Origin of the sequence: Castellaniella sp., from assembly GCF_049671645.1 — a bacterium.
Classification (GTDB): Bacteria; Pseudomonadota; Gammaproteobacteria; order Burkholderiales; family Burkholderiaceae_B; genus Castellaniella.
Map to the genome: position 1 here is coordinate 115,344 of NZ_JBATVG010000007.1, position 101,539 is coordinate 216,882.

Annotated in this window: 102 protein-coding genes, 2 tRNA genes and 1 riboswitch (1 of these 105 running past the window's edge); of the genes, 70 read left to right on the top strand and 34 right to left on the bottom strand. The window is 65.5% G+C overall.

Annotated elements, in window-relative coordinates; all coding sequences use genetic code 11:
- From WBG56_RS01845 to WBG56_RS01885, 9 genes are all read left to right on the top strand, one after another.
- Positions 1-114 carry the final stretch of an extracellular solute-binding protein gene (locus WBG56_RS01845; RefSeq protein WP_424264842.1) on the top strand. The gene continues 1,203 nt to the left of window position 1, outside the view, so only the last 114 of its 1,317 coding nucleotides appear in the window; the start codon falls outside the window, past its left edge; it ends in the stop codon at positions 112-114.
- A 143-nt stretch (positions 115-257) separates the two neighbouring features.
- A complete protein-coding gene (locus tag WBG56_RS01850) occupies positions 258-1,160 on the top strand; it encodes a TcpQ domain-containing protein (RefSeq protein ID WP_424264843.1) in 903 nt (300 codons plus the stop codon).
- Entirely contained in the window at positions 1,157-2,749 is a 1,593-nt protein-coding gene (locus WBG56_RS01855) for a hypothetical protein (RefSeq protein ID WP_424264844.1), read from the top strand. Before WBG56_RS01850 ends, WBG56_RS01855 begins: the two co-directional genes overlap by 4 nt.
- 2 nt (positions 2,750-2,751) lie before the next feature.
- Positions 2,752-4,005, top strand: a complete 1,254-nt coding sequence (locus tag WBG56_RS01860; RefSeq protein ID WP_424264845.1) for a hypothetical protein — start codon at positions 2,752-2,754, stop codon at positions 4,003-4,005.
- Positions 3,989-4,477, top strand: coding sequence for a hypothetical protein (locus WBG56_RS01865; RefSeq protein WP_424264846.1), 489 nt, complete (start codon positions 3,989-3,991; stop codon positions 4,475-4,477). The genes WBG56_RS01860 and WBG56_RS01865 overlap by 17 nt, the downstream gene beginning before the upstream one ends.
- On the top strand, positions 4,474-6,156 hold the full coding sequence (locus WBG56_RS01870) for an ATPase, T2SS/T4P/T4SS family (protein ID WP_424264847.1): 1,683 nt from the start codon (positions 4,474-4,476) through the stop codon (positions 6,154-6,156). The genes WBG56_RS01865 and WBG56_RS01870 overlap by 4 nt, the downstream gene beginning before the upstream one ends.
- On the top strand, positions 6,144-7,268 hold the full coding sequence (locus tag WBG56_RS01875) for a hypothetical protein (RefSeq protein ID WP_424264848.1): 1,125 nt from the start codon (positions 6,144-6,146) through the stop codon (positions 7,266-7,268). The genes WBG56_RS01870 and WBG56_RS01875 overlap by 13 nt, the downstream gene beginning before the upstream one ends.
- Positions 7,269-7,308: 40 nt before the next feature.
- Positions 7,309-7,974 (top strand): type 4 pilus major pilin, encoded by a 666-nt coding sequence (locus WBG56_RS01880; protein ID WP_424264849.1) that lies wholly within the window; start codon positions 7,309-7,311, stop codon positions 7,972-7,974.
- On the top strand, positions 7,964-9,040 hold the full coding sequence (locus WBG56_RS01885) for a hypothetical protein (RefSeq protein WP_424264850.1): 1,077 nt from the start codon (positions 7,964-7,966) through the stop codon (positions 9,038-9,040). The genes WBG56_RS01880 and WBG56_RS01885 overlap by 11 nt, the downstream gene beginning before the upstream one ends.
- A 56-nt stretch (positions 9,041-9,096) precedes the next feature.
- Here WBG56_RS01885 and WBG56_RS01890 read toward each other — a convergent pair whose 3' ends face one another.
- Positions 9,097-9,600 carry a cysteine hydrolase family protein gene (locus WBG56_RS01890; protein WP_424264851.1) on the bottom strand — a complete coding sequence of 168 codons (504 nt, stop codon included), beginning with the start codon at positions 9,598-9,600 and terminating at the stop codon, positions 9,097-9,099.
- A 95-nt stretch (positions 9,601-9,695) separates the two neighbouring features.
- Here WBG56_RS01890 and WBG56_RS01895 point away from each other — a divergent pair, with 95 nt between their 5' ends.
- The gene (locus WBG56_RS01895; RefSeq protein WP_424264852.1) at positions 9,696-10,628 is read left to right on the top strand and encodes a GlxA family transcriptional regulator; all 933 of its coding nucleotides are present in this window, start codon (positions 9,696-9,698) and stop codon (positions 10,626-10,628) included.
- A gap of 24 nt (positions 10,629-10,652) precedes the next feature.
- Here the strand turns inward: WBG56_RS01895 and WBG56_RS01900 are convergent, their stop codons facing one another.
- The gene (locus WBG56_RS01900) at positions 10,653-11,909 is read right to left on the bottom strand and encodes a urate hydroxylase PuuD (RefSeq protein ID WP_424264853.1); all 1,257 of its coding nucleotides are present in this window, start codon (positions 11,907-11,909) and stop codon (positions 10,653-10,655) included.
- Positions 11,910-11,960: 51 nt separating this feature from the next.
- Positions 11,961-12,314, bottom strand: coding sequence for a hydroxyisourate hydrolase (uraH, locus tag WBG56_RS01905; RefSeq protein ID WP_424264854.1), 354 nt, complete (start codon positions 12,312-12,314; stop codon positions 11,961-11,963).
- Between the two features lie 266 nt (positions 12,315-12,580).
- Here uraH and WBG56_RS01910 point away from each other — a divergent pair, with 266 nt between their 5' ends.
- From WBG56_RS01910 to yghU, 6 genes are all read left to right on the top strand, one after another.
- Positions 12,581-13,339 (top strand): GntR family transcriptional regulator, encoded by a 759-nt coding sequence (locus WBG56_RS01910; RefSeq protein ID WP_424264855.1) that lies wholly within the window; start codon positions 12,581-12,583, stop codon positions 13,337-13,339.
- 47 nt (positions 13,340-13,386) lie between these two features.
- On the top strand, positions 13,387-14,316 hold the full coding sequence (gene puuE, locus WBG56_RS01915) for an allantoinase PuuE (protein ID WP_424264856.1): 930 nt from the start codon (positions 13,387-13,389) through the stop codon (positions 14,314-14,316).
- 178 nt (positions 14,317-14,494) lie between these two features.
- Positions 14,495-15,502 (top strand): allantoicase, encoded by a 1,008-nt coding sequence (alc, locus tag WBG56_RS01920; protein ID WP_424264944.1) that lies wholly within the window; start codon positions 14,495-14,497, stop codon positions 15,500-15,502.
- Positions 15,503-15,579: 77 nt separating this feature from the next.
- A complete protein-coding gene (locus WBG56_RS01925; RefSeq protein ID WP_424264857.1) occupies positions 15,580-16,833 on the top strand; it encodes a M20/M25/M40 family metallo-hydrolase in 1,254 nt (417 codons plus the stop codon).
- Between the two features lie 117 nt (positions 16,834-16,950).
- Entirely contained in the window at positions 16,951-17,169 is a 219-nt protein-coding gene (locus tag WBG56_RS01930; protein ID WP_424264858.1) for a SlyX family protein, read from the top strand.
- A gap of 93 nt (positions 17,170-17,262) precedes the next feature.
- Positions 17,263-18,111: a glutathione-dependent disulfide-bond oxidoreductase gene (yghU, locus tag WBG56_RS01935; RefSeq protein ID WP_424264859.1), complete on the top strand. Its 849-nt coding sequence runs from the start codon at positions 17,263-17,265 to the stop codon at positions 18,109-18,111.
- 51 nt (positions 18,112-18,162) lie between these two features.
- Here the strand turns inward: yghU and WBG56_RS01940 are convergent, their stop codons facing one another.
- Positions 18,163-19,380: an MFS transporter gene (locus WBG56_RS01940; protein ID WP_424264860.1), complete on the bottom strand. Its 1,218-nt coding sequence runs from the start codon at positions 19,378-19,380 to the stop codon at positions 18,163-18,165.
- A gap of 159 nt (positions 19,381-19,539) precedes the next feature.
- Here WBG56_RS01940 and WBG56_RS01945 point away from each other — a divergent pair, with 159 nt between their 5' ends.
- The 4 genes from WBG56_RS01945 (at position 19,540) to WBG56_RS01960 (ending at position 22,898) form a co-directional block, all read left to right on the top strand.
- On the top strand, positions 19,540-20,439 hold the full coding sequence (locus WBG56_RS01945) for a carbohydrate kinase family protein (RefSeq protein WP_424264861.1): 900 nt from the start codon (positions 19,540-19,542) through the stop codon (positions 20,437-20,439).
- Between the two features lie 183 nt (positions 20,440-20,622).
- Entirely contained in the window at positions 20,623-21,564 is a 942-nt protein-coding gene (locus tag WBG56_RS01950; protein ID WP_424264862.1) for a sulfurtransferase, read from the top strand.
- A gap of 18 nt (positions 21,565-21,582) precedes the next feature.
- Entirely contained in the window at positions 21,583-22,662 is a 1,080-nt protein-coding gene (locus WBG56_RS01955; protein ID WP_424264945.1) for a YeeE/YedE thiosulfate transporter family protein, read from the top strand.
- A 71-nt stretch (positions 22,663-22,733) separates the two neighbouring features.
- Positions 22,734-22,898 carry a hypothetical protein gene (locus WBG56_RS01960; RefSeq protein WP_424264863.1) on the top strand — a complete coding sequence of 55 codons (165 nt, stop codon included), beginning with the start codon at positions 22,734-22,736 and terminating at the stop codon, positions 22,896-22,898.
- A 61-nt stretch (positions 22,899-22,959) separates the two neighbouring features.
- Here WBG56_RS01960 and WBG56_RS01965 read toward each other — a convergent pair whose 3' ends face one another.
- Positions 22,960-23,823: an MBL fold metallo-hydrolase gene (locus WBG56_RS01965; RefSeq protein ID WP_424264864.1), complete on the bottom strand. Its 864-nt coding sequence runs from the start codon at positions 23,821-23,823 to the stop codon at positions 22,960-22,962.
- 154 nt (positions 23,824-23,977) lie between these two features.
- Here WBG56_RS01965 and WBG56_RS01970 point away from each other — a divergent pair, with 154 nt between their 5' ends.
- From WBG56_RS01970 to WBG56_RS01980, 3 genes are read left to right on the top strand one after another with little or no spacing between them, the layout of a single operon-like run.
- Positions 23,978-24,304 (top strand): metalloregulator ArsR/SmtB family transcription factor, encoded by a 327-nt coding sequence (locus WBG56_RS01970; RefSeq protein ID WP_424264865.1) that lies wholly within the window; start codon positions 23,978-23,980, stop codon positions 24,302-24,304.
- Entirely contained in the window at positions 24,297-24,728 is a 432-nt protein-coding gene (locus WBG56_RS01975) for a YeeE/YedE family protein (RefSeq protein WP_424264866.1), read from the top strand. The genes WBG56_RS01970 and WBG56_RS01975 overlap by 8 nt, the downstream gene beginning before the upstream one ends.
- Positions 24,729-24,738: 10 nt before the next feature.
- Positions 24,739-25,155, top strand: a complete 417-nt coding sequence (locus WBG56_RS01980) for a DUF6691 family protein (RefSeq protein WP_424264867.1) — start codon at positions 24,739-24,741, stop codon at positions 25,153-25,155.
- Here WBG56_RS01980 and WBG56_RS01985 read toward each other — a convergent pair.
- Together WBG56_RS01985 and WBG56_RS01990 are read right to left on the bottom strand one after the other, a co-directional pair.
- On the bottom strand, positions 25,128-25,718 hold the full coding sequence (locus WBG56_RS01985; RefSeq protein WP_424264868.1) for a cytochrome b: 591 nt from the start codon (positions 25,716-25,718) through the stop codon (positions 25,128-25,130). The genes WBG56_RS01980 and WBG56_RS01985 overlap by 28 nt on opposite strands.
- A gap of 206 nt (positions 25,719-25,924) precedes the next feature.
- A tRNA-Thr gene (locus WBG56_RS01990) sits at positions 25,925-26,000 on the bottom strand.
- 97 nt (positions 26,001-26,097) lie between these two features.
- On the opposite strand from WBG56_RS01990, the gene WBG56_RS01995 reads away from it, so the two are divergent.
- Positions 26,098-26,466 (top strand): MAPEG family protein, encoded by a 369-nt coding sequence (locus WBG56_RS01995; protein WP_424264869.1) that lies wholly within the window; start codon positions 26,098-26,100, stop codon positions 26,464-26,466.
- Between the two features lie 55 nt (positions 26,467-26,521).
- Here the strand turns inward: WBG56_RS01995 and WBG56_RS02000 are convergent, their stop codons facing one another.
- The 5 genes from WBG56_RS02000 to WBG56_RS02020 all read right to left on the bottom strand — a co-directional run bounded on the left by WBG56_RS02000 (position 26,522) and on the right by WBG56_RS02020 (position 30,391).
- Positions 26,522-27,640 (bottom strand): AI-2E family transporter, encoded by a 1,119-nt coding sequence (locus WBG56_RS02000; protein WP_424264870.1) that lies wholly within the window; start codon positions 27,638-27,640, stop codon positions 26,522-26,524.
- Between the two features lie 22 nt (positions 27,641-27,662).
- On the bottom strand, positions 27,663-28,892 hold the full coding sequence (locus tag WBG56_RS02005) for a DUF3422 domain-containing protein (protein ID WP_424264871.1): 1,230 nt from the start codon (positions 28,890-28,892) through the stop codon (positions 27,663-27,665).
- A 116-nt stretch (positions 28,893-29,008) separates the two neighbouring features.
- Positions 29,009-29,239 (bottom strand): hypothetical protein, encoded by a 231-nt coding sequence (locus tag WBG56_RS02010; protein WP_424264872.1) that lies wholly within the window; start codon positions 29,237-29,239, stop codon positions 29,009-29,011.
- Positions 29,240-29,489: 250 nt separating this feature from the next.
- The gene (locus WBG56_RS02015) at positions 29,490-30,035 is read right to left on the bottom strand and encodes a DUF488 family protein (RefSeq protein ID WP_424264873.1); all 546 of its coding nucleotides are present in this window, start codon (positions 30,033-30,035) and stop codon (positions 29,490-29,492) included.
- A 95-nt stretch (positions 30,036-30,130) separates the two neighbouring features.
- Positions 30,131-30,391, bottom strand: a complete 261-nt coding sequence (locus tag WBG56_RS02020) for a zf-TFIIB domain-containing protein (protein WP_424264874.1) — start codon at positions 30,389-30,391, stop codon at positions 30,131-30,133.
- 134 nt (positions 30,392-30,525) lie between these two features.
- Between WBG56_RS02020 and WBG56_RS02025 the strand changes: the two genes are divergently transcribed.
- The 6 genes from WBG56_RS02025 to WBG56_RS02050 all read left to right on the top strand — a co-directional run bounded on the left by WBG56_RS02025 (position 30,526) and on the right by WBG56_RS02050 (position 34,217).
- Positions 30,526-30,897, top strand: coding sequence for an MbcA/ParS/Xre antitoxin family protein (locus WBG56_RS02025; protein WP_424264875.1), 372 nt, complete (start codon positions 30,526-30,528; stop codon positions 30,895-30,897).
- Positions 30,894-31,640: an RES family NAD+ phosphorylase gene (locus tag WBG56_RS02030; protein ID WP_424264876.1), complete on the top strand. Its 747-nt coding sequence runs from the start codon at positions 30,894-30,896 to the stop codon at positions 31,638-31,640. Before WBG56_RS02025 ends, WBG56_RS02030 begins: the two co-directional genes overlap by 4 nt.
- A gap of 37 nt (positions 31,641-31,677) precedes the next feature.
- Positions 31,678-32,061 (top strand): RNA-binding S4 domain-containing protein, encoded by a 384-nt coding sequence (locus WBG56_RS02035; protein ID WP_424264877.1) that lies wholly within the window; start codon positions 31,678-31,680, stop codon positions 32,059-32,061.
- 142 nt (positions 32,062-32,203) lie between these two features.
- Positions 32,204-33,025, top strand: coding sequence for a universal stress protein (locus WBG56_RS02040; RefSeq protein WP_424264878.1), 822 nt, complete (start codon positions 32,204-32,206; stop codon positions 33,023-33,025).
- Between the two features lie 138 nt (positions 33,026-33,163).
- Positions 33,164-33,239 (top strand) — tRNA-Asn (locus WBG56_RS02045).
- A 612-nt stretch (positions 33,240-33,851) separates the two neighbouring features.
- Positions 33,852-34,217, top strand: a complete 366-nt coding sequence (locus tag WBG56_RS02050) for a NirD/YgiW/YdeI family stress tolerance protein (protein WP_424264879.1) — start codon at positions 33,852-33,854, stop codon at positions 34,215-34,217.
- 173 nt (positions 34,218-34,390) lie between these two features.
- Here WBG56_RS02050 and WBG56_RS02055 read toward each other — a convergent pair whose 3' ends face one another.
- Positions 34,391-34,759 carry a pyrimidine dimer DNA glycosylase/endonuclease V gene (locus WBG56_RS02055; RefSeq protein ID WP_424264880.1) on the bottom strand — a complete coding sequence of 123 codons (369 nt, stop codon included), beginning with the start codon at positions 34,757-34,759 and terminating at the stop codon, positions 34,391-34,393.
- Positions 34,760-34,883: 124 nt separating this feature from the next.
- On the opposite strand from WBG56_RS02055, the gene WBG56_RS02060 reads away from it, so the two are divergent.
- Positions 34,884-35,282 carry a YchJ family protein gene (locus WBG56_RS02060; protein ID WP_424264881.1) on the top strand — a complete coding sequence of 133 codons (399 nt, stop codon included), beginning with the start codon at positions 34,884-34,886 and terminating at the stop codon, positions 35,280-35,282.
- On the opposite strand, the gene WBG56_RS02065 is transcribed toward WBG56_RS02060, so the two are convergent.
- The 5 genes from WBG56_RS02065 to WBG56_RS02085 form a co-directional block, all read right to left on the bottom strand.
- A complete protein-coding gene (locus WBG56_RS02065) occupies positions 35,279-35,479 on the bottom strand; it encodes a hypothetical protein (RefSeq protein WP_424264882.1) in 201 nt (66 codons plus the stop codon). The two genes, WBG56_RS02060 and WBG56_RS02065, sit on opposite strands and share 4 nt — an antisense overlap.
- A 108-nt stretch (positions 35,480-35,587) precedes the next feature.
- A complete protein-coding gene (locus WBG56_RS02070) occupies positions 35,588-37,189 on the bottom strand; it encodes a DHA2 family efflux MFS transporter permease subunit (protein ID WP_424264883.1) in 1,602 nt (533 codons plus the stop codon).
- The gene (locus WBG56_RS02075; RefSeq protein ID WP_424264884.1) at positions 37,186-38,373 is read right to left on the bottom strand and encodes an HlyD family efflux transporter periplasmic adaptor subunit; all 1,188 of its coding nucleotides are present in this window, start codon (positions 38,371-38,373) and stop codon (positions 37,186-37,188) included. The genes WBG56_RS02070 and WBG56_RS02075 overlap by 4 nt, the downstream gene beginning before the upstream one ends.
- Before the next feature lie 12 nt (positions 38,374-38,385).
- Positions 38,386-39,834: an efflux transporter outer membrane subunit gene (locus tag WBG56_RS02080; RefSeq protein WP_424264885.1), complete on the bottom strand. Its 1,449-nt coding sequence runs from the start codon at positions 39,832-39,834 to the stop codon at positions 38,386-38,388.
- A 109-nt stretch (positions 39,835-39,943) separates the two neighbouring features.
- Positions 39,944-40,495, bottom strand: coding sequence for a MarR family winged helix-turn-helix transcriptional regulator (locus WBG56_RS02085; protein ID WP_424264886.1), 552 nt, complete (start codon positions 40,493-40,495; stop codon positions 39,944-39,946).
- Between the two features lie 42 nt (positions 40,496-40,537).
- On the opposite strand from WBG56_RS02085, the gene WBG56_RS02090 reads away from it, so the two are divergent.
- Positions 40,538-41,494: a DMT family transporter gene (locus WBG56_RS02090; RefSeq protein WP_424264887.1), complete on the top strand. Its 957-nt coding sequence runs from the start codon at positions 40,538-40,540 to the stop codon at positions 41,492-41,494.
- Positions 41,495-41,512: 18 nt separating this feature from the next.
- Here WBG56_RS02090 and WBG56_RS02095 read toward each other — a convergent pair whose 3' ends face one another.
- Together WBG56_RS02095 and WBG56_RS02100 are read right to left on the bottom strand one after the other, a co-directional pair.
- Positions 41,513-42,706 carry a DUF3734 domain-containing protein gene (locus tag WBG56_RS02095; RefSeq protein ID WP_424264888.1) on the bottom strand — a complete coding sequence of 398 codons (1,194 nt, stop codon included), beginning with the start codon at positions 42,704-42,706 and terminating at the stop codon, positions 41,513-41,515.
- Positions 42,693-43,592, bottom strand: a complete 900-nt coding sequence (locus tag WBG56_RS02100) for a LysR substrate-binding domain-containing protein (RefSeq protein WP_424264889.1) — start codon at positions 43,590-43,592, stop codon at positions 42,693-42,695. The genes WBG56_RS02095 and WBG56_RS02100 overlap by 14 nt, the downstream gene beginning before the upstream one ends.
- 156 nt (positions 43,593-43,748) lie before the next feature.
- Here WBG56_RS02100 and WBG56_RS02105 point away from each other — a divergent pair, with 156 nt between their 5' ends.
- The gene (locus tag WBG56_RS02105) at positions 43,749-44,816 is read left to right on the top strand and encodes a YeiH family protein (protein WP_424264890.1); all 1,068 of its coding nucleotides are present in this window, start codon (positions 43,749-43,751) and stop codon (positions 44,814-44,816) included.
- A 68-nt stretch (positions 44,817-44,884) separates the two neighbouring features.
- Here the strand turns inward: WBG56_RS02105 and WBG56_RS02110 are convergent, their stop codons facing one another.
- The 3 genes from WBG56_RS02110 to norR form a co-directional block, all read right to left on the bottom strand.
- Positions 44,885-45,271: a SirB2 family protein gene (locus tag WBG56_RS02110; RefSeq protein WP_424264891.1), complete on the bottom strand. Its 387-nt coding sequence runs from the start codon at positions 45,269-45,271 to the stop codon at positions 44,885-44,887.
- A 176-nt stretch (positions 45,272-45,447) separates the two neighbouring features.
- The gene (locus tag WBG56_RS02115; RefSeq protein ID WP_424264892.1) at positions 45,448-47,235 is read right to left on the bottom strand and encodes an ABC transporter ATP-binding protein/permease; all 1,788 of its coding nucleotides are present in this window, start codon (positions 47,233-47,235) and stop codon (positions 45,448-45,450) included.
- 111 nt (positions 47,236-47,346) lie between these two features.
- The gene (gene norR / locus WBG56_RS02120; protein WP_424264893.1) at positions 47,347-48,921 is read right to left on the bottom strand and encodes a nitric oxide reductase transcriptional regulator NorR; all 1,575 of its coding nucleotides are present in this window, start codon (positions 48,919-48,921) and stop codon (positions 47,347-47,349) included.
- A 193-nt stretch (positions 48,922-49,114) separates the two neighbouring features.
- Here norR and WBG56_RS02125 point away from each other — a divergent pair, with 193 nt between their 5' ends.
- Entirely contained in the window at positions 49,115-51,394 is a 2,280-nt protein-coding gene (locus WBG56_RS02125) for a nitric-oxide reductase large subunit (protein WP_424264894.1), read from the top strand.
- A gap of 77 nt (positions 51,395-51,471) precedes the next feature.
- Here the strand turns inward: WBG56_RS02125 and WBG56_RS02130 are convergent, their stop codons facing one another.
- Positions 51,472-52,371, bottom strand: coding sequence for a LysR family transcriptional regulator (locus WBG56_RS02130; protein WP_424264895.1), 900 nt, complete (start codon positions 52,369-52,371; stop codon positions 51,472-51,474).
- 104 nt (positions 52,372-52,475) lie between these two features.
- On the opposite strand from WBG56_RS02130, the gene WBG56_RS02135 reads away from it, so the two are divergent.
- Both WBG56_RS02135 and WBG56_RS02140 read left to right on the top strand, forming a co-directional pair.
- Positions 52,476-53,093: a nitroreductase family protein gene (locus WBG56_RS02135; RefSeq protein WP_424264896.1), complete on the top strand. Its 618-nt coding sequence runs from the start codon at positions 52,476-52,478 to the stop codon at positions 53,091-53,093.
- Positions 53,090-53,938, top strand: coding sequence for an EamA family transporter (locus WBG56_RS02140; RefSeq protein ID WP_424264897.1), 849 nt, complete (start codon positions 53,090-53,092; stop codon positions 53,936-53,938). The genes WBG56_RS02135 and WBG56_RS02140 overlap by 4 nt, the downstream gene beginning before the upstream one ends.
- Before the next feature lie 97 nt (positions 53,939-54,035).
- Here the strand turns inward: WBG56_RS02140 and gnd are convergent, their stop codons facing one another.
- The 7 genes from gnd to WBG56_RS02175 form a co-directional block, all read right to left on the bottom strand.
- Complete coding sequence (gene gnd / locus WBG56_RS02145; RefSeq protein ID WP_424264898.1) at positions 54,036-55,064, bottom strand: phosphogluconate dehydrogenase (NAD(+)-dependent, decarboxylating); 1,029 nt, start codon at positions 55,062-55,064, stop codon at positions 54,036-54,038.
- A 61-nt stretch (positions 55,065-55,125) separates the two neighbouring features.
- Positions 55,126-56,415: a purine-cytosine permease family protein gene (locus tag WBG56_RS02150; protein WP_424264899.1), complete on the bottom strand. Its 1,290-nt coding sequence runs from the start codon at positions 56,413-56,415 to the stop codon at positions 55,126-55,128.
- Between the two features lie 53 nt (positions 56,416-56,468).
- A riboswitch (TPP riboswitch) is annotated at positions 56,469-56,562 on the bottom strand.
- A gap of 144 nt (positions 56,563-56,706) precedes the next feature.
- Positions 56,707-57,120 carry an aspartate 1-decarboxylase gene (panD, locus tag WBG56_RS02155; RefSeq protein ID WP_298017740.1) on the bottom strand — a complete coding sequence of 138 codons (414 nt, stop codon included), beginning with the start codon at positions 57,118-57,120 and terminating at the stop codon, positions 56,707-56,709.
- 113 nt (positions 57,121-57,233) lie between these two features.
- Entirely contained in the window at positions 57,234-58,010 is a 777-nt protein-coding gene (locus WBG56_RS02160; protein WP_424264900.1) for a lipoyl protein ligase domain-containing protein, read from the bottom strand.
- Positions 58,010-58,480 (bottom strand): TM2 domain-containing protein, encoded by a 471-nt coding sequence (locus tag WBG56_RS02165; RefSeq protein WP_424264901.1) that lies wholly within the window; start codon positions 58,478-58,480, stop codon positions 58,010-58,012. Before WBG56_RS02165 ends, WBG56_RS02160 begins: the two co-directional genes overlap by 1 nt.
- 86 nt (positions 58,481-58,566) lie before the next feature.
- Positions 58,567-60,060 (bottom strand): glycerol kinase GlpK, encoded by a 1,494-nt coding sequence (gene glpK, locus WBG56_RS02170; protein WP_424264902.1) that lies wholly within the window; start codon positions 60,058-60,060, stop codon positions 58,567-58,569.
- Complete coding sequence (locus WBG56_RS02175; protein ID WP_424264903.1) at positions 60,057-60,833, bottom strand: DeoR/GlpR family DNA-binding transcription regulator; 777 nt, start codon at positions 60,831-60,833, stop codon at positions 60,057-60,059. The genes glpK and WBG56_RS02175 overlap by 4 nt, the downstream gene beginning before the upstream one ends.
- 133 nt (positions 60,834-60,966) lie before the next feature.
- On the opposite strand from WBG56_RS02175, the gene WBG56_RS02180 reads away from it, so the two are divergent.
- From WBG56_RS02180 to flhF, 22 genes are all read left to right on the top strand, one after another.
- On the top strand, positions 60,967-62,052 hold the full coding sequence (locus WBG56_RS02180) for an ABC transporter ATP-binding protein (protein WP_424264904.1): 1,086 nt from the start codon (positions 60,967-60,969) through the stop codon (positions 62,050-62,052).
- Positions 62,039-63,118, top strand: a complete 1,080-nt coding sequence (locus tag WBG56_RS02185) for an ABC transporter ATP-binding protein (RefSeq protein WP_424264905.1) — start codon at positions 62,039-62,041, stop codon at positions 63,116-63,118. Before WBG56_RS02180 ends, WBG56_RS02185 begins: the two co-directional genes overlap by 14 nt.
- Entirely contained in the window at positions 63,115-64,008 is an 894-nt protein-coding gene (locus WBG56_RS02190; RefSeq protein ID WP_424264906.1) for a carbohydrate ABC transporter permease, read from the top strand. Before WBG56_RS02185 ends, WBG56_RS02190 begins: the two co-directional genes overlap by 4 nt.
- Positions 64,001-64,819, top strand: coding sequence for a carbohydrate ABC transporter permease (locus tag WBG56_RS02195; protein WP_424264907.1), 819 nt, complete (start codon positions 64,001-64,003; stop codon positions 64,817-64,819). The genes WBG56_RS02190 and WBG56_RS02195 overlap by 8 nt, the downstream gene beginning before the upstream one ends.
- A 12-nt stretch (positions 64,820-64,831) precedes the next feature.
- The gene (locus tag WBG56_RS02200) at positions 64,832-65,140 is read left to right on the top strand and encodes a DUF2160 domain-containing protein (RefSeq protein ID WP_424264908.1); all 309 of its coding nucleotides are present in this window, start codon (positions 64,832-64,834) and stop codon (positions 65,138-65,140) included.
- 110 nt (positions 65,141-65,250) lie between these two features.
- The gene (locus WBG56_RS02205; RefSeq protein ID WP_424264909.1) at positions 65,251-66,984 is read left to right on the top strand and encodes an ABC transporter substrate-binding protein; all 1,734 of its coding nucleotides are present in this window, start codon (positions 65,251-65,253) and stop codon (positions 66,982-66,984) included.
- Positions 66,985-67,004: 20 nt separating this feature from the next.
- Positions 67,005-68,618 carry an FAD-dependent oxidoreductase gene (locus WBG56_RS02210; RefSeq protein ID WP_424264910.1) on the top strand — a complete coding sequence of 538 codons (1,614 nt, stop codon included), beginning with the start codon at positions 67,005-67,007 and terminating at the stop codon, positions 68,616-68,618.
- Between the two features lie 277 nt (positions 68,619-68,895).
- Positions 68,896-69,216: a flagellar transcriptional regulator FlhD gene (gene flhD / locus WBG56_RS02215; RefSeq protein ID WP_424264911.1), complete on the top strand. Its 321-nt coding sequence runs from the start codon at positions 68,896-68,898 to the stop codon at positions 69,214-69,216.
- Positions 69,217-69,219: 3 nt separating this feature from the next.
- The gene (gene flhC, locus WBG56_RS02220; protein WP_424264912.1) at positions 69,220-69,777 is read left to right on the top strand and encodes a flagellar transcriptional regulator FlhC; all 558 of its coding nucleotides are present in this window, start codon (positions 69,220-69,222) and stop codon (positions 69,775-69,777) included.
- A gap of 112 nt (positions 69,778-69,889) precedes the next feature.
- Positions 69,890-70,759 (top strand): flagellar motor stator protein MotA, encoded by an 870-nt coding sequence (motA, locus tag WBG56_RS02225; protein ID WP_424264913.1) that lies wholly within the window; start codon positions 69,890-69,892, stop codon positions 70,757-70,759.
- Between the two features lie 18 nt (positions 70,760-70,777).
- The gene (motB, locus tag WBG56_RS02230) at positions 70,778-71,911 is read left to right on the top strand and encodes a flagellar motor protein MotB (RefSeq protein WP_424264914.1); all 1,134 of its coding nucleotides are present in this window, start codon (positions 70,778-70,780) and stop codon (positions 71,909-71,911) included.
- 2 nt (positions 71,912-71,913) lie between these two features.
- On the top strand, positions 71,914-73,983 hold the full coding sequence (gene cheA / locus WBG56_RS02235; protein WP_424264915.1) for a chemotaxis protein CheA: 2,070 nt from the start codon (positions 71,914-71,916) through the stop codon (positions 73,981-73,983).
- A 28-nt stretch (positions 73,984-74,011) separates the two neighbouring features.
- Positions 74,012-74,512 (top strand): chemotaxis protein CheW, encoded by a 501-nt coding sequence (locus WBG56_RS02240; RefSeq protein ID WP_424264916.1) that lies wholly within the window; start codon positions 74,012-74,014, stop codon positions 74,510-74,512.
- A gap of 57 nt (positions 74,513-74,569) precedes the next feature.
- Positions 74,570-76,297 (top strand): methyl-accepting chemotaxis protein, encoded by a 1,728-nt coding sequence (locus WBG56_RS02245; protein ID WP_424264917.1) that lies wholly within the window; start codon positions 74,570-74,572, stop codon positions 76,295-76,297.
- 16 nt (positions 76,298-76,313) lie between these two features.
- The gene (locus WBG56_RS02250; protein WP_424264918.1) at positions 76,314-77,159 is read left to right on the top strand and encodes a CheR family methyltransferase; all 846 of its coding nucleotides are present in this window, start codon (positions 76,314-76,316) and stop codon (positions 77,157-77,159) included.
- Between the two features lie 19 nt (positions 77,160-77,178).
- A complete protein-coding gene (locus tag WBG56_RS02255) occupies positions 77,179-78,246 on the top strand; it encodes a protein-glutamate methylesterase/protein-glutamine glutaminase (RefSeq protein ID WP_424264919.1) in 1,068 nt (355 codons plus the stop codon).
- Between the two features lie 57 nt (positions 78,247-78,303).
- Complete coding sequence (cheY, locus tag WBG56_RS02260) at positions 78,304-78,687, top strand: chemotaxis response regulator CheY (RefSeq protein WP_424262526.1); 384 nt, start codon at positions 78,304-78,306, stop codon at positions 78,685-78,687.
- A gap of 10 nt (positions 78,688-78,697) precedes the next feature.
- Entirely contained in the window at positions 78,698-79,342 is a 645-nt protein-coding gene (gene cheZ, locus WBG56_RS02265) for a protein phosphatase CheZ (protein WP_424264920.1), read from the top strand.
- 335 nt (positions 79,343-79,677) lie between these two features.
- Positions 79,678-81,228, top strand: a complete 1,551-nt coding sequence (locus WBG56_RS02270; RefSeq protein WP_424264921.1) for a methyl-accepting chemotaxis protein — start codon at positions 79,678-79,680, stop codon at positions 81,226-81,228.
- 94 nt (positions 81,229-81,322) lie between these two features.
- The gene (gene flhB, locus WBG56_RS02275; protein ID WP_424264922.1) at positions 81,323-82,486 is read left to right on the top strand and encodes a flagellar biosynthesis protein FlhB; all 1,164 of its coding nucleotides are present in this window, start codon (positions 81,323-81,325) and stop codon (positions 82,484-82,486) included.
- Positions 82,483-84,597, top strand: a complete 2,115-nt coding sequence (gene flhA, locus WBG56_RS02280) for a flagellar biosynthesis protein FlhA (RefSeq protein WP_424264923.1) — start codon at positions 82,483-82,485, stop codon at positions 84,595-84,597. The genes flhB and flhA overlap by 4 nt, the downstream gene beginning before the upstream one ends.
- Positions 84,594-86,951 carry a flagellar biosynthesis protein FlhF gene (gene flhF / locus WBG56_RS02285; protein WP_424264924.1) on the top strand — a complete coding sequence of 786 codons (2,358 nt, stop codon included), beginning with the start codon at positions 84,594-84,596 and terminating at the stop codon, positions 86,949-86,951. Before flhA ends, flhF begins: the two co-directional genes overlap by 4 nt.
- 22 nt (positions 86,952-86,973) lie before the next feature.
- On the opposite strand, the gene WBG56_RS02290 is transcribed toward flhF, so the two are convergent.
- The 3 genes from WBG56_RS02290 to flgA all read right to left on the bottom strand — a co-directional run bounded on the left by WBG56_RS02290 (position 86,974) and on the right by flgA (position 88,595).
- Positions 86,974-87,411 (bottom strand): flagella synthesis protein FlgN, encoded by a 438-nt coding sequence (locus WBG56_RS02290; protein WP_424264925.1) that lies wholly within the window; start codon positions 87,409-87,411, stop codon positions 86,974-86,976.
- A 42-nt stretch (positions 87,412-87,453) separates the two neighbouring features.
- Positions 87,454-87,738 (bottom strand): flagellar biosynthesis anti-sigma factor FlgM, encoded by a 285-nt coding sequence (gene flgM / locus WBG56_RS02295; protein WP_424264926.1) that lies wholly within the window; start codon positions 87,736-87,738, stop codon positions 87,454-87,456.
- A gap of 107 nt (positions 87,739-87,845) precedes the next feature.
- On the bottom strand, positions 87,846-88,595 hold the full coding sequence (gene flgA / locus WBG56_RS02300) for a flagellar basal body P-ring formation chaperone FlgA (RefSeq protein WP_424264927.1): 750 nt from the start codon (positions 88,593-88,595) through the stop codon (positions 87,846-87,848).
- A 219-nt stretch (positions 88,596-88,814) separates the two neighbouring features.
- On the opposite strand from flgA, the gene flgB reads away from it, so the two are divergent.
- The 12 genes from flgB (at position 88,815) to WBG56_RS02360 (ending at position 101,454) form a co-directional block, all read left to right on the top strand.
- Positions 88,815-89,231 (top strand): flagellar basal body rod protein FlgB, encoded by a 417-nt coding sequence (gene flgB, locus WBG56_RS02305; protein ID WP_424264928.1) that lies wholly within the window; start codon positions 88,815-88,817, stop codon positions 89,229-89,231.
- A gap of 23 nt (positions 89,232-89,254) precedes the next feature.
- Complete coding sequence (flgC, locus tag WBG56_RS02310; protein ID WP_424264929.1) at positions 89,255-89,662, top strand: flagellar basal body rod protein FlgC; 408 nt, start codon at positions 89,255-89,257, stop codon at positions 89,660-89,662.
- Positions 89,663-89,673: 11 nt separating this feature from the next.
- Positions 89,674-90,360, top strand: a complete 687-nt coding sequence (locus tag WBG56_RS02315) for a flagellar hook capping FlgD N-terminal domain-containing protein (protein ID WP_424264930.1) — start codon at positions 89,674-89,676, stop codon at positions 90,358-90,360.
- Positions 90,361-90,439: 79 nt separating this feature from the next.
- A complete protein-coding gene (locus WBG56_RS02320) occupies positions 90,440-91,885 on the top strand; it encodes a flagellar hook-basal body complex protein (RefSeq protein WP_424264931.1) in 1,446 nt (481 codons plus the stop codon).
- A gap of 15 nt (positions 91,886-91,900) precedes the next feature.
- On the top strand, positions 91,901-92,650 hold the full coding sequence (gene flgF / locus WBG56_RS02325) for a flagellar basal-body rod protein FlgF (protein WP_424264932.1): 750 nt from the start codon (positions 91,901-91,903) through the stop codon (positions 92,648-92,650).
- A gap of 31 nt (positions 92,651-92,681) precedes the next feature.
- Positions 92,682-93,467, top strand: a complete 786-nt coding sequence (flgG, locus tag WBG56_RS02330) for a flagellar basal-body rod protein FlgG (protein WP_424264933.1) — start codon at positions 92,682-92,684, stop codon at positions 93,465-93,467.
- A gap of 11 nt (positions 93,468-93,478) precedes the next feature.
- Positions 93,479-94,171 carry a flagellar basal body L-ring protein FlgH gene (locus tag WBG56_RS02335; RefSeq protein WP_424264934.1) on the top strand — a complete coding sequence of 231 codons (693 nt, stop codon included), beginning with the start codon at positions 93,479-93,481 and terminating at the stop codon, positions 94,169-94,171.
- A gap of 136 nt (positions 94,172-94,307) precedes the next feature.
- Positions 94,308-95,399, top strand: coding sequence for a flagellar basal body P-ring protein FlgI (locus WBG56_RS02340; protein WP_424264946.1), 1,092 nt, complete (start codon positions 94,308-94,310; stop codon positions 95,397-95,399).
- 4 nt (positions 95,400-95,403) lie between these two features.
- Positions 95,404-96,372: a flagellar assembly peptidoglycan hydrolase FlgJ gene (gene flgJ / locus WBG56_RS02345; protein ID WP_424264935.1), complete on the top strand. Its 969-nt coding sequence runs from the start codon at positions 95,404-95,406 to the stop codon at positions 96,370-96,372.
- 131 nt (positions 96,373-96,503) lie between these two features.
- Positions 96,504-98,192 (top strand): flagellar hook-associated protein FlgK, encoded by a 1,689-nt coding sequence (gene flgK, locus WBG56_RS02350; protein ID WP_424264936.1) that lies wholly within the window; start codon positions 96,504-96,506, stop codon positions 98,190-98,192.
- 27 nt (positions 98,193-98,219) lie between these two features.
- The gene (flgL, locus tag WBG56_RS02355; protein ID WP_424264937.1) at positions 98,220-99,461 is read left to right on the top strand and encodes a flagellar hook-associated protein FlgL; all 1,242 of its coding nucleotides are present in this window, start codon (positions 98,220-98,222) and stop codon (positions 99,459-99,461) included.
- Positions 99,462-99,603: 142 nt separating this feature from the next.
- Positions 99,604-101,454 (top strand): methyl-accepting chemotaxis protein, encoded by a 1,851-nt coding sequence (locus tag WBG56_RS02360; protein ID WP_424264938.1) that lies wholly within the window; start codon positions 99,604-99,606, stop codon positions 101,452-101,454.
- Positions 101,455-101,539: the final 85 nt, after the last annotated feature.

Here is a 101,539-nt window from a genome sequence, read left to right on the forward strand (position 1 = left end):
ATCCGCACCCGCTTCCAGCAGATCCTGACCTCGGCCCTGGACGGCCAGGAGCCGGCCGTCACCGCCCTGAACACGGCCACGGCCGAGGGCAACCGGCTGGCCCGCCAGCGTTAGGATTCCGCTGGGACCTTTTTATCCGTTCGTACTTCCCAGTCTGGCGGCGCTTCGTCCGCCAGGCCACCATAAGCGCCTGATTCCCTGGATCCGGCGCTTTTTTTCGGGCTTGCCGCATCCAGGGGGATTCTTGGAGAAGCGGCATGGTCAGGGTTCTGGGTATGGTGGGGCTGGTGCTGGGTCTGGCGGGCTGCGTCGCGACCGATGCCGGGGGCGGGTGGCGCGCTTGGGCGGGGCTGGGGCCGTCCCCGGGGCGCTATCACTTCGACTGGCGGCTGTCCGGGGATGCCGACCTGGCGCCTCTGCAAGTCTTCGATGACGGGCGCGACACCTGGCTGCAGTATCCGGCGGGCCAGACCGCCCCCGCGCTGTTCGAGCGATCCGCGGCGGGGGACCGCCTGCTGCGGGCGCGGCGCGAGGGCGATTACCTGGTGCTGCGCGGGGTGCCCGATCATCTGCTGATGCGAGGCGGCCTGCTGCAGGCCGAGGCCCGGCGGGTCGCGGGGGGCGCATCGGGCGGTGCGACGGATGATGCGGGCGCCGGGAGCTCCGGGCCGGAAACCGAGCCGGCGGGCGTTCCCCGTCCGGGGCCGGCGCTGCCGATGGATACGGTCGGCGTGCCCGGCATCCCGGTTCCTGCCGCCCCATCGGCACAGGCCGCAGTCGTTCCTGTGGCCGCGCGCCCGGAATCGGCCGGAACGCCCGCCGTCACGGCGCGTCAGCTGTCCGCCAAACCGGCGGTTCCCGTGTCGCATGCCTTCGAGGTCACGCCGGCCGATGGCAATGTGCGCCGGGCCCTGGCCCGCTGGGCCGGCTTGGCGGGTTGGACCTTCGAGGCCGAGCATTGGGCGGTGGATGTGGATATTCCGCTGGCCGGGTCGGCCGTGTTCGACCATGCTTTCCGGCCTGCGGTGCGCGGGCTGCTGGCCGCCACCGAATTGGGGGATCGGCCGCTGCAACCCTGTTTTTACGCCAATCAGGTGCTGCGAGTGGTGCCGCTGGCGCAGCGTTGCGACCGTACCCAGGCGCCCGGAGGCGAGTCATGAGCCCGCGTCTGGTGATCAGCCTGGTGGCGGCGTCTTTGGCGTTGTCGGGCTGCGCCTTGCAGGAACGTTTGCGTCAGGCGGCGCAGCATTACCGCCAGACGGATCATGCCGTCGGGCAAGGGCATGAACGTTTCGCGCGTTCCCTGGGCGATGCCGACCAGCGCCGGGCGGCTCAGGAGATCGACAAGCCCTGGGTCGCAGGGCGGGCGCAGCCGCTGGCTCGGGAACTGTCCTTGCCGACCGCCTTGCGGACCCAGGTGCGCACCACCTTGCTGTTTGCCGACGGCACGGACGATCTGCGGCGGATTGCCCGGCGGATTTCCGCGGTTACGGGCATTCCGGTGCACGTCCGTCCGGATGCCTTGTTGCCGTCCTGGCACTTTCTGCCCCGGCTGGCTGGCGCCGCGGGTCCCGGCGCCCCGACCGCGAACGCCGACCAGCCTTTCGATCTGGCGTCCGCCCCGGCCCCTCTGCCGCAGATCCTGGACCGTCTGTGCGCCCACCTGGGCGTGCGCTGGCGCTATGCCCAGGGCCGCATCGAATTCTTTCGCACCGACACGCGGGTCTTCAATGTCCGCGCCCTGACGCTGGATGCCAGGGCGCAGGCCTCGCTGGGCCTGGGGTCCCGCCAGACGGATGGCGGCTTCATCAGCACGTCCAGCACGCGATTGCAGAGCGGGGATCAGGATGTGATGAAGACCGTGCGCGCCCGCATCGAGCCCTTCCTGTCGCGGGCCGGCCTGCTGGTGGCCGAGTCCGGCGCGGGAGCCTCGGTGGTGGTCACCGACATTCCGGATGTGCTGGACCGCATCGCCGTCTACCTGGACCAGGAAAACCGGGCGCTGACCCGGCGCGTCCGCCTGGTCTTCGAAGAACTGACGGTCGCTCTCGACGAGCAGGCGCAGGCCAGCCTGGACTGGAACGTGGTGTTTTCCGGCGCCCGCCTGGCCGCCAGCCTGGCCATGCCCACCCTGGCGACCGGGTCGGTGGGCCGCCTGGGCATCGGCTTCACCCAGGGGGCCATGACGGGCAGCGAGGCGGTCATTCGCGCGCTGGGGGAGTCCGTGCATCTGGTGCGCCGCAGCAGCGTGCCGATGCTGACCCTCAATCGCCGCCCGGTCACGCATGCGGTGCGCACCACGTTTTCCTATATTGATCGGGTGGAAACCACGCCCATCTCCGGGGCCAATGGCCTGGCCGTGCCGGCCATCTCGGTGAACCAGAAGGAAGAAACCGTCGGGTCCTTGCTGACCCTGGTGCCCGATGCGCAGGAAGACGGTCAGATCCTGTTGTCGCTGGCCTATGACAACACCGTGGCGCAGCCCCTGAAGACGGTGACCTTCGGCGACCGGGACAATCCCCTGCAGTTGCAGCAGTTGACGGTCGAAGGCAATGGGACCGTGCAGCAGCTGGCGCTGCAGCCCGGCCAGCCGCTGGTGGTGTCGGGCTTCGATCGGCAGCAGTCCGAGGCCGGCGAGCGGCGCCTGAATCCGGGGCTACCGGCCATCCTGGGGGGCGGGGACCGGCTTCATTCGCAGCGACTGGCTACCGTGCTCATCATCACGGCCCAGGTCGAAGAGGGGCTGTGATCATGACGGCCACGCGTCTCGTCCGGGTCGATCAGGTACCGCTTGCCTTCGGGATGGACTGGATCCCCGTGCTGGGTGAACCTGATTTTGCCCAGGCCCAGGCGCGCCGCGAAGGGGCTTCTCACCGGGTGCTGTCGGGGAATCCGCCCGCCGCCCTGGGGCTGGCCCGGGGCCTGGCGCAGCGTCAGGCTTGTTGGTCGGCGGCCGATCTCTGGGCGCGGCAGCATCCCCAGGGCACCATGGCCTGCTGCATCGCGCTGGATTCGCAGACCTGGCATGTGCTGGCAAGCCATGAAGGGGTCGTCCTGGCACGAGCGGACCGGGGGTATCCCGATCCTGGCCTGGCCGATCAGGCCCTGGATGCCTTGCGTCTGGCATACCCCCGTTTGCAGATTCTGCACCATGAGGCGGACGGTGCGGCGTTGCTGCGCGATCTGGCCCGGCAGGCGGCAATCGTTGCGCCGCTGGTGCGGGTCGGCCGACGCCGCGCTCTGCCGCTGGCGACGGCGCTGGTCCTGCTGGCCGGGGCTGGGTGGTGGGGGTGGGGCGGCAAGCAGGCGATGCCGGTGGATACCGGCGCGGATGATCGACAGGCCTGGGATCAGGCTTTGACGCAGGTCCTGGCCCGCCGCCCCCTGCATGGCGGGCCCGGGACGCAGGCCTTGTTGCATGCCTTGTCCGCCCAGCCGGCGCGTCTGGCCGGCTGGGTGCTGCAGCAGACGCGCTGTCAGCCAGGTTCCGGGGCCGGCTGGCAATGCCGCAGCGAATATCGACGGCTGGATCCGCGGGCCGACAATCGCGGCCTGCTCCAGGCGGCGCCAACCGCCTGGCAACTGGAATTCCCGACCCTGGACCGGGCCCAGGCCGTCTGGACGCTGACCTTGACGGGTCAGCCGGCCGATCCGGTCCGTTTGCCGGTTTCCCGCCTGATCGCTCGCGATTGGGCCAGTGCCTTGCAGGCGGTGTTGCCGGCCTTCACCACCCTGCGTCTGGAAGCGCCCCAGGCGCTTCTGGTGCCCGCGCCTCAGGATGCGCAGGGCCGGGCGTTGCCCGAGCCGCCGGATATGCCTCGTCTGGCCTACCGGGCGCTGAAGGTGGAAGGCCCCTTGCGTTCCGCCGGACTGCTGGTGCCGCTGGCGCACTCCGTCTCCTGGCATCAAGCCGTGCTGTCGCACGCGCCGGGCGCGCGTCCCGGTTTGAAAACCAGCCGTCTGATCTTGCACCTGGAAGGATCCCTGTATGAAAACCGTCACTGATCGCCGGAAGCTCCACGCGCTCCGCCGCTGGGCCTGTGTGTGCCTGGTTGGGGGCGGGTGGACGTCCATGCCGCTGGCGCAGCCCGCGCCTCCTTCGCCCGCGCTGGCATCGCCGCCTGCGGAATCCTGGGAAACGCAGTCGGTGCGCGAGCTCATGCAGCAGGATCTGCGAGAGGCTTTGAGGGATTCCCCGCCGGGTTCCGCCGGCCGTCCCCCGGATCGCGCGGCGCGCGCACCGCTGGCGCCGCGCCTGGTCGCGCTCTATGGGGTCGGGCGGGTGCTGATGGCGGAAGTCCAGGTGGGGCGGCGCGCTTACCTCTATGTGCGGGGCCAGGCCTTCCCGGCCGGCCACGCCGGGGATCCGGGGGTCTATCAGCTGCGGGGGATGAATGGCGCTTGCGTCCAGCTGGAACGCGGCGAGGACCGTCATTCCCTCTGCCTGCGCATGCTGCTGGGCGGGGAACAGCCATGAAGGCCTGGGCGTCCGTGCTGCGGGTGGCCGAGCCCGCCATGCCCTTCGACGCGTCGGCGGCCGTGGCCATCGAGCATCCGGAGCAACTGTCCGCGCTGCAGCCGCCGCTGCGCCGGGTCATGGCGCGGCAGTTCGGCGTGCAGGCGCTGGCCGATCGGATCTGCCCGGTGGAACGGGCCGATGGCAGCATCACGTTGCTGGCCCGGGCTGAATATGTGGGCGCCGATCAGGCCGATGCCCTGGTGCGGCGCATCCAGTCGACGGGCTGGCGCCTGTCCGATCCCCCGCGGTATGTCTTGCCGGCGGCGCTGTTGCTGGCCTTGTCGCGTGATTCCGGCGCCGTCATGGCCTCCGCCTCGGCGGCGGATCGTACGCCGACGGCGCTGGCCGGCGTGTTCCAGGATCTGGTGGAATGGGGGGTGCGCCAAGGGGCGACCGACCTGCATCTCAATGCGCATCGGGATGCGCCGGAATCCGAGATCCGCTATACCGTGGCGGGCCGCTACATCGCGCCGGAGCGCTTCCGGCGGATGCCCACCGATCTGTTGCTGGATGTGCTGTCCGTCGCCTGGATGGACATCCAGGGCGGCAATGGCGCGGTCTTTGATCCCACGTTGGAACAGCAGGGCAGCCTGTCGCGTCGGGTGGATGGTCGGGCCTATGTGCTGCGCTGGGCGTCGTTGGCCGCGGATCGCGGGCCCAGCGTGTGTCTGCGGTTTCTGGCGCGCGATGGGCATGTCCGGACCGCGGGCCTGGATGCCCTGGGCTACCGTCCCGATCAGGTGGCGGGCTTCGATCGCGTCATGCGCTCCGAAGGCGGGGCGATCGTGCTCGCCGGCACGGTGGGCTCGGGCAAGTCCACCACGCTGGCGGCGCTGATCCGGGGGCTGCCGGACCAGCGCAAGGTCATTACCCTGGAAGAACCGGTGGAATACCGGATCGCCCGGGCGGTGCAGAACACGATAGGCCGCGACCTGGATCAGCAGGCGCATGGGCGTTACGCCGCGAAATTGCGGACCCTGAAGCGCTCCGCCATGAGCGACGTGTTGCTGGGGGAAATCCGCGATGCGGAAAGCGGCCTGGCCTTCATGGACTTGACCGGTTCGGGGGTCAACGTCTATACGACGGTGCATGCGCCGTCGGCGCGGGCCATCGTCGATCGCCTGTCCTCGGCCTTCATCGGCGTGCCGCGCGATTTCCTGCAGACGTCCGGCGTGTTGAAGCTGCTGGTCTTCCAGGCCTTGCTGCCGCAATTGTGCGCGGCATGCGCGCGGCCGGCCGAACCCGCCGAACTGGCGCGGCAGCATCCGGGGGCGCCCCGGGACTGGAGGCGCTGGCTGGGCTGGATCGAGCAACTCTGGGGCATTCCTCCCCAACGGATGCGCATTCGCCATCCGCTGGGCTGCTCCCGCTGCAGCCTGCCTCAGTTGCCGGAGCTGGCCGGCTATGACGGCCGGACAGTCGCCGCCGAATTGGTCGAGCCCGGCTTGCATCCCGACGCGCTGGCGGCCGATATCGGGTATCTGCCGGATCCGGTCCATAGCGCGATGGCTCACGCCATGCTCAAGGTCGGCGCGGGGCAGGTCGATCCACGCGACGTCGAGGGACGTTTCGTGGCGTTTGAGACCCTGGTGCTGCGTCGTCGGCATCGGGCGGGAGCGGCGGCATGTTCAGACTGAATCCGCTGTCGGGGCCGTTATCGGGTTGGCGCGTTCGCCTGGACGCCTGGCGGTTTGCAACGCAGCGGGCCGATTATTTCGAGTACCTGCATGCCGTGCTGGCGGGCGCGCAGGGGCGGTTGACCATCCGGGAATTGTTCGATCGGGATGCGCGGCGCTATGGTTCGACGACGGTCCGCGGGCGCCTGTCGCGCCGCTGGTCGATCGCGTGCGAAGCCAGTGGCGGCGACCTGGATGCCACATGGCGCGGCTGTCTGCCGGCGGATGAGCGCGCCCTGGTGCGCGTCGCGCAGACTTTCGGCAACACGCGGCTGCTGGCCTGCTTCCAGGCACTGGCCCAGCATCTGGGCCTGTTGATCCGGATGCGTCAGCTCTTGTGGGCGACGCTGGGTGCGGCGGCCGCATCCCTGGTGGTGGTCAGCGTCCTGCTGCTGGCTGTCCCCGCCTGGACGGCGCCCGCCCTGCAGCAGGCCTTTCAGGGCCTGCCGGCCGCTTTCCACGGGGAATGGACGCGCGCCCTGTTTGCCTTTGCGCGCGGCTTGCGCACCTGGGGGGTCTTCGTGCCGTTGGGGGCGGCGCTGGCCCTGACGGCTGGTTTGCTGACGTTGCCGCGTGCCTGCGGGCCGTGGCGCCGGAAGCTGGATCGGATCGGGCCGTGGCGGCTGTACCGCCAGGTTCAGGCGTTGCGCCTGCTGGCCCTGGTGTCGATTCTGCTGCAGCCGGGGATGGGCAGTTCCTCCCAATTGCGTCCGGTGATGCTGCTGTTTCTGGAGAGCGCCAATCCGTGGCTGCGGACGTATCTGCGGCGAAGCGTCCGGCGCATCGATCAGGGGTTGGCGGGCGCGGCGGCCTGGGATACGGGGCTGCTGGACCGTGAACTGTATTGGTATCTGGATGACATGGTGGCCGCGCGCGGCCTGTCGATGGGCCTGCAGGCGGTCCACGAGCGCATGCGCGTGGTCTGGCTGGTCCGCATCCGGAGGCAGGCCGAGGTCCTGCGCTGGCTGGCCTTGCTGTCAGGAGTGGCCGTCGTGATGGGCATCGGGGTGTGGCATTACGCCGTCATCGATGAACTGCGCCGGGCCTGGATGATGTTTCAGGCCAGCCAATAGGGGCTGGCCTCATCGCCGCCGCAAGCGGCAAGGGGGCACTATGCAGCATCAAGGTCGTCAGTGGATGGAAGAGGCCGGCCATCCGGATCGCCACCGGGGGCGGCGCTGTGGCGCCGGGCAGGCCCGGCATGCATGGCAGGATGCCGAGAGGCGCGCCGCCTCCCGGCAGCAGGCGCAGCGGGGATTCTCCCTGATCGAGGTGTCGATCGTCACGGCCATTGTGCTGCTGATCGCGGTGATCGGGATCCCCGCCATCGGCGGCTATGTGCTGGAAAACAAGGTCCCCAAGGTCGGTCAGGAACTGGCGCGTTTCGTCATGCACACGCGCGTCAATGCCGGGACCTCGGGGGATCCGCCCTATGCCGGGATCGGGACGACGAACCTGGCGACGATGGTGGCGGATTCCACGGTGCTGACGCGCGCGGCCGACGGGACCATCCTGCATGGCCTCGGGGGCGGCGGCGCCATCGAAGTCGAACCCGATGACGCCGGCGCCGGTTTTTTGCTGCGCCTGTCGCGGGTCAATCATGTGGCCTGCCCGTCGATTGCCTCGGTGCTGCAGCGAGTGGCCGACCGCATCACAGTCAGCGCCGATGGGGGCGCGACCCGCACCGTGAAGGATGATGCCACGCCCTACAGCGCCTTGTCCGCTGAATCAGCCTGCGCCAAGGGCGATGCCAATCAGTTCGTGTTTTATGTGCGCTGATCGGCGCGGGCAGCGCGGTTCCCTGCTGGTGGAGTTCATGCTGGTGACGGCGCTGAGTCTGGCATTGGCGGTCTGGGCGGGGCAGGACTGGGCGCAGCGGGCGCGGACCCTGCAGGCGCAGGCCTTGGCGGTCTGGATGGAGCCCGCCCATGCGGCGGCTCAGGCCTACCTGCAGCGGCATGCCGCCGCCCTGCGGCAGGCGGACACCCCGCAGGCGCTGGCAGCCCACGGGATTGCCGACTGGACGGCTCCCGAATGGGCGGAACTGCAGGCGGCCGGCCTGCTGCCCTCGGGGTGGCGGGACATCGGTCCTTTGCGTCAGACGCTGGCATTGCGGGTGTCGCGCGCCGGGTCCTGCCCGCAGTCCCCCTGCCAGGTGCAGGCTCTGGTGGGCACCCGCGCGGGCCTGTTGCGGCCGGACGGCCGGATCGACGAGGCGCTGGTGGCCGAGTGGCTGCTGGCGGCACAAGGGCGGGGCCTGGTGCTCTGGCCGCATGATCCACAGCATTTCCGGGGGGCGGGGCGGCGCCTGGGCCTGCCTCCCGGTGTGTCGTGGGTGTCCGGCGGGGTGGCGCTGGCGGCGGGACTGGTGGTGTCGGATGGCTCCGCATCCGCCGAGGGCGGCGAATCGGAAGATCATGCCGATTTTCTGCGTGTCGGGGATCTCCGCGATCCGGATTTTCAGGGGGAGGCGTCAGTGCTGGGCTCGATCCGCAGCGGCGCCTGGCTGCGGGCGCAGGATGGCCTGTTGCTGGAGCAGGGCCGGACGGGCAACACCCCCTGCGCGGTAGAGGGGGCGGTGGGGCGGGATGGCCGCTATGCCGGCCTGCTGATATGCCGCCAGGGGATCTGGCAGGAACTGGCGCGTCCGGCGGGTGGCGGCTACATGATCAGCAGTCGCCGGGGCTGTTTCAGTTCCACCGGGCAGGCGACGCTCAATCCGTTGACGGGCAACTGCAGTTGCCCGCCCGGGTATACCGGGATCCAGATCGCCGAAAGCGGATCCCTGATCGCCCCGGAGGGGCTGACGCTGGGATTCGTCTGCCAGCCCAACAGCCATGGGTGAGGGCGCCGGACGCGAGCTGCCTGCCGGGCGGCCCCGGGGCGCGCGGCTGGCAAGCGCTATGACCAGATCTCGCCGGACTTGCGCACCGTCAGCTTGGAACGCAGGGCGCTCAGGGCGATCCGGTGCACGACTTCCGTCGGCGCTGCGCACAGATCTTCCAGGACGGCGACCTCGAAGGGCTGAGCGTCCGCCGACATGGCGGTGAAGACCACGCAGTTCTGGGTCATCATGCCGCACACCAGCAGCGTGTCGATGCCTTCCAGGCGCGCGCTCAGGTCGGTGCCCTGGAAGGCGTCCGCGAACTGCTTGACGACCACCGGGGCGTCCCCGGCGGCGGCCAGGATGGCGGGCCGGATCTCGGAACCCGGGCTGTTCGCCGCGAACAATCCGGTCGCCAGAGGCGAGACATGCCGGATCAGCACGATGCGGTCCCCGGCCTCGCGGGCCTTGGCGATGGCCTGGACGATGCGGGCTTCCGTTTCCTCGGGGGCGTGCAGCGGAAGCACTCCGCCGGGGAAGTAATCATTCTGGATGTCGATGACGACGAGTGCGCGGGGCATGAAGATTCTCCTGAATAGGGGGTTCGAAAGATCTTACGGTCGCTTGCCGTCCGGATCGACTGGCTGGATGGACATATTTCAATTAAATTCAGCCAATGCATATTGCCATCATCGCCTACGACGCCATCAGCCCCTTCATGCTGTCGACTCCGATCGCCGTGTTCGGGGAGTCTTTTCCGGATGATGTCCACCGGGTGGATGTCTGCGCCGAGCGGCCCGTGATTACGGCGCAGAGGGGATTGACCGTCCAGGTCCGGCATGGGCTGGAGGCCGCTTCCGCAGCGGATCTGCTGATCCTGCCCGGGTGGCGCAATGCGGACGAACCGGTTCCTGACGCGGTGACGCGCGTCATCCGCGCCGCCGTCGATCGCGGTGCGATCGTCGCCGGTCTGTGCCTGGGCGCCTACGGCCTGGCACAGGCCGGCGTCCTCGACGGGCGGCGGGCGACGACGCACTGGGCGTGCGTCCCGGCCTTCGCCGCGCGCTTTCCGCGCGTGCGGGTCGATGCGGGCGCGATTTTCGTGGATGAAGGGCAGGTCGTCACGTCCGCCGGCATTGCCGCCGGCCTGGACTGCTGCCTGCATCTTTTGGCGCGGATTTCCGGCCAGGCCGAGGCCAATCGCGTCGCGCGCCGCATGGTGGTCGCGCCGCAGCGCGGCGGCAGCCATCCTCAGGTGATCGAGCGCCCGGCGCCGGTGTCACTGACCGAGCATCGGGTGGCGGAATTGCTGGATCGGCTTCGGTCGGACCCGGTCGACGTGCCGTCCTTCGAGACGCTGGCCGGGCAAGTAGGCGCCAGTCCCCGCAGCCTGGGCCGTCATATCCGCGCCCGCACTGGCGACAACCTGGGCGGCTGGCTGCGGCGTTCGCGGCTCATGCGGGCGCAGGAGCTGCTGGCAGCAGGCAATCCGATCGAATTGACCGCCACCCGGAGCGGGTTTCCTGACGGGCAGGCGCTGCGGGTGGCTTTCCGGCGCGAACTGGGCATGACCCCGAGCCAATGGATGATGCGGCAGCGCATCGGATAGCACGTCCGATGCGCCGCGCAGGCCTTACTTCCCGTTCCAGGACGCGATGACGGCGCGTTCCTCGTCGGTCATCTTGGTCAGGTTGGCCAGCGGCATGTACCTGTTGCCCACCACCTGCTTGATCTGCGCGGCGTGCTGCAGGGTTTCCGCCGTGGTGTCCAGCATGATGCCGGCCGGAGCGGCGGCGAAGCCGGGCTGGGTGGGCTTGGCCGAATGGCATTCCACGCAGCGGGCGGCAATGATGCCGTGCACTTGTTCGATGGAGACGGCCGCCTGCGCGGCGGCGGGCGCGGCCGCGCCGCCGGCCTGGCTGACCGCCGAAGCTGCCGGAACCGCAGCGGGCGAGGGCGCAGGCGCGGGCGCGGCGATCCAGCCGATGAGGGCCAGCATGATGATGCCGGCGGCCGGGTAGCGCAGGTCGTTCTTGCCGGTGTGGCGCAGCACGAAATACTGGCGGATCACGGCCCCGGCGAAGATGAACAGCGACATGATGACCCAGGCGTATTCATTCGAGTACGTGAATGAATAGTGGTTGCTGAGCATCAGGAAGATCACCGGCAGCGTGAAATAGGTGTTGTGCACCGAGCGCTGCTTGCCCCAGGCGCCGTCCAGCGGATTGGGTTTTTCGCCGGCCTTCAGGGCCTTGACCATGCGACGCTGGCCGGGAATGATCCAGAAGAACACACTGGCCGACATGCAGGTGGCCATCAGGGCGCCGGTGATCAGGAATGCCGCGCGACCCGGGAAGATCTGGGTCGTCAGCCAGGCCACGATCACCATCATGACTCCGACGGCAACGCTCAGCCAGCCGTCGTGGTTCACCGTCGGGCTGATGATGCGGCACAGGCGCGAATACACGTTGTAGCCGATCACCAGGAACAGCACGGCCAGGATGCCGGCCTCGGCGCCGCTCATGTTGCGGGCCCATTCCCAGGGGCTGGCGGGGTTCACCAGGTAGATGTCGGCCTTCAGCAGGTACAGCAGCATGAACAGGCCGAAACCGGACAGCCAGGTGGTGTAGGCCTTCCAGAACGACCAATGCAGATCGTCGGGCAGCTCGGCCGGGTTGGTCAGGTATTTCTGGTTGTGATAGAAGCCGCCCCCGTGGACAGCCCAGAGTTCGCCGTAGACGCCCAGTTTCTTGCTGTGTTCGCCCTTGGGGGCGTGCAGGCTGAGGTCCAGCATGACGAAGTAGATCGATTCGCCGATCCAGGCGATGGCGGCGATGACGTGCAGCCAGCGCAGCAGCAGATTGCCGTATTCCAGGAAAAAGCCTTCCATGGCCAAGTCTCCTCTCGTTTTATTGGATGAATGCCGGGGGATGGGCAGCGCTTAGCTGCCGCGATAGGTGGACCAGGTCCAGGGCGTCACGACCAGCGGCACGTGATAGTTCTGTTCCGGGTGGGCGATGCCGAAGCGCAGCACCACCACGTCCACGAAACGCGGTTCGGGCAGATCCACGCCCTGGGCCGCGAAGTAATCCCCCGCATGGAAGGCCAGCTCGTAGGTGCCTTTGACCAGGGCGTCGCCGCTGAGCAAAGGCGCGTCACAGCGGCCATCGTGATTGGTGGCCGTTTGTGTGAGCAGGGTACGGGTTTCGCCGTCCAGGCGATAGAGTTCCAGGGCGACGCCCTGAGCCGGCACACCGTGTACGGTGTCCAGGACATGGGTGGAAAGTTTTCCCATGAGATTGATCCCCGGTCAGTATCCTGCCAGTGGGCCCCCGGTATGGCCGTCCCGATACCCGGTATCGGTTCGCGAGGCGACCGCATGGGAACGGAAAGCCTCGGGGCAGGATGGTTTGCGTCGGCGCCGGCAGGAGCTGTGAAGAAGACCCGGACGGGCATCCGACATATTGTCAACAATTTGTGTTGACGATTCTCGCGTGATCCACAATAATTGTCAACAATTTTTGTTGATGATGCTTCGACCTCTCGGGGTCGCATGTACCGATGCTCCAGTTGAAATCACCGCGTGGCGTTTCGCCGGACTTGAAGGCCCCCCGGGCCTCTTCCCTGCGCAACCCCAAGACCGCCAGCAATCCGTCCGAAGTCGATCGCGTCTATGGCGAAATTTTCGATGCCGCCATGGACCGCCGCCTGCTGCCCGGCGCCAAGCTGACCGAGGCCGCGCTGTGTTCGATCTTCGACTGCTCGCGCAGCACCGTGCGGGCGGCCCTGGCGCAGCTGGCCTATGACAAGGTCGTGCTGATCGAACCCAATCGCGGGGCGCGGGTCTGGCAGGCGACGCCCAAGGAAGTGCGCGATGTCTTCGCCATGCGCCGCGCCCTGGAGGGCATCACCATCGACCAACTGGTCGGCCTGGCCGATGTCGATCGACGCCTGGCGCCGCTGGACGATATGGTGGCCCGGGAACAACAGGCCTACGAACAGGGCGACCGGATCAGCTGGATCCGCTTGTCCAACGCCTTTCACGTCGAACTGGCCCGCCTGCTGGACAACCAGGTGCTGACGGACATGCTATCGGGCCTGTGCGCTCGTACGACGCTGATCATCGCCCTGGGCGGCAGCCCCGAAGGCAGCGCCTGCTCCTATGTGGAGCATCGGGACATTCTGGATCACATCCGGCGGCGCGATGCGCAGGGCGCAAAGGCGGCCATGGATCACCATTTGCAGGACTGCGAACAGCGGATGGAGGCGCCGCCGGAAGACGCCGCCGATCCCTGGTCGGCTTTCGGTGTGCGGCGCTGACGCTTGCGGGCGTCCATCGCCGACATTCATTCATCAGGAGACTCTTCATGACAGACCCCCGTTATCCGCGCGACCTCATCGGTTATGGCCGTACGCCGCCGCAGGCCAATTGGCCCGGACAGGCCCGCGTGGCCGTGCAGTTCGTCATGAACTACGAGGAAGGCGGTGAGAACTGCGTGCTGAACGGCGATGCCGGTTCCGAGCAGTTCCTGTCGGAAATCATCGGCGCCGCGGCCTATCCGGCCCGTCACCTGTCGATGGAATCGATCTATGAATACGGTTCCCGGGCCGGCGTCTGGCGCATCCTGCGGGAATTCGAACGCCGCGGTCTGCCGCTGACGGTGTTTGGCGTGGGGATGGCGCTGGAACGCAACCCCGACGCGGCCCGCGCTTTCGTCGAACTGGGCCACGAGGTCGCCTGCCACGGCTATCGCTGGATTCACTACCAGGACGTGCCGGAATCGGTCGAGCGCGAGCATTTCCAGCGTTGCGTGGAGATCGTCACCCGGCTGCTGGGTCGCCACCCCGAGGGCTGGTATACCGGCCGCGACAGCCCCAACACGCTGCGCATCGTCGCCGAGGAAGGCAAGTTCCTCTATGACTCCGACTACTATGGCGATGACCTGCCGTTCTGGACCGAAGTGGACCTGGGCAATGGCAAGACACATCCCCAGTTGATCGTGCCCTATACCCTGGACACGAACGATATGCGCTTCGCCTCGCCGCAGGGTTTCAATACGGGCGACCATTTCTTCCACTACCTGCGCGATGCCTTCGACGTGCTGTACGCCGAAGGCGAAACCGCGCCCAAGATGATGTCCGTCGGCCTGCATTGCCGCCTGACCGGCCGTCCGGCCCGCTTCGCGGGTCTGCAGCGTTTCCTGGATCACATCCAGAAGCACGACCGGGTCTGGATCGCCACCCGCGCCGACATCGCCCGCCATTGGGTCAAGGAACATCCCTTCAAGGCGGCCTGATCCGCAGCCGGGCCGGCGGTCGCGTACCGCCAGCCCGGTGTCCTGCGCGTCAGGACTGCTTTTCCCGCCGGGCATGGCGCCCGGCGCCTTACCATCCGGGCCGCGGCCCGGATGGGTTCATTCTGAATCTCTGGAGCGTATAACCATGGCTTCTTCCAATCTGCCCGTCGGTACCGTGATCGACGCCCCCGCCGTCGATTTGCCGGCATTCGCCACCCGTCACCCGAACCTGGCCAGCGAAAAGCTGGGCGCGAAGGTCGTTTCCTGCACGGATGAGTTCTTTGCCGGCGCTTCGCGCATGCTGCAGGATTCCGAACCGGTGTTCATCGTCGGCAAATTCGATGATCACGGCAAGTGGATGGACGGCTGGGAAACCCAGCGCCGGCGCAATGGCGGCAACGATACCGCCATCGTCAAACTGGGCCTGCCCGGTACGATCCGGGGCCTGGACATCAACACCAGCCACTTCACCGGCAATTTCCCGCCGGCGGCGTCCGTGCAGGTGGCCTACTGCGACGGCGAGCCCGGCGATGCCACCGAATGGGTGGAAATCGTCCCGGCCAAATCGCTGCAGGGCCATTCCCACCACTTCGTGGAAATCGCGGATGATCGCGTCTGGACGCACCTGCGCCTGAACATCTTCCCGGACGGCGGCGTGGCCCGCCTGCGCGTATATGGCCAGCCGGCCTGCGACTGGGATAAAAAAGACCCCGACACTCTGTATGAAGTGTCGGCGCTGGCCAGCGGCGGGCGCATCGTGGCCTACAACGATTCGCACTTCGGCTCGCCCATGCCGCTGCTGGCCCCCGGCCGCGGCGTCAACATGGGCGATGGCTGGGAAACCCGCCGCCGCCGCGAACCCGGCAATGACTGGGTCATCATCGAGCTGGGCCACCCCGTCACGGTCGAGAAGATCGAGATCGATACCGCTCACTTCAAGGGCAACTATCCCGACCGCGTCTCGGTGCAAGGCGCCCTGGTCAAGGAGTCCACCGATCAGTCGCTGGTCACTCAGGCCATGTTCTGGCCTACGGTGCTGGGCGAACAGAAGACCGAGATGGACAAGCAGCATTTCTACGAAGGCGCGGCTTTGCAATCCGCAGGCCCGGTGTCGCACGTGCGGGTGAACATGTTCCCCGATGGCGGCATCAGCCGCGTGCGCATCTGGGGCCGTCTGGCCCGCTGATCCAAAGCTGTTTGGCCGATGTCCGGCCGTTGATCGAAACAGGCGCCTGTGGGCGCCTGTTTTTCAGGAGACCATGAATGACTACGACTTCATCCGCGGATCCCACGTTGACCGCCCGCCTGCATGCCTGGGTGGATGAGCATTTCGACGAGCAGGTGGCCTTGCTGCAGCGCCTGGTGGGCATCCCCACGGACACGCCGCCAGGCGATACCGCCCCGCATGCCCAAGCCGTCGCCGCCGTGCTGGAGGGCTGGGGCTGGCAGGTGGAGCGCCATGCGGTGCCTGATGATGAAATGCAGGCATACGGCATGCGCAGCATCACCAATCTGATCGCGCGCCGCGTCTATGCGCCGGGCGGTCCGGTGATCGCCCTGAACGCCCATGGCGACGTGGTGCCCCCGGGCGATGGCTGGACGCACGATCCCTATGGCGGCGAGGTGGCGGACGGTCGCTTGTATGGCCGCGCGTCGGCCGTGTCCAAGAGCGACTTCACGACCTATCTGCATGCCGTGCGGGCGCTGGAAGCCAGCGGCGCGCCCTTGAAGGGCGGCGTGGAGCTGCACTTCACCTATGACGAGGAATTCGGCGGCCTGAAAGGGCCGGGCTGGTTGCTGGAACATGGCCTGAGCAAGCCGGATTACGCGGTCTGCGCCAGCTTCAGCTATGCGGTGGTGACGGCCCATAACGGCTGTCTGCAGTTCGAGGTCACGGTCAACGGCAAGGCCACGCACGGTTCGGCGCCCAAGACCGGGCACGATGCGCTACGGGCGGCCAGCCGCATCCTGGACGAGATCTATCGCCAGGCGGATGCCCTGGACGACATCCATTCCGCCATCGATGGCATCACGAACCCGACCATGATCGTGGGCCGCGTCGAAGGCGGCACCAACACCAACGTGGTGCCGGGGCAGGTGGTGCTGAAGATGGACCGCCGCCTGATTCCCGAAGAGGATCCCGAGCAGGTCGAAGCCCAGGTGCGGCAGTTCATCCAGACGGCAGTCGAGGGCCTGCCCGGCATCACGGTGTCCATCCGCCGCCTGCTGCTGGCCCGCGCCCTGCGCCCTCTGCCCGGCCATGAGAAACTGGTCGCCAGCCTGCAGGCGCACGCGCGCGGCGTGTTCGGCGAGGACATCCCCGCCGTCGGCACACCGTTGTATGCCGATGCGCGCCTGTATGCCGAACACGGCATCCCCACCGTCATGTACGGCGCCGGGCCGCGCACGGTGCTGGAATCCCGCGCCAAACAGGCGGACGAGCATGTGATGCTCAGCGATCTCAAGGGCGCCACGCAGGTGGTGGCCGGCCTGCTGGCGGATTTCCTGACCGTGTGAGCGGCATCGTCCTGGGCGCTCCGTCCGGTTGGCGCCAACCGGGGGGCGCGGCCAGGGGATGGCGCGGGGCGTCCCGGCAGCCTGTGCTGTAATAGAGGCTTGTCGGGAGTTGCACGCATGGATGAACACACCGCGCTGGAAGCGCGTATTGTGGAATTGGAGCTGAAGGCCACCTATGCCGATGATCTGCTGGATCATCTGAACCAGCTTGTGTTCCGTCAACAGCAGCAGATCGAGGGCCTGGCTCGTGAACTGGCGGCCCTGCGTCAGCAGCAGGGGCCCGACGGGCCGTCCGGCGCGCGCAGTCTGCTGGACGAGCGCCCGCCCCATTATTGATGATCGCCCTCGTGCGCGGCCGGGTCTTCGCCGGGCTGCCGCCGTGGGGTTTTGCGCCGGCGCCGCCGGCCAGCCAAGAGGAGTCCGTGCATCATGAATCAGCCGTCCGATTACGTCCCTCCCAAGACCTGGGTCTGGGAAAAACCCAGCGGCGGGCGCTTTGCCAGCATCAATCGTCCCGTGTCGGGGCCGACGCATGAACGGGAACTGCCGGTGGGGCGACACCCCTTGCAGCTGTATTCCCAGGGTACGCCCAATGGCATCAAGGTCACGATCATGCTGGAAGAACTGCTGGCGGCCGGCCATGCGGGGGCCGAATACGACGCCTGGCTGATCCAGATCGGCGAAGGCGATCAGTTCGGCAGCGGTTTCGTCTCGGTGAATCCGAATTCCAAGATCCCCGCCCTGATGGACCGCAGCGGGGCGACCCCTATCCGGGTATTCGAATCCGGCGCCATCCTGCTGCACCTGGCGGAAAAATTCGGCGCCTTCTTGCCGGCGGATCCGGCGGGCCGGGCGGAATGTCTGTCCTGGCTCTTCTGGCAGGTGGGCAGCGCGCCCTATCTGGGCGGCGGCCTGGGGCATTTCTATGCCTATGCGCCGTTCAAGATCGAGTACGCGATCGACCGCTTCGCCATGGAAGCCAAGCGTCAATTGGACGTGCTGGATCAGCGCCTGGCCCAGCACGAATTCATCGTCGGGGATCAGTACACCATCGCCGACATGGCCATCTGGCCCTGGTATGGCAGGCTGGTCCAGGGGCATCTCTATGGGGTCGCTGAATTCCTGTCGGCGCAGGACTATCGCCATCTGCTGCGCTGGGCGCATCAGGTGGACGAACGCGCGGCCGTGCAGCGGGGCCAGCGGGTCAACCGCACGGCCGAAGGTTGCCTGCGCGAACGCCACGCCGCGTCGGATTTCGACGGGCTGGTCCAGGGCTAGGTTCCGCATGCCCGCAGGCTGCAGCCCGCTCGTGCAGCCGGGGGCCGTTGCTCAGCGGGCCGCCAGTGCCGGGGCCTGGCGGGCGGCCCGGCGCCGGTCCACGGCGACGGACACCATCAGGATGGCAAAACCGCCCAATGCCAGCCCGGTGCCTACCCAGCCGGGCGAGGTCCAGCCGTAGCCGCCGGCGATGGCCATGCCGCCCAGCAGAGGCCCCAGGGCGTTGGCGAAATTGAAGGCGGAATGGTTCAGGGCTGCGGCTAGCCCCTGCGCATGCCGCGCGATGTCCATCAGCCGGGTTTGCAGCACGGTGCCCAGCGCCCCGCCGAAGCCGATAAAAAATACACACAGGGAAATCGACCAGACGTGGCCGGCGGCCAGGGGAAACAGCGCCGTCATCGCGGCGCTCCACAGCAGCAGGCCGGCTGCGGTCGGCAGCAAGGCTTTGTCCGCCAGCCAGGGAATCAGGATGTTGCCCACGGTCAGGCCCACCCCGAACACGCCCAGCACCAGCGGCACCACTTCCGGCGAAACCCGGGTGACTTCCAGCAGGATATCGGCCAGATAGGTGTAGACGGCGAACATGCCGCCAAAGCCGATGGCGCCCACGGCCAGCGTCAGCCAGACCTGCAGATGCTTTAGCGCGCCGAGTTCGCGCAAGGGGCTGGCGCCGGGTTCGGGCGGGCTGTGGGGTGCCAGCCTGGCCACCAGGATCATGGTCAGCAGCCCAGACAGCGCCACCAGGCCGAAGCCCCAGCGCCAGGACAGGGCGTGGCCCAGCCAGTTGGCGAACGGCACCCCGATGATGGTGGCGACCGTCAAGCCCAGGAACATGCGGCCGACGGCCTGGTTGCGCCGGCCGTGCGGCACCAGCGATACCGCCACCAGGGACCCGATGCCGAAATAGGCGCCGTGAGGCAGACCGCTGAGAAATCGCAGCACCAGCAGCGATTCGTAGTTCGGCGCGAAGGCGCACAGCGCGTTGAACAGGGCGAACAGGCCCATCAGGCCGATCAGCAGCGTGCGCCGCGCCATGCGGGCCGCCAGCACGGTCAAGAGCGGCGCGCCCACCACCACGCCCAGGGCATAGGCGCTGATGACATGTCCGGCCGTGGGCGCGTCGATGCCCAGGTCCTGCGCGAAATAAGGCAGCAGGCTCATGGTGGCGAATTCGGTGGTGCCGATGGCGAAGGCGCCGATGGCCAGCGCGAGGATCACCAATCCCGCCGAGGCGGGCGCCCGCGGGCGGCGTGGGGAAGCTTGGGGCATGGAAAGAGAGAGGGCGATTCTTCAGGTGAGTAGTGTACTTCATCAGGGAAAACCCTGATTCGAGGCGATGAGGCTGCACCGCGCGCCGGAAGCATTGTCTTGTCCCGCCCGTCTGGATTAGTCTTTCGGTTTCCCGTCTTCCCGAGAACCTTCCTGATCATGCAATTCACCACCATAGGCGCCGCGATCGTCGACATCGTCGTCTCCACTGTCCAGCCGATGCGGGGGGCCAAGCAGGACGTGGACCATATCGGCCTGTACGCCGGGGGCGGGGCGGTCAATGCCGCCCTGAACGTGGCGGCGCGCGGCGCCCGGGTCACGGTCCATGCCTGCGTGGGCCGCGATCTGGAAGGCGGGCTGATCCGCGACCTGCTGCAGCGCCACGGGATACGCGCCGCCATTCCCGACCATCGGCTGCCCACGGGCAAGGCCGTGGTCATGGTGGATGATTCGGGGGCAGCGCGGGCCTATGCGCAGCGCGGCGCCAGCGCCTGGGTGGGCGAGCAGGGCTTTGCCGGCCTGCAGCAGGCGGACGTCGTGTATGTGACCGGCCTGTCGCTGGAATCCCAGACCTGGCTGCAAGAGGCCCTGGGGGCCATGGCATCGCGGCCTTTTCGTCTGGTCGTGACCCCGGGGGCGCGCCAGTTGTCCGACCCGACCGCCCTGCATGGCGTGTGGGATCAGGCTGATCTGCTGTGCGTCAACGCCCGCGAGGCCGCGAAGCTGGTCGGGGACGACACCTTGCAGACGGATGCGCCGCCGCCCGACGTGGCGCAGGCCCTGGCCCGCCGGCTGGTGCGCCGGCCCGGCCAGGCCATCCTGGTGACGTTGGGGGCAGGGGGATCCCTGTTCTTCGACGGCGACCAGGGGCATTTCCATGCAGCCCGCCAGGTGGCGGCGACGTCCACTATCGGAGCGGGCGATGCCTTTGCCTCGGCCTTCGTGCATGCCTGGGCGGATGGGGCGGAGCCCCAGGCCGCGCTGGCCGCCGCGACGGACAGCGCCGCGCAGATCATCCAGGTGATTCCGGCCAATCAGGCGGGGCCGCTGCGGGCTTAGGCGCCGGTGCCTAAGCGAACCGAGCCCGCTGTCCGCCGTGTCGTGGCCATGTCGAGGTCGGCCGGGGGAACGGGGGCGTTTGGACGCTGTTCTATATAACCACAGGTTTTATAAGTATCCCCAGCCGGCAGATCGGATCTGGGACAATGAGCACCTGATTTCCTCACTTTCACGGTTTCCGTCATGAAGATCCTGTCTGCTTTTTTCGGTGGGGCGGCTTTGGCCCTGGCTGCGACGTCCAGCGCCTGGGCGGCCCAGCCGCTGCTGACGCCGGCTGAACTCGATGCCCTGCATCAGCAGCCTGCGGTGCGCGTCATCGATATCCGGCCGGCGGATGTCTATGCGGCGGGCCATATTCCCGGCGCGGTGTCGGCGCCTTACGCGCAATGGCGCGGTCCGGCGAACAACCCTGGCCAGGTGCCGCCCATCGACCGCCTGGAGCAGCAGGTGCGCGCCTTGGGGGTGGACCAGAACGTGCATGCCGTGGTGGTGTCGTCCGGCGCCGATGGCACGGACTTCGGCGCCTCCGCCCGGGTTTACTGGACGCTGAAATATCTGGGCCTGAAAGAACTGTCCATCCTGAATGGCGGCGAAAAGGCCTGGGCGGCCGCCGGCCTGCCGCAGGATCAGACGGCGCCGACCGTCGCGGCCAGCGCTTTCAAGGCGCATCCCGATGATTCGATCCTGGCAACCACCGCGCAGGTGGCTGCCCAGGTCGGCAATTCCCAGACCAAACTGGTGGACGCCCGGCCGCTGGATTTCTACCTGGGCAAGGTCAAGGCGCCCACGGCCCAGGTGCCGGGCACGATCAAAGGCGCGGTCAGCCTGGAAAACAGCCGCTGGTTCCAGCCCGGCACCTCGATTTTCGTCGCGCCCGATCAGGCTCGCAAGATCGCCGCCGAACTCCTGCCCGGGGAACAGGCCGCTGAAACGATTTCCTTCTGCAATACCGGCCACTGGGCGGCGACCGACTGGTTCGCCCTGTCGGAAATCGTCGGTGTGAAAAACGTCCGGCTGTATCCGGAGTCCCTGGCGGAATGGTCGCAGGACGCTTCTCGTCCCATGGATAACGTGCCCGGACGCGGCAGCCAGATCCTGGACAAGGTCAAAGGGCTGTTCGGTTAAGCAGGTCGCCCATCCATGATGAAACGTCTTCCCCTGGCGGTGGCGATCACCGCCTTTCTGGTATTCCTGGCCTGGTCGGTCGCTTTGCGCCAGGCCTTGCTGTTTCTGGTGGGCATCGGCCTGGGGGCGGTGCTGGCGGGCGCGCGGTTCGGTTTCACCACCGGCTGGCGCAAGCTGATCGAGCAGCGCGACCCCTCGGGCGTGCTGGCGCAACTGGTGCTGCTGGCGATTGCGGCCGCCGTGTCCATTCCCCTGCTGGCCGCCTACCCGACGGATCTGGGCGCGGCGCTCGGCCCGCCCAGCGTCAGCCTGATCGTGGGCGCCTTCTTGTTCGGCGCCTGCATGCAGGTGGCCGACGGCTGCGGTTCGGGCACTCTGTACAAGGCCGGCCTGGGCATCCCCATGAACATGGCGATCCTGCCGCTGTTTGCCGTCGGCAGTTTCCTGGGCTCTGCCACGCTGGATCAATGGCTGTCGCTGGGCGCCCTGCCGCCTTATGGCCTGGTGGCGCATTTCGGCGCGCCCACGGCCTTGCTGCTGACGCTGGCGGGGCTGGCGCTGGTCGGCTGGGGCGTCACCCGCTGGACCGGGCGCGCAGCCCGTTGGTGGGATCGCAAATTGCTGGTGGGGGCGGTGCTGCTGGCCGTGCTGGCCGTGTTGAATCTGGTGATTGCGGGCCAGCCCTGGGGCATCGTCTATGGCTTTGGCCTGTGGGCCGCCAAGCTGGCCACAGCCGCCCACCTGTTCGATCCGGCCGCCAACGCCTTCTGGAGCGAACCCGTCAATACGGCGACGCTGACCCAGTCCGTGTTCCTGGACGTGACCTCCATCACCAATATCGGCATTCTGGCCGGGGCCCTGTGGATCGCCGCGGCCAAGCCGCGTTCTGCGGGACGGCCCATGACGGCCAGCCAGTGGATGATCGGGCTGGGGGCGGGGTTGTTGCTCGGCTATAGCTCCCGGCTGGCGTTCGGCTGCAACATCGGAGCCATGGTCAGCGGCATTTCCACCGGCAGCCTGCATGGCTGGATCTGGGTGCCCATGGCGTTTCTGGGGTCGCTGATCGGCGTGCGGGTGCGCCGCCGGTTTGCATTCTGAGCCGGAGGACAGGACATGACGAATACGACTTTATGGCCGCGCCGCGCCGCTGCGACCCGGAAGGTGGCCGCATGAATACCCGCTGGCTGGCCGTGGTCTTCTGGGTGCTGATGGTGGCGTTTTTCGCCTGGGATTGGGCGCACAGCGCCCCGGTCAATGTGCGCGCCGAGCCCCCGCTGATCGCGATGGGTTCCGGCGTGGCCCCCAGCGGCGGGCATTGCGCCTCGACGTTCTGACTTGCGACCGGTCGGGATCCGGGCGCTGCGCGCGGCCGGCGGAGTCGCGCCCCCACGCGGTCTACGGCAGTGCGTTGACCGGAATCTTCAGGTACGACACCCCGTTTTCTTCGATGGGCGGCAACCGGCCGGCGCGGATGTTCACTTGCAGCGCCGGCAGGATCAGCGCGGGCGCCGATAGCGTGGCGTCGCGCGCCTGGCGCAGCGCCACGAAGGCGTCTTCCGTGATCCCTTCTCGCACGTGAATGTTGTGCGCTTTCTGTTCGGCCACGCTGCTTTCCCAGGCGGCCGGCCGGGTGTCGGGCGGATAGTCGTGGCAGGCAAACAGCCGGGTGGCGTCCGGCAGGGCCAGGATCCGTCGGATGGACCGGTACAGGGTCCGCGCGTCGCCGCCGGGAAAGTCGGTGCGCGCCGTGCCCAGGTCAGGCATGAACAGCGTGTCGCCGGTGAAGACGACGTCTTGCACCCGGTAGGCCATGTCCGCCGGCGTGTGGCCGGGCACGAACATCGCCGTGACCGTGAGCGTGCCGATCCGGAAGGTGTCGCCATCGGTGAACAGATGGTCGAACTGGCTGCCGTCCGCCGGGAAATCGGCCTCCAGGTTGTACAAGGTTTTGAACACCCCCTGCACCTGGCGGATGGAGGCGCCGATCGCGACGCGGCCGCCCGCCTGCTGCCGTAAATAGGCGGCCGCCGACAGGTGGTCGGCGTGCGCGTGGGTTTCCAGAATCCATTGCACCGTCAGCCCCTGGCTTCGCACGTGGGCCAGGATGGCGTCGGCGGCGGCGGTGCGGGTGCGGCCGGATGCCGGATCGTAATCCAGCACGGGATCGATGATCGCCGCGTCGCGGCTGGCGGGGTCGGCCAGCACGTAGCTGATGGTGCCGGTGACGGGCTCGAAGAACGGCTGGATCTGTATCGGCATGATGGTTTCCCCCTTGCGTCGCATTCGGGCGGGCGCTGCGCCGGATGATCATTTCATCACGGAAAGCCTTCTATCCGCCAAACAATATATTGATTAATATTATATTTATTGATATAGTATAGTCAAGCTCATTTCCCGGATGATTTGAACACCTATGCCTGCCGATGTCCTGGATCCCGCCCGTCTGCGGGACGCCGCCGCCCTGGCAGTGGCGGATCTGAAGATTCTCGCCAACCCGGAACGCCTGCTGCTTTTGTGCCAATTGTCCCAGGGGGAGCGCAGCGTGGGCGAACTGGAAGCCCTGCTGGGCATCCATCAGCCGACCCTGTCCCAACAACTGGGGGTCTTGCGTTCCGAGGGGGTCGTGGCGACCCGCCGCAGCGGCAAGCAGATGTTCTACCGCGTCGACAGACCGCAATTGCTGCGGGCGCTGGCCGCGCTCTACACGATTTATTGCCCGACAGGAACCCATCATGATTGACTGGAATGCCTTCACGCCCGGGTCCGCCTTGATCGGTGGCCTGATGATCGGGGCCGCCGCCGCTGTGCTCATCCTGCTCAATGGCCGCATTGCGGGGATCAGCGGGGTGCTGGGCGGCCTGCTGCGGGCGGGCCCCGGGGACCGCGGCTGGCGGCTGGCCTTCATCGCCGGCTTGGTGGCCGCGCCGGTGTTGGCGCGTTGGGCGGGGCATGCCGTTCCGATCCGGATCGATGCGGGGGCCGGCACCCTGATCGTCGCCGGGCTGCTGGTGGGTCTGGGCACCCGGTACGCCGGCGGCTGCACCTCCGGGCACGGTGTCTGCGGCCTGTCGCGCCTGTCGCTGCGATCCCTGGCGGCTACGGTCTGCTTCATCGGAGCCGGCATGTTGACCGTGTTCGCGGCGCGGCACGTCCTGGGCTTGTAAGGATCACGTCATGGCAAAGTTCACGGCATTTCTATCGGGGCTGATCTTCGGCATCGGCCTGCTGGTGTCCGGCATGGCCGATCCGGCGAAAGTCCTGGGGTTCCTGGATGTCGCCGGGGCCTGGGACCCGTCCCTGGTCCTGGTCATGGGCGGGGCGGTCATGGCGGGTCTGGCGGCGTTCCGGCTGGCGGGCCGGCGCGCGACGACTTACCTGGGTTTGCCGCTGGCGCTGCCCGCTGCGCGCCAGGTGGATCGGCGTCTCGTCGGCGGCAGCCTGGTGTTCGGGGTCGGCTGGGGCCTGGTGGGCCTGTGCCCGGGCCCCGCCCTGGTCAATCTGGGCGCCGGGCAGTGGCAGGCCATCGTGTTCGTGGCCGCCATGCTGGCGGGCATGGGGATCTTTCAGTGGCTGGAAACATCCCGATCCTGAGCTGTCGGCCCGGCGGCGCCCGACCGTCGCCCGGGCAGCATGCGAACCAGCGTGTCGTCGCGCCATAGGTAGTGGTGCGCCAGGGCCGCGGCGGCGTGCAGGCCGATCAGGAAATAGCCGACGTTGCCGATGACTTCGTGGATGTCCTGCAGCGTGCGGCCCAGGGCTTTGTCCGCTCCGACCAGGGCGGGCCATTCCCAGCCGTAGAACGGCACGTGCTTGCCCTGCGCGCTCAGCGTCAGCCAGCCCAGCAGCGGCATCAGGATCAGAAAGAGGTACAGGGTGATGTGCATGGCGTGCGCCAGCCGGTGCTGCCAGGCCGGCATCGGCGGCGTGATGGGCGGAATCCGCGATGCGCCGCGGAGGGCCAGGCGGATGAATACCAGGCAGAACACCGTCAGTCCCAGCGTGGCGTGCCATGCCTTCATGGCGTCGTGCAGCGGATTGCTCTTGGGGACCAGGCCGCGCAGTTCGATCAGGGAGTAGATCCCGATCAGCAGGATCAGCGTCAGCCAATGCGCCGCCATCATGGGGCGGCTGTAGCGCTCATTCGATGGATTCATGATCCAGCCTTTGCGAGGCGACAGGGTAGAGGCATGGTACGCGGCGGCGGATGAACGGGATGTGAACGGGAAATACCGGGGCCCGGGCGGAGGCGCGACGCATGGCCCTGCGCGGTCGGGCGGTTGCTTGCCGCCCATCCCGGATCGACGGCGGCAAAAAAGCCCCAGGCGACGGATCGCGAAGGGCTTGATTGTGATGATGTTATTGGTGCCGGCTAGAGGAGTCGAACCCCCGACCTTCTCATTACGAATGAGCTGCTCTACCAACTGAGCTAAGCCGGCCATGGCGGTTATGGTGAATCGCCATCATCTGGTAAGGCCATACCCTACCAAAGCCAGCTATTATACATGGAATTTCCCCGACAAAAAGGTGCTTTCCATGGGTGTGATTCCGGGCCTCATGATCGCGGCGGCTGTGCTGCCTTATGTCGCCGCCATCGCGGCCAAGGCGGGCGGCAAGCGGTTCGACAACAACGATCCACGGCCCTGGCTGGCCGCCCAGCAGGGCTGGCGGGCGCGCGCCAATGCCGCGCAGACCAATCTGTTCGAGGGCTTGCCGTTCTTTTACGCAGCGGTGCTGTACGCCCTGTACGCGGACGTGCCGGTGGATCGCCTGGCCAGCCTGATGGGAATCTGGATCGTATTGCGGATCCTGTTCATCCTGGCCTATATCCTGGGTCGCGGGACCGTGCGATCCATCATCTGGGGCGCGGCGTTGCTCGTCAATGCGGCGATCATGCTGTCCTGAGACGGGCGGGGCGCGCGGCATCCCGGCAAGCCATCATGGGGAGGCCGTTCGTCTTTCAGTCCCGGTCCCGACCCGCAGGGCGGGCTGTCGGCGGGGCGTCGTCCGCCTGGCGGCTGTTCTGGATCATCGCCACCGCGTCGGGGAACAGATCCCAGCAGGACATGAACAGCGCGGCGAACAGCGGCCCGATCACAAAGCCGTTCAGGCCGAACACCGACAGGCCGCCCAGGGTGGAAATCAGCACCACGTAATCGGGCAGCTTGGTGTCCTTGCCGACCAGGACGGGGCGCAGCAGGTTGTCGATCAGGCCGATCACCAGCACCCCGAATATGGTCAGCGTGATGCCTTGCCACAAGGCCCCCGTCACCAGGAAATAGATGGCGACGGGCACCCAGATCAAGGATGCGCCCACGGCGGGCAGCAGGGATAGAAAGGCCATCAGCACGCCCCAGAACAGCGATCCCTGGATGCCCAGAAAGGTGAACATCAGGCCGCCCAGCAGGCCCTGGGTGGCGGCGATTACGATATTGCCTTTCACGGTGGCCCGCACCACCGTGGCGAATTTCTGGAAGAGCTTGTGCCGGTGGTCGTCCTGCAGCGGAATCAGGCGCTTGAGCGCCGGCACCATGGATGGGCCGTCGCGCAGCAGGAAAAACAGCAGGTACAGCATCACGCCCAGCCCGACCACGAACTGGAAGGTGTTCTGGCCGATGTTGACGGCCTGCTTGGCCAGGAACTGGCTGCCCTGCAGGGCGCCGGCCGACAGCTTTTCGCGGATGCTGAGCAGGTCGCCCACGCCAAAGGAGTCCAGCCAGCCGTGCACCCAGGGGGGCAGGGCGGCCACGACCTGCTCGTAGTATTGGCCCAGGTTCAACTGCCCGGTATTGATGCGCGTGTACAGGCCCGCGACCTCGTTGGCCAGGGCGCCGGCGATGAACAGCAGCGGCAGGATCACGATCAGCGTGATGCACAGCACCGTCAGGAAGGACGCCAGGCCGGGACGTTCGCCGCCCAGCAGGCGCAGCAGCCGCCGGTGCAGGGGATTGAAGATCACGGCCAGCACGCCGCCCCAGAAGATGGCGGCGTAGAACGGCAGCAGGATGCTGATGAACGCGATCGAGACGGCGGCCAGCAGCAACAGGAAACTGCGGAAATGGAGAGTGTTGGTGTGCATGGGTGTCGTGTGGACGGTTCGGTCAGTGCCGCCGGGCGTTGCGAATCCGGTAGGCGATGGCGCCGATGATGACGGCTGCGACCGGCATGCTGGTCAGCAGGGCGGCGTATGGCGACCAGTCGAAGCCCAATGTCAGGATCCCCTGGTACAGCAGCTTGAACAGGCTGAACAGATAATAGCTGATGGCGATGATGGACAGGCCCTCGACCGCCTTCTGGATCTTGATCTGGGTGTCGGCGCGGGTGCTCAGGCTTTGCAGGATCTGGCTGTTCTGCTCTTCCATTTCGACCTGAACCCGGGCTTGCAGCAAGTTGCCCAGGTGGGCCACAGCGCTGCCGATGCGGGTCAGGCGCTGGTCGGTGGATTCGCAGTAGCGCACGGTGGGGCGGAACCGCTGCGCGATGAACGTGCCCAGTTGCTGGCAGTCGCCGGTGCGGCTTTCGTGCAGCTCGGCGATGCGCTCGAAGACCAATTGGGCATAGGCTTCGGTGGCGCTGAAGCGCAGGCGGGTGCGGGCCCTCGTCTGGGTCACACGGGCCGATAGCTGCGTGATGCGTTTCAGCAGGGCGCGGATGTCGTCGGCGTCGGTGCGAGCGTTGTCGTCGGACAGCATCACCAGCTCGGCTTCGTACTGCCTCAGTTCGCCGCCCAGCGAGCGCGCGACCGGCAGGGTCAGCGATGCCATGAGGCGGTAGGTTTCGATCTCCAGCAGGCGGCGCACCATCCGGCCCAGGCGCCGGCCGTCCAGCTGGCGATTGAGCACCAGCATGCGGTTCAAGCCGTTGCCGTTCAGGCGCAGATCGCTCCAGACGGTGGCTTTGCCCTCATCCAGTTCGGAGCCCACCGGGTCATGAAAACCGTAGGATTCCAGACTGCCGCGCCAGGAAGATTCCGATTCCACGCAGACCTGATCGGCATTGATCAGCAGACCGCTGTGAGCTTCGGCGACTTCGGCCAATACGGAAGGCAGCGCCGGCCAGGGGCTGGTCCGGGTGCCGGGGCTGACCAGGGTGAGCGTCAGGAATTCGGTGTGCCGTTCCCATTTCAGGTGAGCGTCTCCGACCGGGAATTCCCCTTGGGGCAGGCCTGGGTCGGCCAGCGCCACGTGCCGGTCGCACAAAGTCTGGATGATGGTCTGGGCCGCATCGTCCTCGTCCAGGAAGGCCAGGTGGAACACCTGGGCGGGCGCGTCGAAATACATCGAGGGGCGCGCGTGGAGCTCGTTGTGCAGGGCGTTGCGGTGCAGATGCATGCGGCCTCGGTCGGGGGGCGGGTCGGTAGAGGTCCAGTGTATCCAAAAACCGCATGAAAAACGCCGCAGCGGATGGCTGCGGCGTTGAATATGGCTGATCAGGGCGTAGTGATGTTTCAGGCCCCGGTTTTTGTGGGCATCGTGTGCTTCTTGGCGGATGTGTGGGCTTTCTTGGCCTTGTGCTGAGCCTTGGCTTTATGGGCCGGGGCATGTTTCGCAGTCGCCGGGGCCGTGGCCTGGGCAGGAGCGCCCGTGGTAGTGGCAGCGAAAACAGGCGCGGCCGTGGCGAGGCCAAGAGCGGCCACTGAGCAGGCCGTCAGGTAGGCAATGCGGGAACGTGTCGTCATGACATCAACTCCAGAGAGTGCTCGGGCGCACCTTGCGTCCGGGCAGGCAGATCGATCCACCTGTTGCTCAGATCGTGGCCCGTCGAAATGGTTCGACGGCGACATGAAGAATTACCATGTTGACGGCTGGCTGAACGGGGGCCTGCGGCAGGCCGGAGAAGAAGGTCGTCAAGACGGGCTCTGTGCGCCTGAGGCCGGGGTGCCGTCAAGCCGGGCTGCGCGCGCCCGGGCCGGCGCAGCGGCAGCCTCTTCAGTCGGCGGCCTGTCCGGAGGGGGGATACAGGACGTTGCCGTTTTCCTGGATGACCGCCCCGCGCGTCAGACTGGCCTCGTCCACGTGGTCCGGCCCCATGATGTGAAAGACCGGGATTCCCCGGGCGATCAGATAATCGCTGACGATGCGCCGGTGGCAGCGCCACCAGACCGCTTCCGAACACATGATGGCGCAGCGCTGCGTCTGCGCTCGTGCCAGCAGCGTCTCGAGCCCCTGGCGGAATTCGTCCGTCAGGGCATAGTCCGCGTAGTGGTGGAAGCTGTCGTTCTCCCAGAAACCATTGACCTCCGGCTGGATGGTTTTCGATTTGCCGCGCAGGCCGCCCAGGGCAGCCAGATGTTCGTAATCGATGCCGTGGGGCGCCAGCGAATCGGGCAGCGTGTCGCGGTTGAATTGCGGGTTGGTGCGCGAACGCGGCACCGTGCGGATGTCCACCAGTCGTTCGATCCCCGAAGCCTGCAGCAGCGCCGTGAAGGCGGGCAGGTCGTGCGTGGAATGGCCGATGGTATAGATCGTCGACATGCCTCTGTCCTGGAATCCGATCTACCCATAGTAGTCCTCCGCCGTCGGGATCGGCGCGGCGGGTGGCGGGCGCCCGCGCGCGGCCGGCCGGCTGATCAGTCGAAGATTTCGTGCCAGAACGATTTGTGCTTGCGCTGTCCGTCGTATCGGCGGGAATCCTGCGGGTGGGACTGCGGGTACGGTTGCTGTGCGGCGTGCCGGGCAGGGGGCGCCGATTCGCTGATGCTGCGCTCGATCAGCTTGTCGAGCTCTCCCCGATCCAGCCAGACTCCGCGGCAGTCGGGGCAATAGTCGATTTCGATATTCTGGCGCGAGGACATGACGAGGTTCGTGTTCGGGCATACAGGGCATTTCATGGGCGATGGCTCCGAGAGGAAGTGAACAGGATTGGACCGTTCAGTTTCCAGTAAGTTCCAAGGCCTGCCGATGTTGTGATAAATGCACATTTATAAGATAATTGTGTCAATAGCACATTTTTTAGGAGATTGCCATGACCGCACTGCTCAAGCTTGCCCCGGCGCCCGATGCCGTCCTGGCGAAGGCCGTGCTGCGGGCGGGGGATCAATTGGGGCTGCGCCAGGCTCAACTGGCGGCGGTGCTGGGCATGCATCGCACTGCGGTCAGCCGGATGAAGACGGCTCAGTCTCTGGATCCCGACTCCAAACAGGGTGAAATCGCCCTGTTGCTGATTCGGGTGGCGCGGGCGCTGTTCGCGCTGGCGGGGGGGGATGCCGTGTGGATCCGGCATTTCATGCAGTCCCCGAATACCGTCACCGGCGGGGTGCCCGCCGAACAGATCCGCACCATCCAGGGGCTGATGACGGTGCTGCGCTTCGTCGATGCCCTGCGGGGCAAGATTTGATCTGGGCGGAATGCGACGGGCCGCGCCAGGTCCGGCCGATCCAGGGCACTTTGTACCGGCTGGTCGAAAGCCAGGAACAGATCGCCACGCTGGGCTATGTGGATACCCTGGAAGAGCAGGCCGTCCTGGAAGCCCTGCTGGATGCTGCCAAACCCGACTGGCCGGCCGCCAGCGGGCGGTATCACTATTTGTTGCGCACGCCGTTTCGCTACCCGCCTTTGCCGTGGGGGTCCCGGTTCGGAGCCCGGCACGAACCGGGCTTGCTGTATGGCGGGCTGGGCCGGCGGACCACCTTGGCCGAGGCCGCGTATTACCGCTTCATCTTTCGCCAGTCCATGACGGGCCCGGCCCCCAAGGACGAACTGATCAGCCAGCACACGCTGTTCACGGCGTCCTATCGGACTGAACGTGGGGTGAGGCTGCAGGCGCCGCCGTTCGATCGCTTCGGTCCGTCCCTGATGCATCCGTCCGATTACACCGCGACCCAGCGCCTGGGGGCCGATATGCGGGTCGCGGGCGTCCAGGCCTTTGAATATGCATCCGCCCGCGATCCGGGGCACCAGCCCTGTGTCGGACTGTTCACCCATCAGGCGCTGGCCGGCGCCAAGCCCCTGACGCAGGCATCCTGGCTGTGCGAACTGCGCGAACGGGAAGTGTCCTTCAAGCCTTTGGCCGACCCGCTGGTGGTGACCTACCGCCTGGACGATTTTCTGGTCGATGGCGTCTTGCCCCGGCCCGCCTGATCCCCTATCGTGTAGTGCTGATTGCAAAGGAAGGCGCATGGACAAGATCCGACTCGACAAATGGCTCTGGGCCGCCCGTTTCTACAAGACCCGCAGCCTGGCCGCGCACGAGGTCGGGGCGGGGCGCATCCAGATCAATAACCAGCTCGTCGCCAAACCCGCCCGGGAAGTCACGGTGGGCGACCGCGTGCGGGTGCGCAAGACGGGCCTGGATATCGAGGTCGAGATCCGCGCGATCAGCGGCGCGCGCGGCCCCGCTCCCCAGGCGGCCTTGCTGTACCAGGAAACCCCCGACAGCATCGCGGCCCGTGAACGGGCCGCCGAACAGCGTCGCCTGGCGCCCGAACCCGCCCAGGATCTGACCGCCGGCCGTCCCACCAAACGGGACCGGCGGTTGATCGATCAGGTGCGGGGGCGGTAATCCATGCGATTCTGATCCCGTTCGGCGGCGCGTCTCGGGGTTGCGTGAATTTCCGTAGGGCGATCGTCGCCGGGGATCCTATACTGGATGTGCCTCGAAAGGCTGTGAAGTCCCCTGGAAAACACGTTCTGGAGTCATGGCTATGTACAAGCGTATTCTGGTGCCGCTCGATGGTTCGCCGTTTTCGGAAGAGGTGATTCCCTACGCGGCTGGCTTGGCGTCCGTGCATGGCACGGAACTTGCGTTGTTGCGCATCGTCGACAAGATGTCCGATGAAGACGATGCGAAGGACTACATCGACTCGATGGCGTCCGCCCATGGCGCGACCGGCCTGTGCCTGCCGAGCACGGGCGACGCGGCCCAGGCGATTCTCGGAGAAGCCGGCAACACGCCGGCGACCTTGCTGGCAATGACCTCCCGCGGGCGTTCGGGCCTGATGGAACTCATGCTCGGCAGCGTGGCCCGGCGCGTGGTGCGCGGCGCCGGCGGGCCGGTGCTCGTGTATCACCCGACCGGGGCAGACGGCGCGCCGGCCCGCGCGCAGGTGAGGCTGCGCAGCGTGGTGGTGCCGTTGGATGGCAGCCCGCTGCCGGAAGTCATGGCCCACGACGCTGCCCGGTTCGCGCTCTGGGCCGGAGCCGGGCTGGAAATCGTCAGCGCGGTCCAGCCCGTCGATGCTTCGAAGGTGGGCGAGGCGCCAGGCCGCGAGATGCCCACGCTGGAGTCCGGCTATGTACATTCCCAGGCGGTCGCACTCGCCAGGCAGCACGGCGTGAGCGTCGACTGGGAAGTCTTGCACGGCGAGCCGGTGGAGGCGATCGCCGATCATGTGATTCACCGCGGCGACGTCATCCTGGCGATGGTCACGCGGCGCAAGGACGCGCTCGAAGCCGCTTTGCTGGGCAGCGTGACCTCGGGGTGCCTGCGCAGGGCCGGTGTCCCGATCCTGATGCGCCTGCCTTGAGCATGCAAACCCGGGCGCAGGCCTCGGCATCGGGCGCCCGGTCCGCACGGAGCTGACTGGGTCGCTGCAAGGCCGAAGGGGGGCGGCGGCAATTGTGCGGCCGCAAAAAATTGTGCTATAGTTTCGCTTCTTCGCAGTTCCCCGATAGCTCAGTCGGTAGAGCGACGGACTGTTAATCCGCAGGTCCCAGGTTCGAGCCCTGGTCGGGGAGCCAAGAAATTCAAGGACTTAGATGAAAATCTAGGTCCTTTTGTTTTGCCCGTATGAGACGCGACATCGGACACCGCCAGTCGCGCACGCAGGCGATGGGCCGATGCGGCGCCGGGGGCATCGCCCATAGCAGGCGCAGCGGATCGTCCCTGTCGGATCTGCGATGGGGTTGGGATTCTGGGCAGTTCCAGACGTGTCCAGTTACGCTCCGTAGCGCTTTCCTGGGGGGCTTGAGGCAAAATTGCTTCGCCACGGAAGGACTGCGATGAAAAGAATATTTTTGGTTTGTGCAATGGTTGCCATGCTTTCGGCCTGCGCGGTGTATACGCCTCGCGGGTCTGTGGTGGTTGATCCGGATCCGGGTTATGGGCATGGCGGGTTCTGCCCCCCGGGGCAAGCCAAGAAGGGCAATTGCTGAGGCGCTGCCCGTCACCTGTGCGGCACTGCTGCGTTGGTCGGGGCAGGCTGGATTCGAACCCGCGCTGCGTGCTGCATGCGGAAGCTTTCGGCGCGCGACCTGCTGGGCATCGTCAGCCTCCGGGTCTCCGCGTCTAAAAGTCGCGCACAGCTGTTTGCTGTTATCGTGACTTGCCATGCACGTATCTTTGGAGACCACATGTCTATACATGCGAAAGCCGGACATTTATTAGCCTCTGTCGTTGTGGCAAGCGCCCTTTCTTTTACTGCTTATGCGCAGTATTCCGGGCCATCGACCGTCGGCAAAGGGACCGTGGCGGAAATACTCTCGAACCCCGTAGATGATCAGGCCGTGCAGATGCAGGGGCATCTGCTGCGTCAGACGTCGCACGATAAGTACATCTTCTCGGATGGAACCGGAGAGATTGTCGCGGAGATAAAGGCGAAACACTTCGCTGGTCAAGCGGTGGATGAAAAAACAAAGGTCGAAATTGTGGGCGAGGTCGATACCGGCATGACCCGTCCGCCCGAGATAGAAGTAGATTCCGTTCGGGTGATCAAATAGGGATGGCCTGTTGCTGGATGATGGCCGGCCGAGCCGGATCACTGTTCGATTAGGGCAAGTATTGCCGGCGACCCCGCCCATGGTGCACTCCGTTGCGACGGTTTCGGCGTCGATGTCGCCGTGCTCAGCGCGCGCGCAGATCGAGCTGAACGACTGACGCGCAGCACTGCGACTCAGCGCTGCCCTCGCGCCTCGATCCTGGCGCGGTTCAGCGCCATCGCTTCGGGGGTGGGCGCCCAATCGCCCCAGTAGTCGTCCGGAATGGCCGGGAAATCCTTGCGTTGGATGCCTTCGAAGGACGGTTTGTAGCCGCGGCGTTTCATTTCCCGGACCAGTTCGGCGTGTCGGCGCGCCAGATATCCAAGGCGTGTGTAGAAAAACAGCATGTGCCCCTTGCCCAGCACGTATTGCCCGGGCTGATCCGGCCGGCCGCGCACGGCGGCTTTCTGCGCCAGGGCGAAAACCCGGGGCAGCTCCCTGTATTCGGCGACCAGGTGCGGCCCGCTGAGTTCCTGGACGGGAATGCAGTTGATGCGGGTCATGGGCGGCGGCGCGGCTTGCGCGCAGTATCCATGCGGAACGAATCGGGGATCATGAAATCCATGTTTTGCGGGTAGGGCCATCCGGGTAGACTGTCCCGAATCCGAACCTCCACAGCATACACGCATGCCGACCTTCGATTCCCTTGCCTGTCCCTGCGGCCTGCCGGCCGCGTACCACGCGTGCTGCGGCCGCTGGCATCGCGGGCCCTTGCGTCTGCAGGCGCCCGATGCGCAGGCCCTGATGCGGTCGCGCTACAGCGCCTATGTGCTGGATGAAATCGACTACCTGCTGCAGACCTGGCACCCGGACACGCGCCCTGCGGCGCTGGCGCCCAACGAGCCGGGAACGAAGTGGCTGGGGCTGGAGGTGCGGCGTCATGATCGCCAGGATGCGGACCATGAAACCGTGGAGTTCGTGGCGCGGGTCCGCGTCAACGGCCGGGCATCGCGCCTGCACGAAATCAGCCGTTTCGTGCGCGAGGACGGGCGGTGGCTGTATGTGGACGGGAAGGTGGATGCCTAGTGCAGCAGTTTCACGACGGCGGTGGCAGCGCCAAAAACGCCAGCCAGAACCACGAACGGATACCAGCGCGATTCAGCCAGGATTTTCTGAGCTTCCGCCTGGAGCTTCATTGTGGTGGCCTGAATCTGCATAGTGTCCGCCATCAGCTTGTCGAGCTCGGCGTCCAATTTTCTGTCATCCATGGTCTTGGGGCTCATGTGAACATTCTGCCAGGTAGTCGGGCATCGCAGGATGCCCGGCTTCTGGTGTCGAATCTAGCCCCCTCGTGACGTTTATGTCAATCCCGTCACAGGGGGCCGGCGCCCTTAATGCGCCCCCGCCGCCGCGCCCCCGCCGCCGTGGTCCGCCGTCTTCGGGCGGGCCAGCCAGATCAGCCCGATCAGGATCAGGAAGATGAAGGTCGAGGCATAGAAGAAGTCGGCGGCCGACATGGTGTAGGCCTGCTGGTTGATGACGCGATCCAGCATGGCGGCGCCGTGCAGCGGGTCGATCCCCAGGCTCTGCATGCCGCCCATGATGTGGTCGAAGGCCGGTTCGCCCGGATGGGCGGCCTCGGTCAGGCGGGCGTGGTGCAGGATGGCGCGGTCATCCCAGATCGTCGTGGTGATGGATGTGCCGAATGCACCGCAGACCAGCCGGAAGAAATTCGTCAATCCGGCGGCGGCCGGGATGCGGTCCGGGCGCAGGCCCGACAACGAAATCGTCGTCAGCGGGATGAAGAACGTGGCCATGGCCGCGCCCTGGATGAAGGTCGGCAGCATGACGCCGAACAGGTCCACGTTGGTGTTGTACTGCGCCCGCATGTAGCTGATCAGGGAAAAGATCAGGAACGCCACGGTGGCGATGATGCGCGGGTCGTGGCGGGCCAGCAGCTTGCCCACCACAGGCGACAGGATGATGGCCAGAATGCCCACCGGCGCGGCCGCCACGCCTGCCCAGGTGGCCGTGTAGCCCATGGTGTTCTGCAGCCACAGGGGCAGCAGCACGACGGTGCCGAAGAACACGCCGTAGGCGATCGACAGGGCAATGGTGCCGGACGTGAAATTGCGCTGGGCGAACAGGGTCAGGTCCACGACCGGGTGGGCGGCCGTCAGTTCCCAGATGACGAAATAGATGAAGGTAATGACCGAGATGACCGCCAGGATGCAGATCAGCGGGCTGGCGAACCAGTCCAGGTCCTTGCCCTTGTCCAGCATGATCTGCAGAGCGCCGACCCAGACCACCAGCAGGAACAGACCCATGCGGTCGATGGGCAGGTTGTAGCGCCGCGAGTCGCGGGATTTGTACACCTGCCAGGATGCCCAGGCGGCCAGCAGGCCGATGGGCACGTTGATGTAGAAGATCCAGGACCAGGCGTAGTTGTCGGAAATCCAGCCGCCCAGCAGCGGGCCGGCGATGGGCCCCACCAGAATCGTCATGGACCATAAAGCCAGCGCCATGCCGGCCTTGGCCCGAGGGTAGCTGGCCAGCATCAGCGCTTGGGACAGCGGGATCATCGGCCCGGCCACGGCGCCCTGCAGCACTCGGAAGAACACCAGGGATTCGAAGGACCAGGCAAAGCCGCACAACCAGGAAGTCAGGACGAACAGCAGCGTGGCCAGGACGAACAGGCGTACCTGGCCGAAGCGCTGGGTCAGCCATCCGGTCAGAGGCACCGTGATGGCATTGGCCACCGCGAAGGATGTGATCACCCAGGTGCCCTGGGTGGTGCTCACGCCCAGATCGCCTGCGATCGTCGGGATCGACACATTGGCGATCGACGAATCCAGCACGTTCATGAAGACCGCGGCCGAGACGGCGATGGTGCCCAGGACGCGGACGCTGCCTTCCAGGGGCGGGTGGCCCCCTTCGGGGGGCTGGGCGGGCGCGGGCCGCGCCGCGCCGTCATCCAGAGTGGTGGTGCTCATGAGGCCTGGTTTTCCTGGATGATGCGCTGGATCAGGGCGTCCACCTCGGCCGGGTCGTGATCATAGACCGGGGTGTTCAAGATGCCGGCCGGCGTGCTCTGGGCGGCCTGGTCCGGCGTGGAGGACAGATCGACTTCCGCCGTCATGGACAGGCCCACGCGCAAGGGGTGGTCCTGCAGCTCCTTGGGATCCAGCGCGATGCGCACCGGCACGCGCTGGATGACCTTGATCCAGTTGCCGCTGGCATTCTGGGCCGGCAGCAGGGCGAAGGCGCTGCCGCTGCCCGCCGACACCCCGATGACCGTGCCGTGGTAGGTGACGTCGCTGCCGTACAGGTCGGATACCAGCGTGACCTTCTGTCCCGCTCGCATGGCGTGCAGTTGGTTTTCCTTGAAGTTGGCTTCCACCCACAGGCTTTGCAGCGGCACGATGGTCATCAACGGGGTGCCCGCTTGAATGCGTTGCCCCAGTTGGACGGATCGCTGGGCCACCATGCCGCTCACGGGCGCCAGGACACGGGTGCGGACCTGGGCCAGCCAGGCCTGGCGGACCTGGTCGGCGGCCTGCCGCACGTCGGGATGCGTCGCCACGGTGCTGCCGCGGGTCAATGCCTGGTTGGTCGCCAGCTTGGCTTTGGAGGCGGCCAGGCCGGCTCGGGCCTGGGCCAGGCCGGCCTGGGCGGATTTGACCGCCACCTGGGCGTGCAGCAGCTCTTCGCCGCTGACCCCGCCCGAACCGCGCAAGGCGTTGCGCCGCTGCAGATCGTTCTGGGCCTTGTGCAGCAGGGTTTCGGCCTGTTCGACATTGGCCTGGCCGACGGCGACGTCGGCGGCCAGCGCGTCGTTCTGCACGAACAGCGTCTGCGTGTGGCGCACGGTCTGGGCCAGGGCGGCCTCGGCCTGGGCCAGGGCGATGTCGGTGTCGCTGTGGTCCAGCGTCACCAGGTGGCTGCCCTGTGCGACCGTTTGGGTCTCGTCGGCGCCGATGGAGACGACGGTGCCGGGAATCTGGGCGCTGACCGACACCAGATTGCCATGCACATAGGCGTCATCCGTGGATTCATAGTGCGAGGCGAAGATCATCCACCAGATCCCGTACAGCAGGGCGAGCAGGATGAAAATGCCGGTGGCGGCCCACATCAGGCGTTTGCGGGTGGGGCGGGATTGCGTGCTGGTTGCTGTCATGATGCGCTTGATTTAGTCGATGGGGGTCGAAGACGAATGGGGGGCGGCGGCGTTCGCGTCCGCCGCGGGCGGGGTCTGCGCGTAGCCCCCGCCCAGGGCGGTGGCCAGTTGCACGTCCAGCACGTAGGCGCGGGCATGCAGGTCCGTGGTCTGCACGGTCTGCTTCAGGGCTTCGCTCTGGGCCAGCAGCACCTGGACGAAATTGCCCAGGCCCGCCTTGTAGCGATCCAGTGCGACGTCGTAGGCGGACGTGATGGCCTTCAGGCTGGCCTCCTGGTGGCGGATCTGTTCCTGCAGCGACCGGATCGAGGCGCTGGCGTCGGCGACTTCGCGGATGGCGCCCAGGACCGTCTCGTTGTATTGCGCGATGGCCTCGTCGCGGGCGGCCCGCTGACCGGCCAGTTGGGCGTTCAGGGCGCCGGCGTGGAAGATCGGCAGCGTGATCACCGGCCCGGCGCTGTAGTTCTCGCTGCTGCTGCGCACCAGTTTGTCCATCCCCAGGGACAGGAAGCCGGCTGCCGCCGACAGGTTCACGTTGGGCAGGAAGTCCGCCTTGGCGGCGGAGACTTCGGCCCCGGCGGCCTGCGCCTGCAGGCGGGCGGCCACGATGTCGGCGCGGCGCCCCAGCAGCGCCAGCGGCATATGGGCCGGGACCCCAGCGGGCAGGGCGTGCTGCGCTTGCGTCGGGAGCGCGGGCAGTTGTTCGGGCGATACCCCCAGCAAGGCCGCCAGCTGATGATGCATCAGTTCGGCATTGTTGCGGGCCTGGCTCAACTGCACTTGGGCGGACGACACGGCGGAGTCCGCCTGGTCCACGTCGACCTGGATGCCCAGGCCGTTCTTGTACCGGTCGCGCGTGATGTCCAGGGCTTCCTGCAGCTTGGCGACGATGGCCTGGATGGCGGCGGCCTGGGCCTGGGCGTCCTGCTGCTGGAAATAGCTTTGCGCCACGGCCGACACCAGCAGCGTGCGGGCCTGCTGGCTGGATGCCTGGGCAGCGGCGGCGCGCTGTCCGGCGGCGGCCGCCAGGGCGCGTTGCTTGCCCCACAAATCCAGGTTGAAGTCCAGTTGCAGCCCCAGACCCGTGTCGCTCTGGTAGGACCCGCCCAATGGGGGCGGGTAGATGTAGTTTTCGCTCAGGCGTTCGCGGGTCAGGTGATAGTTGGCGTTGACCTGGGGCCATTGCACGGCGCGGGCGCCGCGGGCGGCGGCCTGCGCGGCGCGCACACGGGCGGCGGCCGCCTGCAGGGACGGGTTGGATTGCAGCGCCTGATCGATCAGGCGGTTCAGTTGCGGGTCCTGGTAGCGGGCCCACCAGTCGTCCTGAGGCCAGGCGATGTCCTGATCGGCGTTCAGGGCCAGGCGGTCGCCCGTCAAGGCTTGGACGGCCGGCGTGCCGGGATCCATGGGGGCGCAGGCCGACAGGGCCAGGACCAACAGCAGGGGGATGAAGGGTTTCATGCTGACAAGAAGCTGAAAGTAGTTGATGTGGTCTGTATCTGACTAGACAATTATAAAGCGAAAGTCCGCCATATTTCGTATTGGGGCGACACGCAACGGTCGGGTCGGGTCAGGGTTCGGGCGGGGTACTACAGGCCTGTTTCAGGACTTGTTCGCCGTTCTGGATCATGCGTTTCAGCAAGGCCAGCAACATGCGGATTTCGTCTTCGGAAAAGCCCTGCAGGTGCAGATTCAGAGCCTCGGCGATGATGGGCAGGATCTGTTCGGTCAGTGCGTGGCCCGCGTCGGTCAGGGTGATTTTCACGACCCGGCGGTCTTCGGCGATGCGGTCGCGGCGGATGAAGCCTTTGGCCTCCAGGCGGTCCAGCGTCCGGGTCATGGCCCCTGTGTCCACATTCATGGCTCGGGCCATTTCGGCCGGGGTATCGATGTTCTTGTGCTGGACGAGCAGCAACGGGCGCCACTGATTGGCGGTCAGCCCCAGCGGCAGCGTGCGCAGGTCGATCACCCGGTGCACCAGGGTGTGCAGATGCCGGATCAGCAGGCCGACGTTGCGATCCGCCGTCAGGTCACCGGGGCTGTCGCTATAAAAACAGCACAATGGGCCGGCGGCCGAGGCGGAATCCGGGCGCTGCGGAGAGGAGTGATTGGGGGCTTGCATGTTAAAATTGTACCCCATCAATATCTGACTAGGCAACTAATTATGCCGGACATTTCACGCCGTCTGTTCTGGACCGGGTTCGTGTTGGCGGGGCTGGGGGCGGTCCTCTTTTCCGCCAAGGCGATCGTGGCCAAGCTGCTGTATCTGCATGGCGTGGATGCGCTGGATGTGATCGGCTTTCGGATGTTGCTGGCTTTGCCGTTCTTTGCCGTCGTGGCCCTGTACCAGGCCCGCCGGGCCCGGCAGGGGCTGATCCCCCGTCTGGGCTGGCGCGACGGCATCCGCATCTTCATTCTGGGCTTCATCGGTTACTACCTGTCCAGCTTCCTGGATTTTCTGGGCTTGCAGTACATTTCGGCCGGGCTGGAACGCTTGATCCTGTTCCTGGCGCCGACCTTCGTGCTGCTGATCTCGGCCTGGTTTCTGGGCAAGACCATTTCTTCGCGCCAGTGGCTGGCCATGGCACTGGCCTACGCCGGGGTCGCCCTGGTGTTCTGGGATGACCTGTCCGTCGCGGGCGACAACGTCATTCTGGGGTCGGCCTGCGTGCTGGGAGCGGCTTTTTCCTATGCCATGTATCTGATCGGCTCGGGGGAATTGATCGAGCGGGTTACGGCCACGCGCCTGGTGGCTTATGCCATGACGGTTTCCGCCGGGGTGACGATGGCGCACTTTTTTCTGGTCAAGGGCCTGGCGGGCCTGGACCAGACATGGCCCGTCTATGGTCTGTCCCTGATCCACGCGACGGTCAATACGGTCATCCCGACCTTCATGATCATGTGGTCGGTGGCCCGGATCGGCGCGCCGTTGACGGCGCAATTGGGCTTGTTGGGGCCGGTGTCCATCCTGTTCCTGGCCTGGGCGTTCCTGGGCGAGCCCATCACCGTGCTGCAGGTGGTCGGCACGGTCCTGGTCGCCGCGGCCGCAGTCGTACTGGGCCGCCGGTCCCGTGAGCAGCCGGCGGGCGTGCCGCATCAGGTCAGGCCGGACCAGGCCTGACGCCGCCCGGCCTGCGGCTCAGGGCTTGCTGGCCATGCTTTCCTCGATTTCATCGCGGTGCACGTCGTGCGTGACGAAGCCCGCGGTGTTGTCCGGCATGGCCAGATAGCGCGGATGCGCCAGCGTGTTGCGGATGTCCTGCAGGCCTGTGGCCCAGTGTTCCCGCATGGTGGCCGGACCGAACTGGAAATCCCGGAAATGCTGTTCGTAGGGTTTGTCGCGGTAGATCAGGTGGATGATGTTGCTGCGGGCGCCGCTGGCCAGCTCGGCGGCCTGCAGGCAGGCCGGGTCCTGGTCCCGCAGCGTCTCGGGCACCTGGTCCAGCACTTGGCGCAGCAGCCGCTGCATCTTGCGGTGCGCCCGCATTTCCTCGGTCATCATCCGCGTCCGGCTGGAATAGCGGATGTCCTGGATGCGGTCGCTGACTTCATTCATGCTGCGCGGCACCGGGCCGCGCGCCGACCATAGGTCCACCTGGAAGACCAGGGTATCGCGTTCGGGGCGCTGCTGCAGCACTTTCGTCAGCGGCGTATTGGACACCAGGCCCCCGTCCCAGTAGTACTCCCCGTCGATCTCGATGGCGGGAAAGGCGGGGGGCAGAGCGCCCGAGGCCATGAAATGTTCCGCCTGCAGGCGGGTCTTGCGATTGTCGAAATAGGTGAAGTTGCCCGTGCGCACGTTCACCGCCCCGACCGACACATGCAGGCCGCCGTCGTTGATGCGGTCGAAATCGCACAGGGATTCCAGGGTGTCCTTCAGGGGCCGGGTGTCGTAGTGGCCCACGCAACCCGGGTCCAGGCTGGCGGACAGGGCGGCGGGCGGGAAGCGCGGGTGGAAGAAACCCTTTTGCCCCACCATCAGGGCGCTGCCGGCATGCAGGGCCCCCAGGAATTGACGGGCCAGGTCGTTCACCTGGAACAGGCTTTGCTCCATCAGCGCGTTGGCCCCCGGGCCGACGTAGGGCTGGCAGATGGTGTCCCAGAATTCCTGCAGGCGTTCGACGCGCTTCTCGAGGGGATTGCCGGCAATGATGGCGACGTTCAGCGCACCGATGGAAATGCCCGCCAGATCGGTCAGCCGGATGTCGGCCTCGTTCAGGCCTTCATAGACCCCGGCCTGGTAGGCCCCCAGGGCGCCGCCGCCTTGCAGCACCAGCGCGCGGATGTCGTAGGCCTCGTGGGCTGCGGGGGTGCGGGATTCAGTCTTGGGCATGGGTATCGACCTCCAGGGAATGCAGGAATGCTTCGATCAGCGTACCGCGATAGCGGCTGCGGTGCAGTACCAGCGACAGGCGCCGGTCCAGGTTCAGGAAGGGTGTGCGCAGCACCCTGAGCCGACCGGTGGCGACGGCGTCCAGCGTGGCCGCATAGGGCAGGCAGGCAATTCCCAGACCGGCGATGACCGCCTGTTTGATGGCTTCGATCTGACCCAGTTCCAGCAGGATGCGGCCGGGCGGCAGGGCGGTCAGGGCCTGTTCGGTCAGGCTGCGGGTGGCGGATCCGCGTTCACGCAGAATCCAGTGGGCGCCCGCGAAGTCCTGGGCTTTCAAGCGTGGGCGCTGCGCCAGCGGGTGCGATGGCGCAGCGCAGACGACCAGCGCATCGCTGCGCCAGGTCAGGGTTTCCAGCCGCGCGTGGTGGACCGGGCCTTCGACGCAGGCGATGTCGATGGCATGGTCCAGCAGCATGCTGATGACCTCCCGCGTATTGTCCACCGTGAGATGCAGCGCAATCATGGGATGTTGGGCCACGATGGGGCCCAGAAGTTCCCCCACCAGGTAATTGCCCACCGTGTTGCTGGCGCCGATGCGCAAAGCGCCGCTCAGGGCGTCCCGGGTGCCGGGGTGGCGGCGCTGCATGTCCTGCAGGCGCTCCAGGATCTCCCGGGCCTGGGGCAGTTGTTCGGCGCCCTGCGCGTTCAGGCGCAGCCGGCCGCGTTCGCGGTCGAACAGGGTGCTGCCCAGCTGCCGTTCCAGTTCCGCCAGGGCCATGCTGATGGCCGGCTGCGTCAGATGGAGCTGTTCGGCTGCCCGGCGCACGCTGCCGGTAGTGGCGACGGCGTCGAAAACTTCCAGTTGGCGGATGCTCAGGCCGATCATGAGGATGAATCCCGGTGTCTGCGGACACCGCACATTGTAGGCGGCGATTGGCTATGACATCAATTTTTTTGATGAGGCAAGTCATCATTACTGAATTTATTGATTGATTGGGTTTCCCTAGAATGCATGCAACCTTTCCCTTTCGCGGATGCATTCATGCTGCCGATCTCTGCCGTTCCCCATCCCCTTCCCTCCGCCAAACGAGCGGCCGCCGCAGTCCCCGCGGACGGACGGCCGCGCGCGCCGTCGCGCTGGTATGGCATCGCCCTGGCGGGTGGGCTGGCCGTGGTGGCCTGGCAGCTGGGGCGCTGGTTTCCCTTGATCGGCGGGCCGGTCATGGGGATTCTGCTGGGCATGCTGTGGCGTAATACTGTGGGGGTGTCTCCGGTCTTCGTGCCCGGCATCGGCTACAGCAGCCGCCAGGTGCTGAAGTGGTCGATCATCGGCCTGGGTTTCGGCCTCAGTCTGGGGCAGGTCGTGCAGACCGGGGCCTCGTCCCTGGCGGTGACGCTGGTGACGCTGACCACGGCTTTCGTCGCGGCCTGGCTGCTGGGGCGCTGGTTGGGGCTGACCGGCCATCTGCGCACCCTGATCGGGGTCGGGACCGCCATCTGCGGGGGGTCCGCCATTGCGGCCGTGGCCCCCATCATCAAGCCGGATGACCACGATACCGCCTTGGCGATTTCCACCATCTTCCTGTTCAACGTCGTGGCGGTGCTGGTGTTCCCGCCCCTGGGCCACTGGATGGGCTTGAGCGATGCGGGCTTTGGCTTGTGGGCGGGCACCGCCATCAACGACACGTCATCCGTGGTCGCGGCCGGCTACAGCTACAGCACGGCGGCGGGCGACATCGCCACCATCGTCAAGCTGACCCGGGCGACCCTGATCATCCCGATCTGCATCGGCCTGGCCTTGTGGACGGCGTGGCGCGCGCGTCAGGCGGAAACCCGTGTGTCCCTGGCGCAGATCTTCCCCTGGTTCATTCTGTGGTTCCTGGCGGCCTCGGGCATCCGGTCCCTGGGGCTGATCCCCGAGTCCCTGCTGTCCTTCCTGCACCTGGGATCGCAGTTCCTGATCATCATGGCCCTGACGGCCATCGGGCTGTCGTCCGACCTGCGCCGCATGGCGGTGGCGGGCGCGCGGCCGCTGCTGCTGGGCCTGGGGGTCTGGATGGCGGTGTCGCTCAGCAGCCTGGCCGTGCAGTGGGGCATGAGCAGCCTCTGAGGCAGGCCCCGGCCGCCGTTGCGGCGGCCGACGCGCCGAGGTGAAATCCGGGGGCTGTCCCGGTCAGCCTACAGCATCGAAAACCAGGATCCCGAATCCTTCGTGATGGCCACGCCCACGATGTAGGCAAAGATGGCGACGGCGATCAGTGCCGCCGTCACGCGCCCCCGGGTGGTGCGTCCGCGTTTGATGGCGATGGTGCCTACCCCGATGTAGGCGATCAACAGCACGATCTTGGTCAGGATCCAGGGCTGGTTGGGGCCGATCATCGCTGCCAGGATCACCCCGCAGACCAGCAGCACGGTATCGACCACGTGCGGCAGGATGCGCACCAGCCGGCGCTGCAGCAGGGCGGAACCCGTGACCGACCAGTAGGCGCGGATCACGAACAGGATGATGCTCAGGCCCACGGCCGTCATGTGCAGATGCTTGATGGGGAAATAGTAGTCGGTCATGTGCGTGGGGGATGAATCGGTTGGCGGAAACGGGCGGCGGCTTCGCGCCCGGGCGGGTCTGGCGGCCCCAGTGTAGTCGAGCCGCCGCGTCCGCGGGCTGCGGACGGCCCACGGACTTGATGCGCCTCATGTTTTTGGCGAAGCGCCAGGCGCAGCGGGCGCGGCCGCAGGCCGGATCAGATGGGCTTGAGTTCCCAGCCGCCGCCTTCGCCTTCCAGGACCAGTTCGGCCCCATGATGGCGGCGCAGGGTGCTGCGGTGGCCCACGCTGATGATCCGGGTGCCGGGCAGCTGTTCGCGCAGCAGTCGGTACATGGCGTCTTCCAGGCCCTCGTCCATGGCGGACGTGGCCTCGTCCAGGAAGGCGGCGTCCGGCCGGGCGATCAACAGGCGGCCAAAGGCCAGGCGTTGCTGTTCGCCCAGCGACAGGATGCGGGTCCAGTCGTCCTCGACGTCCAGGCGGTCGCGCAGATGGCCCAGTTGCACCAGGTCGAGAATGGCCTCGTCCTGGCCGGCGGGCACCTGGTCGACCGGCTGCGGGTAGTGCAGGGCCTGGCGCAGGGTGCCCAGCGGCAGATAGGGCTTTTGCGCCAGGAACAGCGACGTCGTTTCCGGGCGGATGATTTCGCCGGACCCGTACGGCCAGATGCCGGCGATCGTGCGCAGCAGCGTGGTCTTGCCCGATCCCGACGGCCCGCGCACCAGCACGGGATGGACCGGGTCCACTTCCAGGCTCAGATCCTTTAGCAGCGCGTGCCCGTCGGGGCGGCACACCGTCAGGCCCTGCAGGGCCAGGCGGTTGCCGTCCTGGCGGGTATCGGGCAGCACCATCTGGCGGGCGGCGTCGATGGTGGCGTCAAAACCGGTCAGACGGTCCAGCGTGGCGCGGTAGGTGGCGAAACTGTCGTACACGTTGCGAAAGAATGACAGATTGGTCTGCAGCTGGCCGAAGGCCTGGGCGGTCTGGATCAGGTCGCCCAGGCTGATCTGCTTGGAAAAAAAGCGTGTCGCCTGGATGATGAAGGGAAAGACGACGGCCGTCTGGGTGACTACGAAATTGAAGCCCAGGAATTTCAGCGACCGGTAGATGATGTCCCAGGCATTGCCGATCACTTCGGCGAACCAGTGGCGCAAAGTGCGGCCTTCCACGCGTTCGCCCCGATAGAAGGCGATGCTTTCGGCGTATTCGCGGACCCGCACCAGGGCGTAACGGTAGTCCGCGTTCAGTTTTTCGTTCAGGAAGTTCAGGCGGATCAGCGGTTTGCCGATCCAGATGGCCAGGATGGTGGCCAGAAAGACGTAGATGAAGACCAGGAACACCATGGCGCGGGGGATTTCGTAGCCCAGCACGGTCATGGGGCCGGACAGGTGCCACAGGATCAGGGTGAAGGCGATGGTGGACACCACGGCGTTGATCAGCCCGACGGCCAGTGTCATGGAGGTGCTGGCGAAGCTGGTGATGTCCTGCTGGATCCGCTGGTCCGGGTTATCGGCCAGATGGCTGAGCGATTGGGACCGGTAGTAGGCCTGCTGTTCCATCCAGCGGCTGAGCAGGCGTTCGTTCAGCCATTCGCGCCAGTGCACGACAAAAGCCTGCTGCACGTAGAAGTCGAACAGGGAGCGCACCACGTGGACCGCCGCCAGCAGCGCGAACAGCAGCATGGCGGCCCAGAAGCCCGGCGCGTTCAGGGCCTGCAGGGCGCTGTACATGGTGTTGTACCAGTTGGAAAACAGCACATCCAGGCGCACGGCCCCCAGCGTCAGCAGCAGGATCAGGGCCACGCCCGCCAGAGGCCGCCAGTTGCGGCGCGGGGAAAAGAAGTCCGCGCTCAGCCGCCAGAACTGATCCCCCCAGCGGGTGAAGCGCCGCATCCCCCAGAGGGCGGCGGCCCCGGCCAGCACCGTCAGCAGGTAGGCCTTGGCCAGCCACAGGCCGCTTTCGATCAGGATGTCTTGCCATGCCATGAATGTCGTGTCCTATCAAAGGGTCGATCCGCGCTCTGTGCGCGAATGCCGCCCGGCGGTGCGGTGTGGAAGGCATTTTAGGTTGGATGGCGGAAGATCGAAAAGGTTTCTTTACCGGGGGCGCTGCTTCAGGCCCAGCCGCTTGGCGAGCTTGTGCAGGTTGCTGGCGTCCAGCCCCAGCGCCTTGGCCGCCTGGGCCCAGTTTTCGTCCGCGGCGGCCAGGGCCTGGCGGATGGCCAGGCGCTGGCAGTCGTCCACGGTGGTCCGCAGCGGCGGGATGTCGTTCAGGGCGGGGATGTCCGGCGTCGCGCCGGCTGGGGCCTGAAGCGGGGCGCTGGCGGCCGCTGTCGGGAGAGTGTCGGCGGCCGGAGGGATGTCCAGATCCAGCAGTTCGGCTTCGATGGTCAGCACCTGGTCGCGCGAGGCTCCCCGGCTGAGCGTTTTCAGCGCGGCCCGGCTGATGACGTGTTCCAGTTCGCGCACGTTGCCCGGCCAGGGATATTGCCGCAGCGCCTGTTCGGCCTCGTAGGACAGGCGCACGCCGCGCAGCCCCAGGCGGGCGCGGTTGAATTCCAGGAAGTGGCCGGCCAGGATCAGGACGTCGCGGTCGCGTTCGCGCAGCGGCGGGATCGGGATGGGGTAGACCGATAATCGGTGGTACAGGTCGGCGCGAAACAGGCCGGCCTGGGTGTTGGCTTTCAGGTCGCGGTTGGTGGCGGCGATGATGCGCACGTCGGTCTTGATGGTCTGGTCCGTGCCCAGGCGCTGGATTTCGCCGTTCTGCAGCACCCGCAGCAGCTTGGCCTGCAGCCCAAGCGGCAGCTCCCCGACCTCGTCCAGGAACAGCGTGCCCCCCTGGGCTGCCTCGAAGCGCCCGGGCCGATCGGCCGTCGCGCCTGAAAACGCGCCTTTGACGTGGCCGAACAGTTCGCTTTCCGCCAGGGATTCGGGCAGGGCGGCGCAGTTCACCTGGATCATGGCCTGGCGGCTGCGGCGCGAGTGGCGGTGCAGCCGGCGGGCGAACAGTTCCTTGCCGACCCCGGTTTCCCCCAGCAGCAGAATGGGCAGGTCGGAATCCGCGACCAGGTCCAATTCGTGCAGCAGGGCCTGGATGGCTTCGCTGCGGCCCAGGATCTCGGTGGTTTCGCCGATGCGTTCGATCCCCTGTTGGGAGGTGCCCAGCAGGCGCAGGCGCCGATTGTCCCGCTCCAGGCCGGTGACGCGCACGGCGGCCTGCAGCATCAGGCCCAGTTGCTGCAGCCGGGCGCGCGCGGCTTCGTCGAAGGTGCCGGTGGTCAAGGCATCCAGGGTCATGATGCCCCAGGGGCTGTCCTGGTGGTAGATCGGCATGCCCAGGCAGTCATGGACGGGCAGCGGGGAGCCTTTGCGGTCGTCCAGCAGGCCGTCATAGGGATCGGGCAGCACGCTGCCGGGATCGAACCACGTGGGTTCGCGGCGCGACAGGATGGCGGCGAATCGGGGGTGCTGGCCCACCACGAAACGCCGTCCCAGCGCTTCGTGCGCCAGGCCGGAGGCGGCGACCAGGTGCAGGGTGTCGTGACCGTCCAGCATCAGCAGCCCGACGGCGTCGCAGGCGAATGCCTGCCGGATGGCGGTGGCCGCCCGTTGCAGCCGCACGCCGTCGGGCAGGTCCGTCGTCAGATCCGTGAGGAGTTGGGTTTCCATGGCGGTAATTTAAACCACGGAATGGTGATTTTCACCCGATTCGGGGCGGTGAAAACTACCCGGTTTGATCTATATCAGTACTTTCCCTAGGTTTCAGAGTTGGCATGATCTTTGCTTGATGATTCATGAAGTGAAAAAGGGAGCGCCTTGCGGCGCGGTTCAGCAATCCTCACAGCTGCAGAAGGAGCGCAGGATGGGTGAGTACAAGAAATTATGGTGGACGCTGATCGGCGTTCTTTTAGTGGCCTTTTCCATCCTGGGGTGGATGGGCAAGGAAGTCTATCGGCAGGCGCCGCCCATTCCGGCCCAGGTCGTCACGGCCGATGGCAAGGTCCTGATGACCGAAACGCAGATCCTGGACGGGCAGAGCGCCTGGCAGTCGGCGGGGGGCATGACGGTCGGTTCGATCTGGGGGCACGGCGCCTATCAGGCGCCGGACTGGAGCGCCGACTGGCTGCACCGTGAACTGTCGGCCTGGCTGGATCTGGCTGCGCAGGAACGGGCCGGGGTGAATTTCGCCCAGCTGGATGCTGACGCGCAGGCCGCGCTGGAGCGCCGCCTGAAGGAAGAGTACCGGAAGAACACCTATGACGCCGCCACCGGCGCCGTCACCGTGTCCGACCGGCGCGCCCAGGCCATCACCCAGACGGCCGCCTACTACGACAAGCTGTTCGGCGACGATGCTTCCATGCACAAGTCGCGCAACAGCTTCGCCATGAAGGAAGACACGCTGCCGTCGCCGGAAGCCCGCGCCCGCCTGGCCAACTTCTTCTTCTGGACCGCCTGGGCGGCCAGCACGAACCGGCCCGACAGCGTCGCCAGCTACACCAACAACTGGCCGCATGAGCCGCTGATCGACAACGTGCCGACGGCGGAAAACATCATCTGGTCGCTCATGAGCGTGATCATCCTGATCGCGGGCGTGGGGCTGCTGGTCTGGGCCTGGGCCTTCTTGCACAAGGAACACGAGGACGACGCTCCCGCGCCGGCACGCGATCCGGTGCTGCAGATTCCGCTGACCGCCTCGCAGCGCGCCCTGGGCAAGTACCTGTTCCTGGTCGTGGCCCTGTTCGTGTCGCAGATCTTCATCGGCGGCTTCACGGCGCACTACACCGTCGAAGGCCAGACCTTCTACGGCATCAATGTGTCCCAATGGCTGCCGTATTCCCTGGTGCGCACCTGGCACGTCCAGGCCGCCCTGTTCTGGATCGCCACCGGCTTCCTGGCTGTCGGCCTGTTCGTGGCACCCATCCTGAATGGCGGCAAGGATCCCAAGCACCAGAAGTTGGGCGTAGACATCCTGTTCTGGGCGCTGATCTTGGTGGTCGTGGGCTCCTTCACCGGCAACTTCGCCGCCATCGCGCACCTGATGCCTGCCGAATGGAACTTCTGGCTGGGCCACCAGGGCTACGAATACGTCGAGCTGGGCCGCCTGTGGCAGATCGGCAAGTTCCTGGGCATCGTGTTCTGGCTGTTCCTGATGCTGCGCGGCATCGTGCCCGCGTTCAAGCAGAAGGGCGACAAGAACCTGCTGGCCCTGTTCAGCGCCTCGGTGATCTGCATCGGCCTGTTCTACGGCGCCGGCCTGGCCTATGGCGAGAAGACCCACCTGACCGTCATGGAATACTGGCGCTGGTGGGTAGTGCACCTGTGGGTCGAGGGCTTCTTCGAAGTGTTCGCCACGACGGCGCTGGCCTTCATCTTCTCGACCATGGGTCTGGTGTCCAAGCGCAACGCCACGGTCGCCAGCCTGGCCTCGGCCGTGCTGTTCATGCTGGGCGGCACTCCGGGCACGCTGCACCACATGTACTTCTCGGGCACCACCACCCCCATCATGGCGGTCGCCGCCTCGTTCAGCGCCCTGGAAGTCGTGCCGCTGGTCGTGCTGGGCTACGAGGCCTGGGAAAACTGGCGCCTGAAGGCCCGCGCGCCCTGGATGGAAAACCTGCGCTGGCCGCTGCAGTTCTTCGTCGCCGTGGCCTTCTGGAACATGTTCGGCGCCGGGGTGTTCGGCTTCATGGTCAACCCGCCGATCGCGCTCTACTACATCCAGGGCCTGAACACCACGGCGGTGCACGCGCATGCGGCCCTGTTCGGCGTGTACGGCTTCCTGGCCCTGGGCTTCACCCTATTCGTGCTGCGCTACCTGCGTCCGAACATGCAGTTCAACGACGGTCTCATGAGGACGGCGTTCTGGTGCATGAACATCGGCCTGGTGATGATGATCGCGTTCAGCCTGCTGCCCATCGGCCTGATGCAGTTCCACGCCAGCTACAGCGTGGGCACCTGGTGGGCGCGCAGCGAAGCCTTCATGCAGCAGGACATCCTGCAGACCCTGCGCTGGACCCGCACCTTCGGCGACGTGGTCTTCATCGTCGGCGGCCTGGGCGTCATGTGGCAGGTGGTCACGGCCCTGTTCGGGAGCAAATCGGCTCCCGCCGCGGAAGCCGGCCTGGCCGCGCAACGCAGCTGATCACTTCCGTCTTGTGAAGGGGGTTCGAAACGGGCCCCCGACCTGGCCCGCCTCGAAAGAGGCGGGCTTTTTTCATTTCATCCGCCGATTCCGTGCTGGAACTGCCGAACCAGGAAATCCAGGAAAACCTGTATTTTTGGCGCGAGATGCTGGCGCGTCGGGTAGACCGCGTAGTGGGTGACGTCCCCCGTCTTCCAGTCGTTCAGGACCGCTTCCAGTGTTCCTTCCTCCAGGTCGCTTTCGACGTAAGGCAGCGGGATCAGGCTGATTCCCAGGCCGGCCCGCAGCGCGTCCCGTATCGCCAGGCTGGAGGAAACCGAATAGCGCGCTTTGACCTTGATGCGCTCGATGACCCCGTTTTTCTTGAATTCCCAGACATCGGCATTGCCGCCATAGGGGAATCGGATGTGGTCCAGGGCTTCCAGATCCGAGGGGCTTTGCGGCTTCCCGTGTGCTTCGAAATAGGACGGCGCTGCGCAGAGGACATGCGGCATGACCGCGAGCCTTCTTGCCACCAGGCTGGAATCCTCGAGGCTGCTGTATCCCCGGATCGCCAGGTCGAAACCTTCGCGGATGATGTCCACTCGGCGGTCGTCGAGATGCAGTTCCAGCGTCAGGTCGGGATGACTCGCGAGGAATCCCGGCACCGCCTGGGACAGGTGGATCAGCGACACGGTCATGGGCGCGCTCACTCGTAGCGTGCCAACAGGCCCTGCCTGGGCTGGAGAAAGCGACGCTTCCGCCTCGATGAAGGCGTCCAGTCCGCGCGTCACATGCGTCAGGTAAGTTTTGCCTTCCTCGGTCAGCGCCATGCGTCGTGTCGTCCGGTGTATCAGCCGCACACCCAGGTGCGCTTCCAGCTCGGCGATATTCTTGCTGACGGCCGGCGGGGACAGGCCCAGTTTCCGACCCGCTGCGGCAAAGCTGCCCAGTTCGGCCACTTGCCTGAATACCCGGAATGCCGTGAATCGGTCCATCTTATTATTATCCAATAGAAAATTATTAATTAACTGCGATGGTTATTGTGCTCTATTGGTGAATTAAATACCATACCCGGACTGATCATCCACAAGTCGAAATCATGCAGCATCCAGCCATCACTCTCATCGAAAGACGGATTTCCGCCAACCACTTCGATCCGACTCATGTCCTGGCGGACGTGCGGATCGAAGAACTGGTGCGCCTCGCAACGCGTGCGCCCACCGCATACAACCTTCAGAACTGGCGCTTCATCGCGGTACGCACCCCGACGGCGAAGGCCAGGCTCCGGGAGCTGGCGTTCGGCCAAGTGAAGGTCTCCGATGCGGCCGTGACCTTCATCGTCTGCGGTCAGCTTCCCGAGGCGGCCAGCCTGCGTGCGCGACTGCATCCGTTTGTGGAGACGGGGCTGATGCCGGCTGCCATGGCGGCGGCATGGCAGGACAGCGCGCATGCCCAGTACGCCGACGACCCGGAAGCGGCGCGGGACGAAGCCATCCGCTCAGCCACGCTGGGTGCGGCCACGCTCATCTATGCCGCCGAGGCCATGGGCCTGGTGTCGGGGCCGATGGTTGGGTTTGATGCTGATGCCGTGATCCGGGAGTTTGGCCTCGCAAAAGGCGAGGTGCCCGCTATGCTGCTGCCCGTGGGCCGCGGGGCTCCGGGCAACTGGCCCCAGAAGCCGCGCCGTTCGCTGGCTGAAGTGTTGGAAATATCATGACGTCAAAAATTCTGGATCTTTCCATGACGGCCGTTGCGCCTGTCGTCTGGGGCAGCACCTACATCGTCACGACGCAGCTTCTCGCGGGCTTCTCGCCAATGGCCGTGGCCTTGTTGCGTGCGCTGCCCGCGGGCTTGCTGCTGCTGGTGATCGTGCGTCGGCTGCCGGCCGGAGTCTGGTGGCTGCGTTCTTTTATCCTGGGCGCGCTCAACATCTCGATATTCCTGAGCATGCTGTTCGTCGCAGCCTACCGGCTCCCCGGGGGCGTCGCCGGCACGGTGCTCGCATCCCAGCCCCTGATCGTCATCTTCCTTGCATCGCTGTTGCTGTCCGCCCGTTTGCGACTGCTGGCGGTCCTAGGCGCGCTGGTCGGCATAGGCGGAGTCGCTCTCCTGGTGCTCACGCCCAGCGCGGCCCTGGATGGGATCGGTATTCTGGCGGGCCTGGCCGGAGCGATATCGATGGCTTTCGGAATCACCTTGTCGCGTAAATGGCAGCCGCCGGTGTCGCCACTGACCTTCACGGCCTGGCAATTGACGGCGGGCGGCCTGCTGCTGGTGCCAGCCGTCCTGTTGGCAGCGCCATCGATGCCTGTCCCGACCGGGGCGAATTTTTTAGGGCTTGCCTGGTTGGGCCTGGTGGGCGCGGCGCTCACCTACGCCCTCTGGTTCCGGGGCATCGGGCGGCTCGCGCCATCCGTTGTGTCTTCGTTGTTGCTCCTGAGTCCGCTGACGGCCGTGCTGCTGGGATGGGGCTTTCTGGGCGAGAGCCTGACGGCGCCTCAGATGGCGGGGATCGCACTCGTAGTTGCCAGCATATGGCTTAGCCAGCGCGTCAACACATGATCAGCCCGCCTGCAGATCACCGGCAGGGCTCACGCCATCTGCCGCCCGCTTTGCATCCGTTCCCGGGATATCCGATTTTCCGGATAGTGGGTATCTTTCATTCCGACGCGGGCATATCGGAGGCGGGGATTTCCACGTGGCCGCCGAACGCATGCCGCATGGCGGACAGCACCCGGTTGGCGAAATCGTCTTCGCCGCGCGAGGCAAAGCGTGAATACAGCGCGGCGCTGAGCACGGGCGTGGGCACGGCTTCGTCGATGGCCGCCTGGATGGTCCAGCGGCCTTCGCCGGAATCCGATACCCGGCCCTGGAAGCCGGACAGGGCCGGGTTGCCGGCCAACGCCGTGGCGGTGAGATCCAGCAGCCAGGAACTGATCACGCTGCCGTGCCGCCAGAGCTCGGCGATGTCGGGCAGATTCATGTCGTACTGATAGTGTTCCGGATTGCGCAGCGGCGTCGTTTCGGCCGTGGCGGCGTGCGTCTGCCGCCCGATGTCGGCGTGACGCAGGATGTTCATGCCCTCGGCGTAGGCGGCCATGATGCCGTACTCGATGCCGTTGTGCACCATCTTCACGAAATGGCCTGCGCCATGCGGGCCGCAATGCAGCCAGCCCTGATCCGCCGTGCCGCCGGCCGGCCGGCCCGGCGTGCGCGGCTGCGTGCCGGCGCCGGGCGCCAGGGTGGTGAAGATCGGGGTCAGGTGTTCCACCGCCTCGTCGCCTCCCACCATCAGGCAATAGCCGCGTTCCAGGCCTGCGATGCCGCCGCTGGTGCCGACGTCCACATAATGGATGCCCAGGGGTTGCAGGGCGGAGGCGCGCCGCAGGTCGTCGTGATAGTGGGAATTGCCGCCGTCGATGACGATGTCGCCGGCCTCCAGCAGCGGGGTCAGCTCGGACAGCACGGCGTCGACCGTGCCCGCCGGCACCATCAGCCAGATGGCGCGCGGCGCCGCCAGGGCGGCCACCAGAGCCTGCAGGGTCGGAGCTCCGGTTGCGCCCTGCGCCGCCAGACGCTGGATGGCCTCGTGATTTTGGTCGTGGACCACGCAATCATGGCCGCCGCGCAACAGGCGGGTTGTCATGTTGGCGCCCATGCGCCCCAGTCCGATCATGCCGATTTGCATTGTGGAACTCGAAAGAAGTAAGGGGACGATGGCTGCCGTTCGCCCGCCCGGAACCTCGGTGTCAGGCGGGTTGGGTGCTTTGAGCGTGTGCCCGGGCGCTCAGCGCTCCCAGTGAGAAGGTCAGCAGCAGCGTCGGCAGGGCGCTGCCGTATTGCGGCGCCCACAAGGCCAGCGCATGGTAGCACACGATGCCCAGCGCCCAGATCAGGGCAGGGGCGGCATGCACGGACCGTTGCGCTTCGGCGGCGGGCAGGGTGCGCAGCCCCAGCCGCCCCAGGATCGTGCCGAACAGCGGCACGAACACCGAGCTGAGCGTCAGCAGAAAGGGTTCCAGCGTGTGCATGGGCAACACCATGGCCAGCGCCATCGACAGCACGGCCAGCACGGTGCCCCAGGCCTTCAGGCTGAGACGCGGCAGCAGGCTGTGGCCGCTGACCGATCCGGAATACAGATCGCCGTAGGTATTGTCCAGTTCGTCGATCAGGATCAGGCCCAGGGCCAGCAGGCCGCCTTGCGCCATCAGCAGGGCGCTCACCATGTCGGTGTCCGGCCCGGTGACCGTGATCACCAGGACGCCCAGTGCATAGCACCAGATGTTGGCGATCGTGTAGCCCAGCCAGGTCCCCGCCAGCGCGCCCCGGCTGCTGCGTCCGTGGCGGGCGTAATCGGCGACCAGGGGCAGCCAGGACACCGGCATGGCGATGACCAGGTCCAGGGCCTGGAAGGTATTCATGCTGCCGTCGCCCGCGCGTCGCCACAGGTTCTGAAGGGCGCCGCCGTCCAGCTTCAGGCCGAACTGCACCGTCAGCCAGACCAGCGACAGCACCACCAGGGGCAGGCCGATGCGGCTGACGATGCGCCGGACCAGGGTCACCATGGACCCGCGCAGCAGCAGCAGGATGATCAGCCCCCAGAACAGGGTGGGCAGCACCAGGCCGGTATCCAGGCCCAGGGTGCGCTGCCCGATGGCGCGGGTGCCGTCGCGCATGATGACCAGTTCGAACGTCGCCCAGCCGACCAGCTGCACGACGTTCAGCAGCACGGGCAGGCGGGCGAAACGCCGGCCGTAGACGGCGTGGATCAGGCCCGCGCTGGACAGGCCGCTGTCGCAGCCGATGCGCGCCACCCAGGCCAGCAGCCCCGCGCCCAGGATGGAACCGGCAATCACGGCGGTCAGGGCCGCCTGCATGCCCAGCGCCGGGACCAGGTAGGCCCCGACCTGGATGACCAGCAGCCCTACGCCCAGGCTGAACCATAGGGACATATGGTCGTGCCAGCCGAAGACGCGTTCGATCGGCGCGCCGGTGGAGGACGAAGAAGCGGGAGGAAGCGGAGAGGAATGCGGGTTCATGGCGCGCCTGTCTGTCTAACGGCGGGAGGCAGGCGCACGCGACGGAAAGCCGTCGCCATGGCGAGCTGCTTTCCTGCGCGAGGATGATCTCAATCAGGTTCGAAGGGACTGTCTCAGCCGCCTGTGGCGGCACCCCTAGCGAGGCTCGAAAATGGGTAAAACCTGGACGATTGTAGGCGGCTGGCGGTTGATCGGCAAGGATGCCGCCCCGCGCGGGCGGTTTTCAAACCGGCCGGCCCGGGGCGGGCCGGCCTCGCGGCGCCCGGCGCGCGTGCGCGTGACGCCTGGTCTTCAGTCGAAGTGGACGATCTCGAAGCTCAGGCGGCCCTGTTCGTCGCGGCCCACCGAATAGCCCAGGTGTTCGCGCACGCTGTTGTCGGCGTGAAAGGTCAGCACGACGGGCTTGATGTGTTCCAGTTCCGATTCCTGGATGTATTCGGAATTGGCGATGATGACCTCGTCGCCGCGCTGGCAGGTGCGGGCGGCCGCGCCGTTCAGGATGCAGCAGCGCGAGCCGCGTTCGCCGTAGATGACGTAGGTGCTGATGCGGGCGCCGGAATTCTTGTTCCAGATGTCCACGAATTCCATGGGCAGGATGCCGGCCGCTTCGCAGTGGTCGGGGTCCAGCGTGATGGACCCGTGGTAGTCCAGGTCGGCTCCGGTGACGCGGATGCCATGCAGTTTGGCGCGGACGATTTTTCTCATTGCGGTTCCAGAGGGCGAAAATTGAGCAGGCCGTATTCTAGCGCCTTGCGGCGCAGCATCCAGTGTGGCGGATGTCGGCGGAGATATGGGCGTGCGCGGCCGGTGGCGCGTGTTCAGATGGGCGCGGAAGTCTGCCGCAGGATGGCTTCCAGGCGGGCGCGGAATGCGGCGGGAAAGCCCGCCCGCTCTGCCGGAGGCAGGCAGGCGTCGAGCGACAGCACCTTGTTCGCGTCGTACCGCCTGGTGTTCCGCAGGGCGATTTCCAGGGCATTGGCCTGCGCCGTCGCAGCGGGGGTATCGCACTGCAGCAAAACCAGGGCGTGCGCCAGACCGATCTGGTGTTCCGCCGCCGGGCCGGCCGCGGGTTCTGGATGATCATCGGCGAGCGCCGCGGAGGCCGGGACTCGCCGCCAGAGCTGCGCCGTCCCGACCACCTTGCGGGCGGGCGTGCCGACCGCCAGGTTGTAGCGTCCGTCGCAGAATGACCCTTCCACTGCCTGGGCCCGGGCATCGATGCCGGAAAACAGCAGGGCGGCGGCGATCAGGCTGCACAGGTGCTGGTAAAGCGCGTCGGAATGGTCCAGCGGCCGGCCGGTGAAGACCCGGGCCAGGCTGACGTTCAGGATGCCAGGCCCTTGCGGCACGACGCCGCCGCCCGATTGGCGGACGTGGATGGGCCAGCCCAGGGCTGCGAACGCCGCCTGCGCCTCGGCGAATCCGGGCCGCGCGGCGTAGGTGCGCGGGACGACCAGCCCCTGGGGGGCCTGCCAGAGACAGGCGACGGGGCCGTCGGCGGCTTGCGCCAGCAGCGCCTCGTCGGCCAGCGGCCCGCCCTCCGGGGCCGGGCCGAAGTCCAGCAGCCGGTAGCGCGCGGAGGCGGGGGTGGGCATCAATGCAGTTGCGTGGCGGCGAAGGTTTCGTCGTCCATGAACAGGTAGCGGATGGCGTCGATCAGCCCCAGCACTACGGCCAGCGGCACGAAGATCCAGGCCATGACCAGAAAGCCCAGGCCCCAGCCGATCTGTCCCAGGAAAAATCGGTGCGCGCCCAGCCAGCCCAGGAAAATAGCCAGCACGATCGCGATGCGTCGCTGGGATGTCGGCCGGCCCAGGGATTCGCGGCGGGAGCCCAGAATCCACAGGCTGGCGGGCACGGTCAGCAACAGCGCCAGCAGGACCTTGCCGGTATGGGCCTGCAAATAGGCGCTGATCACGGTGAAGAGCTCGTCGACGTTGCGGATCAGCACACCGGTCAGGCTGGAGATCCAGGCAAAGACCTGGCCGAATGCCAGCTCGCCGAAGCTGAGCGCCAGCAGGATGACGACGAAGACGGCGACGATCAGAATGATTTTCTTGAACATGGGGGCTGCCGGAGTCCTGAGGGAACCCGCCCGCGCCGCAGGGGCGCGCGGCGGACTGAACCGTCATTCTATCGGGATTGGACCCATCAGCGCGCCGTCGCCTGGCGAATCGCGTGATTCCATTGATCCAGGCGCTCGGCCGCCTGGTCGCGGGGCATGGCGGGGTCGAACTGGCGCTCGATGCGCCATAACGATTCCAGTTCCTGCAGATCGGCGTAGACGCCGGCCTGCAGCCCTGCCAGGAAGGCTGCGCCCAGGGCGGTCGTTTCCACCATGGTGGGGCGCAGCACCGGAATGCCCAGCAGGTCGGCCTGGAACTGCATCAGCAGATCGTTGACGCAGGCGCCGCCGTCGACCCGCAGCGCCTGCAGCCCGTCGGCGCCCGCCGCCTGCGCGTCGCGGCTCATGGCCTGCAGCAGGGCGGCGCTCTGGTAGGCGATGCTTTCCAGCGCGGCGCGGGCGATGTGCGCCATCGTCGTGCCCCGGGTCAGGCCGGTGATCGTGCCGCGCGCCTGCGGGTCCCACCAGGGGGCGCCCAGCCCGGTGAAGGCGGGCACGAACATGACGCCGGCCGAATCGGGCACGCTGCGGGCCATTTCCTCGATGTCGCTGCTGCGGGTGAAGGCGCGCAGGCCGTCGCGCAGCCATTGGACCACGGCGCCGCCGACGAATACGCTGCCTTCCAGCGCGTAGGCGGGGCGGGCATCGGTCTGTGCCGCGCTGGTCGTCACCAGGCCGTTTTCGGAGACCTGGAAGCGGTCTCCGGTGTGCATCAGCATGAAGCAGCCGGTGCCGTAGGTGTTCTTCGCCATGCCGGGGCGAAAGCAGGCCTGGCCGAACAGGGCGCTTTGCTGGTCGCCGGCGACGCCGCAGATGGGCACGGCATGGTCCAGGATGTCTGGTGCGGTCCGGCCGAAGTCGGCGGACGAGGGCAGGATCTGCGGCATCATGGCCGCCGGGATGTCCAGGCGGTCCAGCAGGTCCGCGTCCCAGGCGTTGCGGTGCACGTCCATCAGCATGGTGCGGGCCGCGTTGCTGACGTCGGTCAGGTGGCGCTGTCCGCCGGTCAGTTGCCAGATCAGCCAGCTGTCGATGGTGCCGAACAGCAGTTCACCCGCCTGGGCGCGGGCGCGCGCGCCCGGCACCTGGTCCAGGATCCATTTCAGCTTGGTGGCCGAAAAATAGGCGTCGATGCGCAATCCCGTGCGCTGCAGGATCGTGGCTTCCAGACCCTGCTTGCGCAGTTCGGCGCAGGTGGGTTCGGCGCGCCGGTCCTGCCAGACGATGGCGGGGTGGATGGGTTCGCCCGTGCGGCGGTCCCAGACCACGGTCGTCTCGCGCTGGTTGGTGATGCCGATGGCCCGGATGTCGCGGGCCGACACGCCCGCCCGGTGCAAAGCCTCGCGCATGGTGTCGCGCTGGGTGCGCCAGATTTCCATCGCGTCGTGCTCCACCCAGCCGGGTTGCGGGTAATGCTGGGTGAACTCGCGTTGGGCCACGCCGACAATGCGGCCTTGGCGGTCGAATACGATGCTGCGGGTGCTGGAAGTGCCCTGGTCCAGGGCAAGCAGGTACGTCATGTGGAATCCTCGGGGGCGATCACGCAATCGACTTCGGCCGTCTTCAACAGGCCCGGAAAGGGTTCCGGAGGGCGGGCGTCGGTGAACAGGCGGTCGATCTGCGACAGATCCCCCAGGCGTACCATCGCCGGCCGGTGGAATTTGCTGGCGTCGGTGGCCATCCAGACCTCGCGAGCGGATTGCATGATGGCCTGCGAGACTTTCACTTCCCGGTAATCGTAATCGCGCAGCGTGCCGTCTTCCTCGATGCCCGAAATGCCCATCAGGGCGATGTCGACGCGGAACTGGCGGATGAATTCGACCGTGGCCTCGCCTACGATGGCCAGGTCGCGCGGGCGCACGTTGCCGCCCGCCAGGATCACCTCGCAGCCCGGCTGGTGCCCCAGGGTGTAGGCCACGTTGATGTTGTTGGTGATGATGCGTAGCCCCGTATGGCCGGTCAGCGCCTGCGCGATGGCTTCGGCGGTGGTGCCGATATTGATCATCAGCGAACAGTCGTTGGGGATCTCCCGGGCGATGGCCTGGGCGATGCGCCGTTTCTCCGCGGCGTGCAGCTGGGCCCGCTGGCGATAGGCGATGTTCTCCGTAGTGGAGGACAGCAATCGCGCCCCGCCGTGAAAGCGGATCAGCTGGTTGGCCTCGGCCAGACGCTGCACGTCGCGGCGCACGGTCTGGACCGTGACCTGCAGGTGGCCGGCAAGATCGTCCAGGCTGCACGAGCCTGCGATGTGCAAGTGTTTGAGCAGTCTGATCTGGCGCGGATTGGGACTCATGATTGCGACAAGGGTTTGAACAAAAAGACTGTACAACGAAACAAAAGGAACTGATCCTAGGGTTTGTATGGACGACAAATCGATTAAAAACGAACAATAATTCTCAAAATGGAATCTTGAGGAGAACCGTTCCATGCTGCTTGAACTGGCAGGGATCGAGAAGCAGGTGGGCGCGGATACGTGGCTGTATCCACTGGATCTGGCGCTGAGGGAGTCCGCCGTCACCGTATTGCTGGGGGCCACCCGGGCGGGCAAGACCAGCCTGATGCGCATCATGGCCGGCCTGGACGCGCCCACGGCGGGGCAGGTGCGCGTGGACGGGCAGGATGTGACTGGCGTGCCGGTGCGCCGCCGCAATATCGCCATGGTGTATCAGCAGTTCATCAACTATCCCTCCATGACCGTGGCGGACAACATCGCATCGCCGCTGCGCTTGCGCGGGCAACGCGATATCCGGGCCAGGGTCCTGGAGATCGCAAGCACCCTGCACATCGAGGAATTCCTGGACCGCCTGCCGGCAGAGCTGTCCGGCGGCCAGCAGCAACGGGTCGCGCTGGCCAGGGCCTTGGCCAAGGACGCCCCCTTGATGCTGCTGGACGAGCCGCTGGTCAATCTGGACTACAAGCTGCGCGAAGACCTGCGCGAAGAGCTCGGGGTCATGTTTTCCCAGGGCCGTTCGACCGTGGTGTATGCCACGACCGAACCGGCGGAAGCCCTGCTGCTGGGAGGGCATACGGCCGTGCTGGACCGCGGCGAACTGCTGCAGTATGGCCCCACCATCGATGTCTTCCGGCAGCCGAACTCCATCCGGGTGGCGCGGGCGTTCAGCGATCCGCCCATGAACTTCCTCGAAGCCCGGGCCGATGGCGACGCGCTGCGTGTCCGGGGCATGGATGCCCCGCTGCCGCCGGGCGGACCCGCCGTGCCGCCCGGGGCGGTCACGATCGGCTTGCGGGCCGCCGATCTGTCACTGCGGGATCGCGGCGAGGACTGCCGGATCAGCGGGCAGGTGCAACTGGCGGAAATCTCGGGCTCGGCCACGTATGTGCATGCGCAGACGCCGGTGGGCAATCTGGTCGCGCAGGTGCCCGGCGTCAGTCACCATCGCCTGGGCGAGGCCATCACGCTGCATTTTTCCAGCCGCCGGGCCTATGTGTTCGGCGCGGACGAGTCCCTGCTGCGCGCGCCGCGGACGGAGGTCCATCATGGCGCGCATTGATCTGGACCTGGCCCACAGCTATCAGCGCGCGGTGCGTTCCGACGCGGACTACGCCCTGCTGCCGCTGAAAATCACCTTCGAAGACGGCGGGGCGTATGCCTTGCTGGGGCCTTCGGGCTGCGGCAAGACCACCATGCTGAACATCATTTCCGGTTTGGTCACGGCATCTCACGGGTCGGTATGTTTCGATGGCGTGGATCGCACCCGGGCCACGCCGCAGCAGCGCAATATCGCCCAGGTGTTCCAGTTTCCCGTGATCTACGACACTATGACGGTCGGTCAGAATCTGGCCTTCCCCTTGCGCAACCGCAAGGTGCCGGCCGCCCAGGTGCGCGAACGGGTGGGGCGCATCGCGGAAATGCTGGATCTGTCCGCCGTGCTGGATCAGCGGGCCGCCAATCTGGCGGCGGATGCCAAGCAGAAGATCTCGTTGGGGCGGGGACTGGTGCGGCCCGACGTGTCGGCGGTGCTGTTCGACGAACCCTTGACGGTGATCGACCCCCACCTGAAATGGGAACTGCGCCGCAAACTCAAGCAGATCCATCATGAATTGGGCCTGACTCTGATCTACGTCACCCATGATCAGGTCGAAGCCATGACCTTTGCCGATCAGGTGCTGGTGATGGCGCGGGGCAGGGTGGTGCAACAAGGCACGCCCGCCGAATTGTTCGAACGGCCGCACCACACCTTCGTCGGTCATTTCATCGGCTCGCCGGGCATGAATCTGCTGCCCGTCGAGCGGCAGGAGGATCGGTCGCTGCGGTTTGCCGGCCAGGCTGTGCCGGGCGGCGATTCCCTGGACTTGCCTGTCGGGCCGCTGACCCTGGGCATCCGCCCCGAATACCTGCGCGTGCTGGCGCAACCCGGGCCCGGAACCGTTCCAGGCGTCGTGCGGCAGGTGCGGCACGTGGGCACCAGCCAGCTGCTCAGCGCCCAGGCGGGGGACCGGGAACTCAAGGCGCATATTGCGCCCGATGCGCCGGCGCCCGCGCCTGGCGCCCAGGTGCATCTGGGCCTGCTCGACCCCCATACCTGCTTCTACCGGAACGAGGAGCTCATCGCATGAGCGCGACCGTCAAACCCGTCAATCAGAAGGCCTGGTGGCTGATCCTGCCGGTCATCCTGTGCGTGGCCTTTTCAGCCATCATCCCGCTGATGACCGTGGTGAATTATTCGGTGCAGGACATCCTCGGGCCCAATCAGGCCGTATTTGTGGGGACGGAATGGTTCGCCAGCGTCATGCGCGATGAAGACCTGCACGCCGCCCTGCTGCGCCAGTTGCTGTTTTCCGGCGCGGTGCTGGCCATCGAGATCCCCTTGGGCGTGATGCTGGCATTGTCCATGCCGGCCAAGGGCTGGCGGGCCTCGGCTGTCCTGGTCATCGTGTCGTTGTCCCTGCTGATTCCCTGGAATGTGGTGGGCACCATCTGGCAGATCTTCGGGCGTACCGATATCGGCCTGTTCGGCTGGGTGCTGACGCGGCTGGGCATCGATTACAGCTACGTGGGCAATCCCGCGCAGGCCTGGCTGACCGTGTTGCTGATGGATGTCTGGCACTGGACGCCGCTGGTGGCGTTGCTGGCCTATGCGGGGCTGCAGGCCATCCCCGAAGCCTACTACCAGGCCGCCAGCATCGACGGCGCCAGCAAATGGGCGGTCTTTCGCTACATCCAGCTCCCCAAGCTGCGCGGCGTGCTGATGATCGCCGTGCTGCTGCGTTTCATGGACAGCTTCATGATCTACACCGAACCGTTCGTGCTGACAGGCGGCGGGCCGGGCAGTTCCACCACCTTTTTAAGCCAGTATCTGACTCAGAAGGCCATCGGGCAATTCGACATGGGCCCGGCCGCGGCCTTTTCCCTGGTGTATTTCCTGATCATTCTGCTGCTGTGCTTTGTCCTTTATAACTGGATGCTTCGGGTCGGCACGAGCACCACGGAGGCCCGCCATGACTGAACGACACTGGCTGCCTCGCAAGCGCACGGTCTTTCTGGTGCTGTATCTGCTGTTCGCGCTGGCCCCCATTTATTGGATGGTGGTCATGAGTTTCAAGACCAACCAGGGCATCCTGGCCGAGTTTTCGGTCTTTCCCCGGGAATTCACGCTGGACAGCTACCGCCTGATCCTCACGGATCCGTCCTGGTACATGGGCTACGTCAACAGCCTGGCCTACGTCTGCCTGAACATGGTCATGGCCATCGCGGTCGCCCTGCCTGCCGCCTATGCGTTTTCCCGCTATTCCTTCCTGGGCGACAAGCATGTCTTCTTCTGGCTGCTGACCAACCGCATGACGCCGCCCGCAGTCTTTCTGCTGCCGTTCTTCCAGCTGTATTCCACGCTGGGGCTGCTGGATACCTATTGGGCGGTCGCGCTGGCCCATCTGCTGTTCAACGTGCCCCTGGCCGTCTGGATCCTGGAAGGCTTCATGAGCGGCATTCCCCGCGAAATCGATGAAACCGCCTATATAGATGGCTATAGCTTTCCCCGGTTCTTCCTGACGATCTTCCTGCCCTTGATCAAGTCGGGGGTCGGGGTGGCGGCCTTCTTCTGTTTCATGTTCAGTTGGGTCGAATTGCTGCTGGCCCGTACCCTGACCAGCGTCGATGCCAAGCCGATCGCGGCCATCATGACGCGCACGGTCTCGGCCTCCGGCATGGATTGGGCCACCCTGGCGGCAGCCGGCACGCTGACCATCGTGCCTGGGGCCATCGTCATCTGGTTTGTCCGTCACTATATTGCCAAGGGCTTCGCCATGGGGCGGGTCTAGGGGGATCGCATCATGTTCGATTGGATGGTCTGGACCGTGCCGACGGCCGTGTTTTTCATCTGTATCGCTGTACTGCTGGTCGGAATGACCCTGTGGGAAATCCGATCGCCCACCGTCCTGCGCAAGGGATATCTGCCCATGGCAACCACCCGGGGGGACCGCCTGTTCATCGGCCTGCTGGTGGCGGCCTACATCAACCTGGGTTTTCTGGGGCTGGGCGAGCAGATCATGGACTGGTTCTCGCTGCAGGAAGAGCCCTCGGTCTGGATCAGCTTCGCGCTGTCCATGGCGGCCTTGGTGTTTGTGATGCGCAAAGCCTGAGACAAGAGCGCCGCCGGCTTCAGACCGGCGTTGCAATCGGGTCGATCGCCGTACCCCGCGGTATCGCCCTTCAGAAGCACTTGGGGACTTCCAAACGAGAGGAGAGCATCATGAGATTTCGCTACACCGCCATGGCACTGGCCATCGCCTGCGCCATGGGCAGCCAGGCTGCCTGGGCTGGCATGGCCGAAGCCCAGAAATGGATCGATACGGAGTTCCAGCCCTCGACCCTGAACAAGGATCAGCAGAAGGCGGAAATGCAATGGTTCATCGATGCTGCCGCCAAGCTCAAGGCCCAGGGCGTCAACGAGATTTCCGTGGTGTCCGAAACCCTGACGACCCACGAATACGAGTCCAAGGTTCTGGCCAAGGCCTTCGAGGAAATCACCGGGATCAAGGTGCACCATGATCTGATCCAGGAAGGCGACGTCGTCGAAAAGCTGCAGACCTCGATGCTGTCGGGGAAATCCATCTATGACGGCTGGATTTCCGACTCCGACCTGATCGGCATGCACTACCGGTACGGCGAGGTTCTGTCCCTCACCGACTATATGAAAGGCGCCGGCAAGGAATACACCAACCCCGGTCTGGATCTGAAGGACTTCATCGGCACGTCGTTCACCACGGCGCCCGACGGCCAGATGTACCAGTTGCCCGACCAGCAGTTCGCCAATCTGTACTGGTTCCGCTACGACCTGTTCAACCGTCCGGACCTGAAGGAAAAATTCAAGGCCAAGTACGGCTATGACCTGGGCGTTCCGATCACCTGGACGGCCTACGAGGACATCGCCAAATTCTTCACCGACGACGTCAAGACCATCGACGGCAAGCCCATCTACGGCCATATGGATTATGGCAAGAAGGACCCGTCGCTGGGCTGGCGCTTCACCGACGCGTGGCTGTCCATGGCGGGCGAGGCCGACAAGGGCACCCCCAATGGCCTGCCCGTCGACGAATGGGGCATCCGGGTGGCGGACGACAATTGCACGCCCGTCGGCGCTTCTGTCGAACGGGGCGGGGCCACCAATTCGCCCGCGGCGGTCTATGCGCTGACCAAATATATCGACTGGATGAAGAAATACGCCCCCAAGGTGGCGCAGGGCATGACCTTCTCCGAATCCGGCCCGGTGCCGGCCCAGGGCGAAATCGCCCAGCAGATCTTCTGGTACACCGCCTTCACGGCCGACATGACCAAACCGGGCCTGCCGGTCGTCAATGCGGACGGCACGCCGAAATGGCGCATGGCTCCGGCGCCGCACGGCCCCTACTGGAAGGAGGGCATGCAGAACGGCTACCAGGACGTGGGTTCGTGGACGTTCTTCAAGAATCACGATCCCAAGAAGGTCGCGGCGGCCTGGCTGTACGCCCAGTTCGTCACGGCCAAGACCACGTCCCTGAAGAAATCCATCACGGGTCTGACCTTCATCCGCGATAGCGACATCCACAGCGATTACTTCACCAAGAACGCCAATAAATACGGCGGCCTGATCGAGTTCTATCGCAGCCCGGCCCGCGTCGCCTGGACGCCGACCGGCACCAACGTGCCCGACTATCCCAAGCTGGCGCAATTGTGGTGGCGCAACGTCTCCCAGGCCATCGCCGGGGAAAAGACGCCGCAGCAGGCGATGGACAACCTGGCCACCGATATGGACAAGGTCATGGCGCGGCTGGAGCGCGCGGGTATGAAGCGCTGCGCGCCGAAGCTCAATCCCAAGAGCGATCCTTCCAAGTGGCTCAGCGATGCGCACGCCCCCTGGAAGAAACTGGCCAATGAAAATCCGAAGCCGGAAACGGTTTCGTATGATTCTTTGTTGCAGGCCTGGAAGGAAGGTCGCGTTCGTTAAGTCTTCATGGTGTCAACACGATGTCCCAACCTGCTGAACACGTTCCGGCCCTGACGGATCGGACCCAATTGCTGCAATCCCTCGATGCCCTGCGCGAGGTGGATCTGATCGTGATCGGGGGAGGCGCCAGCGGGTTGGGAGTCGCTCTGGATGCCCGGCTGCGGGGCCTGTCGGTCCTGCTGCTGGAATCCCGCGATTTTGCGGGCGGCACCTCGTCGCGGGCCACCAAACTGGTGCACGGCGGGGTCCGTTATCTGGCTCAAGGCAATATCAGCCTGGTCCGGGAGGCCTTGCACGAAAGGCGGGCGCTGCTGAACAACGCGCCGCACCTGGCCCAGCCACTGGCTTTCATCATGCCGGCCTACCGACCCTGGGAGGTCCCGTTCTACGGCGCCGGCCTCAAAATCTACGATGCCCTGGCCGGCGCGGCCAGCCTGGGCAGGACGCGCTGGCTGGGACGCGGCAGCACGCTCCGGGAACTGCCCGGGGTCAACGGCCGCCACCTCTACGGAGGTGTCAAATACTGGGACGGCCAGTTTGACGACGCCCGCCTGGCTCTGGCCCTGGCGCGCACCGCCGCGGCGCAAGGCGCGCTGGTCGTGAACTATTGTCCTGTGATCGACATCCTGCATGAGGGCGGCCGGGTGTGCGGCGTGCGCTGGCAGGACGCGCTGGCGCCCGACGGCGCTCCCCGAGAGGGGCAGGTGCGGGCGCGCTGCGTCATCAACGCCACCGGGGTGTGGGTGGACGACGTCCGTCGCCTGGACGATGCCGCCCGGGGGCAGACGATGCGGCCCATGGTGGCCCCCAGCCAGGGGGTGCACCTGGTGGTGGATCGCTCCTTTCTTCCAGCGGATCATGCGCTCCTGCTGCCGCATACCCGGGATGGCCGGGTCCTGTTCGCCGTTCCCTGGCTGGGGCATGTGATCCTGGGCACCACGGATACGCCCCGGGACAAAGTGGAGCGTGAACCCCACGCCCTGGTGGAGGAAGCCCGCTTCATCCTGAACGAGTCCGCCCACGTGCTCGCCCGGGCCCCCAAGGCCGATGACGTGTTGAGCGTCTGGGTCGGATTGCGGCCTTTGGTGCGCCCCGATGATCAGGATGGCGGCAATACCAAGTCCATCAGCCGTGAACATACCGTGCGGATCAGTCCTTCCGGCCTGGTGACGGTGACGGGCGGCAAGTGGACGACGTATCGTTCAATGGCCGAAGACGTGTTGCGTCAATGCGTGCAGGCGGGGCAGCTGGATGCCTTGCCCGCCTGCCGGACCGCCCGCTTTCCGCTGGTGGGGGCGCCCGCTCCTGCGCAGGCTGCGACGCGCCTGAGCGTGCTGCCCGGATTGCAGGGGTATGGCACCGAGGCGCCGGCCGTCCAGGCGCTGCCGGGCGCCAGTGTGCCCCTGGGGCTGGGTCTGACCGAGGCCATGGTGCGCTATGCCGCTCGTCATGAATATGCGCGGTGTGTCGAGGATGTGTTGGCCCGACGCCACAGAATGCTATTCTTGAATGCAGCGCTGGCGCAGCAGGCCGCCCCTGCCGTATCCTCGATTCTTCGTGACGAAATCGGCACGGATGGCCAGTTGGACAATTTCCTTGCGCTGGCGGACCAATATCGCCGTGTCCCTGCCTGAAAGACCTTGCGCGCGCATCAAGATTTATTGTCAATTAATAATATTTAGAAACAATTGAATCTCTTGTAAATTGACAAGTAATGTCAATTTTGCCGCTAATTGAGACTATACTTCGCCTGTCCATGTCAAATTTGCATGGAATTGTTTCTTTGATGTCTGAATTTAATTCCCGTAGCGACCTGAAACGTGACAAAGATCTTCTGGCGTGACTGTCTGATGCTGAAAGATCCGGTCCGGGTTCATGAGCTCGGGGGCAGCCATTCTCAAAAGGGATCCCATGTCTGATATTGATTCTGCGTTGTTGGACGACATTCGCGAAGTCAATCTTTCCTATCTGATGCTGGCGCAGCGCCTGTTGCGTGAAAACCTGGCTGCCGGCATGTTCCGGCTGGGGTTCGGCGCGGATGTCGCGGAAATCATCCTGAATCTCTCGCCTGCCCAGATCGTCAAGCTGGCCAGCTCCAATTCCGTGCTGTGCGCCTTCCGCCTGAACGACGCCCAACTATTGAACTCCCTGACCCACGAGGTCCTGGGAGGGGTATTGCAGCAGGCTCACTCCACGATCCTCATGAGCCGGCAGGAAGCCGTCACCGCCTGATCCATGACCAGTAAAAGCGTATCTCGCGAGGCCGACGACATCCTGCTGGCGACCGACATGATCCGCTTGGGCGCCCGTCTGCAGGTGCTGCAGGCGGAAACGTCGCTCAGCTACGATCGTCTGGCCCGCCTGTATCGGGAAGTCAAAGGCGCTTCGCCTCCGAAGGGCATGCTGCCGTTTTCGGTGGACTGGTTCATGACCTGGCTGCCGAACATTCATTCCAGCCTGTTCTACAACATCTACCGCTACCTGGACACGTTCACCCCCGCCAGGAAATCGCACGCGCTGGTCCAGGCGTATCGCCTTTATCTGGAACAGTCCGCAGCGGGGTTGCAGCCGGGGGAACCGCAGGCCGAACCTGTCCTCAGTTTCACGCGGGCCTGGATGCTGGTGCGGTTTTTCGACAGTGGTTTGGTGCAGCTGTCCTGTTGTCAGCAATGCCACGGTCAGTTCGTGGCGCATGCTCATGATCCGGAATCCGATTTTGTCTGCGCCATCTGCAAACCGCCTCCCCGGGCAGGCAAGACCCGGGCGCGGCGCAAGGCCCACACCATCGCCTGAATGGCGGCAGATACCGGATTTGTGGACAAAAAGACCTGTTGAACCATGCTTTTAAAAGCATGAAAACAGGCGAACATTGACAGCATTCTGACGACTAACAAGGCGCGCGCACGTGTTTATCATTCTGGGGTATCTGATTGTCCTGATCGGGGTGTTTGCCAGCTTCATCGGGGTGGGCGGGCATCTGGGGGCCTTGTACCAGCCTTTTGAATTCCTGCTGATCGGCGGCTGCGCCCTGGGTGCGTACATTGGCGGCAGCAACGGCGCTTCCATCAAGCTGCTGATCGAAGCCATTCCCAAGGCCATCAAGCGCAATCCCTACGGCAAGCCGCTGTACATGGAATTGCTGGCGCTGCTGTATACCCTGCTGAACAAGGCCCGGCGCGATGGCCTGATGTCCATCGAATCCGATATCGAAGACCCCAAGTCCAGCGCCATCTTCACGCAGTATCCCCAGGTCCAGAAAGACGCCAAGCTGATGGAATTCCTGACGGATTACCTGCGCATCATGATCAGCGGCAACATGAACCCCTTCGAAATCGAAACCCTGATGGACCAGGAAATCGAGGCCCTGCACAGCGAACACAATACCCCCATCAACGCGGTGCGCGCCGTCGCCGACAGCTTGCCGGCCTTTGGTATCGTGGCGGCGGTGCTGGGGGTGGTGCATGCGCTGGCCGCCGTCGACCAGCCGCCTGCCGTCCTGGCCGACCTGATTGCCAAGGCTATGGTCGGTACTTTCCTGGGCATCCTGCTGTCCTATGGGTTCGCCGCGCCGTTTGCCGCTGCGGTGGAACGCCAGTCCGTGGCGGCCGTCAAGGTCCTGGAATGCATCAAGGTCACGCTGCTGGCCAGCATGAATGGCTACCCGCCGCCCCTGGCCGTTGAATTCGGCCGCAAAGTCCTGTTCTCCACGGTTCGGCCCTCGTTTGCCGAACTGGAAGCCCACGTCCGGCAGGCCAAGAGCCAGGCCGCCAAGTAAGGCAGGGGGCAAAGGGCTATGGCCAAACAGGATACCGGCCGGGTGGTCGTTCGCCGTAAGCGTGCTTACGGCGAAGGGCATCATGGGGGCAGCTGGAAGATCGCCTATGCCGACTTCATGACGGCGATGATGGCGTTTTTCCTGGTCATGTGGCTATTGCTGCTGGTGCCGAAAACGGAACTCGAAGGGATCGCCGAGTATTTCCGCATGCCGCTGATCACCGCCGTGACGGGGGGGCCCAAGGTCGACAACAGCCGGTCGGTGATTCCGGGAGGCGAACCCAGCGTCGTGCCCAACAAGAACCCGACGCCGCCCCAGATGATGGATCTGGAGAACCAGGAAGACCAGCTCGACCAGGAAAGCCTGGAGAACCTGAAGCAGAAGCTGGAAACACTGATCGAGAACAATCCGGTGCTCAAGCAGTTCCGGCCGCAATTGCTGCTGGACATGACGCCGGACGGCCTGCGCATCCAGATCCTGGATCAGCAGAATCGCCCCATGTTCGCCACCGGCAGCGCCCGGGTTCAGCCCTACATGCGCGACATCCTGCGCGAACTGGCTCCGCCCATCAATCAGCTGCCCAATTCCATCACGATTTCCGGCCATACGGACGCCATGCAGTACGCGGCGGGCGACCGCAGCTACAGCAACTGGGAACTGTCGGCCGATCGGGCCAACTCGGCCCGCCGTGAATTGGTGACCGGCGGTCTGGTCGAGCGCAAGGTCAAGCGCATCCTCGGGCTGGGCGATACGGTCAACCTGATCCAGGACGATCCCATGGCGGCCGTGAACCGCCGCATCAGCATTCTGGTGCTGAACCGCCAGGCGGAACGGCGCATCGATGCCCAGAACAGCGCGGGCGCCAGCGGGAAACGGATCCGTGAACTGCTGGAAGAACTCAGCCATCCGGATCGGCCGGGCGGCGCTGTTCCCGCAACGGGCGCGGCGGCGCCTGCGGTAACCGGCGGCGCGCCCTCCGCGCCGGGCTCCGCTCCGTCTGCTGCTCCGGCAGTCGCGCCATCTTCCGCCCCGGCAGCCGCGCCTGCGGGGGCTGCATCACCGGCAGGCGCGACGCCGCCTGCGGTAAACCAACCATCCGGCGCACCGGCGGCAATGCCCGTTCCGGCGGCCGGCAATCAAGGGCGAGGGTAATCATGAGTGCAGGTGTGGACCTCAGCGAATTCTACGATACGTTCTTTGACGAGGCCGACGAGCTGTTGGCCAATATGGAACAACTGCTTCTGAACCTGGATCTGGCGAATCCCGACTCCGACGAACTCAACGGGATCTTCCGGGCGGCGCATTCCATCAAGGGAGGGGCCGGCACGTTCGGCTGCTTCGAGGAACTTGCCAAGACGACCCACCTGCTGGAAAACCTTCTGGACCTGATCCGTCACGGCGAGTTGGCCTTGCGTCAGGATATGATCGACATCTTTCTGGAAACCAAGGACGTGTTGACCGATCAAGTCGCCGCGTATCGCGGCTCGGAAAAGCCCGACCAGCAAGTCTACGAGCGCATCTGCGCTCAACTGAGGCAGCTGGCCCTCGAACATCAGCAGGGCGGCCCCGCGGCTGCGGCCCCGGCCGCTCCGGCGCCCGTCTCCGCCTCTGCGCCCGCTGCCAGCGCTCCGGTCCCGGTCGCGACGGCTGGCGCCTTGCCGGTGCGGGTGCGCATCAATAGCATCCAGGACAAGGACGTCGAGCCTCTGTGCAACGAGATGGCGCTGATGGGCGCCATCCTGCACCGTGATCACCGTGACGGCAATCTGTCCCTGTGGCTGCAGACCGGCACGCCGGCAGCCGATCTCGAAGCGGTCTGCTGCTTCATCGTCAATGCCGATCAGGTGGACGTGACTCACGAAGCCTTGCCGGGCGCGGCCGTAGCCGCGCCGGCGGTCGGCGCCGAACCGGCCAGTCCGCCTGCCGCGCCGCCTGCCGCGGAATCGCCCGCGGCCGACGCCGACACCGCCTCGTCCGCCGCGTCGATGGATCATCCCGCCGATGGCGGCGACAAGTCCGCCGCGCACAAGGCCAAGAAAGAAAGCGGCACCATCCGGGTCGGGGTGGAAAAGGTCGACCAGATCATCAATCTGGTGGGCGAACTGGTCATTACCCAGGCCATGCTGGTGCAGACGGCGCAGTCCCTGGATCCGGTCTTGCATGACCGCTTGCTCAACGGCATCGAACAGCTGGACCGCAATGCCCGCGATCTGCAGGAAGCCGTCATGTCGATCCGCATGATGCCCATGGACTATGTTTTCAGCCGCTTCCCCCGGGTGGTGCGCGAAAACGCCCATAAGCTGGGCAAGCAGATCAAGCTGGTCACCAAGGGCCAGGCCACCGAGCTGGACAAGAGCCTGATCGAGCGCATCATCGATCCCTTGACCCACCTGGTGCGCAACAGCCTGGATCACGGCATCGAGACGCCCGAAGCCCGCATCGCCCAGGACAAGGACCCCGAAGGCACCCTGATCCTGTCGGCCCAGCATAATGGCGGGCAGATCATCATCGACGTGATCGACGACGGGGCGGGGTTGAATCGCGAGAAAATCATGAAAAAGGCTGTCGCGCTGGGTTTCCCGGTCTCCGATGCCACGCCCGATGATGAAATCTGGCAACTGATTTTCGCGCCGGGGTTTTCCACCGCCGACAAGGTCACGGATATTTCCGGGCGCGGCGTGGGCATGGATGTCGTGCGTCGCAACATCCAGAGCATGGGCGGGCATGTGCAGTTGTCGTCGCGCAAGGGGCAGGGCACGACCACGCGCATCGTGCTGCCGCTGACCCTGGCCATTCTGGACGGCATGTCGGTCAAGGTGGGCGAGGAAACCTTCATCCTGCCGCTGTCGCACGTGACCGAGTCCATGCAGGCCAGCGTCGAACAGATCCACCGCATTTCCGAGACCGAGCAGATGCTGCACGTGCGTGGCGAATACCTGCCGGTCGTGGCCTTGCACGAAGTCTTCAACGTGGGCAATGCCGAAACCGACCTGACCAAGGCCATCGCCGTCATTCTGCAGGCGGAAGACCAGCGCTTCGCGCTGATGGTCGATCACTTGATCGGCCAGCATCAGGTCGTCGTCAAAAACCTGGAAACCAATTACCGCAAGGTTCCGGGGATTTCCGCCGCCACTATTCTGGGCGATGGCAGCGTGGCGCTGATCGTGGATGTCTTCGCCTTGCGTCGCGCCACCGCCCTGCGTTCGTCAGCCACGGCTGCCTGATCCTCCATCTTCCCGCTACGGAGCCACCATGAATCTCACGGAACTCAAACAGGGTCAGGCCGAAACCCAAGGCCAGGAATTCCTGATCTTTACCCTGGCCGACCAGGAATATGGCATCGATATCCTGAAGGTGCAGGAAATCCGGGGCTATGACAGCCAGACCGTGACGCGCATCGCCAACGTCCCGTCCTTCATCAAGGGCGTGACCAATCTGCGTGGGGTCATCGTTCCCATCGTCGATCTGCGCATGAAATTCAATATGGACAATGTGGAATACACCGCCCAGACCGTGGTGGTGATCCTCAACGTCAATTCGCGGGTCGTCGGCGTGGTCGTCGATGGCGTGTCCGATGTCTTGATTCTGCAGACCTCGCAGATCAGTTCGGCGCCGCAGTTCGGCTCGGCCTTTTCCACGGAGCACCTGACCGGCATCGGCACGGTCGGCGATCGCATGCTGATTCTGGTGGATATCGAAAAACTCATGACCAGCGAAGAAATGGCGCTGGTCGAAAGCGCGGCGGCTGCCTGAACCGCACAGCCGTCCGCACTCTCTCAGACACATTCATGCCCACGAGGTTCTGATTCCATGCAGGCAGGTCAAAAGCGTCTTTTCAGTGCGCTCAAGGTCCGCACCAGTCTGGTTCTGGTGCTTGTTTTTTTCTTCGCGATGCTCATCTCAGGGGCCCTGTTGGGGGTGTTGTCCCTGAAAATGAACAACGACGCCCTCAAGCGTATCGCCGGTGAGCAAGAAACCGTGTCCCTGCTGGATGACGCGGTCTACCAGTACGAGAACGTCCAGGTCCTGATGGGGCGGGCCCTGGCCAGCATCGTCGTCAACAGCGACCTGATGAACAATTCGATTTCGGCCAACTGGAATACCGCCAGCGACGACGCTTCCACGGCGGCGCTCAGCGACGATACCCAGGCGCTGATCACCCAGGCGGAAGCCGCGCTGGGACACGCCCGCCAGACCATGGATCGCTTCCGCCAGGCGGCGGCCCTGTCTCTGCCGGCCGGCAGCGGGGCGGATCAGGTCAATCAGCTCTATGCCGCTTTGGTCCACGACGCCTTGCCCGACGTGCTGGCTCAACTGAAGGCAGGGCGCATCGATCAGTATGAAGCCCTGCAGAAAAGCCACATCGACCCGGTGGAACTGAAATTGAATCAGGCCTATCGGGCCTTGAAGGACCACCAGACCGGGCTGACGCAGCAGGCGGTGGCGGACGAAGACACCCATCTGGAATGGGTGGTCGTCATCGTCGGCGTGTCCATGGTGATCGCGCTGTTGGCGGCGGTGGCAGCCTATCTGTTCCTGCAGCGGGTGGTGTTGCGGCCCTTGCGTCGCGCGGGCGAGCATTTCGACCGCATCGCGGCCGGCGACCTGACGGCTACGATCGACGTGCCGTCGCGCAATGAAATCGGCGTGCTGTATCTGGCCATGCAGCGCATGCAGGAAGGCTTGGTGCGCATGGTCGCCCAGGTGCGCGGCGGCGTGGGCGAGATCCGCCTGGGATCACAGGAGATTTTCGCGGGCAACACCGACCTGAGCGGTCGCACGGAACAACAGGCGGCATCGTTGCAGCAGACTGCCGCCAGCATGGAGCAGCTGGCCGGCACCGTGCGCCAGAATTCCGACAATGCCGCGCAGGCCGACCAACTGGCCAAGGGCGCCGCCGAAGTCGCCCAGCGGGGCGGGGCGGCCGTGTCCAGCGTGGCTGAAACCATGACGGGCATCACCGGCAGCTCGAAGAAGATCGCTGAAATCGTCAGTGTGATCGACGGCATCGCCTTTCAGACCAACATCCTGGCCCTGAATGCCGCGGTCGAGGCCGCGCGCGCGGGTGAACAGGGCAAGGGCTTTGCCGTCGTGGCGGGCGAAGTCCGTTCGCTGGCGCAGCGCAGCGCCCAGGCCGCGAAGGAAATCAAGGGCTTGATCGAAGACTCCGTGGTCCGCATCCGCGAGGGATCCGAACGCGTCCAGGATGCGGGTCGCATCATGGAGGACATTGTCCAGTCGGTGCAGGGGGTGACGGCCATCATGAACGAGATTTCCTCTGCCTCGCGCGAACAGGCTGAAGGCATCAGCCAGATCAATGCCGCCGTCACCGACATGGATCAGGTCGTGCAGCAGAATGCGGCCCTGGTCCAGGAAGCCGCCAGCGCCGCCGGGTCTCTTCAGGACCAGGCCGAGCATCTCAGCGCGGCGGTGTCGGCCTTTCGCATCCAGGAGGGCGGTCCTGTGATCGATGCGTACGGCGGTCAGTTGGCGTATTCCCCGTCGGTGGCGCCGCCGCTGGCGCTGGGGCGGGTTTAAAAGCCCAGGTCCCGCCATGATCCACGATACCGCGTCCGTTTCCTATTTCTCGCAGCCGGCCTTGCCCAAGGCCGATGGGCAGGATCTCGGGCGGACGGTCGATCTGTTGCACAAACGCGCCGGGATCGTGCTGGGAGACCATAAGAAAGACATGGCGGCGCGCACCCTGGGGCTGCGCACGCATCACGCCGGCCTGGGGTCGGTGCGCGATTACCTGAATTACCTGGAACACAATCCCCAGTCCGAGGAATGGGATCGCTTCATCAGCGCATTCACCATCAATCACACGGCGTTTTTTCGCGAACAGCATCATTTTCAGATCCTGGCCGACTTCGTGCGCACCCGGCGCAAGCCGATTTCCGTGTGGTGCTGCGCCTCGTCCACCGGAGAAGAGCCGTACACCCTGGCCATGACGCTGCACGACGCCTGTGGCCAGTCCGATGCCGGAATCTCCGTGCTGGCCTCCGACATCGATCTACAGGTGCTGGCTCAGGCGCGCAAAGGCGTCTATACCCTGGACCGCATCAAGCCCATTCCGCCCGAGTTCCTGCGCCGGTATTTCCTGCGCGGCACGGGACGGCAGTCCGGCATGGCGATGGTCAAGCCCGCGATCCGCAATCTGGTGACGTTCGAGGAATTGAACCTGGTCGCGCCCAGTTGGCCGCTCAACCAGAAATTCGATGCGATCTTCTGTCGCAATACGATGATCTACTTTGACAAGCCCACCCAGACCCGGATTCTGGAGCGCTTCGTGCCCCTGCTGAAACCGGGCGGCCTGATGTTCGCGGGGCATTCCGAAAACTTTACTTATCTGACGAAATCCCTGCGCCTGCAGGGGCAGACGGTCTATGCCCTTGCCTGATCCCGGGAACCTTGTTGATATGGCTGAATCGAAAAAAATTCGTGTTCTGTGCGTGGATGACTCGGCATTGGTACGCAGTCTGATGACGGAAATCATCAATGCGCAGCCTGATCTCGAAGTCGTCGCCACGGCTCCCGATCCCCTGATCGCCCGCGAGCTCATCAAGCAACACAATCCCGATGTCCTGACCCTGGACGTCGAAATGCCGCGCATGGATGGCCTGGACTTCCTGGAGCGTCTGATGCGCCTGCGCCCCATGCCGGTCGTCATGGTGTCGTCCCTCACGGAACGCAATTCCGAAGTCACGCTGCGGGCTCTGGAATTGGGGGCGGTTGATTTCGTCACCAAGCCCAAGCTGGGGCTGCGCGACGGGCTGATGGAATACGGCGACATGATCGCCGACAAGATCCGCGCGGCCTCTCATGCCCGGTTGCGGCCTCGGACGGCGCATGCCGGAGAAGCCCCGGCGCGGCCCCGTCTGGCCGGGACGTTCTCCACGACGGAGAAGCTCATCATGATCGGCTCTTCCACAGGAGGCACCGAGGCTATCCGCCATGTGCTGGAACCCCTGCCGGCCAACAGTCCGGCCATCATGATCACCCAGCACATGCCGGCGGGCTTCACCAAGTCCTTTGTGCAGCGCCTGGATGGCCTGTGCGCCGTGCACGTGCACGAGGCGGAAGACGGGCAGCGCGTGTTGCCCGGGCACGTCTATCTGGCCCCCGGGGGGATTGCGCACATGAAATTGGCGCGGTCGGGGGCCAATTATGTCGTCAAGCTCGAATACACTGATCCCGTCAACCGCCATCGTCCCTCGGTGGATGTGCTGTTTCATTCGGCCGCCCAGGTGGCGGGCAAGAACGCCGTGGGCGTCATCCTGACGGGCATGGGCAAGGATGGCGCGCAGGGCCTGCTGGCCATGCGTCAGGCGGGTGCGCGGACCTTCGCCCAGGACGAGGCCAGCTGCGTGGTGTTCGGCATGCCTCGCGAGGCCTTGCTGATCGGGGCTGCGGAGCAGGCTGTCGCGCTGGACGACATCAGCGAATTGATTTTGAAAAGTGCGGGTGCCTACGGGCACCGTGTGTGAACAAACGGCAGATATCAGCGACTTATCCTGCCTGATTTATTGACTGGAGAACGATCCGTGGTTCAAAAAACCTTGAAAATCCTGGTCGTCGATGATTTTCCGACGATGCGCCGGATCATCAAAAACTTGCTCAAAGACCTGGGCTATGAAAACGTCGACGAGGCCGAAGACGGTGTCCAGGGCCTGGAAAAACTGCGCAACGGCGGCTTCGAATTCGTCGTGTCCGACTGGAACATGCCCAATATGGACGGCCTGACCATGCTGCAGAATATCCGCGCCGATCCGAACCTGGCCAATCTGCCGGTGCTCATGGTGACGGCCGAAGCCAAAAAGGAAAACATCATCGCAGCGGCCCAGGCCGGGGCCAGCGGGTATGTGGTCAAGCCCTTCACGGCGGCCACGCTCGAAGAAAAGCTGAACAAGATCTTTGAAAAACTCTGAGAGGCGCATCATGGCGGAAGAACAATCCTCGACGGGAAATTCCGAGCTGCAGACGCCTCCGGATCTGATCCACAGGATCGCGCAGTTGACGCGGTCCCTGCGCGAGAACATGCGCGAGCTCGGGCTGGACCAGGCCATCAAGGATGCTGCGCATGCCATCCCCGACGCCCGCGATCGCCTGCACTACGTGGCGCAGATGACCGAGCAGGCGGCCAATCGGGTGCTGAACGCGGCTGAGCAGACCCAGCCCTGGCAGGAATCCATGCAAAAGGACGCCAAGGCGCTCGATGCCCGGTGGCAGGATTGGTTCGATCATCCGGTCGAACTCGATCAGGCCCGTTCCCTGGTGGACGATACCCGCGCCTTCATCAAAGGCGTCCCTGAAAAGACCCAGGCATCTCAGAACAATCTGCTGGACATCATCATGGCCCAGGATTTTCAGGATCTGACCGGCCAGGTCATCATGAAGATGCTGGGGGTGATCGGGGCCATCGAAAGTGAATTGGTGCAGGTGCTGATCGACAACGCGCCCGTCGAAAGGCGCGAGGAAACCCAGACGCTGCTCAACGGTCCCGTGGTCAACGCCCAGGGCAAGAACGACGTCGTCGCCAATCAGGATCAGGTGGACGACCTATTGGCCAGCCTGGGATTCTGACGGACTGCCGACAGTCCCCTGCGGACTGTCGGCAGCCGCTCAGAATCGGAGCCACCTGCAGGTGGCGAGGTGGGACACTGACGGACCGCCGACAGTCCCCTGCGGACTGTCGGCAGCCGTTCAGAATCGGAGCCACCTGCAGGTGGCGAGGTGGGGAGCCGTGGGGTTTTCCCGGAAGACTGTGACATCGGAGCAGTGTGTAAGTTCCGCGTAAGGCCTGAAACTCAATATGGGCCAGAGTCCGGGCAAGGAGCCGATGTGCCGTCGGCCCCGAGCCGCCGGAATCCAACAATCATGACAGCCGCTGAACGGCTGCTTGGACGGAAGGAGACGACATGGGCCGGGGACGCACGCGTTTTTTGGGGTTGGGGCGATTGTTGCGGCAGTTGCGCCGGGGCCGCGCGACATTGAACGACCGGGCCTGGACCTTCAATCCCCTGTCCTGGGCGGTCGGCCCCTTCCTGGCCGCCTTGCGAGAGCGCCTGGTGGTCATGCGCCAGTCCAGCATCCGCATCGCCATCAATGCCGCCCGGCTGCAGGCCCATACCCAGGAATGCGAAACCATGGCCCAGGAGCAGGCGGTGGAGGCCGAAAGCCTGTCCGCGCAGGGCGTGCAGATCGCGGGCCTGTCGCAGCAGACCAGCGATACCGTCCTGCAGGCCGCCGGGGTCTTCCGCGCCCAGCTCGATGGGCTGCAGTCCACCCAGGATCAACTGGCCGATCTGCAGCAGCGTGTCGCCCGGGTCACGGCCCGCATGCAGGCATTTTCCCAGGTCGTCACGCAACTGAGCCAACGGGCGCGGTCGGTGGAAGACACCAGCCGCCTGATCAAGGACATTGCCCTGCAGACCCATCTGCTGGCGTTGAACGCGGGGGTCGAGGCCGCGCGGGCGGGCAAGGCGGGCCAGGGCTTCGCGGTCGTCGCCACGGAAGTCGGCAAGCTGGCCGAGCGCGTCAATGCGGCCACAGGCGACATTGTGCGTCAGACGGGCGAGATCCTGGGCTTGGTCTCCGATTCCGAACAACAGAGCCATGCCATCTACACCGACATGCAGGCATCGGATGGCCTGGTGGGGGACTTTGCCGGGCAATTCGGATCGCTCGTGCGAGAACTCGGCGCGGTGGGGGCGCGGCTGGACGACATGACCGCGCAGGTGGCCCAGGTCAACGACACGAACCAGGCCATGAGTGCCTCCATCGAACGCATTGCGGATCACAGCGCCGTGCTGCGCCAGCGCATGCAATCCATGCGCGAACAGGTGCATGGCGTGCGCAACCAGACGGAAAGTCTGCAGGAAATGCTGGCGGCCTGGCGGACCGGGGCGACGGCCTTCGATCATCTGGAATCCTGCCTGGCGCAGTTGCGCGATCAGGCCGTGGCGCTGCTGCGCCAGGGGCAGGCGGATGGCCTTGACGTCTTCGACACCGCCTACCGCCAGATTCCGGGCAGTCAGCCCCCGCGCTATCACGTGGCCTATGACCGGAAGATCGACCAGGCCCTGCAGCAGGTGCTCGACGGGATGCTGGAACATATCCCGCATGGTTCCTATGCCATCCTGATCGACGCGAATGGCTATGCGCCCACCCATAATCGCCGCTATTCCCAGGCGCCGACGGGCGATGTGGCGCACGACACGGCGCATTGCCGCGACAAACGGCTGTTCGACGATCAGATCAGCCAGGGCGCCATCCGCAACCGGGGCGGCGTGCTGTGCCAGACCTATATGCGGGATACGGGCGAAATCATCACGGACGTGTCCATGCCCGTGGAACTCAATGGAACCCGCTGGGGCGCGGTGCGCCTGGGCCTGGATTATCAGCGCTTCGAGCAGGCCAGTCAGCAGGTTGGCGCCGCCATGCCTGCCGCCCAATTGGCAAGCCCTTGAATTGTCGCGGGTATTGCTCTTTTATCCGCTGTTCCCGCCGGGGGCCGGCAGACTACAATCCAGGCTGTTTTAACACTGCCGGATAGCCGCCCGAATGGCCGAGGACAGCGATCTCGAAAAAACCGAACCCGCCTCGCCCCGGCGCCTTGAAAAGGCGCGCGAGGAAGGTCAGGTTGCGCGTTCGCGGGAACTCGGCACCTTTCTGGCCCTGATCTGCGGGATCGGCGCGCTCTGGTTCGTCGGCGGCAATCTGTTCCGCACCCTGGAAGGCGTGCTGCGCAGGGGGCTGTGGTTCGATACCCGGATCATGAGCGATCCGCAGGTCATGCTCAATGTCGCCGGCATGTCGGCCTGGCAGGGTTTGCTGATCCTGCTGCCGATTTTCGCTCTGCTGGTGGTCGTGGGGATTTTTTCTTCCGTGGTCCTGGGCGGGTTCCTGCTGTCGCTCAAGGCGCTCGAGCCCAAGTTCGAACGTCTCAATCCCCTGAAGGGCATGAAGCGCTTCGTGCAGACCCAGACCCTGGTCGAACTCGTCAAGACGCTGGCCAAGGCGGTGCTGATCGGCTTTGTGGCCGTCAAGGTCATCTGGGCGCACCTGGCGGACATGCTGGCCCTGTCGCACATGTCGCTCAGCGATGCGCTGGCCCGGGGGCTCAGCCTGGTGGCCCTGTGCTGCCTGCTGATCGCCTCGACTCTGATCATTCTGGTGCTGATCGACGTGCCCTGGCAGCTGTGGAATCACGCCAAGCAACTGCGCATGTCCCGCCAGGACGTCAAGCAGGAACACAAGGACAGCGAGGGCGACCCTCACGTGAAAGGCCGTATCCGCCAGCAGCAGCGGACCATGGCCCGGCGGCGCATGATGAGCGCGGTGCCGGATGCCGACGTCATCGTCACCAACCCGACCCATTACGCCGTGGCTTTGCGCTATCGCGACGGGCAGGGCGGGGCGCCCGTGGTGGTGGCCAAGGGCGCCGGTCTGATCGCGGCTCAGATCCGCCAGCTGGCGCAGGACCACCAGGTCGCCCAACTGGAAGCGCCCCCCCTGGCGCGCGCCCTGTATCATCACGTCGAACTGGATCAGGAGATCCCCTCGGCGCTGTATGCCGCAGTGGCCGAAGTCCTGGCCTGGGTGTACCAGGTCCGTACCTGGCAACAGGGCTCGGGTACACTGCCGCGGGCGCCGCAGGCTTTGCAGGTTCCGCCCGAACTCGATCCGCAACACCGCCCTGAACCGGCTCACGCATTCGTCACATGAACAGTTTCCTGGATTTCCTCAAGAACCAAGGCTTCGGGCATGCCCGCCTGCTAGCCGGGCCGGTGCTGATCCTCATGGTGCTCGCCATGATGATCCTGCCTTTGCCGCCGTTCATCCTGGACTTGCTGTTCACCTTCAACATCTCGCTGTCGGTGATGATCCTGCTGGTGGCCATGTTCACCCGCAAGCCCCTGGATTTCGCCGCCTTTCCCTCGGTGCTGCTGTTCGCCACCTTGCTGCGCCTGTCGCTGAACGTCGCGTCCACCCGGGTGGTGCTGCTGAACGGCCATAAAGGGCCGGATGCCGCCGGCCAGGTGATCGAAGCCTTCGGGCACTTTCTGGTCGGCGGCAATTTCGCCGTCGGGATCGTGGTCTTCGTCATTCTGGTGATCATCAATTTCATCGTCATCACCAAAGGCGCGGGGCGTATCGCCGAGGTCGGCGCCCGCTTCACCCTGGATGCCATGCCGGGCAAGCAGATGGCCATCGATGCCGATCTGAACGCCGGCCTGATCGGCGAGGACGAGGCCCGCCGCCGCCGGTCCGAGGTTTCCCAGGAAGCCGAGTTCTACGGCGCTATGGACGGCGCCAGCAAATTCGTGCGGGGCGACGCCGTGGCCGGCCTGCTGATCATGGTGATCAACATCCTGGGCGGCCTGATTGTCGGGGTGGCCCAGCACGACATGTCCGTGGCCGATGCCGGCAACGTCTACACCTTGCTGACTATCGGCGACGGCCTGGTGGCGCAGATCCCCGCGCTGGTGATCTCCACTGCCGCCGGCGTGGTGGTGTCGCGCGTGGCGACCGACCAGGACGTCGGCCAGCAGATGCTGGGCCAGCTGTTTTCCAATCCCAACGTGCTGTTCATCACGGCGGGCATCCTGACCCTGATGGGGCTGATTCCCAACATGCCGCACGTCGCCTTCCTGCTGCTGGCGGCCATCATCGGCGGCGGCGGCTGGGCCTTGTACCAGCGTCAGCAGCGCGAGCTGAAAACGGCGGCCGAGCGTCCGGACCAGGAACAGGCCGCCGCCGTGGCGGCGGCCGCCGAGGCCAGTTGGGATGACGTGTCGCCCGTCGATCCCCTGGGGCTGGAGGTCGGCTATCGTCTGATTTCCCTGGTCGATCACCAGCAAAGCGGCGAACTGCTGCACCGCATTCGCAGTCTGCGCAAGAAATTCGCCCAGGAAATAGGCTTTTTGCCGCCGGTCGTGCATATCCGCGACAATCTGGAAATCAAGCCCACCGACTATCGCATTCTCTTGTTCGGCGTGGAAATCGGCCGTGGCATCGCGCAGACCGGCCAGTGGTTGGCCATCGATCCGGGCGGCGTCACCAGCCCGGTTCAGGGCATTCCGACCAAAGATCCGGCTTTCGGCCTGCCGGCCGTCTGGATCGATCCGTCTCTGCGCGAACAGGCGCAGATCGCCGGCTACACCGTGGTGGATGCCGCCACTGTCGTCGCCACGCACCTCAATCATCTGATGCACCGCTATGGGGCCAGACTGCTGGGCCGCCAGGAAACCCAGCAATTGCTGGATCACGTGGCCCGCGAGGTGCCGAAGCTCATCGAAGACCTGGTGCCGAAAACCATCACGTTGCCGCAGTTGCAGAATCTGCTGCGCAGCCTGCTGGACGAAGACGTGCCCATCCGCGATATGCGCACCATTCTTGAAGTCATCACCGAACATGCGCCGCGCCTGGCCAGCCTCAATCCCGCCGGAGCGGGCCCGAATCTCGACGAATTGCTGGCCCAGGTGCGTGTGGGACTGGGCCGCGCCATCGTCCAGCATTGGTTCGCGGGCGAGGAAGAGCTGCGCGTCATCGGCCTGGATGCCCGGCTGGAACGCGTGTTGATGCAGGCCTTGGGCGCCAACGGGGCGCTGGAGCCCGGCCTGGCCGAAAACCTGCTCACGGAAACCCAGCGGCTGACCCAGGAACAGGAAGACCGCGGCAATGCTCCGGTGCTGGTCGTGCCTCCCGTGTTGCGGGCGTCGCTGTCGCGGTTCTTGCGCCATCACCTGCCGCACATGGCCGTGCTGTCCAGTGCCGAGATCCCTGAAGAGCGTATGATTCGGATCACTTCAGTGATCGGTGGGGGTTCCGCGTGAACATCAGTCGTTTCTTTGGCGCCACGAACCGGGAAGCCATGCGCCAGGTGCGTCTGGCGCTGGGGTCCGAGGCCCTCATCATTTCCAACAAGCGGGTCAACGGCGGGGTGGAGATCCTGGCCACCGATGAAACGTCTCTGCCCGACCACGATCAGACACCCGACGATCCGGCCTCTGCCGCGCCGCGCGCCGCCATGCCCCCCGGGCAGGTTTCCGCCGCATCCCCGCCGGCGCCCGGCCCTGCGTCCGCGGCGCCGCCGCGCCCCGCGCCATCGCCCGACCCTGACCTGGCGGGCGTGATCGGCGAGCTGAAGGGCTCTCTGGAAAGCCGCATCGATGAATTGCTGTGGGGCAACCAGCTGCGCCGTTCACCGCAGGCAGTGACCCTTTTCCAGAATCTGCTGCGCTTCGGTTTCAGCACGACCTTGCTGCGGGCCATGCTCAAGACCCTGCCGGAACTCTCCGGCGACCGGGCCGCCGTGCAATGGGCCCGCAGCGAACTGATCAAGCACCTGCCGGTCCTGAAATCGGAAGACGATCTGTGGCAGCCCGGCCTGGCGCTGGCGCTGGTGGGGCCCACCGGCGTCGGTAAAACCACCACGATTGCCAAGCTGGCTGCGCGCTGCGTGCGGCGCGGCGGCCCCGGCAGCCTGGTGCTGTTGACCACCGACACCTACCGGATCGGGGCGCATGAGCAGTTGAAGATCTACGGCCAGATGATGCGGGTGCCGGTGCACGTCGTGCAGGACGTGCATGAATTGCGCCGTGTCCTGCAGACGGTGCGCCCGGACCAGACCGTCCTGATCGATAACGTGGGCATCAGCCAGCGGGACCGCTACGTGGCGGACCAGGCGGCGCTGCTGGCCGGCGCCGGTCGCCGGGTCGAACGCCTGCTGGCCCTGAATGCGTCCAGCCACGGCGATACCCTGGACGAGGTCGCGCGTTCCTATGCGCGCGACGGCGGCACGCCGCTGCGCGGCTGCGTCATCACCAAGATCGACGAAGCCGCCTGCCTGGGGGCGTCGCTGGACACTGCCATCCGCTATCGCCTGCCCATCCATTACGTATCCAATGGGCAGAAAGTTCCTGAAAATCTGCTCTTCCTGACGGCGGCCGAACTCGTGGACCGGGCGTTGGTGCCTCTGCAATCCGCGCGTCCGCAGTTCGCGCCTTCCGAAGCCGATCTGGCTGCTTTGATGTCGATCGCGCAGCCTGAGCACAGCGCCGAGTCCGTCGCCGAACGCCGCCGCCAACAGGTGTTGTTGCCCCAGTTGCTGACTCAATCCCCCAGGGGCGATTCCCTGGGGCTGGACGATCTGCGGGCTGCCGTGGCCTTGATGGACGAAGATCCCGTGTTGTCGGAAGCCTACGATCTGTGGCGCAGTCGCGCCGCGGGCGATCTGCCGGCCGCTGCTGATGCCATCGATCATCTGCGCCGGGTGGCGCGGGCCGCCGTGGGCGAATCGCGGACCGCGCTGGTCGTGCACGACCGCCAGGCCCTGGCCTGGCAAGGACGGCGCGGCGCCTGGTCGGGCGCCGCCTGGTTCGATGATCAATGCCGGCCATTGGCGGCGGCGGTCCAGCAGGCTGGTTTGGCCGATGGTTGGCATGCGCCGCAGGGGGCTTCGGCCCTGGCGCCTTCACCGGCCGATGCCTTGTCGTTCCAGGTGGGGCTGGAATCCGAGGGTCAAAGCCCGGCGCCGTGGCATGTATTCGAAGGCGGCAGCCAGGCCTTGTTGCGCGCGCTCAGCGCCCAGGGGCATGACTGGATTTCCGTCTGCAGCGCCCGCGCCCGGGTTTACCTGGATGGCGAGGCTTGCGTAGCCTCGGCTGCCGCCCAGCGCCTGAAGCTGCAACCGCTGGCCGCGGATCTGTTCGCCCGGGTGCTCGCCCCCGCGGGCCTGGATGGCGGGCAGGCGGCCTGGTGGGTCGGTATGGGGGATGCGCAACTGCAGGCCCGAGGTGAATCGCCGCTGGCCGTGCGCCTGGTCTGTCTGCGGGCGGTGGATCCTCTGGATGGCCGCGTGTTGCGGGTCTGGCATGCCTTGATGGGCTGCGGGGCGTCTCCCGATCCCGCCCTGGTGGCGGCGGCGGTGGTGTTGCGCCAGGAATGTCATGCCGCCTGGCGTCTGGCGACGCCTTGGCTGGCCGATGCCAAAGGTCGCGAACCGCTGGTGGACCGGGCAGTTCTGGCCGCCCAGATGGGCCTGGCCGCATGGCGCCTGGTCCAGGACCCGGCCTTGGCGCCGGCTGCCCTCGTGGCGGCCCGCATGCTGGGCGGTGAACAATTGTCCGTCCGGCAGACGCCCGCGGGTCTGCTGAAGTTGTATGCGCTGAAGGAACTGCTGGCCTGATCGCGGCCGGCAGTCGGGCGGCTTATTTCTTTGACAGACGCCCGCGGGCGTCGTACAGATCTTGCCCCATCAGGCCGCGCAAGGTGTCCAGCGCCTGTTGGTTGTGTTCCATGAAGGCCTTCAGGATCTGGCCGTTGTCCTGGTTCAGGGCGCTGGCTTGTGCCACGCGTTCGAATAGCGTGTCGAATGCAGGGCGCAGATCGGGATGCAGGGCGCAGACGGTGTCGATGCTGGCACGGTCGTCCGCCTGGCCCATGCTGACCAGGGTCGCGGCGCGGGTCTGGTCCAGTTCGCCCAGGCGGCGGGCGTAGTCGTTCTTGCGCATGGTGAGCGCGCCCAGGGCTTCGTTGGAAGGTGTTTCCAGCAGCAGGGCGCCTTCAGCTTCCAGGACTTGAATGAAATCGTTCAGCAGTTCGGATTGTTCGTCCACGCACTGCAGCAGCGCGTCGATGTGGCTCATGGTAGGGCGGATTCTGTTGGGACGGGCAACCAGTGTACTGGATTATTTCAGCAGTTCGCGCACGCTGGCCAGCAGGCTGTCGGCGATGCGGCCGGCATCGATTTTCAGTTCGCCGGAGGCCAGGGCGTCGCGGATCTGCTGCACGCGGGCGGTCTGGATGTCGGCGTCGCTGTTGTTCAGGGCCGCCAGTTGCCGGGCCGCCGGGCTGAGATCGACTTCGGAGCGGCTGCTGGCCGCATGGGCCGAAGCATGACCGGTGTTATCGCTGCGCGTGCCCCCGGTAACCCCATTGAGCAGGGGGTTGGACGAAGTGGAATTGACTTTCAAAGCTCGTCTCCGGGTGAAAGGACAGGGTCAAATGGTGCATCCCTGGTTACGGCAGCGCGGCGTGAATCTTTAGCCTGACGTGAGGCCGACCGGAATTCCGACCGGAATCACATCATAACCTGAACCGTATGCGCATCCAGCACGGTGCCGGTGATGATCTGCCCATTGGGGGTGCGCACCTGGATCTGCGTGCCCGGGCTGCCCGATTCCAGGGCCTGGCCTTCGCCCGAGGCCACGAAGCCCGTGCCGCGCGCCACAGTGCGCACCTGCTGGCCGCGTTCGATGGAATTCGGGTCGCGCAGGGCGCTGTCCTCGATCGGCCCGCCTGCCCGGATGCGGCGCGTGGTGATCCAGCCGATCACGTGCGCCGGGTCGCTGATCACGCGGCGCAGGCGCAGCAGATCGCCTTCCCGGGTGTCCAGGTCGTCCAGGCTGATGACTACCCCGCGATCCAGCGTGCGGTTGGCCACGAAGTAGTGGCCCGTGATCTGGATGCTGGCCTGCACGTACAGCGTCCAGGGCTGGGGGGCCAGGCAGCGGACCCCGACCGATGTCCTTGATCGCAGGCCTCCCGACCCGGCCAGAGAGGTATCCATCCGGCTGCAGGCTGCTTGATTGGTGATGCGCGGCGCGTCCACCGTGATCGTGGCCGTGCCGGGGTAGGATGCCGCGCGGTCCTTCAAGAGCGCCTCGACCTGGCTGACGATGGCGGCCGGGTCCTGGGTGGCGGGATTGCGGGCCTGAGCCTGCGCCGCGCCGGGCGCTGCGGCGACGGCCACGCAGACGCCGGCCGCCGACCCGAGGCGGGCAATGGCGGCAAGTGAGGCGGTGACCGGCGCGGTGAAACGGATGACCATGCCCGCATTGTAAAAGATGCCCGGCGCCACGGCTGCGCATCGGGGGGCGGGGTGGGGGCCGACATTGCCTGAATAGCCCTTCAAACCCCGCTTTGTTCCGGTCTTTATGGCGCTCCCGGGGGCCGTACTATGCCACTGTGCGCTAAAGCCGCGAATGGTCAGGGATCATTTGGTGCCCGGTGGATGCGTACTTCAATTCACCCGAATGCATTGAATGCCATGATCGATCGAATCGGCAAGGACTTCGAGTTCTATCAGAAAGCCCTGGCTCTGCGTCAGCAGCGGCAGGAAATCCTGGCGACCAACATCGCCAATTCCGACACGCCCAATTACAAGGCGCGCGATATCGACTTCAACGCCACGCTGCGCGAGGCGATGGGCGAAAACTCGGGCGTGCCCCGGCTGCCGGATACATCCCTGACGCTGACATCGTCGCGCCACATTCCGGCCCAGGCGCATTCCACCGGCCCGGCCCAGGAACTCTATCGCGTTCCCTTGCAGCCCAGCCTGGATGGAAATACGGTTGATATGAACGTCGAACGCGTCCAGTTCGCCGACAATACCGCCAAATACCAGACCGATCTGCAGGTGCTGAACGGCCGCATCAAATCCTTGCTGACTGCTCTGCAGCAGTAAACCGGCTTACGGGAATCACGCATATGTCCACTTTCAGCATATTCCAGATCGCCGGTTCCGCCTTGGCCGCCCAGTCCGAACGCATGAACGTCACGGCCAGCAACATCGCCAATGCCGACAGCGCGGTCGGCCCGGACGGTCAGCCCTACCGGGCTCGCCAGGTCGTCTTCCAGATGACGCCGTCCGCCCAGTCCGACGCCGTCGGCGGGGTGCGCGTGGCCGCTGTCCAGGAAAGCAACGCGCCCGCCCGCATCCAGTACGATCCGGGCAATCCGCTGGCCGATGCCCGGGGGTACGTCACCTTGCCCAATGTCGATGTCGTGGCCGAAACCGTCAATATGATTTCCGCCTCGCGCTCCTACCAGGCCAACGTCGAGGTCATCAATACCGCGAAATCGCTGATGGCCAAGACACTGACCATCGGTCAATAAGGATTCCCGCCATGAGTACCGTGAACGATGTCTACGGATCCAACGCCGCCGGTGCGTTGGCCAACTCCCAGACCAATTCCCTGATGGGCGACACCCAGGACCGCTTCCTGACCCTGCTGGTCACGCAATTGCAGAACCAGGACCCGCTCAACCCCATGGACAATGCCCAGGTCACTTCGCAGATCGCGCAGTTGTCCACGGTCCAGGGCATCCAGCAACTGAACAACACGCTGCTGGCCCTGTCGGGCCAGATGGACATGTCCCAGTCTCTGCAGGCCGCCGGCCTGATCGGCAAGGACATCCTCTACCCGGGCGAAAAGATCTCCCTGGGCAGCGACCCGGATACCGGGGCCAAGACCGCCACCCCCTTTGGCGTCGACCTGATGTCCGCCGCGGCGAAAACCAAGGTCTCCATCCTGGATTCCGCCGGCAAGGTCGTGCGCGAATTCGAATACGACGCCAAAGATGCCGGCGTCTACCCCCTGAGCTGGGACGGCCTGGACTCGGCCGGCGCGCCGGCGCCGGATGGCGCCTACACCGTCCAGGTGACCGCGTCCGATGACAAGGGGCAGGCGGTGTCCACCCAGGCGCTGACTTCCGGCCACATCAACAGCATCGCCTACACCACAGAAGGCCTGAAGCTCAACCTGGCCATGGGCGGCAAGATTTCCCTGCTGGATATCCGGCAGGTCATGTAATTCCAGGGGGAACGGCAATCGCGCCGCCCCCGGTTCCAAATCAACGATTCAACGCAGCACGCACTGAAAGAGGTCACTCATGGGTTTCGGTCAAGGTCTCAGCGGTCTGAACGCCGCCTCGCAAAACCTGGATGTCATCGGCAACAACATCGCCAACTCCGGCACGGTCGGCTTCAAATCCGGCTCGGCCACCTTTGCCGACGTGTATGCCAGTTCCCGCGTGGGCCTGGGTGTGCAGGTGGCGTCCATCAATCAGCGCTTCACGACCGGCATCGTGTCTACCTCGGGCAATCAGTTCGACATGGCCATCGACGGGGCCAAGGGCTTGTTCGTCGTGACCCAGCCCAACGGCGCCACGCTGTACACGCGCAACGGTCAATTCCTGGCCGACAAGGACCACAAGATCGTCAACGCCCAGGGCCAGCAGTTGATGGGCTACGCGCCGGGCGGCACCAACCTGATCGGCATGACCGTGCCTATCGGGAACATCGCGCCCCAGGCGACCAGCACCATCACCAACAAGGTGAACCTGGATGCGAATGCGCCGGTGGTGCCTGGGACGACTGTAGCTGAGGTCGTGGGTGAGGTTGATCTGGGCGGGACGACCTATTATTACAAGGTCTCCGGTGGTGCTTATTCTTGGTATACGGACAACACAGGGGCCACTGCCGCCGCTTCCCCTCCTGCTGGAACCTATGCGACAGGGACGCCTCCCGGTAACGTGACGATTTCGGGTACGGGTCAACCAGATGTAGCGATTCCAACTGGAGGCACCAACGTCGCCTATGTTGCTCCTGTAACTGCAATCGCCTTCGACGTCACCAATTCCGACTCCTACTCCAACATGGTGCCGCTGACGGTCTACGACTCGTTGGGGAACTCGCATCGCATCGAGCAGTACTACACCAAGCGTGAACCGAATGGTACTAACAGCGTCTGGGAAGTGAACTACGTCATCGACGGTGTTCCTCCCGCGCCTCCAGCCAATCAGGCGACACTTGAGTTCGACAGCGCCGGCCGCCTCGCATCCGGCTCGCCGGCGGCGATCACCTTCACGCCGGGCGGCACGACGTCGCCGGCCGATCCGGTGTCGATCCAGGTCGCCTATGACGGTTCCACCCAGTTCGGCGGCAGCTATTCCCAGGACTTCATCCAGAACGGCTACGCCACCGGCGAATACGCCAGCATGTCCATCGGTACCAATGGCGAACTGATCGCCAACTACACCAATGGCGCCAAGCAGACCATGGGCACGCTGGCCCTGGCCGATTTCGCCAATCTGCAGGGCTTGCAGCCGGTCGGCGGCAATGCCTGGGCGGAAACGGCCAATTCCGGCCAGCCCATCGTGGGCACGCCGGGCAGCAACGGCCTGGCCACCATCAAGGGCCAGGCGGTGGAAGAATCCAACGTGGACATGTCCCAGGAACTGGTCAATATGATCATTGCCCAGCGTACCTACCAGGCCAATGCCCAGACCATCAAGACGCAGGATCAAATCCTGCAGACCTTGATCACCATGCGCTAAGCGCGGTAGGACGGCATGGATCGCATCCTGTACACGGCGTCCAATGGCGCCGCCCGCATCCTGGAACAGCAGTCGGCCATTGCCAACAACATGGCCAATGTGTCCACGACGGGCTTTCGCGAGCAACTGGCCATTTACCGTTCCGTGCCGGTGGTGCCGCAGGCGGGCGAACTGCCCACCCGCGTCAGCACGGTAGCGTCCACGCCCGGCAGTCGTTTCGGCCAGGGCGCCATGGTGGAAACCGGCCATGCCCTGGACACCGCCATTGCGGGCGAGGGGTGGTTCGCGGTGCAGACCCCCCAGGGCGAAGCCTACACGCGTTCGGGCGAATTCGCGGTCAACCAGAACAACCAGCTGGTCACGCTGGGCGGCCTGCCGGTGTTGTCCAATGACGGGCGCCCCATCGAAATCCCGGAACGCGGCAGCGTCACGTTCGCCACCGACGGGCAGATGAGCGCTCTGGGCGCGGGCGACAATCCGCGCGACATCCAGATGCTGGCCCAGTTGAAGCTTGTGAATCCGCCCACCAACCAACTGGTGCGCGGCGACGACGGCCTGTTCCGCCTGGCGGGCGGGCAGCCGGCCCAGGCCGACGAGGCTGTGCGGATCGCCCCCGGATTCGTCGAGAAGAGCAACGTCAACCCGGCCAGCGCCATGGTCGCCATGATTTCCAATGCCCGCCAGTTTGAACTGCAGATGCAGGTGATCAAGAACGCCAGCACCAACGAAGAACGCGGCAATTCCGTACTTTCCGCAGCAGGCTGATGCCCTGCGCCCCTGAACAGGACTTCTCAAGATGATACGTTCCCTGTGGATCGCCAAGACCGGTCTGGAAACCCAGCAGACCAGCATGGACGTGATTTCCAACAACCTGGCCAACGTCAACACCACAGGCTTCAAGCGCGGCCGCGCCGTGTTCGAGGATCTGATGTACCAGACCATGCGCCAGCCCGGGGCCAGCGTCGGCGCAGCCAATCAGTTGCCGTCCGGTCTGCAGCTGGGCACGGGCGCCCGCGTGGTGGCCACCGAGCGCATCCACACCCAGGGCAACCTCAAGGAAACCGGCAACACGCTGGATGTGGCGATCCAGGGCAATGGTTTCCTGCAGGTGGAAATGCCCGATGGTTCGTTTGCCTACACGCGCGATGGCAGCATCCAGCGCGACCAGAACGGCATGCTGGTGACGGCCGGCGGCTATACGATCCAGCCGGGCATCAACATCCCCGATAATGCGCTGACGATCTCCATTGCCCGCGATGGCACGGTGTCCGTGACGCAACCGGGCGCCACCGGCACCAACGTGCAGGTTGGTCAGCTGCAGTTGTCGACCTTCATTAACCCCACAGGCCTGCAAAGCCTGGGTGAAAACCTATATGCTGAAACCGATGCGTCGGGGCCGGCCAATCAGTTGCAGCCCGGCTTGGACGGTGCGGGCATATTGCTGCAGAACTACGTGGAAACATCCAACGTCAATGTGGCGGAAGAACTGGTCAATATGATCACCACGCAGCGCGCCTTTGAAATGAACAGCAAGGCCGTGCAGACGTCGGACCAGATGCTGGCGCGTCTGACACAGCTGTAATCAGGATGTCCATGAAGGGTTTGCGTCGTCTTGCAGGATCGTGGGTGGCCGTCGCGGCCCTGATGGTGTCCGGGTGCGCCTTGGTGCCGCCCGAGCCGGTGGTCACCGGGCCCTTGACGGCCCCGCCTCCGCCGCCGGCGCCGCCTTCCGCCGAGGCCAATGGGTCGATCTATCAGCCCACGGCCTATGGCAACTACCCGCTGTTCGAAGACCGCCGCCCGCGCAATGTCGGCGACATCGTCACCATCGTCATCCAGGAAAAGACCAACGCGGCGAAAAGCGTGGGCACCACCACCGACCGCAATGGCAGCGCCAGCATGAATATCGGCCTGGCGCCCGCCATTTTGCCCACGGACCTGGGCGCCAAGCAGAACTTCCAGGTCGGCAGCGGCAACAAGTCCGACGGCAAGGGGTCCAGCAGCGCCACCAACGTATTCAGCGGGACGCTGACGACCACCGTGATCGGTGTGCTGCCCAACGGCAATCTGCAGATCGCCGGCGAAAAGCAGATCGCCATCAATCGCGGCAGCGAATATGTGCGTTTTTCCGGTGTGGTGGACCCGCGTTCCATCACCGGCAGCAATACCGTGGCGTCCACCCAGGTGGCCGACGCCCGCATCGAATATCGCAGCAAGGGCGTGATGGACGAGGTCCAGACCATGGGCTGGCTGCAGCGCTTCTTCCTGAACATTGCCCCGTTCTGATGTCATGATGGATAGGATTCTCGTGCACACTTCCACCCAGGCCCCGCAGCGACACGGCCGTTTCGTATCTGGCGCGGGCGCCCGGCCGGTACGCGCCGCAGCGGCCGGCCAGCGGCTTCGGGCCGGGCTTGCGGGGGTGCTGCTGGCGTGCCTGGGAGCCTTGATTCCGCTGGCCGCCGCTCAGGCCGAACGCATCAAGGACCTGGCATCTTTCACCGGCGTGCGCGAAAACCAGCTGATCGGATACGGCCTGGTGGTGGGCCTGGACGGCAGCGGCGATCAAGTGCGCCAGACGCCGTTCACCCAGCAAAGCCTGACCAACATGCTCTCGCAACTGGGCGTCACCGTGCCCCAGGGCACCAATATGCAGGTGAAGAACGTCGCCGCCGTGATGGTCACCACCCGGCTGCCGGCCTTCTCCCAGCCAGGCCAGAGTCTGGATGTGGTGGTGTCGTCCATGGGCAATGCCAAAAGCCTGCGCGGCGGCACCCTGCTGATGACGCCGCTGAAAGGCGCCAACGGTCAGGTCTATGCCCTGGCCCAGGGCAATCTGCTGGTGGGCGGGGCGGGCGCTTCGCAGGGCGGGGCCAGCGTCCAGGTCAATCAGTTGAACGGCGGCATCATTCCCGATGGCGCCATCGTCGAACGTGGCGTGCCGACCACCTATGCCCAGAACGGCACGGTGCGGCTGGAACTGAACACCAGCGATTTCGCGGTGGCGCAGAATGTCGTCTCGGCCCTGAACCGCCGCTTTGGCGGGCAGACGGCCACGGCCCTGAATGGCCGCACCATCGAATTGCGTGCGCCCATGGACCCCAAGGGGCAGCTGGCCTTTCTGTCGCAGGTGGAAAACCTGAATGTGACGTTGCCGCCGGCCCGCGCCCGGGTGGTGATCAATGCGCGCACCGGGTCGGTAGTGATGAACCGCACCGTCATGATCGACGAGGCCGCCATCGCCTACGGCAATCTGTCCGTGACCATCAGCCCGCAACAGCAGGTGAGCCAGCCCACCACGCCGTTCGGCGGCGGGCAGACCGTGGTCACCAACAATACCCAGATCGAGATGCGCAGCGACAATGGCTCCTTGAAGCGCGTGAATACCAGCGCGAATCTGGCCGACGTGGTGCGGGCCCTGAATGCCCTGGGCGCGACCCCGCAGGATCTGTTGTCCATCCTGCAGAACCTGAAGAGCGCCGGCGCCTTGCGGGCCGACCTGGAGGTCATCTAGCGTCATGGCGTTCGTGGCCCATACTCCTCTGCCCAGTTCGGACGGCACGCCCTCGGCGCTGGATTTCAGCAGCCTGAACGCCCTGAAGCGCGGGGTGCAGACGAATCCGGGTTCAGAGGACAAGCAACGCGAGGTCGCCCGGCAATTCGAAGCCATGTTCATCCAGTTGCTGATGAAGCAGGCGCGCCAGACGGCGGACCAGATGCCGTCCCTGTTTGATTCCCAGGCCACGCGCATGGCGCGAAGCCTGAGCGACGAGCAGACCTCGCTGGCGCTGGCCAACCCCGGCATCGGTCTGGCCGATGCGCTGATGGCGCAGATGCAGGGCGGGGTGCTGAGCAAGCCCCTGGACCCGCTGGCCAATCCGCCCGAGGCCGCCCGTTCGCGTCTGCCCTGGCTGCAGTCGCGCATCGGCGAGGGCCGCCAGCAGGTGGCGGATTCGATTTCATCCCTGATCGAGCTGCTGGCCCAGCGCAATCTGGGGCAGAAGGTGCGCAGCGCCATCCAGGGCGCGCCGGATCACATCCGGTCCTTTGTGGACCAGATGGCGGCGGCCGCCGACGTGGCCGCCCGGCGCAGCGGCGTACCCGCCAAACTGATCCTGAGCCAGGCAGCTCTGGAGTCGGGCTGGGGCCAGCGTGAAATCCTGCGCCCGGACGGCAGCGCCAGCCATAATCTGTTCGGGATCAAGGCGGGCGGCAACTGGCGCGGCGACGTGGTGCACGTGATGACGACCGAATACGTGGATGGCGAACCGCGCAAGATGATGCAGCCTTTCCGCGCCTATGATTCCTATGCCGATTCCTTTACGGATTACGCCAATCTGATCAGCCAGAGCGACCGTTACAGCGATGTGATGACGGCGCGCAATGCCGAGGACGCCGCCCGCAAGGTGCAGGCCGCCGGCTACGCCACCGATCCGTCCTACGCCGACAAGCTGATCAGCATCATGGGGTATTTCAACGCCCGCTAGCGGAAAGGCGACGGTCGGGAAGAGCGCGGTTCGGCGGCCGCTAAATTTTCCTGCGGCGCTGCCGTTATCAGGTAAGACGAATTCTTGCGGCTGCCGATCTGGCGTCCGCATCATGAACAGGATTGCAGCATATGAATCTGGCGAATCTGGGCAAAGCAGGCCTGCTGGTCGCGCAAAACCGGCTGGCGACAGCGGGGCACAACATCAACAACGCCGCCACGGCCGGTTATAACCGCCAGACGGTGTTGTCCCAGACCGCCGGCGCCACGCCGACCTCGGGCGGCTGGATCGGCCGCGGGGTGCAGGCCGTCAGCGTGCAGCGGTCCTACGACAATTTCCTGTACAACCAGCTGACCTCGTCCATCACGCGCGGCGCGGCCCTGAAGACCTACGGCGATCAGGTCAGCCAGATCAACAATCTGGTGGCGGACCGCACCGTGGGCATCTCGCCCAACATCCAGAAATTCTTCGACGGCCTGGACGCCGTCGCGACGTCGCCGGCCGACGTGGCGGCCCGCCAGGAACTGCTGGGGCGCGCCAACAGCCTGTCCTCGCAGATCCGCGACGCCAATGCCTTCCTGGACAGCCAGCGGCAGAACGTCAACACGCAGATCGAAACGACCGTCACCCAGGTCAACAGCTACCTGGACCGCATCCAGGACCTGAACCGCCAGATCACCACGGCCAAGGCCACCAACCCCGGCCAGCCGCCCAACGATCTGCTGGACCAGCGCGACCAGCTGGCCGCCGATCTGGGCCAACTGGTGGACATCAAGGTCTACGAGCAGGACGACCGCTTCAATATCACCATCGGCAACGGCCAGACCGTGCTGGGCGGCGATTCGGTGTATTACCTGCAGGTGAAGCCCTCCGCGGCCGATCCCAGCCGGATGGCGGTGAATTACACCGTGACCGACGCCAGCGGCAATCCCCACCCGGTCGAAATGAAGGACAGCCTGATCACCGGCGGCAAGCTGGGCGGCCTGCTGACGTTCCGGTCCGACGTGCTGGATTCCACGCAAAACGAACTGGGCCGGCTGGCCCTGGGCATCTCGATGTCCGTCAATGCGCAGCACACGCAGGGCTATGATCCTTCCGGGGCCCAGGGCACGGATTTCTTCACGGTGTCCACGCCGAAGATCATCATGAACGGCGGCAATGCCGCATCGACCAACCCGACGGCCGGCATCACGGACGTCTCCAAGCTGACCAACCAGGATTACCGCCTGGAATTCGACGGTACCAATTATTCGGTCACGCGCTTGCCCGACGGCACTTCCATGGGTTCGATCGCGGGCGCGGGCACCTTGACGGTCGATGGGGTCCAGTTCGATACCACGACGATCGCAGGGGCTGCCGCCGGCGATTCCTGGCTGATCCAGCCCACGCGCGACGCGGCCGCCGGCATGGATGTCGCCATCACCGACCCGGCCAAGATCGCGGCGGCGGGTTCGTATGACGACGATAATGATCCCGCGACGCCCGAGGTGCCGGCGGGGTCGGCCAATGGCGACAATGCCTTGAAACTGGCGGCCTTGCGCTCGGAGAAGGTGCTGGGCAACGGCACCATGGGCCTGAACGAGGCCTATTCCCAGCTGGTCAACAACGTGGCCGTCAAGACTCAGTCCAATACCACGGCGCAAAAGGCCCAGGAATCCCTGATCCAGCAGAATTACTCTGCGCAGCAGGCGGTGTCCGGCGTCAACATGGACGAGGAATACATCAATCTGCAGCAGTATCAGGAACAGTATCGGGCCGCCGCGCGGCTGATCGATACCGCCTCGACCCTGTTCGATACCTTGCTCGCTTTGCGTAGCTGATCGGCGCCGCATTTTTAGGAATTCATCATGCGTATCAGTTCCAGCCTCATGTTCCAGACGGGCCTGAACACCATCAATGCCCAGCAGTCCGATCTGATGCACCTGTACCAGCAGATCGGTTCGGGTCAGAAGATGGTGACGCCCGCCGACGACCCCCTGGGTGCGTCGCAGGCCATCAACCTGTCGCAGTCGCAGGCGCAGAACGCACGCTATGCGGACAACCGGGCCGTGGCCAACCAGAACCTGGCCACGGAGGAGGACGCGCTCAACTCCCTGACCCTGCTGCTGCAGGACGTGCGCACCCGCCTGGTGGAGGTCGGCAACGGCACGCTGTCGGACGCCGATCGCCAGACCCTGGCCGGCGTGCTGCAAAATGCGCGCGATACGGCCATGGGGATCGCCAACACCACCGATGGCAATGGGCAATATGTCTTCTCCGGCTCCAAGGGCAGCGCCCCCGCTTTCATGGCGGATGGCACTTACAACGGCGATGGGTTGCAGCGCCTGATCCAGTCCGACGCCACCCGCCAGATCGCGGGCAGCGATGTCGGTTCCGATATCTTTGCGCGGTCGCAGCCGGGCACGCTGGCCTATGCCAGCGCGGCAGGCGCCGGCAATACGGGGACGGCGACCGTTGCGGGGCCGTACATCTCGGATCGCGATGCCACGACCGGCAATCCGGACGCCCGGTATTCCTATGCGGTCAGTTTCACCAGCGCGACGACCTACGATGTCACCGTCACGGACCATTCGGTCACCCCGCCCACGGTAGCGGCCCCCGTCGGGCACACGCTGGCGCCCGGCGCCACGGAAATGGACCTGGGCAACGGCACCAAGGTGCAGTTTTCCGGCGCCCCGGCTGCCGGCGACACGTTCGCGGTCGATCCCCTGAAGACCCAGAATCCCAACATCTTCCAGACCTTCGACAATCTGATCGCGGCACTGAACGACCCGGCCCAGGGCAACGCCCAGGCGACCGCCAAACTACGCAATACGCTGAATACCGGCATGCAGCAGTTCGCCACCAACTACGACAATGTCCTGACGGTGCGGGCCTCCATCGGCGCCCGCATGAACGAATTGCAGGCGCTGGACGACAGCGGGTCGCAACGCAACCTGGGTTTCACCAAGGCGCTGTCCGACATCGAAGACCTGGATTACTACCAGGCCACCACCCAGCTCAATTTGCGGAAGATCGCCCTGGAAGGCGCTGGCCTGGCGTTCCAGACGATCCAGGGGCTGAGCCTGTTCAATCTGGGCCGTAGCTGAGGGATCCTGCTTTTCAGGGCTTGGTTCGTCGATCGCGAATCAGGTGCATTTCCGGTGAATAGGGCCTACAAGGCCCTATTTTCTTAGGAAGAACGGCAGCGCGCGTATGGCATGCTGACCATAATCACAAAGGTGAGGTGACATGAAGTATCGTTTCTGGAAGGGGCGTGCGATCGCCTTGTCATTGCGGACCCGGCTGACGCTGGTGGTGGGCTTTTTGTCTCTGCTGACGTTCGCGGCGGTGGGCAGCGCCTGGTTCGTGCAGCAGCAAAGCCAGCACACCATCGCGCAGCTGTCGTCGGTGGGGGTGCAGGCGAATTCCGATGTGAAAAATGCACTGATCTACGCGCAACAGGCGACGACCCAGATCGAAGGGGCGCTGGGCATCGCCAATGAAAAGCAGCGCCTGTGGGAACTCGGGCAGGCGGATCAATTGCTGAAGCGGTCCCGCGATCATATGCAGTCCCTGCAGGACACCCAGGCGTTGACCGGGTCCCAGGGGGAATCCCTGCAGCATATCCTGGAGACCACCTTCAAGGATTACTGGGCGCAGGTCGATCAGTTGCGCGGCTTTGCGGCCAAGCAGGATGCCAAGGCCTTCGAGGCCCTGAAGCGCGGCCGCCTGAGGGGCGCCGCCCGGGGAATGGACAGGGCTTTTGGGCAGTTCGACCAATATATCCAGAACAGCAGCAATGAATCCCGGCAGGCCCTGGCTCAGCAGTTCGAGTGGGCCAATTACGGTTTCATCGGCTTGCTGGCCGTGGCCGTCGTCCTGGCCCTGCTCGCGTATCGCACCCTGATCCGCACCGTGCTGCGGCCTTTGCAGGGGGTGGGCCGCCATTTGCGGAAGATGGCGGGCGGCAACCTGGACCTCGCGATCCAACCCAAGTCCCATGATGAAATCGGACAGTTGCTATTCGGTCTGAAGGACATGCGCGAGGGCCTGGAGTCCCTGATCCTGGGCGTGCGTACCCGCATGGGCCGGATGACCGACAGCGCCCGGCGTATCGCCAGCGGCAATCTGGATCTGAGCAGCCGCACCGATCAGCAGGCCGCCGCCCTGCAACAGACCGCCGCCAGCATGGAAGAGCTGGCCAGCACTGTGAAGCAGAATGCCGATCATGCCCGGCAGGCCAATCAACTGGCCAGCACGGCATCCCAGGTGGCTTCCCGCGGGGGGCAGGTGGTGGGCGAGGCCGTGCAGACCATGCAGGGCATTTCTGGCAGTTCGCAGAAAATCGCCGATATCGTCGGCGTGATCGACAGCATCGCCTTCCAGACCAACATTCTGGCCCTGAATGCCGCGGTCGAGGCCGCTCGCGCCGGGGAACAGGGCCGCGGCTTTGCCGTGGTGGCGGCCGAAGTCCGCGCCCTGGCCCAGCGCAGCGCGGGCGCGGCCAAGGAAATCAAGGAATTGATCGAGGATTCCGTCGGCCGGGTGCAGGCGGGTTCGGCCCAGGTCAACCGCGCGGGCGAGACCATGCAGGAAATCGTCCAGGCCGTGACCCGCGTGTCCGACATCATGAGCGAGATCACCGCCGCCACGGTGGAGCAGTCCTCGGGCATCGATCAGGTCAATCTGGCCATTACGCAGATGGATACGGTCACGCAGCAGAATGCCTTGCTGGTGCAGCAGGCGGCGACGGCCGCCGGGTCCCTGGAGACGCTGGCGGCGGAAATCGGTCAGTCGCTGGCCGTCTTCCAGCTCAGCCAGCAGGCCGCGGAGGCGGCCGAGCTGCAGGATGCCCAGGCGGAGTCCGTCGCCGCCGAATTTGCGCCGGCCGCCCCCGCTCAGGCTTCGCCTGCCGCTGCCCGGCGATCGATTGCGCCCGCCGAGGCGCCCGCAGCCGCGGGCCGCGGCAGGCAATCTTCACCCCAGGGCGCGGCCGGGTCGGAAAAAACTCGTCTGGCGGCGCCCACCGCGCCTGCGCGGGCGGACCGGCGCGCAGCGCCCCGAACTACCTCGGATACTGAAGAATGGGAGGAATTCTGAATATGAGTCATCAGGGATACGGGCGCGTGGATGCCATGTCCGACGCGGCGCAGTCCGGCCCTTCGGGCGCGGGGGCGCTGCGGCG

What these genes read in the sequence shown, in the direction of transcription:
- WBG56_RS02180 (WP_424264904.1), top strand. Translation starts at nt 60,967, where the DNA reads ATGCTGCTTGAACTGGCAGGGATCGAGAAGCAGGTGGGCGCGGATACG.
- flhA (WP_424264923.1), top strand. Translation starts at nt 82,483, where the DNA reads ATGAACAGTTTCCTGGATTTCCTCAAGAACCAAGGCTTCGGGCATGCC.
- WBG56_RS02065 (WP_424264882.1), bottom strand. Translation starts at nt 35,479, where the DNA reads ATGAGCCCCAAGACCATGGATGACAGAAAATTGGACGCCGAGCTCGAC.
- WBG56_RS02165 (WP_424264901.1), bottom strand. Translation starts at nt 58,480, where the DNA reads ATGTTCAAGAAAATCATTCTGATCGTCGCCGTCTTCGTCGTCATCCTG.
- cheA (WP_424264915.1), top strand. Translation starts at nt 71,914, where the DNA reads ATGAGTGCAGGTGTGGACCTCAGCGAATTCTACGATACGTTCTTTGAC.
- WBG56_RS02195 (WP_424264907.1), top strand. Translation starts at nt 64,001, where the DNA reads ATGACTGAACGACACTGGCTGCCTCGCAAGCGCACGGTCTTTCTGGTG.
- yghU (WP_424264859.1), top strand. Translation starts at nt 17,263, where the DNA reads ATGAATCAGCCGTCCGATTACGTCCCTCCCAAGACCTGGGTCTGGGAA.
- WBG56_RS02315 (WP_424264930.1), top strand. Translation starts at nt 89,674, where the DNA reads ATGAGTACCGTGAACGATGTCTACGGATCCAACGCCGCCGGTGCGTTG.
- WBG56_RS02080 (WP_424264885.1), bottom strand. Translation starts at nt 39,834, where the DNA reads ATGAAACCCTTCATCCCCCTGCTGTTGGTCCTGGCCCTGTCGGCCTGC.
- WBG56_RS02140 (WP_424264897.1), top strand. Translation starts at nt 53,090, where the DNA reads ATGACGTCAAAAATTCTGGATCTTTCCATGACGGCCGTTGCGCCTGTC.
- WBG56_RS01930 (WP_424264858.1), top strand. Translation starts at nt 16,951, where the DNA reads ATGGATGAACACACCGCGCTGGAAGCGCGTATTGTGGAATTGGAGCTG.
- WBG56_RS02005 (WP_424264871.1), bottom strand. Translation starts at nt 28,892, where the DNA reads ATGCATCTGCACCGCAACGCCCTGCACAACGAGCTCCACGCGCGCCCC.
- WBG56_RS01940 (WP_424264860.1), bottom strand. Translation starts at nt 19,380, where the DNA reads ATGCCCCAAGCTTCCCCACGCCGCCCGCGGGCGCCCGCCTCGGCGGGA.
- WBG56_RS02245 (WP_424264917.1), top strand. Translation starts at nt 74,570, where the DNA reads ATGCAGGCAGGTCAAAAGCGTCTTTTCAGTGCGCTCAAGGTCCGCACC.
- WBG56_RS01850 (WP_424264843.1), top strand. Translation starts at nt 258, where the DNA reads ATGGTCAGGGTTCTGGGTATGGTGGGGCTGGTGCTGGGTCTGGCGGGC.
- WBG56_RS01995 (WP_424264869.1), top strand. Translation starts at nt 26,098, where the DNA reads ATGGGTGTGATTCCGGGCCTCATGATCGCGGCGGCTGTGCTGCCTTAT.
- WBG56_RS02130 (WP_424264895.1), bottom strand. Translation starts at nt 52,371, where the DNA reads ATGGACCGATTCACGGCATTCCGGGTATTCAGGCAAGTGGCCGAACTG.
- WBG56_RS02250 (WP_424264918.1), top strand. Translation starts at nt 76,314, where the DNA reads ATGATCCACGATACCGCGTCCGTTTCCTATTTCTCGCAGCCGGCCTTG.
- WBG56_RS02185 (WP_424264905.1), top strand. Translation starts at nt 62,039, where the DNA reads ATGGCGCGCATTGATCTGGACCTGGCCCACAGCTATCAGCGCGCGGTG.
- WBG56_RS01890 (WP_424264851.1), bottom strand. Translation starts at nt 9,600, where the DNA reads ATGCCCCGCGCACTCGTCGTCATCGACATCCAGAATGATTACTTCCCC.
- WBG56_RS02000 (WP_424264870.1), bottom strand. Translation starts at nt 27,640, where the DNA reads ATGCACACCAACACTCTCCATTTCCGCAGTTTCCTGTTGCTGCTGGCC.
- WBG56_RS01955 (WP_424264945.1), top strand. Translation starts at nt 21,583, where the DNA reads ATGAAACGTCTTCCCCTGGCGGTGGCGATCACCGCCTTTCTGGTATTC.
- WBG56_RS01865 (WP_424264846.1), top strand. Translation starts at nt 3,989, where the DNA reads ATGAAAACCGTCACTGATCGCCGGAAGCTCCACGCGCTCCGCCGCTGG.
- WBG56_RS01945 (WP_424264861.1), top strand. Translation starts at nt 19,540, where the DNA reads ATGCAATTCACCACCATAGGCGCCGCGATCGTCGACATCGTCGTCTCC.
- WBG56_RS01895 (WP_424264852.1), top strand. Translation starts at nt 9,696, where the DNA reads ATGCATATTGCCATCATCGCCTACGACGCCATCAGCCCCTTCATGCTG.
- WBG56_RS02175 (WP_424264903.1), bottom strand. Translation starts at nt 60,833, where the DNA reads ATGAGTCCCAATCCGCGCCAGATCAGACTGCTCAAACACTTGCACATC.
- WBG56_RS02090 (WP_424264887.1), top strand. Translation starts at nt 40,538, where the DNA reads ATGCCGGACATTTCACGCCGTCTGTTCTGGACCGGGTTCGTGTTGGCG.
- flgB (WP_424264928.1), top strand. Translation starts at nt 88,815, where the DNA reads ATGATCGATCGAATCGGCAAGGACTTCGAGTTCTATCAGAAAGCCCTG.
- cheZ (WP_424264920.1), top strand. Translation starts at nt 78,698, where the DNA reads ATGGCGGAAGAACAATCCTCGACGGGAAATTCCGAGCTGCAGACGCCT.
- WBG56_RS02240 (WP_424264916.1), top strand. Translation starts at nt 74,012, where the DNA reads ATGAATCTCACGGAACTCAAACAGGGTCAGGCCGAAACCCAAGGCCAG.
- WBG56_RS02320 (WP_424264931.1), top strand. Translation starts at nt 90,440, where the DNA reads ATGGGTTTCGGTCAAGGTCTCAGCGGTCTGAACGCCGCCTCGCAAAAC.
- flhC (WP_424264912.1), top strand. Translation starts at nt 69,220, where the DNA reads ATGACCAGTAAAAGCGTATCTCGCGAGGCCGACGACATCCTGCTGGCG.
- flgF (WP_424264932.1), top strand. Translation starts at nt 91,901, where the DNA reads ATGGATCGCATCCTGTACACGGCGTCCAATGGCGCCGCCCGCATCCTG.
- WBG56_RS02040 (WP_424264878.1), top strand. Translation starts at nt 32,204, where the DNA reads ATGTACAAGCGTATTCTGGTGCCGCTCGATGGTTCGCCGTTTTCGGAA.
- flgC (WP_424264929.1), top strand. Translation starts at nt 89,255, where the DNA reads ATGTCCACTTTCAGCATATTCCAGATCGCCGGTTCCGCCTTGGCCGCC.
- WBG56_RS02110 (WP_424264891.1), bottom strand. Translation starts at nt 45,271, where the DNA reads ATGACCGACTACTATTTCCCCATCAAGCATCTGCACATGACGGCCGTG.
- norR (WP_424264893.1), bottom strand. Translation starts at nt 48,921, where the DNA reads ATGGAAACCCAACTCCTCACGGATCTGACGACGGACCTGCCCGACGGC.
- WBG56_RS02290 (WP_424264925.1), bottom strand. Translation starts at nt 87,411, where the DNA reads ATGAGCCACATCGACGCGCTGCTGCAGTGCGTGGACGAACAATCCGAA.
- WBG56_RS02105 (WP_424264890.1), top strand. Translation starts at nt 43,749, where the DNA reads ATGCTGCCGATCTCTGCCGTTCCCCATCCCCTTCCCTCCGCCAAACGA.
- WBG56_RS01875 (WP_424264848.1), top strand. Translation starts at nt 6,144, where the DNA reads ATGTTCAGACTGAATCCGCTGTCGGGGCCGTTATCGGGTTGGCGCGTT.
- WBG56_RS01855 (WP_424264844.1), top strand. Translation starts at nt 1,157, where the DNA reads ATGAGCCCGCGTCTGGTGATCAGCCTGGTGGCGGCGTCTTTGGCGTTG.
- WBG56_RS02205 (WP_424264909.1), top strand. Translation starts at nt 65,251, where the DNA reads ATGAGATTTCGCTACACCGCCATGGCACTGGCCATCGCCTGCGCCATG.
- flgL (WP_424264937.1), top strand. Translation starts at nt 98,220, where the DNA reads ATGCGTATCAGTTCCAGCCTCATGTTCCAGACGGGCCTGAACACCATC.
- WBG56_RS01980 (WP_424264867.1), top strand. Translation starts at nt 24,739, where the DNA reads ATGGCAAAGTTCACGGCATTTCTATCGGGGCTGATCTTCGGCATCGGC.
- puuE (WP_424264856.1), top strand. Translation starts at nt 13,387, where the DNA reads ATGACAGACCCCCGTTATCCGCGCGACCTCATCGGTTATGGCCGTACG.
- WBG56_RS02125 (WP_424264894.1), top strand. Translation starts at nt 49,115, where the DNA reads ATGGGTGAGTACAAGAAATTATGGTGGACGCTGATCGGCGTTCTTTTA.
- WBG56_RS01880 (WP_424264849.1), top strand. Translation starts at nt 7,309, where the DNA reads ATGCAGCATCAAGGTCGTCAGTGGATGGAAGAGGCCGGCCATCCGGAT.
- WBG56_RS01965 (WP_424264864.1), bottom strand. Translation starts at nt 23,823, where the DNA reads ATGCCGATACAGATCCAGCCGTTCTTCGAGCCCGTCACCGGCACCATC.
- WBG56_RS02100 (WP_424264889.1), bottom strand. Translation starts at nt 43,592, where the DNA reads ATGATCGGCCTGAGCATCCGCCAACTGGAAGTTTTCGACGCCGTCGCC.
- WBG56_RS02075 (WP_424264884.1), bottom strand. Translation starts at nt 38,373, where the DNA reads ATGACAGCAACCAGCACGCAATCCCGCCCCACCCGCAAACGCCTGATG.
- WBG56_RS02160 (WP_424264900.1), bottom strand. Translation starts at nt 58,010, where the DNA reads ATGCCCACCCCCGCCTCCGCGCGCTACCGGCTGCTGGACTTCGGCCCG.
- WBG56_RS02055 (WP_424264880.1), bottom strand. Translation starts at nt 34,759, where the DNA reads ATGACCCGCATCAACTGCATTCCCGTCCAGGAACTCAGCGGGCCGCAC.
- uraH (WP_424264854.1), bottom strand. Translation starts at nt 12,314, where the DNA reads ATGGGAAAACTTTCCACCCATGTCCTGGACACCGTACACGGTGTGCCG.
- gnd (WP_424264898.1), bottom strand. Translation starts at nt 55,064, where the DNA reads ATGCAAATCGGCATGATCGGACTGGGGCGCATGGGCGCCAACATGACA.
- WBG56_RS01870 (WP_424264847.1), top strand. Translation starts at nt 4,474, where the DNA reads ATGAAGGCCTGGGCGTCCGTGCTGCGGGTGGCCGAGCCCGCCATGCCC.
- WBG56_RS02210 (WP_424264910.1), top strand. Translation starts at nt 67,005, where the DNA reads ATGTCCCAACCTGCTGAACACGTTCCGGCCCTGACGGATCGGACCCAA.
- flgJ (WP_424264935.1), top strand. Translation starts at nt 95,404, where the DNA reads ATGGCGTTCGTGGCCCATACTCCTCTGCCCAGTTCGGACGGCACGCCC.
- WBG56_RS01860 (WP_424264845.1), top strand. Translation starts at nt 2,752, where the DNA reads ATGACGGCCACGCGTCTCGTCCGGGTCGATCAGGTACCGCTTGCCTTC.
- WBG56_RS01925 (WP_424264857.1), top strand. Translation starts at nt 15,580, where the DNA reads ATGACTACGACTTCATCCGCGGATCCCACGTTGACCGCCCGCCTGCAT.
- WBG56_RS02025 (WP_424264875.1), top strand. Translation starts at nt 30,526, where the DNA reads ATGACCGCACTGCTCAAGCTTGCCCCGGCGCCCGATGCCGTCCTGGCG.
- WBG56_RS02085 (WP_424264886.1), bottom strand. Translation starts at nt 40,495, where the DNA reads ATGCAAGCCCCCAATCACTCCTCTCCGCAGCGCCCGGATTCCGCCTCG.
- WBG56_RS02190 (WP_424264906.1), top strand. Translation starts at nt 63,115, where the DNA reads ATGAGCGCGACCGTCAAACCCGTCAATCAGAAGGCCTGGTGGCTGATC.
- flgK (WP_424264936.1), top strand. Translation starts at nt 96,504, where the DNA reads ATGAATCTGGCGAATCTGGGCAAAGCAGGCCTGCTGGTCGCGCAAAAC.
- WBG56_RS01960 (WP_424264863.1), top strand. Translation starts at nt 22,734, where the DNA reads ATGAATACCCGCTGGCTGGCCGTGGTCTTCTGGGTGCTGATGGTGGCG.
- WBG56_RS02270 (WP_424264921.1), top strand. Translation starts at nt 79,678, where the DNA reads ATGGGCCGGGGACGCACGCGTTTTTTGGGGTTGGGGCGATTGTTGCGG.
- WBG56_RS02060 (WP_424264881.1), top strand. Translation starts at nt 34,884, where the DNA reads ATGCCGACCTTCGATTCCCTTGCCTGTCCCTGCGGCCTGCCGGCCGCG.
- WBG56_RS01950 (WP_424264862.1), top strand. Translation starts at nt 20,623, where the DNA reads ATGAAGATCCTGTCTGCTTTTTTCGGTGGGGCGGCTTTGGCCCTGGCT.
- WBG56_RS01975 (WP_424264866.1), top strand. Translation starts at nt 24,297, where the DNA reads ATGATTGACTGGAATGCCTTCACGCCCGGGTCCGCCTTGATCGGTGGC.
- glpK (WP_424264902.1), bottom strand. Translation starts at nt 60,060, where the DNA reads ATGACGTACCTGCTTGCCCTGGACCAGGGCACTTCCAGCACCCGCAGC.
- WBG56_RS02135 (WP_424264896.1), top strand. Translation starts at nt 52,476, where the DNA reads ATGCAGCATCCAGCCATCACTCTCATCGAAAGACGGATTTCCGCCAAC.
- WBG56_RS02050 (WP_424264879.1), top strand. Translation starts at nt 33,852, where the DNA reads ATGTCTATACATGCGAAAGCCGGACATTTATTAGCCTCTGTCGTTGTG.
- WBG56_RS02150 (WP_424264899.1), bottom strand. Translation starts at nt 56,415, where the DNA reads ATGAACCCGCATTCCTCTCCGCTTCCTCCCGCTTCTTCGTCCTCCACC.
- motB (WP_424264914.1), top strand. Translation starts at nt 70,778, where the DNA reads ATGGCCAAACAGGATACCGGCCGGGTGGTCGTTCGCCGTAAGCGTGCT.
- WBG56_RS02335 (WP_424264934.1), top strand. Translation starts at nt 93,479, where the DNA reads ATGAAGGGTTTGCGTCGTCTTGCAGGATCGTGGGTGGCCGTCGCGGCC.
- flhD (WP_424264911.1), top strand. Translation starts at nt 68,896, where the DNA reads ATGTCTGATATTGATTCTGCGTTGTTGGACGACATTCGCGAAGTCAAT.
- WBG56_RS01985 (WP_424264868.1), bottom strand. Translation starts at nt 25,718, where the DNA reads ATGAATCCATCGAATGAGCGCTACAGCCGCCCCATGATGGCGGCGCAT.
- WBG56_RS02070 (WP_424264883.1), bottom strand. Translation starts at nt 37,189, where the DNA reads ATGAGCACCACCACTCTGGATGACGGCGCGGCGCGGCCCGCGCCCGCC.
- flgA (WP_424264927.1), bottom strand. Translation starts at nt 88,595, where the DNA reads ATGGTCATCCGTTTCACCGCGCCGGTCACCGCCTCACTTGCCGCCATT.
- WBG56_RS01910 (WP_424264855.1), top strand. Translation starts at nt 12,581, where the DNA reads ATGCTCCAGTTGAAATCACCGCGTGGCGTTTCGCCGGACTTGAAGGCC.
- WBG56_RS01970 (WP_424264865.1), top strand. Translation starts at nt 23,978, where the DNA reads ATGCCTGCCGATGTCCTGGATCCCGCCCGTCTGCGGGACGCCGCCGCC.
- WBG56_RS02200 (WP_424264908.1), top strand. Translation starts at nt 64,832, where the DNA reads ATGTTCGATTGGATGGTCTGGACCGTGCCGACGGCCGTGTTTTTCATC.
- flgG (WP_424264933.1), top strand. Translation starts at nt 92,682, where the DNA reads ATGATACGTTCCCTGTGGATCGCCAAGACCGGTCTGGAAACCCAGCAG.
- WBG56_RS02095 (WP_424264888.1), bottom strand. Translation starts at nt 42,706, where the DNA reads ATGCCCAAGACTGAATCCCGCACCCCCGCAGCCCACGAGGCCTACGAC.
- panD (WP_298017740.1), bottom strand. Translation starts at nt 57,120, where the DNA reads ATGAGAAAAATCGTCCGCGCCAAACTGCATGGCATCCGCGTCACCGGA.
- WBG56_RS02115 (WP_424264892.1), bottom strand. Translation starts at nt 47,235, where the DNA reads ATGGCATGGCAAGACATCCTGATCGAAAGCGGCCTGTGGCTGGCCAAG.
- WBG56_RS01885 (WP_424264850.1), top strand. Translation starts at nt 7,964, where the DNA reads ATGTGCGCTGATCGGCGCGGGCAGCGCGGTTCCCTGCTGGTGGAGTTC.
- WBG56_RS02255 (WP_424264919.1), top strand. Translation starts at nt 77,179, where the DNA reads ATGGCTGAATCGAAAAAAATTCGTGTTCTGTGCGTGGATGACTCGGCA.
- WBG56_RS02015 (WP_424264873.1), bottom strand. Translation starts at nt 30,035, where the DNA reads ATGTCGACGATCTATACCATCGGCCATTCCACGCACGACCTGCCCGCC.
- WBG56_RS02020 (WP_424264874.1), bottom strand. Translation starts at nt 30,391, where the DNA reads ATGAAATGCCCTGTATGCCCGAACACGAACCTCGTCATGTCCTCGCGC.
- WBG56_RS02035 (WP_424264877.1), top strand. Translation starts at nt 31,678, where the DNA reads ATGGACAAGATCCGACTCGACAAATGGCTCTGGGCCGCCCGTTTCTAC.
- WBG56_RS02360 (WP_424264938.1), top strand. Translation starts at nt 99,604, where the DNA reads ATGAAGTATCGTTTCTGGAAGGGGCGTGCGATCGCCTTGTCATTGCGG.
- WBG56_RS02010 (WP_424264872.1), bottom strand. Translation starts at nt 29,239, where the DNA reads ATGACGACACGTTCCCGCATTGCCTACCTGACGGCCTGCTCAGTGGCC.
- flhB (WP_424264922.1), top strand. Translation starts at nt 81,323, where the DNA reads ATGGCCGAGGACAGCGATCTCGAAAAAACCGAACCCGCCTCGCCCCGG.
- WBG56_RS01900 (WP_424264853.1), bottom strand. Translation starts at nt 11,909, where the DNA reads ATGGAAGGCTTTTTCCTGGAATACGGCAATCTGCTGCTGCGCTGGCTG.